Annotated in this window: 103 protein-coding genes, 1 tRNA gene and 1 pseudogene; 53 read left to right on the top strand and 52 right to left on the bottom strand. The window is 72.4% G+C overall.

Features of this window, described 5'->3' with window-relative positions; genetic code table 11:
* Positions 1 to 58 precede the first annotated feature (58 nt).
* Together AB0L45_RS24925 and AB0L45_RS24920 are read right to left on the bottom strand one after the other, a co-directional pair.
* Positions 59 to 220 (bottom strand): hypothetical protein, encoded by a 162-nt coding sequence (locus tag AB0L45_RS24925; RefSeq protein WP_365843470.1) that lies wholly within the window; start codon positions 218 to 220, stop codon positions 59 to 61.
* A gap of 669 nt (positions 221 to 889) precedes the next feature.
* Positions 890 to 1927: a ScbA/BarX family gamma-butyrolactone biosynthesis protein gene (locus AB0L45_RS24920; RefSeq protein WP_365843468.1), complete on the bottom strand. Its 1038-nt coding sequence runs from the start codon at positions 1925 to 1927 to the stop codon at positions 890 to 892.
* Positions 1928 to 2140: 213 nt separating this feature from the next.
* Here AB0L45_RS24920 and AB0L45_RS24915 point away from each other — a divergent pair, with 213 nt between their 5' ends.
* Together AB0L45_RS24915 and AB0L45_RS24910 are read left to right on the top strand one after the other, a co-directional pair.
* Positions 2141 to 2752 (top strand): ScbR family autoregulator-binding transcription factor, encoded by a 612-nt coding sequence (locus AB0L45_RS24915; RefSeq protein ID WP_365843619.1) that lies wholly within the window; start codon positions 2141 to 2143, stop codon positions 2750 to 2752.
* A gap of 350 nt (positions 2753 to 3102) precedes the next feature.
* Positions 3103 to 4182: an NAD-dependent epimerase/dehydratase family protein gene (locus AB0L45_RS24910; RefSeq protein ID WP_365843466.1), complete on the top strand. Its 1080-nt coding sequence runs from the start codon at positions 3103 to 3105 to the stop codon at positions 4180 to 4182.
* A gap of 157 nt (positions 4183 to 4339) precedes the next feature.
* Here the strand turns inward: AB0L45_RS24910 and AB0L45_RS24905 are convergent, their stop codons facing one another.
* On the bottom strand, positions 4340 to 5929 hold the full coding sequence (locus tag AB0L45_RS24905) for a transposase (RefSeq protein WP_365843464.1): 1590 nt from the start codon (positions 5927 to 5929) through the stop codon (positions 4340 to 4342).
* A 617-nt stretch (positions 5930 to 6546) separates the two neighbouring features.
* On the opposite strand from AB0L45_RS24905, the gene AB0L45_RS24900 reads away from it, so the two are divergent.
* The 3 genes from AB0L45_RS24900 to AB0L45_RS24890 all read left to right on the top strand — a co-directional run bounded on the left by AB0L45_RS24900 (position 6547) and on the right by AB0L45_RS24890 (position 10004).
* A complete protein-coding gene (locus tag AB0L45_RS24900) occupies positions 6547 to 7416 on the top strand; it encodes a helix-turn-helix domain-containing protein (RefSeq protein ID WP_365843462.1) in 870 nt (289 codons plus the stop codon).
* A 74-nt stretch (positions 7417 to 7490) separates the two neighbouring features.
* Complete coding sequence (locus AB0L45_RS24895; protein WP_365843460.1) at positions 7491 to 8465, top strand: aminoglycoside phosphotransferase family protein; 975 nt, start codon at positions 7491 to 7493, stop codon at positions 8463 to 8465.
* A 255-nt stretch (positions 8466 to 8720) separates the two neighbouring features.
* On the top strand, positions 8721 to 10004 hold the full coding sequence (locus AB0L45_RS24890) for a transposase (protein WP_365843617.1): 1284 nt from the start codon (positions 8721 to 8723) through the stop codon (positions 10002 to 10004).
* A 3-nt stretch (positions 10005 to 10007) separates the two neighbouring features.
* On the opposite strand, the gene AB0L45_RS24885 is transcribed toward AB0L45_RS24890, so the two are convergent.
* The 3 genes from AB0L45_RS24885 to AB0L45_RS24875 form a co-directional block, all read right to left on the bottom strand.
* Entirely contained in the window at positions 10008 to 10349 is a 342-nt protein-coding gene (locus tag AB0L45_RS24885; protein WP_365843458.1) for a hypothetical protein, read from the bottom strand.
* Positions 10350 to 10704: 355 nt separating this feature from the next.
* On the bottom strand, positions 10705 to 11070 hold the full coding sequence (locus tag AB0L45_RS24880) for a hypothetical protein (protein WP_365843456.1): 366 nt from the start codon (positions 11068 to 11070) through the stop codon (positions 10705 to 10707).
* On the bottom strand, positions 11067 to 11240 hold the full coding sequence (locus tag AB0L45_RS24875; RefSeq protein ID WP_167515157.1) for a hypothetical protein: 174 nt from the start codon (positions 11238 to 11240) through the stop codon (positions 11067 to 11069). The genes AB0L45_RS24880 and AB0L45_RS24875 overlap by 4 nt, the downstream gene beginning before the upstream one ends.
* 91 nt (positions 11241 to 11331) lie before the next feature.
* On the opposite strand from AB0L45_RS24875, the gene AB0L45_RS24870 reads away from it, so the two are divergent.
* Entirely contained in the window at positions 11332 to 11982 is a 651-nt protein-coding gene (locus AB0L45_RS24870) for a TetR family transcriptional regulator (protein ID WP_365843454.1), read from the top strand.
* A 116-nt stretch (positions 11983 to 12098) separates the two neighbouring features.
* Here AB0L45_RS24870 and AB0L45_RS24865 read toward each other — a convergent pair whose 3' ends face one another.
* Positions 12099 to 12761: a rhomboid-like protein gene (locus tag AB0L45_RS24865; protein WP_365843452.1), complete on the bottom strand. Its 663-nt coding sequence runs from the start codon at positions 12759 to 12761 to the stop codon at positions 12099 to 12101.
* Between the two features lie 311 nt (positions 12762 to 13072).
* On the opposite strand from AB0L45_RS24865, the gene AB0L45_RS24860 reads away from it, so the two are divergent.
* Positions 13073 to 13765 (top strand): TetR/AcrR family transcriptional regulator, encoded by a 693-nt coding sequence (locus AB0L45_RS24860; protein WP_365843450.1) that lies wholly within the window; start codon positions 13073 to 13075, stop codon positions 13763 to 13765.
* Between the two features lie 453 nt (positions 13766 to 14218).
* On the top strand, positions 14219 to 15754 hold the full coding sequence (locus tag AB0L45_RS24855; protein WP_365843448.1) for an MFS transporter: 1536 nt from the start codon (positions 14219 to 14221) through the stop codon (positions 15752 to 15754).
* A gap of 327 nt (positions 15755 to 16081) precedes the next feature.
* Here the strand turns inward: AB0L45_RS24855 and AB0L45_RS24850 are convergent, their stop codons facing one another.
* Together AB0L45_RS24850 and AB0L45_RS24845 are read right to left on the bottom strand one after the other, a co-directional pair.
* Positions 16082 to 16579, bottom strand: coding sequence for a MarR family transcriptional regulator (locus tag AB0L45_RS24850; RefSeq protein WP_365843446.1), 498 nt, complete (start codon positions 16577 to 16579; stop codon positions 16082 to 16084).
* Positions 16580 to 16732: 153 nt separating this feature from the next.
* Entirely contained in the window at positions 16733 to 17788 is a 1056-nt protein-coding gene (locus tag AB0L45_RS24845) for a questin oxidase family protein (protein WP_365843444.1), read from the bottom strand.
* Between the two features lie 167 nt (positions 17789 to 17955).
* On the opposite strand from AB0L45_RS24845, the gene AB0L45_RS24840 reads away from it, so the two are divergent.
* Positions 17956 to 18552, top strand: coding sequence for a pyridoxamine 5'-phosphate oxidase family protein (locus tag AB0L45_RS24840; protein WP_365843442.1), 597 nt, complete (start codon positions 17956 to 17958; stop codon positions 18550 to 18552).
* A 214-nt stretch (positions 18553 to 18766) separates the two neighbouring features.
* On the opposite strand, the gene AB0L45_RS24835 is transcribed toward AB0L45_RS24840, so the two are convergent.
* From AB0L45_RS24835 to AB0L45_RS24825, 3 genes are all read right to left on the bottom strand, one after another.
* Positions 18767 to 19186, bottom strand: a complete 420-nt coding sequence (locus tag AB0L45_RS24835; RefSeq protein WP_365843440.1) for a PPOX class F420-dependent oxidoreductase — start codon at positions 19184 to 19186, stop codon at positions 18767 to 18769.
* A gap of 34 nt (positions 19187 to 19220) precedes the next feature.
* Complete coding sequence (locus AB0L45_RS24830; protein WP_365843438.1) at positions 19221 to 19664, bottom strand: hypothetical protein; 444 nt, start codon at positions 19662 to 19664, stop codon at positions 19221 to 19223.
* A gap of 379 nt (positions 19665 to 20043) precedes the next feature.
* Positions 20044 to 20565, bottom strand: a complete 522-nt coding sequence (locus AB0L45_RS24825) for an N-acetyltransferase family protein (protein ID WP_365843436.1) — start codon at positions 20563 to 20565, stop codon at positions 20044 to 20046.
* A 175-nt stretch (positions 20566 to 20740) separates the two neighbouring features.
* Here AB0L45_RS24825 and AB0L45_RS24820 point away from each other — a divergent pair, with 175 nt between their 5' ends.
* From AB0L45_RS24820 to AB0L45_RS24805, 4 genes are all read left to right on the top strand, one after another.
* Positions 20741 to 21742: a sigma-70 family RNA polymerase sigma factor gene (locus AB0L45_RS24820; protein WP_365843434.1), complete on the top strand. Its 1002-nt coding sequence runs from the start codon at positions 20741 to 20743 to the stop codon at positions 21740 to 21742.
* 508 nt (positions 21743 to 22250) lie between these two features.
* Positions 22251 to 23021: a DeoR/GlpR family DNA-binding transcription regulator gene (locus AB0L45_RS24815; RefSeq protein WP_365843432.1), complete on the top strand. Its 771-nt coding sequence runs from the start codon at positions 22251 to 22253 to the stop codon at positions 23019 to 23021.
* Complete coding sequence (gene pfkB, locus AB0L45_RS24810; RefSeq protein ID WP_365843430.1) at positions 23018 to 23965, top strand: 1-phosphofructokinase; 948 nt, start codon at positions 23018 to 23020, stop codon at positions 23963 to 23965. Before AB0L45_RS24815 ends, pfkB begins: the two co-directional genes overlap by 4 nt.
* A gap of 123 nt (positions 23966 to 24088) precedes the next feature.
* On the top strand, positions 24089 to 26134 hold the full coding sequence (locus AB0L45_RS24805) for a fructose-specific PTS transporter subunit EIIC (RefSeq protein WP_365843428.1): 2046 nt from the start codon (positions 24089 to 24091) through the stop codon (positions 26132 to 26134).
* Positions 26135 to 26286: 152 nt separating this feature from the next.
* Here the strand turns inward: AB0L45_RS24805 and AB0L45_RS24800 are convergent, their stop codons facing one another.
* Together AB0L45_RS24800 and AB0L45_RS24795 are read right to left on the bottom strand one after the other, a co-directional pair.
* A complete protein-coding gene (locus tag AB0L45_RS24800; RefSeq protein ID WP_365843615.1) occupies positions 26287 to 27543 on the bottom strand; it encodes an Ig-like domain-containing protein in 1257 nt (418 codons plus the stop codon).
* A gap of 99 nt (positions 27544 to 27642) precedes the next feature.
* Positions 27643 to 28842, bottom strand: coding sequence for a CaiB/BaiF CoA-transferase family protein (locus tag AB0L45_RS24795; RefSeq protein WP_365843613.1), 1200 nt, complete (start codon positions 28840 to 28842; stop codon positions 27643 to 27645).
* A gap of 303 nt (positions 28843 to 29145) precedes the next feature.
* On the opposite strand from AB0L45_RS24795, the gene AB0L45_RS24790 reads away from it, so the two are divergent.
* The gene (locus AB0L45_RS24790) at positions 29146 to 29493 is read left to right on the top strand and encodes a hypothetical protein (RefSeq protein ID WP_365843426.1); all 348 of its coding nucleotides are present in this window, start codon (positions 29146 to 29148) and stop codon (positions 29491 to 29493) included.
* A gap of 42 nt (positions 29494 to 29535) precedes the next feature.
* On the opposite strand, the gene AB0L45_RS24785 is transcribed toward AB0L45_RS24790, so the two are convergent.
* The 8 genes from AB0L45_RS24785 to AB0L45_RS24750 form a co-directional block, all read right to left on the bottom strand.
* Complete coding sequence (locus AB0L45_RS24785; RefSeq protein ID WP_365843424.1) at positions 29536 to 30147, bottom strand: Yip1 family protein; 612 nt, start codon at positions 30145 to 30147, stop codon at positions 29536 to 29538.
* 320 nt (positions 30148 to 30467) lie between these two features.
* Positions 30468 to 31655 carry a P1 family peptidase gene (locus tag AB0L45_RS24780; protein WP_365843422.1) on the bottom strand — a complete coding sequence of 396 codons (1188 nt, stop codon included), beginning with the start codon at positions 31653 to 31655 and terminating at the stop codon, positions 30468 to 30470.
* Between the two features lie 144 nt (positions 31656 to 31799).
* On the bottom strand, positions 31800 to 32570 hold the full coding sequence (locus AB0L45_RS24775) for a L,D-transpeptidase family protein (RefSeq protein WP_365843420.1): 771 nt from the start codon (positions 32568 to 32570) through the stop codon (positions 31800 to 31802).
* 257 nt (positions 32571 to 32827) lie between these two features.
* Positions 32828 to 33982: a low temperature requirement protein A gene (locus AB0L45_RS24770; RefSeq protein ID WP_365843418.1), complete on the bottom strand. Its 1155-nt coding sequence runs from the start codon at positions 33980 to 33982 to the stop codon at positions 32828 to 32830.
* A 177-nt stretch (positions 33983 to 34159) separates the two neighbouring features.
* The gene (locus AB0L45_RS24765; protein ID WP_365843416.1) at positions 34160 to 35050 is read right to left on the bottom strand and encodes a hypothetical protein; all 891 of its coding nucleotides are present in this window, start codon (positions 35048 to 35050) and stop codon (positions 34160 to 34162) included.
* A gap of 77 nt (positions 35051 to 35127) precedes the next feature.
* Positions 35128 to 36747, bottom strand: coding sequence for a peptidoglycan-binding protein (locus AB0L45_RS24760; RefSeq protein WP_365843414.1), 1620 nt, complete (start codon positions 36745 to 36747; stop codon positions 35128 to 35130).
* 115 nt (positions 36748 to 36862) lie between these two features.
* On the bottom strand, positions 36863 to 37267 hold the full coding sequence (locus AB0L45_RS24755; RefSeq protein WP_365843412.1) for a hypothetical protein: 405 nt from the start codon (positions 37265 to 37267) through the stop codon (positions 36863 to 36865).
* 88 nt (positions 37268 to 37355) lie between these two features.
* Positions 37356 to 37709, bottom strand: coding sequence for a type VII secretion target (locus tag AB0L45_RS24750; protein WP_365843410.1), 354 nt, complete (start codon positions 37707 to 37709; stop codon positions 37356 to 37358).
* 534 nt (positions 37710 to 38243) lie between these two features.
* On the opposite strand from AB0L45_RS24750, the gene AB0L45_RS24745 reads away from it, so the two are divergent.
* Positions 38244 to 39602, top strand: a complete 1359-nt coding sequence (locus tag AB0L45_RS24745; protein WP_365843408.1) for a M20/M25/M40 family metallo-hydrolase — start codon at positions 38244 to 38246, stop codon at positions 39600 to 39602.
* A gap of 148 nt (positions 39603 to 39750) precedes the next feature.
* Here AB0L45_RS24745 and AB0L45_RS24740 read toward each other — a convergent pair whose 3' ends face one another.
* Positions 39751 to 40326 carry a TetR family transcriptional regulator gene (locus tag AB0L45_RS24740; protein WP_365843406.1) on the bottom strand — a complete coding sequence of 192 codons (576 nt, stop codon included), beginning with the start codon at positions 40324 to 40326 and terminating at the stop codon, positions 39751 to 39753.
* Positions 40327 to 40396: 70 nt separating this feature from the next.
* Here AB0L45_RS24740 and AB0L45_RS24735 point away from each other — a divergent pair, with 70 nt between their 5' ends.
* On the top strand, positions 40397 to 40990 hold the full coding sequence (locus tag AB0L45_RS24735) for a dihydrofolate reductase family protein (RefSeq protein WP_365843404.1): 594 nt from the start codon (positions 40397 to 40399) through the stop codon (positions 40988 to 40990).
* A gap of 158 nt (positions 40991 to 41148) precedes the next feature.
* Positions 41149 to 42435: a MerR family transcriptional regulator gene (locus AB0L45_RS24730; protein WP_365843611.1), complete on the top strand. Its 1287-nt coding sequence runs from the start codon at positions 41149 to 41151 to the stop codon at positions 42433 to 42435.
* A 20-nt stretch (positions 42436 to 42455) separates the two neighbouring features.
* On the opposite strand, the gene AB0L45_RS24725 is transcribed toward AB0L45_RS24730, so the two are convergent.
* Genes AB0L45_RS24725 through AB0L45_RS24715 form a run of 3 tightly spaced genes read right to left on the bottom strand, consistent with a single transcriptional unit; the run spans position 42456 to position 45573 of the window.
* Positions 42456 to 43661 (bottom strand): FAD/NAD(P)-binding oxidoreductase, encoded by a 1206-nt coding sequence (locus AB0L45_RS24725; RefSeq protein WP_365843402.1) that lies wholly within the window; start codon positions 43659 to 43661, stop codon positions 42456 to 42458.
* Between the two features lie 54 nt (positions 43662 to 43715).
* Positions 43716 to 44735: a sulfite exporter TauE/SafE family protein gene (locus tag AB0L45_RS24720; RefSeq protein ID WP_365843400.1), complete on the bottom strand. Its 1020-nt coding sequence runs from the start codon at positions 44733 to 44735 to the stop codon at positions 43716 to 43718.
* 52 nt (positions 44736 to 44787) lie between these two features.
* Positions 44788 to 45573, bottom strand: coding sequence for a GntR family transcriptional regulator (locus AB0L45_RS24715; protein WP_365843398.1), 786 nt, complete (start codon positions 45571 to 45573; stop codon positions 44788 to 44790).
* Between the two features lie 198 nt (positions 45574 to 45771).
* On the opposite strand from AB0L45_RS24715, the gene AB0L45_RS24710 reads away from it, so the two are divergent.
* Positions 45772 to 47259, top strand: a complete 1488-nt coding sequence (locus AB0L45_RS24710; protein ID WP_365843396.1) for an MBL fold metallo-hydrolase — start codon at positions 45772 to 45774, stop codon at positions 47257 to 47259.
* Here AB0L45_RS24710 and AB0L45_RS24705 read toward each other — a convergent pair.
* Positions 47219 to 48667 (bottom strand): MFS transporter, encoded by a 1449-nt coding sequence (locus tag AB0L45_RS24705; RefSeq protein WP_365843394.1) that lies wholly within the window; start codon positions 48665 to 48667, stop codon positions 47219 to 47221. The genes AB0L45_RS24710 and AB0L45_RS24705 overlap by 41 nt on opposite strands.
* 469 nt (positions 48668 to 49136) lie before the next feature.
* Here AB0L45_RS24705 and AB0L45_RS24700 point away from each other — a divergent pair, with 469 nt between their 5' ends.
* Complete coding sequence (locus AB0L45_RS24700) at positions 49137 to 49652, top strand: AMP-binding protein (RefSeq protein WP_365843392.1); 516 nt, start codon at positions 49137 to 49139, stop codon at positions 49650 to 49652.
* A 28-nt stretch (positions 49653 to 49680) separates the two neighbouring features.
* Here the strand turns inward: AB0L45_RS24700 and AB0L45_RS24695 are convergent, their stop codons facing one another.
* Together AB0L45_RS24695 and AB0L45_RS24690 are read right to left on the bottom strand one after the other, a co-directional pair.
* A complete protein-coding gene (locus AB0L45_RS24695; RefSeq protein ID WP_365843390.1) occupies positions 49681 to 50067 on the bottom strand; it encodes a recombinase family protein in 387 nt (128 codons plus the stop codon).
* A gap of 187 nt (positions 50068 to 50254) precedes the next feature.
* Positions 50255 to 51448: a helix-turn-helix transcriptional regulator gene (locus AB0L45_RS24690; RefSeq protein WP_365843388.1), complete on the bottom strand. Its 1194-nt coding sequence runs from the start codon at positions 51446 to 51448 to the stop codon at positions 50255 to 50257.
* A 172-nt stretch (positions 51449 to 51620) separates the two neighbouring features.
* On the opposite strand from AB0L45_RS24690, the gene AB0L45_RS24685 reads away from it, so the two are divergent.
* A complete protein-coding gene (locus tag AB0L45_RS24685; protein ID WP_365843386.1) occupies positions 51621 to 51887 on the top strand; it encodes a hypothetical protein in 267 nt (88 codons plus the stop codon).
* A 46-nt stretch (positions 51888 to 51933) separates the two neighbouring features.
* Here AB0L45_RS24685 and mscL read toward each other — a convergent pair whose 3' ends face one another.
* From mscL to AB0L45_RS24660, 5 genes are all read right to left on the bottom strand, one after another.
* Positions 51934 to 52452 (bottom strand): large conductance mechanosensitive channel protein MscL, encoded by a 519-nt coding sequence (mscL, locus tag AB0L45_RS24680; RefSeq protein ID WP_365843384.1) that lies wholly within the window; start codon positions 52450 to 52452, stop codon positions 51934 to 51936.
* Between the two features lie 784 nt (positions 52453 to 53236).
* Entirely contained in the window at positions 53237 to 54070 is an 834-nt protein-coding gene (locus AB0L45_RS24675; RefSeq protein ID WP_365843382.1) for an S-methyl-5'-thioadenosine phosphorylase, read from the bottom strand.
* Between the two features lie 170 nt (positions 54071 to 54240).
* Positions 54241 to 54591 (bottom strand): FmdB family zinc ribbon protein, encoded by a 351-nt coding sequence (locus tag AB0L45_RS24670; RefSeq protein ID WP_365843380.1) that lies wholly within the window; start codon positions 54589 to 54591, stop codon positions 54241 to 54243.
* A gap of 69 nt (positions 54592 to 54660) precedes the next feature.
* Complete coding sequence (locus tag AB0L45_RS24665) at positions 54661 to 55884, bottom strand: MFS transporter (protein ID WP_365843609.1); 1224 nt, start codon at positions 55882 to 55884, stop codon at positions 54661 to 54663.
* Positions 55885 to 56291: 407 nt separating this feature from the next.
* Positions 56292 to 57869, bottom strand: a complete 1578-nt coding sequence (locus tag AB0L45_RS24660) for a potassium/proton antiporter (RefSeq protein ID WP_365843378.1) — start codon at positions 57867 to 57869, stop codon at positions 56292 to 56294.
* 270 nt (positions 57870 to 58139) lie between these two features.
* On the opposite strand from AB0L45_RS24660, the gene AB0L45_RS24655 reads away from it, so the two are divergent.
* The gene (locus AB0L45_RS24655) at positions 58140 to 61013 is read left to right on the top strand and encodes a penicillin acylase family protein (protein WP_365843376.1); all 2874 of its coding nucleotides are present in this window, start codon (positions 58140 to 58142) and stop codon (positions 61011 to 61013) included.
* A gap of 69 nt (positions 61014 to 61082) precedes the next feature.
* On the opposite strand, the gene AB0L45_RS24650 is transcribed toward AB0L45_RS24655, so the two are convergent.
* Positions 61083 to 61676, bottom strand: coding sequence for a 5-formyltetrahydrofolate cyclo-ligase (locus tag AB0L45_RS24650; RefSeq protein ID WP_365843374.1), 594 nt, complete (start codon positions 61674 to 61676; stop codon positions 61083 to 61085).
* 80 nt (positions 61677 to 61756) lie between these two features.
* Here AB0L45_RS24650 and galU point away from each other — a divergent pair, with 80 nt between their 5' ends.
* From galU to AB0L45_RS24605, 9 genes are all read left to right on the top strand, one after another.
* Positions 61757 to 62659, top strand: coding sequence for a UTP--glucose-1-phosphate uridylyltransferase GalU (gene galU, locus AB0L45_RS24645; protein WP_365843372.1), 903 nt, complete (start codon positions 61757 to 61759; stop codon positions 62657 to 62659).
* 4 nt (positions 62660 to 62663) lie between these two features.
* On the top strand, positions 62664 to 63980 hold the full coding sequence (glp, locus tag AB0L45_RS24640) for a gephyrin-like molybdotransferase Glp (protein ID WP_365843370.1): 1317 nt from the start codon (positions 62664 to 62666) through the stop codon (positions 63978 to 63980).
* A 281-nt stretch (positions 63981 to 64261) separates the two neighbouring features.
* Positions 64262 to 64744: a cyclic pyranopterin monophosphate synthase MoaC gene (gene moaC / locus AB0L45_RS24635; RefSeq protein WP_365843368.1), complete on the top strand. Its 483-nt coding sequence runs from the start codon at positions 64262 to 64264 to the stop codon at positions 64742 to 64744.
* 254 nt (positions 64745 to 64998) lie between these two features.
* The gene (locus AB0L45_RS24630) at positions 64999 to 65565 is read left to right on the top strand and encodes a MogA/MoaB family molybdenum cofactor biosynthesis protein (protein ID WP_365843608.1); all 567 of its coding nucleotides are present in this window, start codon (positions 64999 to 65001) and stop codon (positions 65563 to 65565) included.
* On the top strand, positions 65562 to 66185 hold the full coding sequence (locus AB0L45_RS24625; protein ID WP_365843606.1) for a GNAT family protein: 624 nt from the start codon (positions 65562 to 65564) through the stop codon (positions 66183 to 66185). The genes AB0L45_RS24630 and AB0L45_RS24625 overlap by 4 nt, the downstream gene beginning before the upstream one ends.
* A 151-nt stretch (positions 66186 to 66336) precedes the next feature.
* Complete coding sequence (gene glpR / locus AB0L45_RS24620) at positions 66337 to 67479, top strand: gephyrin-like molybdotransferase receptor GlpR (protein ID WP_365843366.1); 1143 nt, start codon at positions 66337 to 66339, stop codon at positions 67477 to 67479.
* A gap of 76 nt (positions 67480 to 67555) precedes the next feature.
* Positions 67556 to 67628, top strand: a tRNA-Ala gene (locus AB0L45_RS24615).
* Between the two features lie 298 nt (positions 67629 to 67926).
* On the top strand, positions 67927 to 68346 hold the full coding sequence (locus AB0L45_RS24610) for a DUF3995 domain-containing protein (protein ID WP_365843364.1): 420 nt from the start codon (positions 67927 to 67929) through the stop codon (positions 68344 to 68346).
* A 180-nt stretch (positions 68347 to 68526) separates the two neighbouring features.
* Positions 68527 to 69318, top strand: coding sequence for a hypothetical protein (locus AB0L45_RS24605; RefSeq protein WP_365843362.1), 792 nt, complete (start codon positions 68527 to 68529; stop codon positions 69316 to 69318).
* 43 nt (positions 69319 to 69361) lie between these two features.
* Here AB0L45_RS24605 and AB0L45_RS24600 read toward each other — a convergent pair whose 3' ends face one another.
* Positions 69362 to 69895: a M23 family metallopeptidase gene (locus tag AB0L45_RS24600; protein ID WP_365843360.1), complete on the bottom strand. Its 534-nt coding sequence runs from the start codon at positions 69893 to 69895 to the stop codon at positions 69362 to 69364.
* A gap of 198 nt (positions 69896 to 70093) precedes the next feature.
* Positions 70094 to 71152 (bottom strand): LacI family DNA-binding transcriptional regulator, encoded by a 1059-nt coding sequence (locus AB0L45_RS24595; RefSeq protein ID WP_365843604.1) that lies wholly within the window; start codon positions 71150 to 71152, stop codon positions 70094 to 70096.
* 620 nt (positions 71153 to 71772) lie between these two features.
* On the opposite strand from AB0L45_RS24595, the gene AB0L45_RS24590 reads away from it, so the two are divergent.
* The 6 genes from AB0L45_RS24590 (at position 71773) to AB0L45_RS24565 (ending at position 81992) form a co-directional block, all read left to right on the top strand.
* Positions 71773 to 73227 (top strand): sugar ABC transporter substrate-binding protein, encoded by a 1455-nt coding sequence (locus AB0L45_RS24590; RefSeq protein WP_365843358.1) that lies wholly within the window; start codon positions 71773 to 71775, stop codon positions 73225 to 73227.
* 198 nt (positions 73228 to 73425) lie between these two features.
* Positions 73426 to 74247 carry a sugar ABC transporter permease gene (locus tag AB0L45_RS24585; RefSeq protein ID WP_365843602.1) on the top strand — a complete coding sequence of 274 codons (822 nt, stop codon included), beginning with the start codon at positions 73426 to 73428 and terminating at the stop codon, positions 74245 to 74247.
* Complete coding sequence (locus AB0L45_RS24580) at positions 74244 to 75146, top strand: carbohydrate ABC transporter permease (protein ID WP_365843356.1); 903 nt, start codon at positions 74244 to 74246, stop codon at positions 75144 to 75146. Before AB0L45_RS24585 ends, AB0L45_RS24580 begins: the two co-directional genes overlap by 4 nt.
* A gap of 111 nt (positions 75147 to 75257) precedes the next feature.
* Entirely contained in the window at positions 75258 to 76601 is a 1344-nt protein-coding gene (locus AB0L45_RS24575; protein ID WP_365843354.1) for a glycosyl hydrolase, read from the top strand.
* 60 nt (positions 76602 to 76661) lie between these two features.
* Complete coding sequence (locus tag AB0L45_RS24570) at positions 76662 to 78836, top strand: endo-beta-N-acetylglucosaminidase (RefSeq protein WP_365843352.1); 2175 nt, start codon at positions 76662 to 76664, stop codon at positions 78834 to 78836.
* 90 nt (positions 78837 to 78926) lie between these two features.
* Positions 78927 to 81992: a glycoside hydrolase family 38 C-terminal domain-containing protein gene (locus tag AB0L45_RS24565; RefSeq protein WP_365843350.1), complete on the top strand. Its 3066-nt coding sequence runs from the start codon at positions 78927 to 78929 to the stop codon at positions 81990 to 81992.
* A gap of 49 nt (positions 81993 to 82041) precedes the next feature.
* Here the strand turns inward: AB0L45_RS24565 and AB0L45_RS24560 are convergent, their stop codons facing one another.
* Together AB0L45_RS24560 and AB0L45_RS24555 are read right to left on the bottom strand one after the other, a co-directional pair.
* Positions 82042 to 83289 (bottom strand): glycosyltransferase, encoded by a 1248-nt coding sequence (locus tag AB0L45_RS24560; protein WP_365843348.1) that lies wholly within the window; start codon positions 83287 to 83289, stop codon positions 82042 to 82044.
* On the bottom strand, positions 83286 to 84101 hold the full coding sequence (locus AB0L45_RS24555; protein WP_365843346.1) for a MerR family transcriptional regulator: 816 nt from the start codon (positions 84099 to 84101) through the stop codon (positions 83286 to 83288). Before AB0L45_RS24555 ends, AB0L45_RS24560 begins: the two co-directional genes overlap by 4 nt.
* Positions 84102 to 84438: 337 nt before the next feature.
* Between AB0L45_RS24555 and AB0L45_RS24550 the strand changes: the two genes are divergently transcribed.
* From AB0L45_RS24550 to AB0L45_RS24540, 3 genes are all read left to right on the top strand, one after another.
* A complete protein-coding gene (locus AB0L45_RS24550) occupies positions 84439 to 84918 on the top strand; it encodes a hypothetical protein (protein ID WP_365843344.1) in 480 nt (159 codons plus the stop codon).
* Positions 84919 to 84924: 6 nt separating this feature from the next.
* Positions 84925 to 86220 (top strand): HAMP domain-containing sensor histidine kinase, encoded by a 1296-nt coding sequence (locus AB0L45_RS24545; RefSeq protein WP_365843342.1) that lies wholly within the window; start codon positions 84925 to 84927, stop codon positions 86218 to 86220.
* 105 nt (positions 86221 to 86325) lie between these two features.
* A complete protein-coding gene (locus tag AB0L45_RS24540) occupies positions 86326 to 86829 on the top strand; it encodes a DUF1269 domain-containing protein (RefSeq protein ID WP_365843340.1) in 504 nt (167 codons plus the stop codon).
* Between the two features lie 55 nt (positions 86830 to 86884).
* On the opposite strand, the gene AB0L45_RS24535 is transcribed toward AB0L45_RS24540, so the two are convergent.
* The 4 genes from AB0L45_RS24535 to AB0L45_RS24520 all read right to left on the bottom strand — a co-directional run bounded on the left by AB0L45_RS24535 (position 86885) and on the right by AB0L45_RS24520 (position 90078).
* The gene (locus tag AB0L45_RS24535; protein ID WP_365843338.1) at positions 86885 to 87307 is read right to left on the bottom strand and encodes a GntR family transcriptional regulator; all 423 of its coding nucleotides are present in this window, start codon (positions 87305 to 87307) and stop codon (positions 86885 to 86887) included.
* A 106-nt stretch (positions 87308 to 87413) separates the two neighbouring features.
* Positions 87414 to 88418, bottom strand: a complete 1005-nt coding sequence (locus AB0L45_RS24530; protein WP_365843336.1) for an ABC transporter permease — start codon at positions 88416 to 88418, stop codon at positions 87414 to 87416.
* Positions 88415 to 89428: an ABC transporter ATP-binding protein gene (locus AB0L45_RS24525; RefSeq protein WP_365843334.1), complete on the bottom strand. Its 1014-nt coding sequence runs from the start codon at positions 89426 to 89428 to the stop codon at positions 88415 to 88417. Before AB0L45_RS24525 ends, AB0L45_RS24530 begins: the two co-directional genes overlap by 4 nt.
* 125 nt (positions 89429 to 89553) lie before the next feature.
* The gene (locus AB0L45_RS24520) at positions 89554 to 90078 is read right to left on the bottom strand and encodes a GNAT family N-acetyltransferase (RefSeq protein WP_365843332.1); all 525 of its coding nucleotides are present in this window, start codon (positions 90076 to 90078) and stop codon (positions 89554 to 89556) included.
* 217 nt (positions 90079 to 90295) lie between these two features.
* Here AB0L45_RS24520 and AB0L45_RS24515 point away from each other — a divergent pair, with 217 nt between their 5' ends.
* The 3 genes from AB0L45_RS24515 (at position 90296) to AB0L45_RS24505 (ending at position 92868) form a co-directional block, all read left to right on the top strand.
* Positions 90296 to 90622, top strand: coding sequence for a hypothetical protein (locus AB0L45_RS24515; protein WP_365843330.1), 327 nt, complete (start codon positions 90296 to 90298; stop codon positions 90620 to 90622).
* A gap of 138 nt (positions 90623 to 90760) precedes the next feature.
* Positions 90761 to 91567 (top strand): exodeoxyribonuclease III, encoded by an 807-nt coding sequence (locus AB0L45_RS24510; protein WP_365843328.1) that lies wholly within the window; start codon positions 90761 to 90763, stop codon positions 91565 to 91567.
* A 245-nt stretch (positions 91568 to 91812) separates the two neighbouring features.
* Entirely contained in the window at positions 91813 to 92868 is a 1056-nt protein-coding gene (locus AB0L45_RS24505; RefSeq protein WP_365843326.1) for a barstar family protein, read from the top strand.
* A gap of 1 nt (position 92869) precedes the next feature.
* On the opposite strand, the gene AB0L45_RS24500 is transcribed toward AB0L45_RS24505, so the two are convergent.
* Positions 92870 to 93721 (bottom strand): methyltransferase domain-containing protein, encoded by an 852-nt coding sequence (locus tag AB0L45_RS24500; RefSeq protein WP_365843324.1) that lies wholly within the window; start codon positions 93719 to 93721, stop codon positions 92870 to 92872.
* Positions 93722 to 93859: 138 nt separating this feature from the next.
* Here AB0L45_RS24500 and AB0L45_RS24495 point away from each other — a divergent pair, with 138 nt between their 5' ends.
* The gene (locus AB0L45_RS24495) at positions 93860 to 94444 is read left to right on the top strand and encodes a TetR/AcrR family transcriptional regulator (protein WP_365843322.1); all 585 of its coding nucleotides are present in this window, start codon (positions 93860 to 93862) and stop codon (positions 94442 to 94444) included.
* A gap of 12 nt (positions 94445 to 94456) precedes the next feature.
* On the opposite strand, the gene AB0L45_RS24490 is transcribed toward AB0L45_RS24495, so the two are convergent.
* From AB0L45_RS24490 to AB0L45_RS24470, 5 genes are all read right to left on the bottom strand, one after another.
* Positions 94457 to 94669, bottom strand: coding sequence for a DUF397 domain-containing protein (locus AB0L45_RS24490; RefSeq protein WP_365843321.1), 213 nt, complete (start codon positions 94667 to 94669; stop codon positions 94457 to 94459).
* Between the two features lie 65 nt (positions 94670 to 94734).
* Positions 94735 to 95928: a helix-turn-helix transcriptional regulator gene (locus tag AB0L45_RS24485; RefSeq protein ID WP_365843319.1), complete on the bottom strand. Its 1194-nt coding sequence runs from the start codon at positions 95926 to 95928 to the stop codon at positions 94735 to 94737.
* The gene (locus tag AB0L45_RS24480; protein ID WP_365843317.1) at positions 95925 to 96161 is read right to left on the bottom strand and encodes a DUF397 domain-containing protein; all 237 of its coding nucleotides are present in this window, start codon (positions 96159 to 96161) and stop codon (positions 95925 to 95927) included. Before AB0L45_RS24480 ends, AB0L45_RS24485 begins: the two co-directional genes overlap by 4 nt.
* 37 nt (positions 96162 to 96198) lie before the next feature.
* Positions 96199 to 96408: a DUF397 domain-containing protein gene (locus tag AB0L45_RS24475; protein ID WP_365843315.1), complete on the bottom strand. Its 210-nt coding sequence runs from the start codon at positions 96406 to 96408 to the stop codon at positions 96199 to 96201.
* The gene (locus tag AB0L45_RS24470; RefSeq protein ID WP_365843313.1) at positions 96405 to 97232 is read right to left on the bottom strand and encodes a helix-turn-helix transcriptional regulator; all 828 of its coding nucleotides are present in this window, start codon (positions 97230 to 97232) and stop codon (positions 96405 to 96407) included. Before AB0L45_RS24470 ends, AB0L45_RS24475 begins: the two co-directional genes overlap by 4 nt.
* 643 nt (positions 97233 to 97875) lie before the next feature.
* Between AB0L45_RS24470 and AB0L45_RS24465 the strand changes: the two genes are divergently transcribed.
* The 3 genes from AB0L45_RS24465 to AB0L45_RS24455 all read left to right on the top strand — a co-directional run bounded on the left by AB0L45_RS24465 (position 97876) and on the right by AB0L45_RS24455 (position 99586).
* Positions 97876 to 97998, top strand: a complete 123-nt coding sequence (locus tag AB0L45_RS24465) for a hypothetical protein (RefSeq protein ID WP_365843311.1) — start codon at positions 97876 to 97878, stop codon at positions 97996 to 97998.
* 2 nt (positions 97999 to 98000) lie between these two features.
* Entirely contained in the window at positions 98001 to 99239 is a 1239-nt protein-coding gene (locus tag AB0L45_RS24460) for a methyltransferase domain-containing protein (RefSeq protein WP_365843309.1), read from the top strand.
* Positions 99240 to 99301: 62 nt separating this feature from the next.
* Complete coding sequence (locus AB0L45_RS24455; RefSeq protein WP_365843307.1) at positions 99302 to 99586, top strand: hypothetical protein; 285 nt, start codon at positions 99302 to 99304, stop codon at positions 99584 to 99586.
* Positions 99587 to 99676: 90 nt separating this feature from the next.
* On the opposite strand, the gene AB0L45_RS24450 is transcribed toward AB0L45_RS24455, so the two are convergent.
* Complete coding sequence (locus AB0L45_RS24450) at positions 99677 to 100423, bottom strand: MerR family transcriptional regulator (protein WP_365843600.1); 747 nt, start codon at positions 100421 to 100423, stop codon at positions 99677 to 99679.
* A 257-nt stretch (positions 100424 to 100680) separates the two neighbouring features.
* Here AB0L45_RS24450 and AB0L45_RS24445 point away from each other — a divergent pair, with 257 nt between their 5' ends.
* The 4 genes from AB0L45_RS24445 to AB0L45_RS24430 all read left to right on the top strand — a co-directional run bounded on the left by AB0L45_RS24445 (position 100681) and on the right by AB0L45_RS24430 (position 104415).
* Positions 100681 to 102207 (top strand): NAD(P)/FAD-dependent oxidoreductase, encoded by a 1527-nt coding sequence (locus AB0L45_RS24445; RefSeq protein WP_365843305.1) that lies wholly within the window; start codon positions 100681 to 100683, stop codon positions 102205 to 102207.
* Complete coding sequence (locus tag AB0L45_RS24440) at positions 102207 to 103214, top strand: alpha/beta hydrolase (RefSeq protein WP_365843303.1); 1008 nt, start codon at positions 102207 to 102209, stop codon at positions 103212 to 103214. The genes AB0L45_RS24445 and AB0L45_RS24440 overlap by 1 nt, the downstream gene beginning before the upstream one ends.
* On the top strand, positions 103211 to 104092 hold the full coding sequence (locus tag AB0L45_RS24435) for an SDR family oxidoreductase (protein WP_365843301.1): 882 nt from the start codon (positions 103211 to 103213) through the stop codon (positions 104090 to 104092). The genes AB0L45_RS24440 and AB0L45_RS24435 overlap by 4 nt, the downstream gene beginning before the upstream one ends.
* Positions 104093 to 104220: 128 nt before the next feature.
* A complete protein-coding gene (locus tag AB0L45_RS24430; protein ID WP_365843299.1) occupies positions 104221 to 104415 on the top strand; it encodes a hypothetical protein in 195 nt (64 codons plus the stop codon).
* Between the two features lie 98 nt (positions 104416 to 104513).
* Here the strand turns inward: AB0L45_RS24430 and AB0L45_RS24425 are convergent, their stop codons facing one another.
* Positions 104514 to 105128 carry a hypothetical protein gene (locus AB0L45_RS24425; RefSeq protein WP_365843297.1) on the bottom strand — a complete coding sequence of 205 codons (615 nt, stop codon included), beginning with the start codon at positions 105126 to 105128 and terminating at the stop codon, positions 104514 to 104516.
* Positions 105129 to 105189: 61 nt separating this feature from the next.
* Positions 105190 to 108528 carry a S41 family peptidase gene (locus AB0L45_RS24420; protein ID WP_365843598.1) on the bottom strand — a complete coding sequence of 1113 codons (3339 nt, stop codon included), beginning with the start codon at positions 108526 to 108528 and terminating at the stop codon, positions 105190 to 105192.
* Positions 108529 to 108750: 222 nt separating this feature from the next.
* On the opposite strand from AB0L45_RS24420, the gene AB0L45_RS24415 reads away from it, so the two are divergent.
* From AB0L45_RS24415 to AB0L45_RS24405, 3 genes and pseudogenes are all read left to right on the top strand, one after another.
* Entirely contained in the window at positions 108751 to 109323 is a 573-nt protein-coding gene (locus tag AB0L45_RS24415; RefSeq protein ID WP_365843295.1) for a TetR/AcrR family transcriptional regulator, read from the top strand.
* A 148-nt stretch (positions 109324 to 109471) separates the two neighbouring features.
* Positions 109472 to 111679, top strand: a complete 2208-nt coding sequence (locus AB0L45_RS24410) for an MMPL family transporter (protein WP_365843293.1) — start codon at positions 109472 to 109474, stop codon at positions 111677 to 111679.
* Positions 111680 to 111756: 77 nt separating this feature from the next.
* A pseudogene (locus AB0L45_RS24405) lies at positions 111757 to 111849 on the top strand (iron chelate uptake ABC transporter family permease subunit); the annotation flags it as partial.

Genomic DNA, 111849 nt, shown 5'->3' with positions numbered 1-111849 from the left:
GCGGCCGGGGCTGTGCGGGCCGCCGGCCGACTTCCCGCCCGGAAGGCTCAGCGCCCGGTCAGGAAATGCATCCCGTCTTGGGCGCGGCCGTGGTCGCGCTGATGCAGCCGGACTTCGTCGCGCTGATGCAGCCGTCCTTGCCCGCGCCGCGCGGGGAGTTCACGGCCACCCACTCACGCCAGACGCCGTCCTGGGCCATCTTCTTGATCAGCTGTTCCATGTCCGTCGAGCCTCCGCAGGCAGGGGATGGTGGAAAACGGCGATGATCAGCCACGCACAGTGCGCGGGTGCCGCTCCATAGAACGTAAAAGATAGACCAAGTGATCGTCAAAGGTCCGCAATCCCGGGATGGCTCAAATGTCGACACCGGCGGGCAGTTTGGCTTGATCCCTCCCGTCATGGCCACAGCTCGGGCGCGCTACGTGGCTGGTAGTGACCGGTCGCGGCCGAGAGGTGTGTGGTGTGCGTCTGGTCTGGACCGCAGCACTGGTATGCCGTGTACATGCCAAGAAAATGGATGGCCGGAAGGGGGTGTGGTGGCTTGTTTACGGCGACATAACCATGAGGTGAACGATCAGTGAACGTCCGGCCGCCCGCACGCCCGCACGCCCGCACGCCCGGCCGCCCGCACGCCCGGCCGAGCTTCCGAAGTCGTGGCGGGATGGAGGTGATGTGTGAGGGCGGGGCTGAAGGCGGGGGAGTGGGGTCAGGGTCGGCGACGGCGCCGATGCCGGCGTCGGTCGATTCTGGTTGTCGAGTACCGGTGGCGGGTTACCGCCCTCGGGTCCGTTGCACAGCACCGAATTCCCACAGCCGACTTCCCAGCGCCGGTTTCACAGTGCCGAATTCCCGGAGCCGAGTTCACAGATTCGACTTCACAGAGCCGAGTTCACGGCGCCGACTCCAGCTTCAGCGGTCGGGCTCTGACCGTTGCGGTGAACAATTCGAGGCCGTTCTGATGTCCGGTGACGCAGGCGTGGATCATTCCAGAAGTTTCGGCGCCGAAGTCCTCTACGGTTCCCGGATGCGTACGGGAGTCCCCCTTCGGCTCTGCCTTTTCCCGGCCGACCAGCGTGGCTTCTATCCAGCACGGCGCGTCCAGTTCCGCGTATCGCGCGAAGACCGTGCTCAGGCCGACGGGTATGACCGGCAGCGGATGGAGTACCGCGTGTACGGCTTGGTGGGCGGCCTCCAGCAACAGCATGCCGGGGGCGTGGTCGACCGGGTGGTCGAAGAGGACCGGATGGGTGGTGTCCGTGCGGAGTTGCCAGCGATTGCTGGTGTCCGTGGGGGAGAGCAATACGCTCTCGTACTGGGCGCGGGCCACCCTCGGCGGCGCGACCGGCGGCGGTAGCGGTACCGCGCGGGCCATCGCCTCACGGGCGTCGCCGTACGGGCCGCGCAGGCGGCGGTAGACCGCCGGCGCGTGGCTGGTGAAACGGGCGACCGCGGAGGCGAGGTGGACGCCGCCGCGTGTCGCTTCGACATCCATGGTCAGAGCGCTGAGCGTGCCCTTGCGGCGTTTGATGTCGGAACAGACGATGCGTAGTTCGATTTCGGTAGGGGCAGTCTCGGTACGCAGTACGCCCGGGTCGAGCGCATAACTGAAGTGATCCCAGATCAGCTGGTGCCCGAACGGCACCTGGTAAGCGAGGTGCGAGAGCAGCGGAATGGTCTGGCGGATGGTCTCGACGAGCAGAAGGGGGTCGTGCAGCCGGTTCCTGGAGGAGTAGAACGTGTGGGTCCGCGGCCATTCCGCGGTCACTACGTGGATGTCCGGGGCCGTCTCCTTCCAACTGGTGAGCAGGACTTCGGAGAGCGCCGTCTTGTGTACATACTCCTTGGGCACGGTGGTGGTCAGCGTGCGCGGGCACCGTCCGGCGGCAGCGGGTGCGGAGTACTTCGGAAGCTGGCCGGTGGTGCTCATGCGGGTGTCCCCCTGAGGAGTGTGCAGGTCCGGACCGTTGCGGTCCGTTGTGGTCCGCCGGGGCTCCAGGGGTGGGCCGGCGTGGTCCTGCGCGGGGTGGCGGGTGGCCAACGGGGGCCGCGGCAAGGACGGTTCAGCTGTCACCGCGTGTGAGCCTCGGCGCTCATAAAATAAATAGTATTCGTTTTGTTGTCGAGGGAGCTGGTGCTGTCCATGCAGGAACGTGCGGTCAGGACACGTGAGGTCATCCTCCGGGCGGCCGCCGAGGTGTTCGACGAGTTCGGGTTCAGCGGCGCCAGTATCAACAAGATCATGAAGCGCGCCGGTGTCACCCAGGGCGGGATGTACTTCCACTTCCCGTCCAAGGAAGCCCTGGCCCAGGCCGTGATGATCGAGCAGAGCGGCGGCCTGGAGATGCCGCCCGGAGAGGACGGCCTGCAGCGCCTGATCGACATCACCCTGTACCTGGCGGAAGAACTGCAGTCCAACCCCACCCTGCGTGCCGGCGTGCGGCTCGCGGTCGAACAGGGCGAGTTCGGCGTCCAGGACGACTCCGCGTACCGCCTCTGGGCCGAGCAGTTCGGCTGCCAGCTGCGAGCTGCGCGCGAGAAGGGTGAACTGCTCCCCGAGGTGGGCGTGGACGAACTGGCCTGGGTCCTGGTCAGCGCCTACACCGGCACCCAGCTCTTCTCCCAGATCTCCACCGGCCGCGCTGACCTGCACCAACGCGTCGTCTCCCTCTGGCGCTACCTGCTCCCGGGCGTCGCCGCGCACCCCGTCAGACAACAGCTCACCTTCGCGGCGCGGCGACGGGCGGCGGCCTGATCCGGAGTGCGGACAAGTACGGTGGCGGGAGCGGACGACCCGGCGAAGAGTACGGCGAAGCGCGTGGTGAACGCGTGGTGAAGCACGTGGCGAGAGGCGTGATGGACGAGGTGGCGGGCGGCGGAGCGGTGACGGTTCCGTGGCGGGTGGTGGTGACCGGGGCGACCGGGTTCATCGGCTCCACGGTGCTACGGGAACTGCTGTGCGCCGGTGCGGAAGCGGGGGTGTGCGGCGGTCGCCCGCAATCGGTTCCGCCGACGGAAGCGGGGGCGTCCGGCGGTCGGCCGCAACCGGTCCCGTCCTCGGACATGACATCACATGGGGAGCCATATCCGAATCCGGATTCGGTTTTGTACGCGAATGGGGCACGGCCCGCACGCCCACTTCATCTCCGTGCCGTCTCACGCAAGCCGCCTGAGTCCTCCGATGCCTCCGAGTTCTCCAAGCCCTCTGAGGCCTCCGAGTTCCCCAAGCTCTCTGGGTCCTCCGAGCCCTCCAAGCCCTCCGAGCCCTCTGGCTCCGCCACCCCCGTCGAATGGTTCGCCGCCGACCTCGCCGACCCCGCCTCGCTGCGCGGTGTCTGCGAAGGTGCCGACGTCCTGCTGCACCTCGCCTCCGACATCGGCCGGGACGAGGAGCGCTGCGAGCTGGTCAACGTCCGGGGTACCGCGGCCCTCGTCGACGAAGCCGTACGGGCCGGAGTCGGCCGTATCGTCCACCTCTCCACCGCTGCCGTGTACGGGGCCGGGCCGCACGCCGGCCTGGACGTGGACGAGGTCCGGCCCGAACCGGTCTCACCGGCCAGCCGCACCCGCCTCGCCGCCGAACGCCCGGTGTTGGAGGCAGGCGGCACGGTGCTGCGGCCGGGGCTGGTGCTCGGCGCGGGTGACCGGTGGGTGGTGCCGGCGCTGGCCGAACTGCTCGGCCGGGTACCGGCACGCTGGGACGGCGGGCGCGGTCTGCTCTCCATGGTGGTGGTCGACGATCTTGCCCGTCTGTTCGCGCGGCTGGCTCTGGCTGCGTACGGCATTCCCGGCGGCGTCCACCACGCCAGCCACCCCACCCCCGTACGCAACGGGGACCTCATGGACACCCTGATCGCCCACGGCGTTCTCCCGCGACCGGACGCCATGCCGGAGCACGCCAGTGCGGAACCCGGCCTCCACGCCCTCCACACCCTCCACACCCTCCACGGCATCCCCGGCCGCCCCGGATTCCCTGACCTCCCTGACCTCTCCTGGGAAGCGTGCCTGAGCCGGCTCAGCTCCACCCCCGGCCGGGTGAGCGAACGGCAGTTCGCCCTCCTCGCCCGGGACCACTGGTACCGCAGCGACGAGGTGTGGACGGCGGCCGGCTGCGACCCGGGCCCCGGCCCACTGGCCCGGCTCGCGGAGGCGGCCGACTGGTACCGGTCCCACCTCCAGGCCTGATTCCCCCGGCGACGTCAGAGCACCGATCCGGTCCCGGGGCCCCGAGCCCCCGGACCCCCGAGCCCCGGGGCCCCGAGCCCCTGGATCCCCGGAGTCCCTGCGACGCGACCTACCACGCGACCTGCGACGCGACCTACGACACGACCTACGACAGGACCTAAGAAACGAACCGCACCCTCGACAGCGTCTGCTCATCCGGCACCGCCGTCAGCGCGCGATAGGCATGCGCTGCGGAAGTCAGCGTCATGTGGTGATGCCAGCCCGGGAAGGAACGGCCCTCGAAGTCGTGGAGGCCGAAGTCCGACGCGAGGGTGCGCAGCGTGGCCGTGGGGAGCTGGTGCAGCCGGGCCAGGCCGATGAGCTGCCCCATGCGGCGGTGCGCCATGTTGGTGAGCCAGATCCGGGCCGGCCGGGCGCTCGCCGGGCCGGGTTCCGCGAAGGCGCGGTACGTGTGGTGCGAGTTGGGCAGGCGTACGGGCGTGGGCGCGGATTGCAGCAGGCGCGGGCGCGCGCCCGGGTCGCCGGGCATGCCGGGGGTGGCCGGGGTGGCCAGTGCGGTGGCGGGCGGTACGGCGATGACGAAGTCGCGTCCCTGCCGGGCCAGCGCCTCGATGAGCCGTACGGAGTCGGAGTACTCGCTGAGGTCCGCGACGACCGGCGCCGGCGGGCAGGTCGAACGGGCGGCCTGCGCTTCCACGAGGTCGAGGGCGTGCACCCACATCGGGCGGGGGTGGTTCGTCTCCGAGGCGGGGATGCGGTTGCGGCGCAGCAGTTCGGGGTCGTCGGCCCACTGAGGGGGCAGGAACAGCCGCCAGTCGACGGACACGGCAGCACTGCCGCCGCAGTCGACGGCGGCAGCCGATGCGGCTGATGCGGCTGAGGCGCTGGATGCACCCGAGGTGCCCGACGAACCTGAGGTGCCTGAGACCCTCGACGTGCTCGAAACCCCAGAAACCCCAGAAACCCCCGATACCCCAGAAGCCCCTGATACCCCCGCGACCCCCGAAACCCCCGACGCGGTCGACGCCGACACCGCGACCGCCGTGGCCGCCTCCCCCACCGGCAGGAACATCCCCATGGCCAGCTGGCAGCTGACGGTCCGCCCGGCGGCGGAGTCGAAGCGGCGGTGGACGCCTACGGAGTGGCCGCCGCGCTTGGGCAGTACCGCCGGGGCGAGGATCCACGCGCGGGGCGCGGCGGGCTGTTCGGCCCGGCGTACGAGTTCGCGGCGTACCGGGTTCCAGTCCCAAGGGCTGGCGTTGAGGAACTGGTGGAGGGACTGCGAGGCGGTGGGTGAGTCGGAGACGGCGGCGGCCAGCCGGCGTACGGACTTCTTGCCTTCGGTGGTCAGCAGCGCCAGCAGGTAGGCGTGGGCCCAGCGGCGCTGGTCGGTACGCGGCAGATGGCCGAAAAGGTCGTCCGCGAAGGCGTCGAACGTCTCGGACAGGACGGGCGCCTCGGACGCGGCGGCGGATCCGGATCCCGAGCCGGATCCGGAGCCGGATCCGGAGCCGGATCCGGAGCTGGATCCAGAGCCTCCGGATGTGGCGGTACGGCGCTCGGGCGCGGCGGGGGTCTCGGCCCGGCCTGCTCTGCGGGCGGTTCCGGTTCGCCCGGCGGGGCCGGTGGTGCCGGCGGCCGGAGTCCTGCCGCCGGTTCCGTTGCGGGCGGCGGAGCGGCCGTTGCGGGCGGCCCGGCCGGAGGCGGTGGGCAGCGTGTCGGACGTGATCCCCGTGACATTGCGCACACCGGACTTGTCGGATACGCCATGTACTGCGAGAGGGTGGCTGGAAGAGAGGGAAGCGGTCATCGGTCGTGCGGGGGTGCGGGTAGCCGGATGCGCAGTTTCTGTCGTCATGTGTTCGTTCCCTCCCGTGGTCATCCCGTGAATCGGGCGCCGACCAGCAAAGAATAAAGAACGATCGTTTTTTTTGCGAGCCCACCAGGTCCCGGGCTTTTTTCGTCGTACCAGGAGCCGTCCGGACGCGGGTGAACGATGCCCGAACTACCGGTGTGCGGCGGGGAACCGATGGATGCGGCAGCGCGCGGGAGACGGGTACGGAGGGGGTCGTGAGCGGTCTCAGCCCGGCCCCGCGAGCCGGTACGGACCCGGCGCGCACGGGCCCCGGCGGGGTGCGGGACCGGTACGCGCTCGGATTCCGCTTCGACGGCGCGGTGGGAACGCTCCGAGAGCCACCGCATGACCTCTCAAGAGTCCCCGCGACAGCTCCCGGTTCCCATACTGATCAAGTCTCCGCCAACTGCCGTCGCGACCGTGCGAGCCGTCAAGGCCGGGCCTAGCATGGGCGGTTGGATGTCACCGGTACGGCGCTGGCAACCGAGGGCGATCACCGAGGCGGGACAATGGCGCGACAGGACCGAGCTGAGCGGACGCGCCGCGCCCTGCTGCGGGCCGCCGCCGACGAAATTGCCGAGAAGGGGTACGCGGGCGCCTCGATGGCCCGCGTGAGCGCCGCCGCGGACGTCACGATCGGCGGCCTGACGTTCCACTTCCCGTCCAAGGCGGCGCTCGCCGAAGCGGTCAGAGAAGCCGGCTGCGCGCTGACCCGCAGCGCGCTGGCCTCCCTCATGTCGGCGAGCAGGGGCCCCAAGGCGGCCACGCGCGGCGAGTTACGGCGGGTCGTCACCTTCACCCGTACGCTCGCGCGACTGCTCGAAGAGGAACCCGCCGTACGGGCCGCCGCCCGCCTCGCCTGGGACTTCCCGGACGACGGCGACACCTGGTACGCGATGTGGCTGCCGTCGCTCAGCGAACTCGTCGAACGGGCGCGCCCGGACTTCACCGGCTGGACGACCGTGGAGGCGGTCACCGCCACCGCGGTCTCCGTGGTGACCGGCGCGGAGTTCGCGGCCCGCATCGGTGTACCGCGCGGCGCCACGGCCGGGCTGTCCCCGTGGGAGCACGTGGACCACGTCTGGGGCCTGGTCCTCGGCGCCCGGCCGCCGCTCCTGGTGGGCGGCGACGACGCCCTGGAGAGCCGGGGCGCGGAGAGCCGGGGCGCGGGGAGCCGGGGTGGCGAGAACCGGGGTGGCGAGGGCCGGGGTGGCGAGGGTCCGGTGGGTGCCGGCCGTACCGAGGTGGACCGCACCGGTGCGGACCGTATCGCCGACCGCCGGGCGGCCGACCATCACGCGCCCGAACACCGCCCCTCGGAACGCCGGGTGGGGGAGTGCCGGGCGGGCGACGGCCGGATGCGCGCCGCGTCGCGGTGACAGTGACGGTGACGGTCAGAGGCACAGCGACAATCCCGTCGCGGCCCACCCCGCACCATGGCACCATCGCTGCCATGCCAGGACTGCCCGAGTTCATGACGCCCGACCAGCTCGCCGCCCGTACGTCCCGCGCGCTGGACGCGGCCGTCGCCGCCGGGCGTGACCTGGGGCTGACGGTCACCGACGCGAGGGTGCTGCACGACGTGTTCTCCGTCGTCGTGCATCTCGCTCCCGCCCCTGTGGTGGTCCGGGTGCCGACCGTCCTGCCGCCGTACGCCGACGCCGGCACCCAGGCGGCGCGGCAGCGGCTGGAGCTGGACGTGGTGGCCTGGCTGGCGCTGCGGGGCGTCCCGGTGATTCCGCCGAGTCCGCTCGTGCCGCGGGAGCCTGTGCAGCGTGACGGTTTCTCGATGACGTTCTGGCAGTTCGTCGAGCATGCCGAGGGCAGCGAGCCGGACTACGTGCACAACGCGCGCCTGACCGCCGACCTGCACGCCGCGCTGCGCGCGTACCCGGGCGAGCTGCCGTTCCTGTCGGCCGCCGAACCGCGGTTCGCCACCGAGGCGCTGGCCGCCCTCGAAGGGCGTACCGATCTCATCGACCCGGCGGATCTCGACCGCGCGCGGCGGGAGTGGGCGGTCCTGGAGCCCCTGGTCGGCTCGCGCGAGGCGTTCGAGGCGGAGTTCCCCGGTGTCGACTTCCAGCCGATCCACGGGGACGCTCCCGCCGTCAACATCGTCGCCGCCAAGGGTGGCGAGCTGTACTCCGACTTCGAACTGACCACGCTCGGCCCGGTCGAGTGGGACGTGGCAGCCCTCGGCCCCGAGTGCGAGGCCGCGTACGACGAGGCCGCGCGGCGGCGCGGGCTGCGGCCGCTCGACGCGCGCGTGCTCCGCCTCGTCAACGCCGTGGGCATGATCCGGGCGGTGGCGTGCCTCGCGCTCGCTCCGCAGCTGCCCATGCTCGTCGAGGCGCTGAAGCCCGCCGTCGAGCACTGGCGGACGCTGCCGTTCGCCGGGGGCTCGGGGACTGAGGGGCGGAGGAGCTGAGGGCCTGAGGGGCGGAGCAGCTGAGGGCCTGAGGGGCGAAGGAACTGAAGGACTGAGGGATGGAGGGCCTGGGGGCCGGGGAACTAACGTCCGTCTCCCGCCCCCCGCCTCGCCCCGCCGCACCCACCCACCCCCGGAACTTCGTGAAGTCGTCCGCGATCCGTCCCCCGACGCGAGAAACATAGCGAACATTCTTTATTGTCCTGCTGTCATCCGCACGCCCGTCCCGTCTCCCCGGGGGCCAGTCCCTTGTCCGTGCCCGCAGCCGCCACCGCAGTTCCGCCGCTCCTCCCCGGGCGGCCGTCCAGCACCCAGGAGGCGTGGATCGAGGACCTGTGCAGCCATCTGTTCGCGTCCTTCACCAGGGCGGACCACCACCTCAAGGGCGAGCAGTACCTGCGCGGACTGCTCACCGCCCCCGGCCGCAAGTCCATCCGCAACATCGCCCGGACACTGGACGACACCGGTGCGGCCCAGCGCCTCCACCACTTCATCTGCAACGCCCCGTGGAACTGGCACACCGTCCGCGAAGCCCTCGCCGATTACCTCGTCAGCCTCGCCCGCCCGCGCTCGTGGGTCGTGCGCCCGATGCTCATCCCCAAGTCCGGTACGAACTCGGTCGGCGTCCACCGCCGTTTCGTCCCCGCCACCGGCCAGCTGGTCAACGGCCAGCTCGCGTACGGCCTCTGGTACGCGGGCCAGGCCCTCAACGTCCCCGTCGACTGGCGCCTCCACCTCCCCCCGCCGGCCGCCGGCATCCCCGCCCCCGACGACGGCGCGGCCCAGATCCTCGAACTGGCGCGCCGGGCCGCTCACCCGGGAACCGGCGCCGCCGCCCCGGTCATCTGGGACAGCCAGATGCACCACGCCGATGACGTGATGAGCGCCCTGACCTCACTCGGCCTGCCCGTCCTGGCCCGGACGCCCGGCTCCCTTGCGGTCCACCTGGTGGACCGTGTCGGGCGGCTGACGCGGCGCGGCGCCACCTCGGCGCAGCGCCTCCTGGCCGCGCCGGAACGTTTCGGTCTGCCGGTCCACGACGTGGCCCCGGGGGTACGGGCCGTACTGGCTCGCGTCGTACCGGCCCGTGCCGTACCGTCCCGGGTGTTAACGGCCCGGCCTCGTGGGACAGGTGAGAGCGGTGAGGTGGGCGAGGTGGGTGAGCTGCTGCTCTACGCCCAGCGGTACGACGACCCCGAGGGGCACGAGAGGAGCCGCGGGCCGGGTGCCCGCGCGGACTTCTGGCTGACGACGCCGGCCCGCCGGTCCCCGGCCGACCTCCACCAGCTCACGCGGACCGCCGCCCATGTGGCGCGCGACAGCGTCCGTACCGGCGGCCGTACGGGGCTGCGGGACTTCGAGGGGCGGTCGTACGACGGCTGGCACCGCCACATGACGCTGGCCTCGGTCGCGTACGCCGTCCAGTCGCTGACCGCGCTCGACGCCCTACGGGCGGAACGCGGCCCGCACCAGCGGCTGCACGCGCTCCCGCAGCCACGCGCGTACGCCTACGCACACGCGGACCCGAGGGTGGCGTAGCCGCTACTCGGCCATGTCCACGTGCAGGTTCTCCGCCGGCTGGTCGGCCTTGTCCTCCTTGGGCAGGCCGAGGTCGCCGCACTGATTGGCGGGGGCGCTCAGCATCAGCGTGAGCACGCCGCCGACCAGGCCACCGGGCGAGCCGGCCCCGTTCTGCAGAGCGCGCGCTGATCCGCCGTTGGCGCAGTGGTTGTCGTGGGCGCTGTTGCCCGCGCCGATGACCGTCGTCGCCGCGGCCGTCCCGGCGGATACGCCCACCAGGACGACAGCGACAGCGCCGGCGACGGCGGTGGTGGCAGCGGTGGCGGCCAAGGCGGCTGTGCGGGGCTTGCTGATGACCGGCATCTCCGGTGTCCTTCCGTCCGGGGCCGGCACTTTCGCCCGACCGGTCCGCTTGAGCGGCTGGGTGCCGCGCGGCTGTGCCGCAACGCGTCCGCGCGTCTGAAGCCGCGTGTGCGTACCCGCGTATCCATATGCGCGTCTTCGCGTCTTCGCGTCTCCGTCACCGCGTCTCCGCGTCTCTGCCGGGACAACGAAACCGGAAGCATGCCGTCACCTTGGCCGGACACAGGCCCGGACACAGGCACAGGGACAGGCACGGCACAGGGACAGGCACGGCACAGGGACAGGCACGGCACAGGGACCGGCACGGCACAGGGACCGGCACGGCACAGGGACCGGCCGCTGCACCCGGCTCGGCTCAGCCGCCGACGGTCCAGCTCAGGGTGCCGTCCGCGGTGGCCACGATCGCCAGGATGATCAGATCGACGGCACCGAGGGACATGCCCAGGACGGCGCGGAAGCGCCGGGTGGTGTTGCGTGCCAGGGCCAGCGCTCCGAGTACGAGGGCGCAGGGGCCGAGGACGACGTTGGCGACCAGGGTGCCTACGAGGCCGAGGACGAATGCGGCCACGGCCATGCCGTCGGCCTGCCCGCGCGGTGCGCCGCGCTTCTTCGGCCCGGCCGGCGACTTCGCGTCCGGTTCCGTGGCGGGGCCGGTGCGCCGGGTGCCGGTGTCGGTCTCGTGGGTGGTCTCGTGGTCGTGGTCGGTGATGAGGGTGGTCATCGGGACGCTCCCTCGGTCTTGTCGGAGTGGTGGCGGCGCTCGCGGATGAAGAAGACGAGCAGCCAGCAGCTGATGGCCACTGCCGCGATGATCGTGACGGGGACCGGGAGGTGTGCCGCGGTACCCACCAGAATCCCCAGCAGGAGGAGGGCTGCGACAAGGAACAGCATGATCTGCCTTTCCATTCTGGAGGACAGTTGTTCACTCAGGTTCCCAGCCTAGGGGTGGAGAAACTCAGAGAACGGTTGTTTACTGAATGATATGAGTCACAGCGAGACCGTTGGGGCCCGGCAGGCCCAGAAGCAGCGCACCCGGCAGGCCCTGCTCGACGCGGCGCTGGAGCTGCTGGCGGAACAGAGCCTGAGCAGCATGGGGTTGCGCGAGGTGACGCGCGCGGTCGGCGTCGCCCCCACCGCCTTCTACCGGCACTTCCGTGACCTCGGCGAACTCGGAGTCGCCCTGGTCCAGGAGTCGTTGAGCAGCCTGCACGCGACCATCCGCGCGGTCCTCGCCGAACCGGCCGGCGCGGAGGAGCGGATCGACCACACGGTCGCGGTCGTCGAGCGGTACGTACGGGAACACCCCGCGCACGTGCGGTTCATCGCGCGCGAACGGCACGGCGGTGTACGGGCCGTGCGGCAGGCCATAGCGGGCGAACTGGACCGGTTCGCGGCGGAGGTCGCGGCGGCGCTCACGGCGCAGCCGGTGTCGGGCGGCTGGAGCGACGAGGACGTACGGATGCTGGCGGAGCTGTACGTGGACCGGCTCGTGATGACGGCCTCGGCGTTCCTGGACGTACGGGACGGTGGCGGCCAGGACACGGAGCGGTGGCGGGCGGTGGCACGTACGGCGCGACGGCAGTTGCGTCTCATCGACGTGGGCCGTCAGCACTGGCGTGATGCCGGTTCCTGATCGAGGTGTGTTCTCTGCTGACCAACTGGGGTCTAGTTCGGTCATTTGGACCGGTTGTCAGTGGGTGGGTCTAGCGTTTGCCGTGGGTCAGCTACGCGAGTAGAGGGGTAGGTCAGTCAGCTATGCGAGGAGAGGGAGGTGGGCGCGTGGGCCGCGTTCCTCTGCGGTGTGAGGGGGTGACACGCCAGTCCTAGCAGCACGGCCGCGAAATGGCCGATGTCGGTGAACGTGAGGTCGTCGAAGAGGGGGAGCGCGAAGAAGACGAGGACGCCGGCGGCGTACACGGGGCGCGCCGGGCGCCAGGGGATGCGGTACGTCAGGACGGCCGCGACGCCGGCCAGCGCGTAGCTGACGCCGACGTCCAGGGTGTTCACGGCGGAGTACGGGGCCGCGTCCGTGTGGATGGCGAGAGCGAGGACGCCTTCGCTCAGATACGTGGCGCCGATGTGGGCGATGCCCATGACCGCGAGCCAGCGGTGGGTGCCGAGCCAGCGTTCGGCCGGGACGTGGAAGACGTTGAAGAGGAGGAAGTAGAGGGGCCAGCCGCCGCCGTCGAGCCACAGGGCGCTGGTCAGGAGCACCCGGCCGGGCGAGAGCAGCAGGTTGTGGATGTTGGTGGAGCGGCGTTGCAGGACGCTCTCCAGGGTTTCGGGGGAGAGCTGGTGAACGATCACCGAGGTCACGAAGAGAATCGCGAGCCAGATGAACGTGCCGGGAGCCCGGCACACGTACGACCGGAGCGCGCGGAACGGCGCAGCCGGGTGGAGCGAAACCCTCATGACGCATGTATACGGCACGGAGCGCGGTCCGGCGTGCCCGGTACGACCCGTACGGCGCGTGTGGCGCAGCACACAGCGTCGGCCGAAATAACCGGGGACGGCGTCCCCGTTTAACCAGACGTCCGACTGAAACGGGGAATCGCTCCCCGCTTGATGCGGTCCGGCTTCCGGAGCCGACTGGCTCCGGCTTCCGGACACAACTGTTCGACATCCGGATGCGACTTTTCCGGCTTCCGGACATGACTGGCCCGGCTTCCGGAGGCGACTGCTCCGGCTTCCGGACCCGACGAACACGAGAGGAACGTGCCGACATGACCGCCACCCGTACCCGCACCCGCGCCGACGGCGCATGTGTGGCCCCGCAGCCCAGGCTGCGCGCGGACGCGCTGCGCAACCGGGAGCGGATCATCGGGGCGGCGCGTGAGGCGATGGTCGAATTCGGGGCGGAGATCCCGCTCGACGAAATCGCTCGACGCGCCGGTGTCGGCAATGCGACGCTCTACCGTCACTTCCCGGATCGCCTGGAGCTGATCCACCACGTCACGCTCTCCGTCATGGACCGCACCGCGGACAAGGCGGAGCGCGCGCTCGACGAGGAGCCCGACGCCTTCCAGGCGCTGCGGCGCTTCGTCTTCGCCGCGGTCGAGGAGCGGATCGGAGCCCTGTGCTCGCTGCTCTCGGACGGTGTCGACAGGGACCATGCCGACCTGCTCGCAGCGCGTGAGCGCCTGGAAGGGGCCGTCGAGGCCCTGATGGACGCCGCGCGCGACAGCGGCCAGCTGCGCACCGACATCGCCGTCGGTGACCTGATGGTCGCGCTGACTCAGCTCACGCGCCCACTGCCTGGACTGGGGCACCCGTCATCCAAGTTCGGGGGAGGGTGCGCCGACTTCGACCGGTTCGTGTACCGGCACCTGCTGCTGTTCCTGGACGGCCTGCGGGCGCCCGCACGTTCCGAACTGCCGGGTTGCGCGGCCACGCTGGAGGACCTCCGGCACAGCTAGCGGACCACGCGGACCACGCGGACCACGCGAGCCACACGAACCACACGGGGGAACGGGGGGATACGGGGAAACGGGGGATCAAGGCCCGGCCGGACGGACGTCGACTGCCGGATGCCGAGTGTCGGACGCCGAGTGTCGGACGCCGACTGCCGGACGCCGAGTGTCGGACGCCGACTGACGGACGCCGACTGCCGGATGCCGGCTGCCGCTTACCGGCGGACTCGCCCCCACCACGCAACAACTCGGAATGACCGGAATCGCGCGGGCGACGCGCGGCCCGGTCCTGCTCCAGGCTGCCCGGAACGCCCTGTGCGGCCGTATCCGAAGCCGATCAACGTCTGATCAACACATGTTCAACACCAACTAAACACCCCAACCGCACCGACTTTTTCACTTACGCACACCGCGCCCACATTCCGCATTTCGCTCACGCACCACTAGGTGGACCCACCCATGTCTGTTTCGGCCACACACGTCGATCCCCGGCGCTGGAAAGCGCTCATCTTCATCGCCCTGGCGCAGCTCATGGTCGTGCTCGACGCGACGATCGTGAACATCGCCCTGCCCTCCGCCCAGGCCGACCTCGGCATCTCCGACGCGAACCGGCAGTGGGTGATCACGGCGTACGCCCTCGCGTTCGGCGGTCTGCTGCTGTTCGGCGGGCGGGTCGCCGACCTGTGGGGCCGTAAGCGGACCTTCGTCATCGGCCTGGTCGGCTTCGCGCTGGCCTCAGCCCTCGGTGGCGCCGCGTCCAACGAGGGCGTACTGCTCGGCGCCCGCGCCCTCCAGGGCGTCTTCGGCGCGCTGCTGGCGCCGTCGGCGCTGTCGCTGCTCGCCGTGACGTTCACCGAGGCGCGCGAGCGGGCCAAGGCGTTCGGCATCTTCGGTGCCATCGCCGGTGGTGGCGGTGCCGTGGGCCTGATCCTCGGCGGTGTGCTCACCGAGTACATGAACTGGCGCTGGACCTTCTTCGTCAACATCCCGTTCGCGGTGATCGCGGCGGCCGGCGCGCTGCTGGTGATCCGGGAGCCCGAGGGCAGCCGTAACCCGTCCCGCCTGGACGTGCCCGGCGTCATCCTGGCCACCCTGGGCCTGGTCTCCCTGGTGTACGGCTTCACGCGCGCCGAGTCCGACGGCTGGGGCGCGGGCATGACCATCGGCCTGTTCGTGGCCGCCGCCGTCCTGCTCGCCGCGTTCGTGCTCGTCGAGTCGAAGGTCAAGAACCCGCTGCTGCCGCTGCGGGTGCTCACCGACCGCAACCGGGCCGGTGTCTACGCGTCGCTGGGCCTGGCCGTGATCGGCATGTTCGGTCTGTTCCTCTTCCTGACCTACTACATGCAGATCGTGAAGGGTTACACGCCGGTCACCACCGGTCTGGCCTTCCTGCCGATGATCGTCGGCATGATCACCGGCTCGACGCAGATCGGTGCCCGGCTGATGACCCGCGTCCGGCCGCGCCTGCTGATGGCGCCGGGCTTCCTGCTCGCCGCAGTCGGCATGTTCCTGCTGACCGGGATCGACCTGGACACGTCCTACCCGGCCCTGATCCTGCCCGCCTTCCTGCTGCTCGGGCTCGGCATGGGCACGGCCTTCATGCCCGCCATGTCGCTGGCCACGCACGGCGTCCAGCCGCGTGACGCGGGTGTCGCCTCGGCGATGGTCAACACCTCGCAGCAGGTGGGCGGCGCGATCGGCACCGCCCTGCTGAACACCATCGCGGCCAGCGCCACCACCGCGTACGCCGCCTCGCACGCGAAGGGCGCGCCCTCGGTGGACCTGCTCAAGCTGGAGTCGATGGTGCACGGCTACACCGCGGCCATCTGGTGGGCGGTCGGCATCCTGGCCCTCGCGGCGGTCCTCGCGTACACGCTGATCACCACCGGCCACCAGGGCGGCAACGGCCCGGTCGCCCGCTCGGACGACGGCACGGACGCGGCCGAGGGCGCCGACGCGCAGGCGGACGTGCCGATTCCGGTCATGGCGCACTGACGTGCCGGTCTCGGTCATGGCGCACTGACGTGCCGATCTGGGGGCATGGCGCACTGACGTGGTGACACCGGGCGCGGGTGCGGTCCGCTGAGCGTGCGCGTACGGAACCCGGGCGTGCGGAAGGTGTGCGCGTGCGGAAGTCTGGGCGTACGGAAACCGGGGCGTACGGAAGCGTGCGCGTACGGGCCGGTGGCCGGAGCACGGTCACCGGCCCGTAGGGATGTTCACGGACGTCACCGGCCCGTAGGAATGATCGCGGACGCCACCGTCCCGTAGGAATGACCACGGACAGCACCGCACCTCACGGCGCCGGCCCGTCCTCGCTCCTCAGCGGAGCCAGGGCAGGTCGGCGCCTTGTGGTTGCAGGCCGTCCGCGACCGTCCGGCAGATGGCCGCGAGCTGGCCGACCTGCTCGGGGCTGAGCCGGTCGAATATCGCCGCCCGTACGGCCGCGACATGGCCGGGCGCCGCCTTCTCCAGGACGCGCAGGCCCTCGTCGGTGAGGACGGCGTTCTGGCCGCGCTTGTCGGAGGGGCAGTCCTCGCGGCGGACCCAGCCGCTCTTCTCCAGGCGGGCCACGGCGTGCGAGAGCCGGGAGCGGGTGATCTTGGCGTTCTGGGCCAGTTCGGTCATCCGCAACCGGCGCCGGGGGGCCTGGGAGAGCTGGACGAGCAGCCCGTAATAGACGTGCGGCATGCCTGCGTCACGCTGGAGCTGGCGGTCGAGGTGGTCCTCCAGGAGCGTGGTGGCGTGCAGGTACGACTGCCAGGCGTACTGCTCTTCGTCGTTGAGCCAGCGAGGCTCACCTGCGGGTTCGGTGCTCATACCACCTACTGTCTCACCGCCCCGCCATTTCTTGAAGTTTTAACTAAGGGTGACGGGGCGGAAAGGCGCAGGTGAGCCGTTGCGCGACGGGCCCCGGTTTTTTCAGGAACGCTCCGGAACGGATGCAACCCGAGGTAATCCGGTGCGATCCGTTCAGGAATCGGCGGGAATCAGTCGCTGAGCGCGCACGGCAGCGGCCAGCGCCCGGTCGTCACCGTCCGCAGCCGAGGCCGCCACGTCCACCGCCGTGTCGGTCATCTTGATGACGTGCTCGTCACCGTGCCGGGCGGCACGCTCGAAAACCTCCTCGGCATGGAGCGGTCCGGCCCCCATCAGCGGCGGTGACGCCTCGCCGGCCGCGTAGACCGAAGTGATCGCGGCACTCGCCGCCCAGGCCGCGCCGAGCGATGCCGCCCACAGCTCACGGGGGAGCGCGGGCAGGGTGCGCAGGACGGCGTTCGGGGCGGTGGCGGTGTGCACCATCAGGACGCCGTGACCGTGCCCGTGGTCGAGATAGCGGTGCACGGTGGCCCGGACGAGCGCGGTGAGCTGCGCGCGGGCGGCGTCCGGATCGTCGTACGGCACCCGCAGCGACGCGGCGGCAGCCGGCCAGCCCGGCGTGCCGGGGAGCTGGGCCAGGCCGTCGAGCGGCAGGACCTGCTGGTCGGGGATGCGCGGGAGGGCGGCCAGCGCTTCGGCGGGAGTGGCGGTGCCGGTGGGGTGCACGGCGACGGGCAGCGTGGTGTGCCGGGCGGCCCAGTAACCGAGCGCGTGCGCCAGCTCCGCGACGCGCGGCGCCTCCTCGCCGTCGTCGAGGAGCGTACGTACGACGTGACCGACCCGGATGACGGGGTGCGTCGCGGCACCGGCGATGCCGGGCAGCAGGCGCGGCCACCACTCGGCGAGCACGTCCCGCCACGGGCGGTCGGCGACCAGGCGGGAGAAGTACGCGGTCCAGTCGGTGACCCGGTGCGGGTCGCCCAGCGCCGTGCGCCAGTCGGCGTCGGTGATCGTGCCCTGCGGACTCGGCACGTCCTCCAGCTTCGTCTCGTAACGGTCGAGCCAGCGGTGCACCGCACCCGCCTGCCCGTGCCGGACCAGGGCTTCCACCGCCATCGGCCCATGGTTGGCGAGGAACCCCTGGAACTCGGGGCCCGAGGCGTGCAGGCGCTCCAGGGCTTCGTCGAGAATGCCGCTTCGTAAGTCCATGCCGCGAGGCTAGGACGGGCTTCGGCCGGCCGTAACGGACGCCGGTCCTACGCCTCCGTACGGCGATGGTCGTAAGGCCGCGCCGGGCCGGGAGCCGGCTGTCCTCTTCCGCGTCCTAGCTGCCGCCTTCCGCGTCATACCCGACAGGAGGTGTCCGGTATCGGCGCATGACGAACGACGATGCGAGCGCGGCCCCGGGCATCCGGGCCGGAGGAACGAGTTGGGCCGGGTTCGTCTCGGCGCAGCCCGAGCTGGCGCGGCGGGTGGCAGCGCGCTTCGCGGCGTACCGGCACCACATCCTCGGGACGCTGCGCGCCGACGGCTCCCCGCGCCTCACCGGCATCGAGGCGGACTTCCGGTTCGGTGAGCTGTGGCTGGGCATGATGATCCACTCACGTAAGGCGCTGGACCTGCGGCGCGACCCGCGCTTCGCCCTGCATGCCAATCCGGGCCCGGGCGTGGACCTGTCGGGCGGCGATGTGGCGGGGGGCGATGGGGTGGGGGCTGACGTGGCGGGTGGCGACGTACGGGTCGCCGGGCGGGCCGTGGAGGTGACCGACCCGGCGGTGCTCGCGCGCTACGTGGCGGAGGCGGCGCCGCCGGAGCCGTTCCACCTGTTCCGGACGGAGCTGACCGAGGTGGTCCGTACGTATGTCGAGGACCCGCACATCGTGCTGGAGACCTGGCGGCCCGGCAGCCCCCTGCGCACCGTCCGGCGGGGGAACGGCGCCGAGCCGCCCGAGGTCACGGTCGCGTCCGGGTAGGACGGCGCGGGGTCACGCGTAGGCGCTTGACCGAGGAGCACTTCTGCCAGTTGCCGCCCTTGTAGGCGCACATCTGGAACGTGAACTCCTTGCCGGAGCCGCCCATGAAGCTGTCCGGGACATGGCCGGTACGTGTCCGGAGCAGCCGTCATGGAGTCCGTGCCGGTGTGCGTGGTGGACCACGTGCAGGTGCTTGTGCAGGTGTGCGTGCTGGTCAGGCGGAGACCTGGCGGGAGCGGGCGGCGCCGCCGTCCGCCTCCAGGTGCCAGCTGTTGACGCGCACCGGGTGGACGCGGATGACCTCGTTGCTGAAGAACTCGGGGGCCATCGGCGGCGCGTCCAGCGTCAGCACCTCGGCCCGGCCGCGGATCTCCACGCCACGGCCCCAGCCGGGGGCGACCGGGTCGTCGGCCGGGGTCATGTCGTCGATGAGCAGGGAGACCTGCGGGCGGGCCGCCGCGTTGCGGTACTTCTGGCTCGCGCTCAGCCGGGGGCCGCCGATGTCGAGGGTGTCGTCGTCGTTGAGGACGAAGCCGACGGGGCGGGTCTGCGGACCGCCGTCGGGGCCGATCGTCGAGAGGCGGGCCAGCTGCTGGGTCGCGAGACAGGCGCGTTCGGTGGAGGTGAGAGCCATGGCGGCGACGCTAGGACCTGGAGTGCGGTTGAGGTCAAGCGCGGTGGGCTCCCTGTGCACGGTGTGCCCCCTGTGCACGGTGTGCTCCATGGGATCGGCGGGGGCGGTGTTCGCCGTGGGGCTCGCGGCTGCGGTGGGTACGGAAGACGTACAGGGAGACGGCGAACATCACCGCGCCCATCACCAGCCCCATCCGCACCGACTCCAGGATGGAAGGTCCGGTGGTGTGGGAGATGCTGTACAGGTAGCCCATCGCGACGCCGAAGAGCACTCCGTACGCCAGGGCGCGCACCTCGGTGATCAGCGTCGACTGGATACTCACCAGCGCCAGGCCGAGCGCTCCGCTGACGACGGCCGCGATCAGCCCCAGCAGCCAGGCGTGGCCCAGTGAGGAGCCGCTGGTGCGGTCGACGAAGACGGTCCACAGGCCGTAGAGCGCCGCCGCGGCGACGGGCAGGGCCAGGGCGGCGGCGGACATGCCGTGCCGCTTACGGTCCGGTGCGTGTGAGTCCGGTGCGTGTGAGTCCGGTGCGTGTGAGTCCGGTGTGTTCGGGACCGGCGCGTGCCCGGCCGACGCGTTCGGGGTCGATGGGCCCGTGCGGGACGCGGGCTGCGACCGTGACGTGGGCCCGGACCGCGGGTCCATGGGTGCGCCGTGCCGGTGGACGGGTGTCTCCATGACGGGCTCCTCTCGCTGGCCCCCGTCTTCCAGGCGACACCCGGGCCCCGTCACCGTCAACTGGAGGGGCTGATTCCGGCCCGTCGGGGCGGCGCCGCGCACTCAGCCCGCGCACTCAGCCCGCGCCTTCGGTGCTCGTGCTCGGCCCCGCCCTCGGCCCGCGCGCTCGGCCCCGCCCTCAGTCCAGCTGCTTCTCGTACCAGGCGACGTCCCAGTAGCGGCCGAACTTGCGGCCCACCTCGCCGTACGTACCGACGTGCCGGAAACCGAAGCGGGTGTGCAGCCGGACCGACGCCTCGTTGGGCAGGGCGATGCCCGCGTACGCGCGGTGCACGTCCTCGTCCGCCAGCGCCTCGAAGAGCGTCTTGTACAGCAGCGTGCCGACGCCGCGGCCGACGGCCTCGCGCGCGCAGTAGACACTCACCTCCACCGAGGTGGCATAGGCCGGCTTGATCCGGAAAGGACTACTGGTCACATAGCCCAAGAGGCTCCGGTTTGTCCGATCCCGGGCAACCAGAAGGCGGTGCGGGCCGTCTTCAGGGTGGGAGAGCAACCACGAGCGGCGCTGCTCGAGGGTGAAGGGCTCCGTGTCGAAGGTGATGGACGTCTCACGGACGTAGTGGTTGTAGAGGTCGGCGAGACTGCCGAGATCGGCCTCGGTGGCCGCCCTGACCTGCACTTCCCCGTACCCCGACGACATCCGGCCTCCTCGGTGAGGGATGCAGGGTACTGCATGATCACGAAAATAGGTGTGCGGCAGGGGAATTCTGTCCGGATTCCAGCCGTTGTTTCCTTCGGAAGGGGTACTCGGGCCACACACCCGGTGTCCCACCGCCACCATCCCGCGACCGACTCATCGCAAAGGGAGCACACGCATGGCAACCCGTGCCGTCGCCCGACGTCAGGCCACCAGCAGCGGTGCTGACGGGGCCAACAGTGTTCGCGCCGTAGGCGGGGAGATCGCCGACCGCGACCTGGTCGGCATGTACCTCGACGAGATCGCGCGAACGCCCCTGCTCGACGCCGCCAGGGAGGTCGAGCTGTCCCAGACCATCGAGGCGGGCGTCTACGCCCGGCAGATCCTCGACGGGGTCGTCGAGGACGGCAACGCCGCCGGCGGCACCCGCGAGGAGCTCGAAGCGCTGGCCGAAGAGGCCGAGAAGGCCAAGGACATCTTCATCCGCTCCAACCTGCGCCTGGTCGTGGCGGTCGCCCGCCGCTATCCGCGTGCCGGCCTGCCCCTGCTCGACCTGATCCAGGAGGGCAACGCGGGTCTGGTCCGCGCGGTCGAGAAGTTCGATTACGCGAAGGGCTTCAAGTTCTCCACGTACGCGACGTGGTGGATCCGCCAGGCCATCACCCGCTCCATCGCCGACCAGTCCCGCACGATCCGGCTCCCCGTCCACCTCGTGGAGGAGCTGGGCCGCATCCGCCGCGTCCAGCGCGAGTTCAACCGGGAGAACGGCCGCGACCCGGAGCCCGCCGAGGTCGCGCAGGAGCTGGGTTCCACGCCCGAGCGCGTCACGGACGTCCTGGACTGGGCCCGTGACCCGGTCAGCCTGAACATGTCGGTCGACGACGAGGGCGACACCCAGTTCGGCGACCTGCTGGAGGACACCTCCGCGGCCTCGCCCGAGCAGTCCGTCCTGACGCTGCTGCGCAGCGAGGAGCTGGAGGACCTGATCGACCGGCTCGACCACCGTACGGCCTCGATCATCAAGGCCCGGTACGGCATCGAGGACGGCCGTGAGCGGACCCTCACCGAGGTCGGCAAGCAGCACGGCCTGACGCGTGAGCGGATCCGGCAGATAGAGAAGCACGCCCTGCTGGAGCTGAAGCGGATGGCGCGCGACACGGGGTTCGACGCGGCGGCGTAGGGGCGCTCGCGCCCCGGGCCCGGCCGCGGCGGCCGGGCCCGCGTTGCCCGCCCGCCTCCCACCTGGTCGGTGGTGGCCTGACCGGGTGAGGCGGCATGGCTGGTGGCTCCATGCTCCGGCTTCGTGGTCCTGGCTCCAGGCTCGCAGCTTCATGGTCCCAACTTCATGGTCCTGGCTCCCTGGCCCGAGCCGACCCCTTCCCCCTGAACGAGCCCCGGTGCCGAACCCCCCCCTCGGCGCCGGGGCTCTTTTTCGCTGTTCGGCGCACTCGTCCTTCTGTCCGGCGCACTCGTCCTTTCGCTGTCCGGCGCGTTCATCTTTGCGCTGTCCGGCGCACTCGTCCTTTCGCTGCCCGGCGCGCCCGTCTTTCCGCTGTCCGGCACGCTCCTCCGCCCGCGCATGCCCGTTTCTGCCCGCCGCGTGCCCAGATGTGTTTACTTCCTGGCCGTGTGGTCGTACCTTTGGCCTGAAACCACACGGTCGGGCACGAGGCAGGCGCGAAACCACCATGTACGCAGCGGAGCGGCAGCAGGAGATCCTGCGACTGGCGCGGGAGAGCGGGCGGGTCGACGTCCTCTCGCTCGCCGAGGAGTTCCAGGTCACCGCCGAGACCGTACGCCGGGACCTGAAGGCCCTGGACCGGGCCGGCCTGGTCCGCCGGGTGCACGGCGGCGCCATCCCCGCCGGACGGCTGGACTTCGAGCCGGACCTCGCCGAACGGGACACCGTCGCCGCCGACGAGAAGCAGCGCATCGCGCGGGCCGCGCTCGCCGAGCTGCCCGGCGGCTCCGCGGCCGGCAGTGTGATCCTCGACGCGGGCACCACGGCCGCGCGGATCGCCGCCGAGCTGCCGCTGGAGGCCGAGCTGACCGTCGTCACGCACGCGCTCCCGGTCGCCGCGCGGCTGGCCGACCACCCCGGCCTCACCCTGCACCTCGTAGGCGGCCGCATCCGGCACCGTACGCGGGCCGCGGTCGACGACTGGGCGCTGCGCGCCTACCGCGAGATCAACGCGGACGTGGTCTTCCTGGCGACCAACGGTTTCTCCCTGGAAGGCGGCCTGACCACCCCCGACCTCGCCGAGGCGGCCGTGAAGCGGGCGGCGGTCGCCGCCGCGCGGCGGGTCGTGCTCGTCGCGGACAGCAGCAAGTTCGGGCAGGTGCACTTCGCCCGCTTCGGCGGACTGGACGACGTGGACCTGCTCGTCACCGACACCGGGCTCAGCCCCGACGACGCCCTCGCCATCGAGCGCGCGGGCACGGAAGTAGTGCGCGCATGATCCTCACCGTCACCCCCAACCCCAGCCTGGACCGTACGTACGAGATCCCGGCGCTGGAGCGCGGCGCCGTGCTGCGGGCCACCGCGGACCGGATCGACCCGGGCGGCAAGGGCGTCAACGTCTCCCGGGCCGTCGCGGCGGCCGGGCACCGCACGCTCGCCGTACTGCCGCTCGGCGGCCCGGCGGGCGCGGCGCTGGGTGGTCTGCTGGCGGCGGAGGGCATCGAGGTCGCGGGCGTACCGGTCGCCGGGCAGACCCGGTCGAACATCTCCGCCGTCGAACCGGACGGCACCCTCACGAAGATCAACGCGGCCGGGCCGGAGTTGTCGGAGGACGAGTCTCAGGCCCTGCTCGGCACCGTACGCACCCGGTCGGCCGGAGCGGACTGGATCGCCTGCTGCGGCAGCCTGCCGCGCGGCCTGGCGCCCTCCTGGTACGCGGAACTGGTCGCCCAGGTGCACCGGGCCGGCGCGCGGATCGCCCTGGACACGTCCGGGCCGTCGCTGACCGCCGCGCTGGAGGCGCGCCCCGACGTGGTCAAGCCCAACGCGGAGGAGCTGGCCCAGGCGGTGGGCCGCCCGCTGCGCACGGTCGGCGACGCGGTCGAGGCCGCCCGCGAACTGCGCGCGCTGGGCGCGGGCGCGGTGCTCGCCTCCCTCGGCGCGGACGGGCAGCTGCTCGCCGACGCGGACGGGGAGCACTTCGCCTCCGCGCCGGTCACCACCGTACGCAGCAACGTCGGCGCGGGCGACGCGTCGCTGGCCGGGTTCCTGGCGGCGGGCGGCACGGGCGTACGGGCACTGGCCGCCGCCGTGGCGTACGGGGCGGCGGCCGTACAGCTGCCGGGCAGTGCGATGCCGACGCCGAAGGACCTGGAGCCTTCGGCGGTGGTGGTGGGCGACACCGTGCCGATGGGGTTGGAGCTGCGGGAACCGGCGGGATGAGCGTCCCGGGCCGGCTCACGTGTTGTCGCTCCGCTCGTCCTCGGACCCTCCCGGCCGGACGCTGGGCGGGGCCCCCGGACGAGCTGAGTTTGCTGGGACTTGATGCGAGCGAAGGAGCCCGCGATGAGTGAGCTGATCACCGCGGAACTGGTCGATCTCGACCTGACCGCCGAGAGCAAGGAAGCGGCCGCGCGGTCGCTGGCCGAGCGGATGGCCGGGCTGGGCCGGGTCACCGATCTGGAGGGCTTCCTCGCGGACGTGGCCGCGCGCGAGGCCCAGATGCCGACCGGCCTGGACGGCGGCATCGGCATCCCGCACTGCCGCAGCGCCCACGTCACCGAACCGACGCTCGCCTTCGGGCGCAGCGCCGCCGGCATCGACTTCGGCGCCGCCGACGGCCCGGCCGACCTGATCTTCCTGATCGCGGCACCGGCCGGCGGCGACGCGGACCACCTCTCCATCCTGTCGACGCTGGCCCGCCACCTGATGGACGAGGAGTTCACGGGGGCGCTGCGGGCTGCGGACGCACCGGCGGCGGCAGCGGCGCTCATCCGGGGCGACGAGCCGGACGCCGTACCGGAGGAGGCGACGGCCGCACCGGAGACGGCATCTGAGGCCGCCCCCGTACCGGCCGCAGCGGCCGAGGCCGGTCCCGGCCCGGAGGAAACGTCCCCTCCCGCCACCCCCTTCCGTATCGTCGCCGTCACCTCCTGCCCCACCGGCATCGCCCACACCTACATGGCCGCCGAAGCACTGGCCAAGGCGGGCAAGGAGGCCGGTGTCGAGCTGGTCGTGGAGACGCAGGGCTCGGCCGGGTTCAAGCGGCTGGACCCGGAGACCGTGGCCGCGGCGGACGGCGTGATCTTCGCGCACGACGTGGAGGTGCGCGACAAGGACCGGTTCGCCGGGAAGCCGACCGTCGACGTCGGCGTGAAGGCGGGCGTCAACCGGCCCGCCGAACTGATCGCCGAGGTACGGGAGAAGGCCGCCCGGGGCGAGACCGCCGCCCCCGCCGCGGCCGCCCCCGCGCCCATGGACCGCAACGGCGAGGCGGGCGACGGCTTCGGCACCCGGCTGCGCAAGTGGCTGATGACCGGCGTCAGCTACATGGTCCCGTTCGTCGCCGCGGGCGGCCTGCTGATCGCGCTGGCCTTCGCGATCGGCGGGTACGGCATCAACAAGGCGCCGTCCGTCGCCGAGCACTTCGTGTGGACCGAGTCCGCGAGCTGGGCGGCGCTGCTCTTCCAGGTCGGCAACGTCGCGTTCGGCTTCCTCGTCCCCGTCCTGGCGGGCTTCATCGCGTACGGCATGGCCGACCGGCCGGGCCTGGTGCCGGGCTTCGTCGGCGGCGCGATCGCGCTGACCGTCAACGCGGGCTTCCTCGGCGGCCTGATCGCCGGGCTGATCGCGGGCGCGGTGGTGATGGCGGTGCAGCGGGTCGAGGTGCCGCCCGCGCTGCGCGGGATCATGCCGGTCGTCGTCATCCCGCTGATCTCGTCAGCGGTGGTCGGCTTCCTGATGTTCCTGGTGGTCGGCAAGCCCATCGCCGCGCTCCAGAAGGCGCTGACCGACTGGCTGAGCGGACTGTCCGGCGCCAATGCCGTCATCCTGGGCGTCATCCTCGGCCTGATGATGACGTTCGACCTCGGCGGCCCGCTCAACAAGGTGGCGTACGCCTTCGCCGTGGGCGGCCTCGCCAACCCCAACGACGGCAGCCTGAAGGTGATGGCCGCGGCGATGGCGGCGGGCATGGTGCCGCCGCTGGCGATGGCGCTGGCCACCACCGTACGCGGCCGCCTCTTCACCCGTACCGAACGGGAGAACGGCAAGGCGGCCTGGGTGCTGGGCGCCTCCTTCATCACCGAGGGCGCGATCCCGTTCGCGGCGGCCGACCCGCTGCGCGTCATCCCGTCCGCGATGGCGGGCGGCGCGGTGACCGGCGCCCTGTCGATGGCCTTCGGCTGCACCCTCCGCGCCCCGCACGGCGGCGTCTTCGTCGCGCCGCTGATCGGCCGGCCGCTCCTCTACCTGGTGGCCGTGGCGGCAGGCACGGCGGTCACCACCGCCCTGGTCGTCCTCCTGAAGGGCCTGCGCAGGACGGACACCCCGAAGCCCGCCGCCGGCCCGGCCACCCCGGCTCCTGCCGAGAGCACACCGGTGGCGGCCTGACCGTACGGAGCGCGACACGACGGTGGCCGGTCCCTTCCCCGGGACCGGCCACCGTCATGACGTACGAGACGTACGAGACGTACGAGACGTACGAGACGTACGAGACGTACGAGACGTACGAGACGTACGAGACGTACGAGAGGTACGCGGGATCAGACCGCGCTGCCCGCCTGCCACTCGCTCCACGACATGTTCCAGCCGTTGAGGCCGTTGTCCGGCTTCACGGTCTTGTCGGGGGAGTTCTTGACGACCACGACGTCACCGATGAGGGAGTTGTCGAAGAACCAGCTGCCGTTGGTGTTGCCGCCGCCGCCCTTGTTGTCCTGGAGGCCGACGCAGCCGTGGCTGGTGCCGGCGCGGCCGAAGATCGACGGGCTGCCCCAGTAGTTGCCGTGGATGAACGTGCCGGAGGAGGACAGGCGCATCGCGTGCGGGACGTCCTTGATGTCGTACTCGCCGCCGAAGCCGACGGTGGAGCCGTCCATCCGGGTCTGCTCGAACTTCTCCGAGATGACCATCTGGCCGTTGTAGGTCGGGTTCTTCGGGCTGCCGCCCGAGATCGGCACCGACTTGAGGGTCTTGCCGTCGCGGACCACCGTCATGGTCTGGGTGTCCATGTCGACGGTGGAGACCTGGGAGCGGCCGATGGTGAAGTTCACCGTCTTGGACTGGACGCCGGTGATGCCCGGGCCGCCCTTGACCCCGTCCAGGTCGATCTTCAGCGTGACCTTGGACCCGGCCTTCCAGTACTGCTCCGGACGGAAGTCCAGGCGCTGGGCGCCGAACCAGTGGCCGACGACCTTCTGGCCGCTGCTGGACGTCACCGTGATGTGGGACTGGACGTCCTTCTTGTTGGTGATCGCCTTGTCGAAGGTGAAGGACACCGGCATGCCGACGCCGACGGTCTTGCCGCCGTCGGGCGTGTAGGAGCCGATGAAGCTGTTCTTCGAGGAGACGGTGGTGAAGGTGGCGTTCTCGGTGGCGGCCCGGCCCTTGCTGTCCTTGGCGTTGGCGACCAGCTTGTACTTGGTGCCCCGCTCCAGCTGGACCGACGGCTTCCAGGAGGCGCCGTCGGCGGATATCGAGCCCTTGACCGCGGCGCCGTTGTCCACCTGGGTGAGCTTGACGTCGGTCAGCTTGCCGCCGCTGACCTGCACGCCGGTGTCGTTGATGCTGGCGTTGGTGGCGCCGTCCTTCGACGTGACCGAGATCTTCGCCTCGGAGGCGTCCTTGGCGGCCGCGGCGTCCGCGCCGGCCTGCCCCTTGCCGTCCTTGCCGCCCGCCGAGGCGTCACCGCCGCAGGCGGACAGGGCCAGGGCACCGGCAGCGAGGAGGGAGGCCGCCGCGAGACCGCGACGCAGCCGGCGCTTGGCGCGGAACGGTGCGGGCGGCGCGGTGTTGTCCGGCATTGTCACGGGCTGCTCCATGCAGGGGTGTTGTCAGTCAGTGCTGGTAAACAGCAACTACGGGCGGGTTTGGTTGCACTCCCGACTTCGTTGTGACGAGCGTCACATGAGAGGGGGGAGGGGTGGCAGGGGCGCGTCGGCCGGGCCGGCCAGCCAGGTGCGTACGGATGTGCCGTGCTCGTCCAGGGCGGGCGGGGCGCACGGGGCGGTGACCGGTGTGGCGGACAGCCGCAGCGGGCTGCGCACCTGCGGGGTGCGGTCCGCGCCGACCGGTACGACCGGGTCCAGGCCGAGCCGCTCGGCCAGCGCGAGCGCTTCGCCGACGGTGTTGACCGGGCCGCACGGCACGGACGCGGCGGTCAGCCGCTCGGTCCAGTCCGCGGGTGTCCGGTCCGCCAGCCGCTCCTCCAGTTCCTTGACCAGTTCGGTGCGGTGGCGCACCCGGTCCTGGTTGCGTGCGAAGCGCTCGTCGTCGGCGAGGCCCGGCGCGCCGAGCGCCCGCGCCAGTGCCCGGAACTGCCGGTCGTTGCCGACCGCGACGGCCAGCGGCTCACCGTCCCGGCAGGCCAGCGTCTCGTACGGGGCGATGCTCGGGTGCCGGTTGCCCAGCGGGCCCGGGTCGCGGCCGGTGGCCAGCTGTCCGGACGCCTGGTTGACCAGCGAGCCGAGCAGGGAGGACAGCAGGTTGACCTCGACGTGCTGACCCTGCCCCGTACGGTCACGGTGGCGCAGCGCGGCCAGGACGGCGGTGGTGGCGTCCTTGGCGGTCAGGACGTCGACGAGCGCGACGCCCGCCTTCAGGGGCGGCCCGCCCGGTTCGCCGGTGATGCTCATCAGGCCGCCGACGGCCTGCACGACGAAGTCGTAACCCGGCAGGGAGGCGCCCGCCCCGGAGCCGAAGCCGGTGATCGAACAGTGCACCAGGCCGGGGTGGGCGGCGAGGGTGGCGGCCGGATCCAGCCCGTGGCGGGCGAGGGCGCCCGGCCGGAAGTTCTCGATCAGTACGTCGGCCCGGCGGGCCAGTTCCCGGGCCGCCGCCGCGTCGTCGGGGTCGGCGAGGTCCAGGGCGAGGCCGCGTTTGGAGCGGTTGGCGGCGTCGAAGTACGCGGCCGTGCCGTCGGCGGTGAAGGGCGGCCCCCAGGAGCGGGTGTCGTCACCCGAGCCGGGCCGCTCCACCTTGATCACGTCGGCGCCCAGGTCGGCCAGCGTGGCGGCGGCCAGCGGGCCGGCCAGGACCCGGCTGAAGTCGGCGACCAGGACGCCTTCGAGGGCCTTGGGGGTTTCGGGGGTGGCGCGGCGCATGGGGGGTCGGGGCACGTGCGTACTCCTCACGGAGGGCGGAGGCGGTGCGCCACATGCTCGTGGACGATCTTGGGTGGGGGGAAGGGGGCGTCCGTGTACGGCCGGTGTGGGCGAAACGTGGGGAGGCCGGGCGGGTGGTGCGGAGGTGCGGGTGCGGTGTGGGAGTTACGTCACGTGTGGGACGTAAGTCCGTTCAATCCCCTGACGGAAGTCCCTGACATGGTGTCTACTACAGGAGTCCGCCCCGCCGGGGCCCGCACGGGCCCGGAACCGCACCGTCGCGCACCCGACCTGGAGGACCGCATGTTCCCCTCCGTTCCGCTCCTCCAGCAGATCGGCCTGGCCATCCTGCTCACCGTCACCGTCGGGTGGGCCGTCAGCCAGGCCCGGATCGTGCGCCGGCACCGCTACGGAGCACCGTCCGGGAGCGGCGACTTCAGGGGCACGCCAGCGAAGCGGGACTTCGGGGCGCCGTCCGGGAACGGCGGATTCGGGGTCACGCCCGGGAGCGGTACGAGGCCGCTGCTGCGCGCCGTGCCGCGGCAGACCGGCCCGGCCGGCCCGCCGTCCGAGCGGGTGGAGCTGAGCGCGGCCGAGCGGGAGGCTTTTGCCGGACTTGTGCGGCAGTTGGACGGTAACGAGCGGCACTGAGGGGGCCGGCCGGCGCTGCCTTGAGACGCCGGCTGCTCGGCCTCAGCGCACCGGCCCCAGCTTCAGCAGCGCCAGTGAGGCCAGCATCTGTACGGCGACCGCCACCGCCGCCTTGACGGTGGACAGGTGGTGCTGGCCCCGGATGAGCAGGATCGCCAGCAGGTAGCCGAAGCCCCAGGTCGTCCAGGCCACGGCCTGTACGAGCGTCGAGCCGTGCGGCAGCCACGTGGCCAGCACCAGCCGCGGCAGATCGGTGACCCAGAACAGCACGACGAACAGGCTGACCGTCGGCTCGAACCGGCCGTTCCCGCCGATGGTGCGCGCTATGGCGTGGGTGACCACGCCCAGCGCGAGGCTGGCGACCAGGACGCCCGCCTCCGCGATGGCCGCCAGCTCCAGCGCCTGGTGCTGGTCCATCGCCCACTGCTTGCGGAAGGCGTCCACCGACACGATGCCGAGGGCGCCGCTGATCAGGCACAGCAGGACGGCCGCGCTCCAGGCGCTGCGGTCGCGCGCCTCGTCCATCACCTCGACGGGCCGGTACCAGAGCCCGAGGAACAGACGGTGCCACCACAGCCGTCGGCGCCGCTGCGGCGGCCCCGGTTTCCTGGGCGATGGCTGGACGAGCGTGGGAGGAGGCGGCGGCGCGGACATATGGCCCGTTCTACCACCACGGGCAGGGGGACGGCTGCGACGGGTGGTGGTCCGGGGAGGGCGGGAGTGGGTCGGGGCCGGGGCGGGCAGAGGCGTCAGTACGGCAGGCGGGTGTCTTGGTGCGGGGGGGGGGAGGCCGCGGTACGAGGGATGGAGGCCGCGCTACGGGGGGTGGAGGCCGCGGGACGGGAGCTGGGGGCCGCGGGACGAGGGCTGGAGGCCGCCGCGGTACGGGAGCTGGGGGCCGCGGGACAAGGGCTGGAGACCGCGGTACGAGGGATGGAGGCCGCGGTACGAGGGCCGAAGGGCGGAAGGACGTCCTACGAGGGATAGAGATCGCGGTACGCCGGGAAGTGGCCGCCCGGAGTGTCCACCGTCTCCGCCGCCAGCACGGCCTTGACCACGGCGCGGGTCAGCGCGTCGGCCCCGGCGGCCAGGATCTCGTTGAGGGCGCCGGCCTCGGCGTGCATCCCGAACGCCGGGTCGGCGACGGCCGCTTCCGGCGCCGGTGGGCGGTCGCCGGTGGCGAGCGCGAAGACCGTGTCGCCGTCGGTGAGCAGGTGCGCCGGGCGTACGGCGCGGGCCAGCCCGTCGTGTGCGGCACCCGCCAGCTTCTGCGCCTGGGCGCGGGTCAGGGCGGCGTCGGTCGCGACGACGGCGAGGGTGGTGTTCAGGGGCGGGTGCGCGGTGGAGGCCGAACGTCGCTCGGAAGCGGTACGCGCCTCGGCGAGGCGGCGCTGTGCTTCGGCGTGCGCCTCGGGGGACGGGAGGCCGGTCCCGGCGGCGGCCCCGGGCGCCGCGTGCCGCGCCAACTCCGCGCACACGTCCCCGTACTGCCCGTACAGCACTCCGGTCCGTGGATCGACCACCGACCCCGCCGCGTTGACGGCCGCCAGCGCGGCGACCGTGACGCCCGACGGCAGGACCAGGCTCGCGGTGCCGATGGCGCCCTTGACGCCGCCGGCCACCGCGCCCGTACCGGCCCCGGTGTTGCCCTGCCGGACGGGCGCGTTCAGGTCCGTGGCGGCGGCGTCCTCGATGGCGGCGCGGCCCAGGGCCGCGTCCGGGCGGGCGTGCCAGTCGCCGCCGCGCCCCAGGTCGAACAGGGCCGCTGCCGGTACGACGGGGACGACCTGCGCCGGGTCCGGGCCGACGCGGTAGCCGCGGCCCTGCTCCGCCAGCCAGGCCACCGCCCCGGAGGCGGCGTCCAGGCCGAAGGCGCTGCCGCCGGTCAGGACGACGGCCTCGATGCGCTGGACCAGGTTGCGCGGGTCCAGGGCGTCCGTCTCGCGGGTGCCGGGGCCGCCGCCGCGTACGTCCACGGCGGCGATGACGCCGCCTTCGGGCGCCAGGACGACGGTGGTCCCCGTCAGGCGCCCGTCGCCGACGCGCTGCGCGTGGCCGACCCGCAGTCCGGTGACGTCGGTCAACGCGTCCAGGGGGCCGGGGCGTTGCGGTGCCCCCTCAGGCGTGAAGGTGGTGGCGGGGCGCTGGGTGTCGTCGGCCATGGCACATGCGTACCACGGGTGAGGCGGGTGCGGTGAGCAATGTCCCGGCCGCGTTCACGACGGGGGCGGGGCAGCGGCAGGCCGGCAGCGGACCGGTGGCGGGTCCGGCGGCAGACCGGCGCCAGGCCGTCGGCGGTCCGGTGATCAGCGGCCCGCCGGCCCCATCACGACGACCGGGTGCTGGGCCGGGTCCAGTGTGCGCAGCAGCTCCCGCATCACCTCGGGCTTGAGGCTGATGCAACCCTGCGTGGGGCCGTTGTGGTCGACGTGCAGCCACACGCCGCCGCCCTTCGCGGCTCCCTGCGGGCGGCGCTGGTCCAGGGGCGAGGAGCCCTTGACCCGGTTGTAGTCGATGGCGATGACGTAATCGAAGGCGCCGCCCAGCGGCTCGCCCTCGACGCCGGTGCCGTGCGCGACGAAGCTGTCGTTGCGGTCGTAGGGCAGCTTGGTGCCCTCGGGCGGCGCCAGCTTGCCGCCCGCGTCGCTGAGCGTGAACACGCCCTGCGGCGACCGCAGATCACCGTAGTGGTGGTCCTTGGTCCAGCCCCGTGACGCGTTGTGCGCCGCCCAGCGGGTGCCGGGCCGCCAGTCGTCCGAGCCCTCGGCGCGGGTGTAGAGCACGACGGAGGAGTCGTGCGCGTCCGGGCCCTGTCCGGTGACGACCAGGACCTGCCGGGACTCGGCCGGGATCTGCTTGCGGTCCGCGTCGCTCAGGCCCGGGATCGCGCGCGGCGCGGGCGCGGCGGCACCGCCGTTGACGTGCAGCGCGGGGGCGTCCGGTGCGGAAGGGGCGGGCCGGGCCTGGTCGGTGCGGTGCCCGTCGTGGTCGTCGCCGGAGGCGGGCCAGGCCCACAGCGCGGTGCCCACGAGCGTGGTCAGGGCGAGACCGCTGACGGCCTTGCCGCGACGGGTCATCCTTATTCGCGTACCGCTGGGCTGGGCGTGGCGGGCAGCCATGTCGTGGCGTCTCCTCGCCCGTCGGCTCCGGGCCGGTGGGCTGTCGCAGGTATAAAACGGGCAATCCGCACCCTACACCGTCCGGCGAAAAGCCCGGCACCGGTTCTGGTGCTCTTCATGCGTCGCAAGGGGCCAATGGCCGAAAGGCTATGGACCTTTGGCCGGAACCGTGGGTTCCGGCCTCCCGTCACGATACGTCCCGGACTGGCGGCCGGTCAGCTTCCCAGCGCCTGGCCCTGGCGTGCCGTCAGCGTCGCGCCGACCGCGACCGTCACCGACGCCACCAGCCCGGCCAGCAGCACCGCGGCGTTCCCCGCGAATGTGCAGGCCAGGACCAGTACGGAGGACACCGGCAACACCAGTTGCTGGACCAGGCCGCGCTTTTGATGGCGGGAGTGGATCAGCCACACGGTGAACATGAACAGCGCCCCGGGCACGGTCACGCACGCCGACGCCGCGAACTGCGAGACGTGCGACTTGCCGACCGACTCCTCCACCGACACCTCGATACCCGCGCCGATCGCCGCCGCCGAGCCGAAGACCAGGTAGTGCCCGTAACCCCAGAGGAACGCCTGGCGGTTGGAGGCGAGGTGCAGATGGATCGGGACCGCGAAGTAGATCCAGTACGCGGCGAAGATCAGCAGCAGGCCGCCCGCCGCGATGGGCAGCAGGTCGCCCAGCTCCTCCTGCGCGTCCACCGCGGACTGCACCGCGACCGTCGCGGCAGCCACCGTCTCACCGAGCATGATGATGACGAACAGGCCGTACCGCTCCGCGATGTGGTGCGGGTGCCACGCCGTCTGGTGGTCACGCTCGGCCAGCGTCGGTACGGCCAGCTCCGCGACCGCGAGCGCCAGGAAGACCCACGGCCGTACGCCCTCCGGGGACAGCAGCACGGCCAGCCAGCCGACCTGGCACAGCGTCACTCCGCCGGCGTAGCGCAGCGCGGTCGTCCGCTCGGGCCCCGTACTGCCGTGCGCGGCCCGCAGCCACTGCGCCACCAGCGCGAGCCGCATCACCAGGTAGCCGAACCAGACCACCGTGAAGTCACCGTCGAACGCGCGCGGCACCCCCGCCGCCAGGACCAGCACGCCCGCGATCTGTACGAGCGTCACCACCCGGTACAGCGCGTCGTCGGTGTCGTACGCGGACGAGAACCACGTGAAGTTGAGCCACGCCAGCCAGATGGCGAAGAAGAGCATCAGATAGCCGGGGATGCCGTGCCCCGGATGCCCCCCAGCGAGGGCGTGCACGAGCTGCCGCCCGGCCTGGGCGACGGCCACGACGAAACACAGGTCGAAGAAGAGTTCCAGTGGGGTGGCGGCGCGGTGCTGCTCGGAACGGCCACGGGCCGTCATACGGGCCATCATGGGCTCAGTACAGTCCGCGCGGCCGGGCACCGCCACGGGACGCGCGGGAACGCCGCCGGTCGGGGGAGCGCCGGGGGGTGACGGAGGATCGGCGGGGCGATGGGGGATCGGCGGGGGCCGGTGGGAACCGGTGAAGATCGGCGAGGGCCGGGCTCCGTGAACCGGTCACAGGAGCGTTCAGCGCACGGTGATCCGCACCGACCTGGTCTCGGAGTGCGCCCGGCTCTCCGCCGTCTCCGGGGTGCTGCCGTCCGCGCAGCGGTAGCAGCCGAACAGCTTGACCTCGGTGGTGCCCACCTGGTCGGCCGAGAAGGTGTACCAGTCCTTGCGGTCGCCCGCCGCGTTGCCCTCGACGTGCGGTGTGTCGCTCAGCAGCGGTACGGGCCCGGAGCTGCTGCGGCTGACCACCCGCCAGGTGATACCCGGTACGTTCGAGTAGGCGTTCGGCAGCGAGAAGCGCTCCCCGCGCCGGACGGTCACCTCGCCGCCGGGACCGCCCGCGAATCCGGCGTCGAGCGTGCGCCCCCGGTCGAGGCCGCCACCCGTCGCGCTCGGCGCCGCGCTCGGCGCCGCGCCAGGACCCGTAACCACGGTGACCTGGTACGTCATGGTGCGGTCGCTGCCCGCTTCGGTCAGCACGACGCGGGCGGTGCCGGGCTTCACGGCGTGGAAGGTGGCCCGTACGCCGCCCTTCTCGTCCGGAGCGGCGGACCCGGTGCGATGCCGTACCGCTATGCCCTCGATCTTGGGCGCATTCACCTGCCAGCGGCTACCGCCGCCGCTGCCCTTGCCCGCCTCCGGGCCCGCCCCGGCACCCGGCCGCAGCACGATGTCGAAGTCCGTACCGGCCCGCACCCGCAGGCTCATCGCCTGGGACGGGTACGCCCAGGCCGCGCCCGGCACCCCGCCCGGCGAGGTGGGCGACGGCGACGCGGTCGGCGCCTTGACGCAGCAGTCCGACGGGCCACCGCACGCTCCCGTCGTCAGGGCGACGAGAGCGGCGGCAGCCGTGGCCAGGGCGGCGGCGCGCAGCCGGGGGCGGGGGAGGTGGTCCACCATCTGCGTCATGTGCGCCGTCTGCCTCGCCTGCATCATCTGCGCCGTCTGCCTCGTCTGCCTCGTCTGCATCGTCTGCGTCATGCGGATCACTTCGGTACGTGCACGGCGTACGCGTCCGGCAGGTCGTTGTCGGACGCCTTCTGCATCCGGCCGTTGACGAAGTCGTCCTCGCTGATCCAGGTCGTGGTGCCCCACGGGTTGTAGACCTGGAGCATGTCGCCCTCCTGGCCGACGATCATCATCGCGTGGCCGCTGCGGTCGCCGTCCTTGTAGCCCTCCACGCCGATCGGTACGGGCTTGCCCTCGGCCACCGCCTTCTCGATGTCCGGCAGCGCGTCCCGCCGGGCGTCGGCGCTGCCGGTCTTGCGCAGCTCGTACTCGCCGCCCGTGTGCGGGCTGATCTCCTTGTTGACGACCTCGGTCTTCCCGTCGTTGTCCATGCCGCTGGGCTTGCCGGTGCCGAACCAGCCCTCGTGGCCGCCGTCGCCCTCCTCGTGCACCCGGTGCTGTTCGTCCACCAGGCGCTCGCGGAACGCCTTGGGGTCGTTCTCCTGGCCCGACTCACCACCGGTCAGTCCGAGGGCGTAGACCGGGTCGACCATGGCCCGCGCGGTGACGGTCGAGGAGGCCACGCAGGTGCCCTCCTGGCCGTCGCCGCCCTGGGCCCATGCCTGCCCGTTGAAGGCCGCGGTGTCCTTGTTGACGTTCGAGCCGTCGGCGTTGCGGCCCTCGTCGTTCTTGCTGTCGCCCTGGGTGACGACCGGCGTGAGGTGGGCGGCGAGCCACTGCTCGTCGTCGCCGTGCGGGTGGATCTTGTCGCGGAAGCCGCGTACGGAGTCGAGGTCGTTGCCGGCGGCGAGCGCCTTCATCAGGTAGGCGCGCTCCTCGGGCGACTTGGACTCGGCGAGCATCCGCTCGAACTCGGCGCGGTCCGCGGCGTTCATCTTGTTCAGGTACGCGCTGGAGCGCTGGAGATCGTTGGCGGTGAGGATCTCGTTGTGCTCGCGCGCCGGGTCGTTCTCGTCGACGGTGGAGGTGTCGGCGAGCATCAGCTTGTCCGACGCGGTCAGGCCGCGCGCCGTGATCTTGCCCGAACGGGCCTCGGCCGCGTACTTGTTCAGCTCGCGCGCCGCCTCCCGCGCCGCGTCGTCGGCCGTGACCGCCGCGCTGTGCAGCTCGGCGACGCCGGTCTGCGCCATGCTCTTCGCCCGGTTCTTGGCGTCCTCCTCGTCGTCGTCCTCCCACATGTCGTCGAAGAACCCGTCCTCGCCGCCGAGCAGGCTCAGCGCCTCCTCCAGGCTGGGACGGCCCCGGCGGTCGGTCGCCTGGGCGGACCGCAGGGCGTCCGCCAGCCGGATCAGCTCGCCGCCGGCCTTGCTGAAGGCTTCGGCCATCTGCTGTGCCGCCCGGTCGGCGGCGGCCACCACGTCCGCCGCCTTGACGGCCGTCGTACCGGTCCAGGCGTCCGGCAGGGTCTCCTGGGCCACCTTCTGGATACGGGGCTGCACCTCGTGGGCGCACGCGTCGGCGGCGGAGCGGTAGCTCTTGCCGGTGCTCTCGATCGTGCCGGGGTCGCCCATCGGGGCCTGCACGGCGAGCGCCTTCTTGATTTCGGATATCAGGTCGTTCTTGCTGTCGGCACCGTCGATGCCCTTGACCCGGTCGGCGAGTTCGGCCCGCCGTGCCGTCGTGGATTCGCCCGCCATGTGGGCCGCCTTTCCCCCGTGGTGTTGCTGGATTGGTGGTGCTGGTAGTGGTGGTGTTGCTGTGCTGGTGGTGCCGCAGGTGTGTTGCCGGTGCGGCTCACGGTGCAGAGGAGGCTTACGGTGCCGGTGCGGCCCCCGCGGTCAGCCGGAGCTCCATCAGCGCGGCGACCGCCTCGAACCAGCGGGCCAGCGTCTCGTCGTCGTCCACGCCCCCGGCGGTCCTGGTGGCCCCGGCCGCGGCGGCGAGCCAGGCGCCGGCCGTACGGGACGGCGCCTCGCCCGGCAGCGGCACGTCGAGCGCGGCGGCGTAGGCGGCGCCGCCCGCGCGCACCACCCCGGCGAGGTAGGCCACGGAACGGGGCAGCACGCCGAGCCGGCCGAGTGCCAGGGCGGCGGCGATCGCTCCGTCACCGAAGAGGGCGCGGCGGGCGTGGCCCTCGGCCGGCAGGCCGAAGCGCAGCATGGACGGGACGTCGAGCCGCAGCAGTTCGTCGTCGGTCTTGGGGTGGAAAACGGTCATGGCTGGCTTGCCTGTCTGGTGGCGGTGGTGTGGTGGCGGTGGTGGTGGAGATAAATACGGACATACGCCGATGGGTTCGGAACGCTGCTCAGCCGAAGGGCGTGGCGGCCGCACCTGAGGGGGCCGGTGTGGTGGCGGACGCGTGGCGGAGGCCCGAGATGGCGGAGTGGTCCGCGGCGCCGTAGTTGTTCGTCGTGGTGCGGAGTTTCTTCGCGATCTCGCCGAGGGCGTCGTGCAGGACGGTGGCCTCGCGCTGCCAGGCGCCGGCGAAGTTGTCGAAGGCGGGCGCCACGTCCTCGCCGCCGAACGTCTCCGGCCTGCTGCACGATTCCTGCGGAATGGATTTCTGTACGGAGGCGACCTGCCCGGCGGCGGAATCCAGTTCCGACGCGCTGCTCTCCGTACCGGATTTCCTGATCGCGAAACCTGACCCGTTGGCCATGCGTAGGTACCGTCCCCGTGTGTCCGTAGTGCGCTTCCCGCGCCGAGCGGCCTGGTGTGCCGCGCGGGATTCCCGGACGCGTACGAATGCGTGCCGCTGCCGATTCTCCGCGGATTCCGCTGCGTACCAGGTCACTTCGGTGCCGGAGGAGCATAACCGATGTCTGGCGGATTCTCGCCGTAGTGCCGGCCGGGCGAAACGCAATACGGTGGTTGTTCGACCCGATAGGCCGGTCATTAGGTCGTTCCGGGCGCTTAGGTCCCGGGAATTCCCGCAATGGGGTTTCCGTGCATTCCGGGGCGGGGTGCGGAAGATGGCGGGGTGGGGTGCGGAAAGGTGGCGGGGGTGGGAACTCCGGGCCGGTAACGCGCGTTGTCCGTACAGGATTTGTACGGGAAGGAGGGGGACGCGCAGCGGTCCGATCGCCGGTTCGTCCGCCGGTGGGCGGAGAGGTGGTGCGGGGCGGCGTTTTCCGGCCCGGCGCGGCCGGTCTCGCCCTCGCCCACACGTCCGTTACATGATCAAATGCTACGTATGAGCGATAGCGCGCGTGACTCCGTACTGGCCCCGCTCGACGCCCGCATGGCGGACCTCGAATCCCTCTACGAAGACCTCCACCGGCACCCCGAACTCGGTTTCCAGGAGACCCGCACGGCCGCCGAGGCCGCCCGCCGCCTGACCTCGTACGGCTATGAGGTCACCACCGGCATCGGCCGCACGGGCGTGACCGGCGTCCTGCGCAACGGCCCCGGTCCGGTCGTCCTGCTGCGGGCCGACATGGACGCCCTGCCGGTCACCGAACGCAGTGCCCTGCCGTACGCCTCCGCCGTGCCCGGCGTCATGCACGCCTGCGGCCACGACGTGCACGTCACCTGCCTGGCGGGCGCCGCCGACCTGCTCGCGGCGGGCCGGGAGCACTGGTCCGGCACCCTGGTCGTGCTCTTCCAGCCCGCCGAGGAGGTCGGCGACGGGGCCCGGGCGATGATCGAGGACGGACTGTTCGGAACGGCGGAGGCCGGTGCCGGTGCCAGCACGGACGACGGCACCAGTACGGACGACGGTGCCGGCACGGACGACGGCACCAGTACGGACGGCGCTGCCGCCGGGCCCGGACGCCAGGGCCTGGTGCCCACCCCCGACGTGGTGCTCGCCCAGCACGTCGCCCCGCTCGGCGCGGGCCTGATCTCGTACGCGCCCGGCGCCTGTATGGCCGCCTCGGACAGCCTGAAGATCACCTTTCATGGCACCGGCGGCCACGGCTCCCGCCCCGAGACCGCCGTCGACCCGATCGTGATGGCCGCCGCCTTCGTCCAGCGGCTGCAGACCGTGGTCGCCCGTGAGGTCGCGCCCAAGGACCGGGCCGTCGTCACCGTCGGGTCCTTCCAGGCGGGGGACGCGCCCAATGTCATCCCCGACCAGGCGGTGGTGCAGCTCAGCGTCCGTACGTTCGACGAGGACGTGCGCGGCCGGGTGCTGGCGGCCATCGACCGTATCGCCAAGGCCGAGGCCACCGCGTCCGGCGCGCCGCGCGAGCCGGAGACCGAGGTGCTGAACACCTTCCCGGTCACCCGCAACGACGACCGGACGCTGGAGCAGGTCAACGCCGCCTTCACCGACCACTTCGGCGCCCAGCGGCTGTTCGGTTACGAACCGGCCGCCGGCAGCGAGGACGCCGGGCTGATCGCCACGGCCGCCGGCGCGCCGCTCTACTACTGGTGGCTCGGCGGCTGGGATCCCGACGAGTTCCGCGCCGCGATGTCCTCCGGACGCCTCGCCCAGGACATCCCGTCCAACCACTCACCGCACTTCACCCCGGTCAAGCAGCCCACCCTGACCATGGGCGTCCAGGCCCTCACCGTCGCGGCCCTGAGTCACCTGGAGCCGCGCCGGTGATCTCCCGTACGCCCAGCCGTACGTAGGCCGCACACCCCTCGGTAGGTCAGGCCCCTTGGTGGGTCAGGCCCCTTGGTGGGTCAGGCCCCTTGGTGGGTCAGGCCCTTTGATGGGCCAGGCCCCTCGATGGGTCAGACCCCTTGATGGGTCAGGGGGCCACGATGCGGTCCACCGCCGCGTTGACCAGCTCGTCCCGTTCGGCTTCGGAGAACACGCCGGGCAGGGTGAGCTGCTCGACGATGAGCCAGTTGAACGCCAGGTAGAGCAGCCGGACGGCGGTCGCGTCGCCGGGCAGGCCGGATTCCTCGTGGTAGGCCACATTGGCGTCGACATCGGCGCGTACGCGCTCGGTCAGCACCGCGCGCAGTTCGGGGCGGCGGGTGGCTTCGAGGCGCAGTTCGAGCAGGGCCAGGTAGCCGGTACGGAACGAGCTGACCCGGCCGACCAGCTCGCGCATCAGCATCGTGTACGTCTCCAGGTCCGGGGCGCTCGACCGCTGCCGTGCGATGGTCGCCTCGTCGGGCTGAAGGCGTTCGTAGACCCGGGCGCCCGCCTGGGTGAGGAGATCGTCGCGGTTGGCGAAGTAGTTGGAGGCCGTACCGGCGGGGACGGCGGCCTCGGTGTCCACCGCGCGGAAGGTCAGGCCCCGCGCGCCCTCCCTGGCCAGGACCTCGATCGCGGCGTCGACGAGAGCGGCCCTCCGCTCGTCGTTCCTGCGGACCATTGACACCACTCCATTCGTAGTACTACGTTCTCACCACTTCACTTAGAGCACTATGAATGGAGTCGTTCGTATGCGCAAGCTGGTCTACTACGTGGCCGTCTCCTTGGACGGCCGCATCGCGGGCCCCGGCGGAGAGTTCGACTTCTACCCTGCGGGCGACGAGGGGCAGGCCGCCGCCTACGGGGCGTGGTGCAACGCCCGCTACCCGGAGACCGTCCCCACCGCGATGCGCGCCGCCCACGGCCTCGCCGACACGCCCAACCGGCGCTTCGACACCGTACTGATGGGACTCGGCAGCTACCGCCCCGCGCTGGACGCGGGCATCACCAGCCCGTACGCGCACCTGCGCCAGTACGTGGTGTCGAGCACGCTCGCGCCCGACACCGACCCCGCCGTGACCGTCGTCCGCGCGGACCCGATCGCACTGGTCCGCGACCTGAAGGGGGAGGAGAACCAGGACCGGGACATCTGGCTGTGCGGCGGCGGCCGGCTCGCGGGCGCGCTGCTGCCCGAGATCGACGAGCTGATCGTCAAGAGCTATCCGGTGATCGCGGGGGCCGGGATCCCCGTGGTCGACGGGGAGTTCGACCCGACCGTCTTCGACGTGACCGACCGTGCCGCGTTCGACAACGGCGTGACGGTCACGCACTTCGCCCGGCGGTGAGGCGGCGCGCCGCCGGACCCGTCCGTGACCGGGGCCTTGACCTTGCCCTTGGGGGAAGCCGCAGCCTCGGGTCCGCGGGGGACTTCCCCGTACGAGGAGGGCGAACCGGTACGAGGAGGGTGAACCGGTACGAGGAGGGTGAACGGGTGGGCGGAGACATGGGGCGGCCGGGCGCCGGGCAGCTGCTCGGCATCGGAGCGTTCGCCAGGGCGGCGCGGCTCTCACCGAAGGCGCTCCGGCTCTACGACGAACTGGGGCTGCTGCCGCCCGCACAGGTCGACCCCGCCAACGGCTACCGGCGCTACAGGCCCGCCCAGTTGGAGCGCGCTCGGCTGGTCGCCTGGCTGCGCCGGCTCGGTATGCCCCTGGCCCGTATCCGCGAGGTGTGCGAACTGGCCGCGGGCCCGGCCGCCGAGGCCGTCTCGGCGTACTGGGCGCAGACCGAGGCCGACACCGCCGCCCGCCGCGAACTGGCGGCCTTCCTCGTCGACCACCTCAAGAGGAAGGACATGGAGATGACGAGGAAGGACACGGACGGGCCGAACACGTCCGCCTTCATGGGAGGGCCGAGGGCCACGCTCCCGCTCAGCATCCGGTACGCGGCGCTCTCCGACACCGGGCTGGTCCGGGAGAGCAACCAGGACACGGCCTACGCGGGCGAGCGGCTGCTGGCCGTGGCCGACGGTTTCGGCGGGGCCGGGGCGTCCGCCGGAGCCGCGGCCGTCGAGGCGCTGCGCGGCCTGGAGAGCCTGGACGGCGCGGCGCTGCGCCCCGGCGACCTGCTCAACGCCCTGGCGGACGCGGCCGGACAGGCGAACCGCTCCGTACGGGAGGTGGTGACGGCAGCGGCCCCGGGCTCTGCCCCGAACCTGGCCTCTGCCCCGGGCTCTGCCCCGGCCCCGGCCCCGAGCTCGGCTCCGGGCCCGGCCTCTGCCCTGGGCTCGGCTCCGGGCCCGGCCTCTGCCCCGAGCTCGACTCCGGGCCCGGCCCCGGACCACGCGGGCACCACGCTGACCGCCCTGCTCTGGACCGGTTCCCACCTCGCCCTCGTACACGTGGGGGACTCCAGGGCGTACCTGCTGCGCGGTGGCGAACTGTTCCAGATCACGCACGACCACACCCACGTCCAGTCGCTCGTCGAGGAGGGCCGGCTGACACCCGAGGAAGCCGAGTCGCACCCGCAACGTGCCCTGCTCATCCGGGCGCTGGACGGGAGCGACGGCCTCGAACCGGAGGTCGGGCTGCGGGAGGCCCGCCCCGGCGACCGCTACCTGCTGTGCTCCGACGGCCTGTCGGCGGTGGTGCCCTCCGACGCCGTACGGGAGGCCCTCGGCGCGGCCGGCGGCCCCGGCCACGCGGTACGGGACCTGGTGGCCCTGGCGCATGACGCGGGAGCGCCGGACAACGTGAGCTGCGTGGTGGCGGACGTGTCCGCCACCACCTAGCGCGGCTCCGGCGCGACCGCTCAGGCCAAGCCCTTGAGCATCCCCTTGAAGTACAGCTGCGGCAGTCCGTACCGCTTCAGGAACCACATGTCCGTGCGTTCCTTCGTCGTGTCGATGAACGGGATGGAGGGCGCCGGTTCCAGGTCGTAATCGAACTCGGCGAGCAGCATCTTGTGGCGGGCGGTGACCAGGGGACAGGAGGTGTAACCGTCGTAGCGGGCGGCGGCGGGCCGGCCGCGCAGTCCGGCCCGCAGGTTGGCGACCACGACCGGTGCCTGCTTGCGGATGGCGGCGCCGGTCTTGGAGGTCGGCAGGTTCGCCACGTCACCGAGCGCGAACACCTCGGGGAAGTCCGGGTGTTGCAGCGTCTCCCGGTCGGCCTTGGCGTAACCGAACGGGGAGGCCGGGTCGGCGAGCGGGCTGTCGGCCACCCACCGCGGGGCCCGCTGCGGCGGCACCGCGTGCAGCAGGTCGTAGCGGATGGTCTCCTTCCCGCCCGTCGCGTTGTCGACGATCTCCGCCTCCCGCGCGGCGCCGTCCACCTGCGTCAGCTCCGACTGGAGCCGCACCTCGATGCCGTACCGCCGTGCCGTCTCCTCCAGCGCCCGGTTGAAGACCGGCACCTTGAACATGGCGGGTTCGGGCAGCACGAGGATCGTACGCATCCGGCCCAGTACGCCGCGCTTGCGCCAGTGGTCGGCGGCCAGGTACGCGATCTTCTGCGGGGCGCCGCCGCACTTCACCGGCCCGGACGGCATCGTGAACAGCGCCGTACCGCGCTGGGTGCGCCGGATGAAGTCCCAGGTGAGCGGCGCCAGATCGGGACGGTAGTTGCTGGAGACGCCACCGTGGCCGAGGGCCTGCGCCAGGCCCGGTATGCCGTCCCAGTCCAGGCTCAGCCCAGGGGCGAGCACCAGCCGGTCGTACGAGACCGTCCGTCCCGAGGCGGTGCCCACCGTACGGGCGGCGGGGTCGACCGAGACGGCGGACTCGCGCAGCCACCGCACACCGGGCGGCATGACCTCCGCCTCCGTACGCAGCGAGGCCCGCAGCGGTGCCTGGCCGCCGCCGACCAGCGTCCACAGCGGCTGGTACCAGTGCGTCTCGGAGGGCTCCAGCACCGCGATGTCGCGCAGTCCGGCGCGGCGCAGCCGGGCGGCGACGGTGATGCCGGCGGTGCCGCCGCCGATGATGACGACCTGGTGGTGCGTCGAGGCGGGGGTCATGTGGGTTCTCCTCCTGAAGTCGAGGGCGGGGATCGGGGGATGGGCCCCGGGGGGCTATAAGCGGGGGATGCTGGTTGCCGCCATCGACAGGGCGAGCACGGTGACCAGCGACGCGAACGCCGTGGACAGGGCCTGGGGCCGGGCCCGTGCGGCCAGCCGGTTGCCGAGCCAGCTGCCCAGCGCGGCGCAGGCGGCGAAGGCGGCCAGCAGCGGCCAGTCCAGGCCGCCCGCCCCGGCCCGGGTGGTGAAGGCCGTGACGGAGTTGACGATGATGACGAGGAGGGACGTACCGACGGCGACCGGCATCTCCAGACCGAGGACCAGCGTCAGCGCCGGTACGACGACGAAGCCGCCACCGACACCGAAGAAGCCGGTCAGCAGCCCGACGGCGGTGGCGGTCAGGGCGATGCGGAGGGCTGGGAGCGGGCGGGGGGTGGGCCAGGTCTTGGCGCGGCCGGCTGGGCGTGCCTTGTCCCGGTCGGTTGGGTGCGGCTCGTCCCGTTCGGTTGGGTGCGCCTTCTGCCGTTCGGTTGGGCGCGCCCTGTCCCGTTTGGCTGGGCGCACCTCCTCCCGCTCGGCTGGGTGCGCCTTGTCCCGTTCGGCTGGGTGCGCGCCCTCCCGCTCGGTTGGGTGCGCGCTCTCCTGCTGTTCGGCTGGGCGGGCCCCCTCCCGTTCGGCTGGGCACGCCCCCTCCCGTTCGGCTGGGCGCGCCCCCTCCCGCTCGCGCCAGGTCCGTACGAGCATCGCGGCCGCCACCGCCAGCATCAGCCCGGCGAACGCCGTCATCAGGACCGTCGGGTCCAGCGCCGCGCTCCAGCGCGAGCCCAGGAACGTACCGGCGGTGCCCAGCCCGCCGAAGGCCGCGCCCGCCGCCCAGCGGACCCGGCCGGCGCGGGCGTGGCAGGCCAGGCCGGAGGCCGCGCCGATGCCGACCACGACGAGTGCGCCCGCCGTCGCCTCGTGCGGCGACTGGTGCAGCAGGTAGACCAGCGCGGGTACGGCGAGGATCGACCCGCCGCCGCCGAGCGCGCCCAGCAGCAGCCCGATGACCAGTCCGCAGGGCAGTGCCGTCACGGCTAGCAACGGCATGGTGCCGGACGGCGCGTCTGCGGCCCGCGCCCCGTTCTCATGACGGACACGAGGCGCGGGGCGCGAGTTCGACCGCGTGGCTGTCGCTCGACCACTCGGCGACGAAGGCGAAGCGGTCACCGCGTACGACGGTCTCGCGCCACTCCACCGGCCGCTCCCCGGAACGCCCCAGCCGCTCGATGGCGAAGGCCGGTTCGCGGTCGGCCAGTCCCAGCAGCCACGCCTGCCGGATGTCGGGCAGGAAGGGGTGGATGCGTTCCCGGCCGCCGGTGACTTTGATCCCGCAGCGCTGCTGCAACTCGCCGTACAGCGAGGTGTGCCGGAAGTCGGCGTCGAGCAGCGGCTCGGCCACCTCGGCGGGCAGGTACGTGGTGTCGTGGGCCAGCGGCTCGCCGTCCGCCAGGCGCAGCCGCTCCAGTACGACCAGCGGCGCGTCCGGTACGAGACCGAGCTGGTCGGCGATCGGGCCGTCCGCCGTCCGCTCCAGCCGCAGCACCTCGCTGCGCTGCTCCACCCCTTGGCCCTCCAGCTCGCGGAAGAGGCTGTAGAGCGAGCCGAGTGGCTGCTGTATGCGCCGGGTGTTCAGCCGGCTGGCGCGGCCGCGTTCGGCGATCACCAGGCCGTCCGCGCGCAGCTTGCGCAGCGCCTCGCGGACGGTGTGCCGGCTGACCTCGTACTCCCCGGTGAGGCGGTGTTCGGCCGGGAACTCGTCGGTGAACTCGTCCGCCTCCATCCGGCGCCGCAGGTCTTCGGAGAGCTGGGCCCACAGGGGCAGCGGCGAGCGCCGGTCCAGGGGACGCGGGCCCGGGGGGAGTTCGGTCATGAAGGCGCCTCCGAGCGGGTACGGGTGGTGCGGGCGGGCCGCCGTCTCCGGCGTGTTCCTCCGCGGCGCCCGCCGCCGGTCGTGTCCGAACTTGTCGCCGCCGACGCCGCATGCCTAATGTACGTACATCCGTGCATCCGCACAACACACTCCCCGTGGGTCCGTGGTCGCGGGCCCGCAGGACCACGGAGGTCGACCGTGCACTTCGCGCAGTACTACCTCGACTGCCTCTCCCAGGCGTCGTACCTGATCGGCGACGAGACCACCGGACGCGCCGTCCTCGTCGACCCACGCCGCGACATCGACGATTACCTGCGCGACGCGGAAGCGGCCGGACTGCGTATCGAACTGATCATCGAGACGCACTTCCACGCCGACTTCCTCTCCGGCCACCTCGAACTGGCCCGCGCCACCGGCGCCACCATCGCCTTCGGCGAGGCCGCCGAGACGGGCTATCCGATACGGCGGCTGCGGGACGGCGAACGGATATACCTGGGCGCGGAGCAGGGGGCCCGCCCCCATGCCCCGGAACCCCCCGGCGTGACCCTCACCGTCCTCGCCACCCCCGGCCACACCCCGGAGTCCATCTGCCTCGTCGTCCACGAACAGCCGGACGCCGAGGAGCCGTACGGCGTCCTGACCGGCGACACCCTGTTCGTCGGCGACGTGGGACGCCCCGACCTGCTCGCCGCCGCCGGACTGACACCGCAGGACATGGCGGGCCGCCTCTACCACTCCCTGCACGGCAAACTGCTCACCCTCCCGGACGCCACCCGGGTCTTCCCCGGGCACGGCGCCGGCTCGGCCTGCGGCCGCAACCTCTCCACGGAGACCACCTCCACCATCGGCGACCAGCGCCGCCTCAACTACGCGCTGCAGCCCATGCCGGAAGCCGACTTCGTACGCCTGGTCACGGCCGGCCAGCCCGCCACCCCCGGCTACTTCGCCCACGACGCCGCCCTCAACCGCGACGGCCACCCGCTCCTGGACTCCGCGCCGCCCGCCGCCCTCACCCTCGATGCGGCGCTGGCCGCCTGCCGGGACGCCGGTGCCGTCCTGCTGGACAGCCGCCCCCTCGCCGCGTACACCGAGGCGCACTTCACCGGGTCGCTGCACATCAGCCTGGACACCCGGTTCGCCGAGTACGCGGGCAGCGTGGTGGCGCCCGGCACGCCCATCGTCCTGGTCAGCGACCCGGGCACGGAGTGCGAGGCGCGCCTCCGCCTGGCCCGCATCGGTTACGACCACGTCCTCGGGCACGTACCGGACCCGGCCGCCGAACTCGCCCGCCGCCCCGAGCTGGTGTCACGCACGCGCCGGTTGGCGCCTGGGGAGGTGCCGGTGGGGGAGGTTCCGGTCGGGGACGTTCCGGCCGGAGGTGTTCCGGTCGGGGACGTTCCGGCCGGGGGCGGTCCCGGTGGTGACGTTCCGGCCGGGGGCGTCCAGCTGGTCGATGTCCGTAACCCTGCCGAGTACGAGACGGGCGCCCTGCCCGGCGCCCGCAACCTGCCCCTCGCGAGCCTCGCCACCGGCTGCGCGTCCTTGGATCCGGACCGCCCGGTCGTGCTCTACTGCCGTAGCGGCGCCCGCTCCGTGATCGCCGCCGCGCTGCTGGAGGCCCGCGGCTTCCGGGACGTACGGGACGTCATCGGCGGGTACGAGGCGGTCGCGGCCCTGTCCGGCTGAGGCGTGTCCGTGTGTGGCCCGAGCGCATGTCCCGCAGCCGCAGCCGTAGTGGCAGCCATAAACGCGGCCGTAGTGGCAGTCGTAACCGCAGCCGCAGCCGCAGCCGCAGCCGCAGCAGCAGGGCCGGGCAGGCAACCGCGCACCCGACCGCGGCCGGCCACAGCGCCCCCTCGGGGTCCGTCCCGGCCGGGGCGAGGCCCAGCCCGGCCGTCACTGTGATCACGCACTTGGTCAGCCCGGACGCCTCCCCCGCGCGTTCCGGGCGCACCACAGCCTGCGTGGCCGTCAGGGCCAGGGCACCCGCCACGCCGAGCGAGGCCGCGGCGACGGTGGCCGCCGCCAGTAGTACGGCCTGCCCCGTGCCCGTCACTGTCGCCGCCACCGGCTTCGACACCGCCACTGTCTTCGCCACCGCTATTGTCTTCGCCCCCGCCACCGGCTTCGCCGCCGCCCCCAGCACTGCCAACGCGGCAGCGGCGAGGCCGAGGCAGGCGGCCATCGTGGGCTCGGCGGCGCCGGCCGGTATGCGTCCGGCCACCGGCCCGGCCGCCGCCATCGCTGCCGCCGGTACGAGGAAGGCGGTCCCCGCGCCCAGTACGGACATGCCCTGGCCTTCCTGGAGCGCGAGCGGAACCACGTAGAGCAGCGCCACGGTCGCCGCGTTGGCCACCGCACCGGCCGAAGTGAGCGCGACGTAGGGCGCGTTACGGAAGAGAGCCGGCTCGAACAGCGGCGCGCGCGACCGGCGCTCGCCCCGTACGAACAACACGCCGAGCACCACTGCGCCCGCCGCCCACCCGCACGCCTGCCACCACGCCCCGGCGCTCTCGATGGCGAGCGCGCAACAGGCAGGCACCCCGGTCCCCAGGACCAGCGAGCCCCAGCCGTTCCGGAGGCGGGCGCCCACCCCTCCCGCCCGGCATACGGCACCCTCCCGCGCCTCGCAGGCGCGCCCGGCACACAGCACCGCCGCCCCACACAACGGCACGTTCACCCAGAACACGGCCCGCCACGACAGCGCCTGAGCCAGCGCCCCGCCCACGAACGGCCCGCACGCCGTGGCGATACCGGCCAGCCCCAGGGCGTACCCCGTCACGACGCGTGCCCGCCCCGGCGGGAAAGCACGTGTCAGCAGCGCCAGCCCCACCGGCATGACCAGCGCCCCACCCGCCCCTTGCACCACCCGCAGTATCACCAGCACCGGCAATGAGGATGCCAGCGCGCACCCCGCCGACGCCCCTCCGAACAGTGCGAGCCCGATGCCCAGCAGCCGCCGCCTCCCGTACAGATCACCCAGCCGCCCGGCAGCCGGCATCAAGGACCCGGCCGCCAGCAGATAACCACTGATCACCCATGGTCCGGCAGCCGCGGACGCGTGCAGGTCCCGGCGGATCACCGGCAACGCCATGTTCAGCGCAAAGGCATCCAGCTGCACACAAAACCCACCGACCGCCACCGCCACCACAGCCCACAACCGCCCCGGCACCACCGCCTGCAGTCGCCCCCGCGTGGCAGCCCGCAACCGCCCCCGCACCACCGCCCGGCCATCGCCCGCCCCACGCTGCCCGCCGCCGATCCACCCGAACATCTGACACACCACTCCACCTCTCGCGCCACGCGGGTCGGCGCGGCGCGGTACGCACGGATGAGGAAGGGAAAAGGTGGGTGGATTGCGTGTGCCGGAGACCGGGCAGAGACGTGAGGGTGCCGCACGGGCACCTTCGGCTTCGTACGAGCACGCCGCTCGGAAGGCACGAGAAGCGACGCCTCCAGGGACGCCGCCAACGCGGCAGCTACGGGGCGCGGGCCACGCCGTACAGCAGACGTTCAGCGATTGTTGATCGCTGATCTTCAGGCTGGTCCGCATGTTGCGCCGTGTGATCTCCGAGCATGAGGAAACGACCCGGGAAGCGCAAGAGCTCCCGGCGCCCCCGCCCCCGATAGCCCTCACCTGGCACGGCGAGCCGGGACGTCACGAGGAGCTGACGCACACCATGCTCATGGGCCAGGCCAAGCGGGCCGCCGCTGCGCTGGCCCGGCTCGGGGTACGGGCCGGCGACCCGGTGGCGGTGCACCTGCCGCTGGTCCCGGAGTCGGTCATCGCCACCCTCGCCTGCGGCCGGCTCGACGCCGTCCGTACGACGCTGCCGGTCTACCTGACCGTGCCCGAACTCGCCGAAGCGGCCCGGGACTCCGGCGCCAAGGTGATCATCACGGCGGACGCCGCGTTCTGGGACGGCGCGGTACGCCCGGTCAAGCCCGTACTGGACCGGGCCCTGCGCCGCGACTGCTCGCAGGTGCGGTCCGTCCTCGTGGTGAACCGCACCAGCCGCCCGGTGTCCTGGACAGCGGGCCGCGACCACTGGTGGCACGAGGCCCTCGGCACCCGCTGACGCCCGGTCACGGCCGCGTCTGCGGCCCTCACCGGGCGGCCGGCACCCGTACGTACCCGGCCCGCTCGTCGCTCTCGCCGAACGTCGTGGCCGAGTACCCACCCGCCCGCGCGACGCGCCGCTGCAACGCGAGCCGCCCTTCGACGTCGTGCGCGAACCGGTTCCAGTGGTGCACCAGACAGAACGCGCGCCGCCCCACCACCATGCGCCGCAACACCCCGATCAGCGCCCCCAACTCAGGCCGCTCACCCCCCAACGCCTCATCCCCGAAGTCCGCCCAGACTCCGGCCACCTCCCACCCCTGCTGCTCGGCATAGGTGCGACACCCACCGACCCGCATCTCCAACATGGCATGCGAGCGCGTGGCGTTACGGTCGTAGATGAAGGCGAGTGGGGGTGTGGTGTCACCGGTCATGCCTGGCTCCTGGTGTCTCGCGGAGCAGCGCCCCCTTCGCCCCGGACCGGACCGGGAACGCGTGGGCGCCGCGTCATGAGGAGCACGCTAGGCAGTGACGCAGGCCCGCCCCAGGGATGCCGTGTCCCACTTCGCGTCAGCGGTAGGACGGCAGGCCCCACGTCCCGGAGGGGTGGGGCGGGGTGTCCTACTCCTCCACCCCCAGCCTGCCGGCGAGTTCCCGTGCCGGTGTGTTGTGGCGTCTGGTGTTGGTGCGGAGCTCTGCGACCAGGCGGCGGGAGGTCGAGTGGTAGCGCATCCACTCGGGAGCGTCCCGTTCGGCGTGGAGGAGGGCGCGTATCGCTGACGTGTCGTCTTCGAGGTCGTGGTGGGCCAGGGCCCGGTCGACGTGGAAGCGGGCCCGCCAGGTGGGCGGGAGGCAGGCGAGGGCGGGTACTGCGCGGGCCTCGCGGACGGCGCGGTCGCTCTGTTCCATCTCCACCAGGAAGTTGACCTTGGCGATGCCGGCGTTGGCCGGGCCGAAGGGGATGGCGTAGACGATCAGGTCCTCCCCGATCCGCTCGGCCGCCGCCGAAGCCATCCGCAGCAGGTCGGTGACGGCCGCGTACCGCTTCTGACGGACGGCGGCGGTGGCGGCGCGCAGCAGCAGGATGCCCCAGAGGGCTATGTCGCGGGGCGGCGAACGGAACCCCGGCTCGATCGCGTCCGCCCGGGCCGTCGCCACGCGCTCGGCGTCGGCAAGGCGGCCCTGCTTGGTGAGCACCCAGCTCAGGGTGGACGCCGACAGCGTTTCGAGACGGGGGTCGTCGCAGAGCCGGACGGCCGCGACGGAACGCTCCATGGCGGTGAACGCCGCGTCCTCCTTGCCCAGGGCGGCCAGCGTGGTGGCGGCGACCTGGTAGGCGACGGCCAGTACGGAGTGGGCGGCGGCGGCCTCCGCGCCCGTGAAGGCATGGGCGGCCATCCGCGCGTCACGGATCAGACTGGGCAGCAGGACACCGATCTCGCCCATCCGCCCCTCGCGCCTGATGCCGTCCGTCGAGCGGAGCGCCGCGCGCAACTGGCCGATGCTGGGCGGGTCCTCGTACTCCTCGTCACCGAGCAGGTCCGAGACCGGTGACACGGCACGGCGCAGAGCCAGCACCGACGGGGCGTCCTCCTGGGCGGGCCGCTGGACCTCGAAGGTGCCGGGCTGGCCGACGAGGTAGGACGGCTCGGTGTCCAGGGCGGCCGCCAGCGCGTTGAGGGTGGACAGCCGCGCCGTTCTGCGGCGGCCTTGCTCCAGCTTGCGGACGACGTCCACCGAAAGGCCCGCGGCCTCGGCGAGCTGCTCCTGCGTCAGACCGCGGCGCAGCCGGAGCCGAGCCAGCCGGTCACCCATTCCTGCTTCGTACGCGGCACTCATGAAGACCCCCGCCGGAAGGTGTTCCCGTAACGGTACGCCCGGGCACCCCGCGGGCCGCAAACGTATGGGAACGCCGCTCCTCCCGCGGCCCCCGCCCGCCGACCGGCGGCACCGGAGAGCTTTCCTCCACCGGCCGTACCCTGGAGAGGTGAGTACCACCCCTGAATCCCGGCCCGAGGCTGACGCGGAGTCGCAGCAGGAGCCGCGGCGGGCGGAGGGCGCGGAGCGGCCTCGGCAGCCCAAGGCTCCCGCATCCGCATCTGCTGCCGCCGCCGCTGCACTGATCTTTGACGATCCGCTGGACCGGCAGTCGTCGGACGACACCGACCGTGGCTGGGGCGAGCGCCCGTCCGGTGGCGGCAGTGCTGCCGATCTTGCGCGCTTTCTCGACGAGAAGCCGCCCCACCACCTCTGACCGAGGCGCCGGGGCGGCTTCGCCGTACCGGAGGGGCCGAGGGCCCTTACTGCGTCTTCTGCGGGACCACCGAGCCCGCGCCGCCACCGGCGGACGAGCCCGCCGGCGAGCCGGGCAGCGAGCCGTTGCGCTGGGCCACGAGCGCGTCGCGGATCTCCTGCAGCAGTTCGACCTCGGTCGGGGCCGCCGGGGCGTTGTCCACCGGCTTCTTGGCTTCCTGGCGGGCCTTCCACTTGTTCATCGGCAGGATCATGAGGAAGTACACGACCGCGGCGGTGATCAGGAACGTCAGGACGGCGCTGAGCACCGATCCCCACAGGATGTAGATCCCGTCGGTGTAGTCGCCCGACTTCGCGTCCGTGTGGCAGGTGGTGAGGCAGGCCTTGTAGTGGTCCAGGTTCTGCGAGCCCAGGGCGCCGACGATCGGGTTGATCACGCCCTTGACCACCGCGTTCACGATGTTCGTGAACGCGGCTCCGACCACGACGGCCACCGCGAGCTCGATCACGTTGCCGCGCATCAGGAATTCCTTGAATCCCGCGAGTACGCCCGTCTTCCCGCTCACTTGAAAGCCTCTTTCCACACTCACTACGAACCGTGCAACGAACAGCACCGCAACCTACGGCAGGGCAGGGCGAGGCTGTCCAATCCCATGACCTGAACCGGTGAGCGGACAGAGCGTCCGTACGGATCGGCGCCGCGTCCCGGCCGGCCGGGGAAGAACCTTCCCCACAGCACGGCTGACGCACCCCGCCACGTCGGCCAGTGTCGCGCGCATATCGGGCAAAGGCCACTCGATCACCGCCCGGCGCGGTCGGCACGATGGGCGAGGTCATGACTGCTCCCACCCGGGGCGGTCTCCAGAAGCCGGTGCCGCGCAGGCGCCCGCGGGGCCCGAAGCGCGGCCCTCGCCGCTCTGATGTGCCGTCGCGGTCAGGGCCGCGGCCGTCATCGCCAGCCCCGCCGTCACGGTCCGCCGCCGGTGCCGGACCGCTCGGCGCAGCCGGTGCCGCCCGCCCCGCGCCCGTACGGGGGTGAAGTGCGCAACGTCACATGGGGGAGGGAGGGGGAGGGGCGGGGTGACGTCCTCCAGCGACGGGGGAGAGGCGGGAGGTGGGGCGGGGCGAGGAGGGACAGGGAGGTAGGAGGAGAGCTGGGGCACGGTGACCACCGCCTGCGGTGCCGGAATCGGTGCGGACGAGCTCCACCGTGCCGGACTTCGCCGAAGCCTGCTCGGGCCTGTGGACAACGGGCGTCGGCGTTCGGCGGCCGAGGGCGGTTACCCGCAGGTTGTGGAAAAACCGGTCACTCTCTCACCCCGCACCGGCCCCCCGCGCCCCTTCGACCTCTCACGGCAACTGGATCCCCAGATCCCACCCCGCGTGCGCGTCCGCGCACAAGCAGGCCCGGTCCGTCGACGCCGGCAGCGCTCCCACCGCGTCGAACAGCACCTCGCGCAACCGCCCCACGTTCCGCCCGAAGACCTCCAGCACCTCCTCGTGCGAGACGCCCTCGCCCGTCTCCGTACCGGCGTCCAGGTCCGTGACCAGCGTCAGCGACGTGTAGCAGAGGCTCAGCTCGCGGGCGAGCACCGCTTCCGGGTGGCCGGTCATGCCGACCACCGACCAGCCCTGCGCCGCGTGCCACCGGGACTCGGCGCGGGTCGAGAAGCGCGGCCCCTCGACGACCACGAGCGTGCCGCCGTCCACCGGCTCCCACCCGCGGCCCCGGGCCGCCGTCACCGCCGCCGCCCGGCCGGCCGGGCAGTACGGGTCGGCGAACGACACGTGCACCACGTTCGGCACGCTGCCGTCCGCCAGCGGTATCCCGTCGAAGTACGTCTGTGCCCTGGCCTTCGTACGGTCCACGAGCTGGTCCGGTACGAGCAGCGTCCCCGGGCCGTACTCCGGGCGCAGGCCGCCCACCGCGCACGGCCCGAGGACCTGTCGCACACCGACCGACCGCAGCGCCCACAGGTTGGCGCGGTAGTTGATGCGGTGCGGCGGCAGGTGGTGCCCGCGGCCGTGCCGGGGGAGGAAGGCGACGGTGCGTCCGGCCACCTCGCCGAGGAAGAGGGAGTCGCTGGGAGCGCCGTAGGGAGTGTCGACCGTGACCTCTGTCACGTCGTCCAGGAAGGAGTAGAAGCCGGATCCGCCGATGACACCGATCTCCGCGTCAGCCATGCGGTCACATTAGACGCGGGCGGGGATGTCCGGGGAGGGTGCCTCAAGCGCGCACGTCAGGGGGCGTCCCGGAACGCCCGTAGCCCCGCCGTCCAGGACGGCGGGGCTACCGCGAAGAGGTGCCGGTCGCGCGGGCGGCCGGGGTGCTGCTGGGCGAGCCGTGGCGCCGCTCAGGCGGCCGAGGTCTTCGGTGCCGAGCCGGCGCTCGTACCCGAGGAGCTCGACGAACCGGCGGACGACTTCGACTCGCTGCCGGAGGAGGACGAGGAGGACCCGGAGTCCGAGGACGACGAGGAACTCGACGACGAGGACGAGCTCGACGCGGGGGTGCTGCTGGACGACGAGCCGCGGCTGTCGTTCCGGTAGAACCCGGAGCCCTTGAACACGATGCCGACCGCGGAGAACACCTTCTTGAGGCGTCCCTGGCAGGCGGGGCACTCGGTGAGCGCGTCGTCGGTGAACTTCTGCACCGCCTCAAGGCCCTCGCCGCACGCGGTGCACTGATACTGGTAGGTCGGCACTGTGACTTCCTCCTGGCACTCTCACTCGATGAGTGCTAACGACGCTCCATAGTGCAGTATTCCGGCCCGTCAGTCCACTGTTGCCGGTGTGCGGTGACCGACCCCACGTCCGACGACCCGTGTTTCGGAGCGCGGCACCAGGTGTCCCCGGAACACCGCCAGCACCACCAGCGCCAGGCCCGTACCGCACAGCGGCACCAGGAATCCGGAGTGCGGACCGAAGTGGTCCGCCAGCAGACCGGCGATCGTCGACGCCGCCGCCTGGCCGAGGCCGACCGCGCCGGTCAGCCACGTGAACGCCTCCGTACGGGCGGCGGCCGGCACCAGCGAGTCGACCAGCGTGTAGCCGGTGATCAGTGCCGGGGCGATGCACAGGCCGACCAGCAGGCCCGCCCCGCCCATCAGCGGTGCCACGCCGACCGCCCACAGCGGGGTGGTCATCAGCGTCAGCAGCCCGTACCCGACCAGCAGGCGGCGCCGGGGACCGACCTTCCAGGCGATCGCGCCGCACACGATGCCGGCCAGCATGTTGCCCGCCGCGAAGACCCCGTACAGCAGGCCGTTGATGCCGGGCTGCCCGATGTCCTCGGCGAAGGCCGTCAGGGAGACCTGCATGCCGCCGAAGACCGTGCCGATGCCGAAGAGGCCCGCGATCAGGACCCGCAGACCCGGCACCGACAGCGCCGAGACGCGCTTGGCGGAGCTGTCCGCCGACCGGTGCACCGGCGGCTGGCTGCGCCGCTGCGCCGCGAACAGCAGGCCGCCGCCCAGCGTCAGGGCGCCTTCGGCGACCAGGCCGGCCGCCGGGTGGATGCCGGTGCACAGCGCGGTCGCCAGCACCGAGCCGACGACGAAGGTGAACTCGTCGGTCACCGACTCGAAGGCGGTGGAGGTCGGCATCAGGGGCGTACCGGTCAGCTTGGCGGCCCACCGGGAGCGCACCATGGGGCCGATCTGCGGCGTCGAGGCGCCGGTCGGTACGGCGATGACCAGCAGCGCCCACAGCGGCGCGTGCGACAGCGCCAGCGTGATCATCGCGGCGACCGCCGCCGCGTGCACCAGTACGCCGGGTACGAGTACCGCGCGCTGCCCGAAGCGGTCCGCCAGCTTGCCGCTCTGCGGCGCGAACAGCGCCATCGAGACGCCGGTGACCGCCGAGACGACACCGGCGGTGCCGTACGAGCCGGTGGTGTGCTGGACGAGCAGCAGGATGCTGAACGTCAGCATCGCGAAGGGCTGGCGGGCCAGGAAGCCCGGCAGCAGGAACGCCCAGGCGCCGGGGGTACGCAGCAGCTGCCCGTAACCGGGGCGGGCTTCCTTGGCGGAAACCTGCTCCTGGGAGGTGTTCTGGGGGGCGGCCTCGCCCTGCGCGCCCTTGCCCGCGTTGTCCTTGACCGCGGATGCCACGGCCGAGCCTTTCTACCGCCTGGTAGCGCGCTGCCCGCGAGGTTGTCACGGGGTGTGCGCGCCGAGAGCTGTCCTCTCGCGCAGGACCGAGTGATACCGCGTGGTCCGCACCGGGGAGGTGGCTGCGTGTGGCAGGGGACCGCGGCCGCCGAGCGGTCGCGCCAGCTCTGCGTCAGGCAGAGTTGGTTCCTTTGATTGCGCATTCATAGTACAGGCCGATGCGCGGGAAACCCGGGGGTCAGCCGGGGTTTCCCGCGTATCTCACACCGCCGCGCTCACCGGGGACGCCCCGCTCACCGCGCCGGCGTGTGCGGCGGCCGCCCTCCGGTCCCGGTCCTGCCGTCCGGGTGCTTGCCGGCCTTCCCGGACGTGCTCACGGGGCGCTCGCCGGACCGGTCGCCCGGCCGGACGCCCACCTTCTTGACGGGCCGCCGCCCGCCCGGTGCGCCCGGCGCCAGCCAGCCGGCCAGCTTGCCGTGCTGGGAGACGGCCTGGAGCCGGTTCTCGACCGCGTCGCGTACCGGGTCCGTGGCCACGACCAGCAGATCGTCCCCGCGCCGCAGTACGGTCGTCGGCGACGGGACGAAGCTGGTGCCGTCCCGTACGACGAGGGTCACCGCGGCGCCCGGGGGCAGCCGCAGTTCGCTGATCTCCACACCGTGCATCCGCGACTTGACGCTGATCGTGGTGGACAGCAGATGGCCGCGCAGCCGCTCCAGCGGCGCCGACTCGATGCCGAGGTCGGCGGCCTCCTCGTCGTCCCCCAGGCGCAGCTTCCTGGCCAGCCAGGGCAGCGTCGGGCCCTGGATCAGGGTGTAGACGACGACCAGGATGAAGACGATGTTGAAGACCCGGTCGCTGCCGGGCACGCCGCCCACCATGGGGATGGTGGCCAGCACGATCGGTACGGCGCCGCGCAGCCCGGCCCACGACAGCAGCGCCTTCTCCCGCCAGGGCACCTTGAAGGGCAGCAGCCCGAGGAAGACCGACATCGGCCGGGCGACGATCGTCAGGATCAGGCCGATGATCAGCGCCGGCACCGCGTCGTCGAAGAGCGTGTGCGGGGTGACCAGCAGTCCGAGCAGGACGAACATGCCGATCTGGCCGATCCAGCCGAGTCCCTCGGCGAAGCCGCGGGTGGCGGCCGAGTGCGGCAGTTTCGCGTTGCCGAGGATCAGCGCGGCCAGGTAGACCGCGAGGAAGCCGGAGCCGTGCGCCAGCGCGCCCGCCGCGTAGGCGGAGACCGCGATGGCCATCACGGCGATCGGGTACAGACCGGAAGCGGGCAGCGCCACGTGCCGCATCCCGTACGCGCCCAGCCAGCCGATGGCCAGGCCTATGGCCGCGCCGATCGCCAGCTCCAGGGCGATCTCGCCGATCAGGACGTACCAGTGCTCCACCGGTCCCGCGGTGGAGAACGCGACGACGAGGATGACCACGGGGGCGTCGTTGAAGCCGGACTCGGCTTCCAGGACGCCGGTCAGCCGGGCGGGCAGCGGGACATTGCGCAGTACGGAGAAGACCGCCGCGGCGTCCGTCGAGGAGACCACCGCGCCGATGAGGAGCGCCTGCCGCCAGTCCAGGCCGACCAGGTAGTGCGCGCCGGCCGCGGTGACCCCCACGCTCACCGCGACACCGAACGTGGAGAGCACCGCGGCCCTGGGCAGCGCGGGTCTGATCTCTTTCCACTTCGTGCCGAGGCCGCCCTCGGCCAGGATGACGACCAGCGCGGTGTAGCCCAGTATCTGGGTCAGCTCGGCGTTGTCGAAGACGACACCGCCGAACCCGTCCTGCCCTATGGCGATGCCTATCCCCAGGTAGATGAGCAGGCTGGGCAGTCCGCTGCGGGAGGAGAGGCGCACCGCCACCACCGCGACGAGCAGGACGAGGGCGCAGATCAGCAGAAGTTCGTTGAGGCGGTCGACAGTCAGGACTGGTCCTTCCTCGTGGCGGGCCGTCAGGCACGGGAACGGGCACAGGGCTGGGCGGGCTGGCTTTCCTTACTGTATCTAGTTACTGAGGCTAACAATTTACCATTGCTTGAAACTTCGAGGTGCCGGCGGCTACACCGCGTAGGGCTCGGCGGACCCGTGCGCCTATGGTTGCTCCAGCACTCCCACCCTGCCCCTCGAAGGACAGAGATGCCCGCCAACAAGTCCGCCCCCGCCCCTGACAAGGCTGCGAAGAAGCCGAAGAAGAAGGGGCGGCGCGGCCGCCTCGTCGCGATCACGGTCGTGCTTCTGCTCGTGGCGGGCATCGGCTACGGCGCGTACTGGGGCGTCAGCACCGTCCGCGCCTCGTACCCGCAGACCACCGGTTCCCTGAAGTTGGCCGGTCTGAGCGCCCCTGTCGACGTCTCCCGCGACGGCAACGGCATTCCGCAGATCTACGCCGACACCGACGAGGACCTCTTCCGCGCCCAGGGCTTCGTACAGGCCCAGGACCGCTTCTGGGAGATGGACGTACGCCGCCACATGACGGCCGGCCGCCTCTCGGAGATGTTCGGCCAGAGCCAGGTCGACACCGACGCCTTCCTGCGCACGCTCGGCTGGCACCACGTCGCGCAGCAGGAGTACGACACCAAGCTGTCCCCGCAGACGAAGAAGTACCTCCAGGCGTACTCCGACGGCGTCAACGCGTACCTGAAGGACCACGAGGGCTCGGCGCTCTCCCTGGAGTACGCGGCGCTCGGCTTCCAGAACGACTACAAGCCGCAGAAGTGGACCCCGGTCGACTCGGTGGCCTGGCTCAAGGCCATGGCCTGGGACCTGCGCGGCAACATGCAGGACGAGATCGACCGCGCCCTGCTGTCCAGCCGCTTCAGCCCGACGCAGATCGACCAGCTCTACCCGAAGTACCCGGCCAAGCGGAACAAGCCGATCGTCGAGGGCGGCGCGGTCGACCCGGCCACCAAGGACTTCGACGCGAAGGCCACGCCGAGCGGCGGCGCGCAGAACAGCTCGGGCCAGGGCGCGGGTACGGGGCCGGGCGCCGGTACGGGGAACGGCGCCGGTACGCGTACGGGCTCGGGGACCGGCACCGGCGCGGGGACCGGAAACGGCACCGGCACCGGCGGTGGCACCGGCATCAACTCCGCCGCCTCCGCCACCCAGGGCGTCAAGACCCAGCTCTCCTCGGTCTCCAAGTCCCTGGAGAAGATCCCGGCCCTGCTCGGCCCCAACGGCAACGGCATCGGCTCCAACTCCTGGGTCGTCTCCGGCGCCCACACCACCACCGGCAAGCCGCTGCTCGCCAACGACCCGCACCTGGCCCCCCAGATGCCGTCGCTCTGGTACCAGATGGGCCTGCACTGCCGCACCACCAGCGCCAAGTGCAACTACGACGTCTCCGGTTACACCTTCTCCGGAATGCCGGGCGTGATCATCGGTCACAACCAGGACATCTCCTGGGGCATGACCAACCTCGGCGCCGACGTCACCGACCTGTACCTGGAGAAGATCAACGCCAACGGCTACCTGTCGGGCGACAAGCTCCAGCCGTACAAGACCCGCAAGGAGACCATCAAGGTCGCCGGCGGCGCGGACCGCGAGATCACCGTCCGCTCGACCGACAACGGCCCGCTGATCTCCGACCGCGACGACGAGCTGACCAAGGTCGGCAAGCACGCCCCGGTCGGCAACGCGGCCCCGGACCGCGGCGACGGGTACGGCATCTCGCTGCGCTGGACCGCCCTGGACCCGGGCAAGTCGATGGACGCGGTCTTCGAGTTGAACCGGGCCAGGAACTGGACGGACTTCCGCAAGGCCGCCGCGCACTTCGAGGTGCCCTCGCAGAACCTGATCTACGCCGACACCAAGGGCAACATCGGCTACCAGGCGCCCGGCCGGATCCCGGTCCGCGGCAAGGGCCACGACGGCACCCTGCCCGCCCCCGGGTGGGATCCCAAGGCCCGCTGGGACGGGTACGTGCCCCAGAAGGCGCTGCCCAACGAGTACAACCCGGCCCGCGGCTACATCGTCACCGCCAACCAGGCCGTCATCGACCCGGACAAGTACCCCTACCTGCTGACCAAGGACTGGGGCTACGGCGCTCGCAGCCAGCGGATCAACGACCTCATCCAGTCGAAGATCAAGGACGGCGGCAAGATCTCGACGGATGACATGCAGACCATGCAGATGGACAACAGCAGCGAGATCGCCAAGCTGCTGACGCCCTACCTGCTGAAGATCGACGTGGACAACGCCTACGTCCGCGAGGCGCAGAAGCTGCTGGAGGGCTGGGACTACACCCAGGAGCCCGACTCGGCCGCCGCCGCGTACTTCAACGCGGTCTGGCGCAACACCCTCAAGCTGGCCTTCGGCAACAAGATGCCCAAGGAGCTGCGGGTCGACGGCCAGTGCCTCAACGTCCGCCCGGCCGACGACACCGGCCCGGCCGACGACCAGGACAAGCTGGTGCGCGAGTGCGGCGAGCGCGCCCCCGACCAGGCGCAGCCCGACGGCGGCGACCGCTGGTACGAGGTCGTCCGGTCCATCCTGGAGGACCCGAAGAACGACTGGTGGAAGACCGAGTCCCGGCCCGGCCGCGTCCTGGACGCCAACCGCGACCAGCTCCTCGCGCACGCCATGCGCGACGCGCGCTACGAGCTGACCAGCAAGCTGGGCAAGAACGTCGACAACTGGAGCTGGGGCCGCCTGCACCAGATGTTCCTGAAGAACCAGACCCTGGGCACCAGCGGCCCGGGCTTCCTCCAGGGCCTGTTCAACCGCGGCCCCTGGAACCTGGGCGGCGGCGAGGCGGCCGTCGACGCCACCGGCTGGAACGCGGCCGGCGGCTACGGGGTCACCTGGGTGCCGTCGATGCGGATGGTGGTCAACCTGGCCGACTTGGACAAGTCGCGCTGGATCAACCTGACGGGCGCCTCCGGGCACGCGTACAGCGCGCACTACTACGACCAGACGGACAAGTGGGCCAAGGGCGAACTGCTCCCGTGGGCCTTCTCCCAGAAGGCCGTCAAGGCCGCGGCCGAGGACACGCTGACGCTGTCGCCGTGACGGGCCGCTGACCACGTACGCCGGGCGGGCCCGAAGACTCTCAAGGTCTTCGGGCCCGCCCGGTCCCGTCTACGGGGCGAACCGCCGCACGCCCCCCGGCGTCACCGCCACGTCCACCGGCCGGTCGTGCTCCTCGGCCGGCACCTCCGCCAGCACCTCCGCGTCGTACAGCAGCACCACCTTCGCCGGCCGCGCGCCCGCCTTCGCCAGCCGCTCCAGGACCCGGTCGTACGACCCGCCGCCGCGCCCGAGCCGCATCCCGCGCCGGTCCACCGCGAGCCCCGGCAGCAGCACCGCGTCCGCCCCGGTGACGGCCTGCGGGCCCAGCCGGGGCCCGGCGGGCTCCCGCAGGCCCCGTCCGGCGGGTACCAGGTTCTCGGCGCCGTCGTACGCGGCCCAGTCCAGGTCGTCGTCCGGCAGCAGTACGGGCAGCAGCACCCGCACCCCGGCCGCGTGCAGCTGGTCCAGCAGCGCGAGCGTGGACGGCTCGCGCCCCACCGACACGTACGCGGCGACCGTGCCCGCCCCCGCCACCTCCGGCAAGGCCAGCGCACGGCGCGCCAGCACCGCCCCCGCCGCCTGGATTTCACCGGCCGGCAACTGGGCCCTCACGTCCAGGAGGGTGCGCCGCAACGCACGCTTCCTACCGTCGTAACCGCTCATGATGCGCCGTCGCTCCCGCTTCTGTGGCCCGTTCTCAGGACCCCATCTTCCGGCGCAAAGTGCCGGTTATCGTGATCCGCATGACTCCATCGCGTACGCGGATCACCAAGGCTGTCATTCCGGCAGCCGGTCTCGGGACACGCTTCCTCCCGGCGACCAAGGCCACGCCCAAGGAGATGCTGCCGGTCGTCGACAAACCCGCCATCCAGTACGTCGTGGAGGAGGCCGCCACCGCCGGACTCAGCGATGTCCTGATGGTCACCGGGCGCAACAAACGTCCCCTCGAAGACCATTTCGACCGCAATTACGAGCTCGAAGAAGCCCTCGACCGCAAGGGTGACGAATCGCGCCTCGCCCGCGTCCAGGAGTCCAGCGACCTGGCCACCATGCACTACGTCCGCCAGGGCGACCCCAAGGGCCTCGGCCACGCCGTCCTGTGCGCCGCCCCGCACGTCGGCGACCAGCCCTTCGCGGTCATGCTCGGCGACGACCTGATCGACCCCCGCGACCCGCTGCTCCGGCGCATGATCGAGGTGCAGGAGCAGCACGGCGGCTCGGTCATCGCCCTCATGGAGGTCGACCCGGCGCAGATCCACCTGTACGGATGCGCCGCTGCGGTACCGGACGGCGACGACGACGTCGTACTCGTCTCCGACCTGGTCGAAAAGCCCGATCCGGCCGACGCGCCCAGCAACCTCGCCATCATCGGCCGCTACGTCCTGGACCCGGCCGTCTTCGAGGTGCTGCGCACCACCGAGCCCGGACGCGGCGGCGAGATCCAGCTCACCGACGCCCTCCAGGCGCTCGCCGCCGACCCGTCCCTCGGAGGACCCGTGCACGGCGTGGTCTTCAAGGGGCGCCGCTATGACACCGGCGACCGTGGCGACTACCTCCGCGCCATTGTCAGACTGGCGTGCGAACGTGAGGACCTGGGCCCGGAGTTCCGGACCTGGCTGCGCAGCTTCGTCAGCGAGGAGATGTGACACCGTGAGCGCCACCACCGACCGGATCACCCACCAGGAACGCGTCTGGTCGGTGGCCGACCACCTCGAAGACGTACTGTCCAAGATCCACCCGCTGGAGCCGATCGACCTCCACCTCCTCGACGCGCAGGGGTGCGTCCTGGTGGAGGACGTCACCGTGCCCGCCGCCCTGCCGCCGTTCGACAACAGCTCCATGGACGGGTACGCGGTCCGCGTCGCCGACGTGGCGGGCGCCACCGAGGAGTTCCCCGCCGCCCTGACGGTGGTCGGTGACGTCGCGGCGGGCAGCGCCGAACTGCCCGCCGTCGGCCCCGGCGAGGCCGCCCGCATCATGACCGGCGCGCCGCTGCCGCCCGGCGCGGAGGCCGTCGTACCGGTGGAGTGGACCGACGGCGGTACGGGCCGCGGACCCGCCGAGGCGATGCGCGCGCACAGCGCCGCGCCCGAGGCCGCGGGCGGCGAGGTCCGGATCCACCGCCCGGTCGAGGAGCGGCAGCACGTACGCGCCCGGGGCAGCGACGTCCCGGCCGGCGAACTGGCCCTGAAGGCCGGCACCGTCCTCGGCCCCGCCCAGACCGGCCTGCTGGCCGCCATCGGGCGCGCCACGGTCCGGGTCCGGCCGCGCCCCCGGGTCGTGGTCCTGTCCACCGGCAGCGAACTGGTCCAGCCCGGTGAGGAGTTGGCCCCCGGCCAGATCCACGACTCCAACAGCTTCCAGCTCACCGCCGCCGCCCGCGCGGCCGGCGCCATCGCCTACCGGGTCGGCGCGGTCGCCGACGACGCCGAGACGCTGCGCGCCACCCTGGAGGACCAGCTCATCCGGGCCGACATCCTGGTGACCAGCGGCGGCGTCAGCGTCGGCGCGTACGACGTGGTCAAGGAGACGCTCGCCGACCTCTCCGCCGAGGAGGGCACCGTCGAGTTCCGCAAGCTGGCCATGCAGCCCGGCAAGCCGCAGGGCTTCGGCCTCATCGGCCCGGACCGCACCCCGCTGCTGGCCCTGCCCGGCAACCCGGTCAGCTCGTACGTCTCCTTCGAACTGTTCGTACGCCCCGCCATCCGTACGCTCATGGGCTTGCCCGACGTGCACCGCCACACCTCCCGGGCCACCTGCGGCGCGCCCGTCACCTCCTCGCCCGAGGGCAAGCGGCAGTTCCTGCGCGGCTGGTACGACGCCGACACCACCACCGTCACGCCCGTCGGCGGCGCCGGCTCCCACCTGATCAAGGCCTTGGCCCAGGCCAACGCCCTGATCGTGATCCCGGAGGAGACGACGGAGGTCGCGGAGGGGGCGGAGGTGGAGGTGGTGTTGCTGGGGTGAGGGCGAGGGGATGCCCGGGTGTCGGTGGTGTTTGCGGTGTTCTGCGGTGACCGCGGTGTCCGCGGTGTCCGTGGGGGGGGGCTGTGGGGGCCGTCCGTATCGGGCGGGGCGGGTGGTGGCCGTATGGTGCCGGGGGGCCGTCCGTACGGAGGTGTCCGTACGGTGCCGGGGGGCCGTCCGTACCGAACGTGCGTGCCGTCCTCGCCGGGTAGCCGGGTGGCGGCCGACGCCTGCGGGTACGGTGTCGTCGCACAGGCGGCACGGTCCGGACCGGGAGAACGATGAGCAGCGGCCAGCAAGACCTCACCCACCTCGACGCGTCGGGCGCGGCCCGCATGGTCGACGTGTCCCAGAAGGACGTCACCGCGCGCACCGCCCGCGCCAGCGGCCGTGTCCTGGTCGCGCCGCGCGTCGTCGAGCTGCTGCGCGGCGAGGGCGTCCCGAAGGGCGACGCGCTCGCCACCGCCCGGATCGCGGGCATCATGGGCGCCAAGCGCACCCCCGACCTGATCCCGCTGTGCCACCCGCTCGCGGTCTCCGGGGTCGAGGTGGACCTGCGGGTGACCGACGACGCCGTCGAGATCCTGGCCACCGTCCGCACCACCGACCGCACCGGCGTCGAGATGGAGGCACTGACGGCCGTCTCGGTCGCCGCCCTGACGGTCGTGGACATGGTCAAGGCGGTCGACAAGGGCGCGGTCGTCACCGACGTACGGGTCGAGGAGAAAACCGGCGGCAAGTCGGGCCACTGGAGCCGGTCATGACCGCGGACAAGGGCTCTGACCGGGACGTACGCGGCGCGCCGGCCGACCCGGGGCCGGACGCCGTACCGGACACCGAGCGCGGTACGACCCCCAACCCGGGCCCGGACACGGCCACCGGCCGCCCCGCGACCGAGACGCCCAACCCCGGCCCGGGCACGGCCACCGGTACGCCGGGCGCGGCTGCCACCACGCCCGCCAACCCGGGCCCGGGAGCAACCCGGCACCAGCACCAGCACCCGCACCCTTCCCCTTCCCTGTCCCCCTCCCCGTCCCCTTCGTCCTCCTCCGCCCCACCCCGGGCCCTCGTCGTCACCGCCTCCAACCGCGCGGCGGCCGGCGTGTACGCGGACAGGGGCGGGCCGCTGCTCGCCGAGGGCCTGACCGCCCTGGGGTTCGCGGTCGACGGGCCGCAGGTGGTCCCGGACGGCGACCCCGTCGAGGCCGCCCTGCGCGCCGCCGTCACCGCCGGGTACGACGTCGTCCTGACCACCGGCGGTACGGGCATCTCGCCCACCGACCGCACCCCCGAGGCCACCCGCCGCGTCATCGCCTACGAGGTCCCCGGCATCCCCGAGGCGATCCGTGCCGCGGGCCGCGCGAAGGTGCCCACCGCCGCGCTCTCCCGCGGCCTGGCCGGGGTCGCGGACCGTACGCTGATCGTCAACCTGCCCGGGTCGACCGGCGGCGTACGCGACGGCCTGGCCGTCCTCGCCGACCTCCTCCCGCACGCGGTGGACCAGCTGCGGGGCGGCGACCACGCGCCGGCGCACACAGGTGCCACCCAGGGCACGGACTCCCCCTCCACCGGGAGCGCACACTGAACGCCTCCTGGCCCGTCGTACTGGCGGACGGCGATACCGCCCTCCGCCCCATAAAGGTGCGCGACCAACGGGCCTGGCGCGAGGTCAACCGCCGTAACCGCGACTGGCTGCGCCCCTGGGAAGCGACCATCCCGCCGCCCCCGCCGGGCATCCCCGTGCCGCACCGGCCCACGTACCGCCAGATGGTCCGCCACCTGCGCGCCGAGGCGCACGCGGGCCGGATGCTGCCGTTCGTCGTCGAGCACCGCGGCCGGCTGGCCGGGCAGCTGACGGTGGCGGGGATCACCTGGGGCTCGATGTGCTCGGGGCACGTCGGTTACTGGGTCGACGAGGCGGTGGCCGGCCGCGGCGTCATACCGACGGCGGTGGCGCTCGCCGTCGACCACTGCTTCCGCTCGGTGGGCCTGCACCGCATCGAGGTCTGCATCCGGCCGGAGAACCTGCCCAGCCGCCGGGTCGTGGAGAAACTCGGCTTTCGGGAGGAGGGGCTGCGGCCGCGCTATCTGCACATCGACGGGGCCTGGCGCGACCACCTGGTATTCGCGCTGACCGCGGAGGAGGTGCCGGAGGGGCTGCTGAACCGCTGGCACCGGGAGAAGCCCAGCACACCCCACAAATAAAATAAGTGTTCGAATAGTTTCACCAATTGGCCACAAACGCATGCGGCTGATCTCAACAATCACAAAAAAAGTTCGAGATATCAGCCAGATCGTGCGACACACCGGCTCAATTGGCGGATGGCCCCCTGCAAACCCCTCTACCGTGTGAGACGTGAGCAGCAGCGGCCTCATCTACGCAGTCATCGTCGGGGCCTGGGCCGCCTACTTGGTGCCGATGTGGCTCCGCAGGCAGGACGAGCTCAATGAGGCCCGGCCGACGGAGCGCTTCAGTACCGCCATCCGGCTCCTGTCCGGACGGGCGGCCATGGAGCGCCGTTACGCCAAGGGGCTGGAAGGGCAGGACGGCCGGCCCACCGACGATGCGGGCGAAGCGCGTGAGCCGGACGCCGCGGCCGAGGAGGCCGACGTCCGGGACTTCGACGCGCCCGCGGACGACGTGCCGCCCGCCGCTGCCCGCCAGCAGGCGGCCGCGGCCGGCAGCACGCCGTCCGGTGGTCGGCCCGCGCCCGCGGGTGCCGCCGCGTCCGGGCCGGCGGCCCGGCCCGGCAAGAAGCCCGGTTCCGTACGGATCCCCACCGCCGACCGCATGAAGCGCGCCAAGGTGCTGGCCAGGCGCCGGCGCACCACCACGGTCCTCTTCCTCGCCTTCACGGTCGGCACGGTCATCGCGGCCGTCGGCGGCCTCGCCTTCCTCTGGGCGCCGGCCATCCCCGCCATACTCCTCAGCGCGTACATCGTCTACCTCCGCGCCCAGGAACGGCGGCGCTTCACCTTCACCATGGACCAGCGCCAGGCGGAGGCGGCGGCGCAACGGCTACGGGAGGGCAGGCCACGCCCTCCCCAGGCGTCCCAGCAGCCCGCCGCCGACGAAGCCCCCGCTGAGGACGCCGCCGCCCCGCCCCCCGCCCCGGCGCACCCCGCCGCGCCCGCCGCCCGCCCCGAGCCGGCGTCGACGGCCGGCCGCCGCGCCCTGGTGGAGGAGACCGACCACGCGGAGTGGGTGGACCAGCAGCGCGAACGCGAACGCACCGAGCCCGGCGGCTGGGATCCCGTCCCGGTCCCGCTCCCGACGTACGTCACGGCCCCGGTCGCCCCGCGCGCCACCAGCCACGTCGACCTCGACGCCGACGACGCCTGGAGCTCCGCCCGCTCCGGCCCGGCCACCGAGACCCGCCACCCGGCCCCGCCCACCGACCCCCAGCGCCGCCCCACCCCCGGCCGCCGCACCCGAGGCCGCACCCCCCTCTTCGACCAGTACGCCGACGACGACCGCCCCCGCGCCGCGAACGAGTGACCCGGCCACAGCTGACCAGCACGGGAAGCGATTTTTGAGCACCCGGACAAGGATGCTAGAGTTTCACTCGTCGCAAGGGCCTGTGGCGCAGCTGGTAGCGCACCTCGTTCGCAACGAGGGGGTCAGGGGTTCGAATCCCCTCAGGTCCACCGACGGACTGTTCTCGACGTGGTTCGGGAGTGGTTCATGAGATCCCGTCCGATCTGTTGATCGGGCGGGATCTTTGCGTTGGGGGTGTGGTCTCCGCGGGCGGTGACTTGTGTGGTGCGAGGTGGTGGCTCGTTGTTCCGTGGCGCTGACCGGGCGCTGAGCTGGGCGCCTATGGGTGTCTGGGGGTGGCCGGTGCAGTGGTCTAGCCCCAACTGCTGGGCTGTCTGCCGCAGTTGACATACTGCTTTCGTTCCTGTGCAGGCGGCGATGGGGGAGGCGCTGAATATGGTTCGGACTGTGGTTCCTGTGGGGTTGGCGGTGGTGCTTGCGGGGATCGGGGTGCTGCACTTCGTCTGGGCCTTCTCGACGTGGCCGATGAAGGACGCGGTGACGTTCACCAAGACGATCGGCGGCAGTGACGACGGTGTGATGCCGTCGGCGTCGAGCACGATGCTGGTGGGTGCGGCCCTGATCGGTGGTGCGGTGCTCACCCTCATGGTCAATGGGTCCGTCCCGGCGATCGGCCCGGACTGGCTGCGGCTGGTGGGGATGTACGGCTTGGCCGTGGTGCTGTTGGTCCGTGGGGTGGGCGGGTACTTCATGAACTCCGGAGCCGCCGTGGAGTTCCAGCGGTTGAACAGCTTCCTGTACTCGCCGTTGTGTGTGGCGCTCGGGGTCCTGGGCGGCATCGTCGCGGTGGCCGCGAGCAGGCGCTGACGTCCTGCGGGAGATGCCTGGTGGGGGATGCCGTGAGGGGGTGACCGGTGCGGAGCGAGGTTGTCCACAGGGTCCGGTGAATCCCGTTGCGAATCCCTAAAGTTGGTCTTCGCGGGGCCGGTGGGGCTTCGTCATGGGTACGTGATCGGGTATCCGATGGCGGTGGTGACGGGAGGGTGCATGGCCAAGGAACGGGCGTTCGGGCCGCATCAGCTGGCCGAGTGGCTGGGGATCGAGCCGCGGCACGTACGGCGTGCCGAGACCAGGGGGCTGATTCCGCCTCCGGACGTGGGGGACGAGCGGTGGTCGGAGGGGGTGGCCAAGACGCTGCCGGACCGGGTGGAGGAGATCCTGGCGGCGGTGGGGGACGAGAACTACGCGGCGGTGCAGGAGGCCGGGAAGGCCGGGCGTCGTAAGCCGGTCAAGGGGGAGTCGTTCGGGCCGCACCAGCTGGCGAGCGAGCTGGAGCTCCAGCGGTGGCAGGTCGGCCGGGCCGAGCAGCGGGGGATGATCCCGCCCCCGGACGTGGACGGCAAGCGCTGGTCGCGGGAGGTCGTGGAAGGCCTGCGGGGGCGGGTGGCGGAGATCCGGGAAGAGCTCGGCGACCATCCCGGGCTGGGGTCGATCGACGCGGCGAAGCACTTGGCCGAGCGTACGGAGCTGGAGGTCGAGCGGGAGGACGTACGCGTTCTGGCGGGTCAGGGGCACCTGCGGCCGGTGGGGGAGTTCCGGGGGTATCCGATGTTCAGCCTGGAAAGCCTCGACGGGCTGGACAGGGAGCTGATCGCGGGGGTGGTCGGGGACCGGCAGCGGTGGCTGGAGCGGAGCGTGACGGCCAAGGAGGCGGCGGGGTTGCTGGGGTGGCCGGCCGGGAAGTTCGAGGTGGCGGCGGAGCGGAACGGCCTGGTGCCGGGACGGCTCGGCCGGTACGACCGGGCGGAGGTCGAGGGGCTGCCGGAGCGGGAGGGGTAGCGGGGGAGGGGTAGCGGGGCAGGAGGAGGGGGCCGGGGGAGGGTCAGTGGGGGAGGGAGCGGTGATTGATGCGGATGCCGCGGCGGGCCAGGTAGGTGAGGGGGTTGATGTCGGAGCCGTACTGGCGGGTTCTGCGGACCTCGAAGTGGAGGTGGGGGCCGGTGGTGCGGCCGGTGGCGCCGCTGTAGCCGATGCGGGTGCCGGCCTGTACGCGCTGGCCGACGCGGGCCGTGATGCGGGACAGGTGGCCGAAGAGGGTGTAGTAACCGTCGGTCATGTGGATGGTGACGGCCAGGCCGTAGTCGCCCGAGCGCTTGGCCAGGACGACGGTGCCGGAGCCGACCGAGGAGACCGGCGTGCCGGTGCGGACGGCGAAGTCCACGCCGGTGTGGTGGCCGGCGGCCCAGTTTCCCTTGACGCCGTAGGGCGAGCTGATGCGGGCATTGACGGCGACCGGACGGGTCCACGGGCCCGCCGCCACGGCCGGGACCGCCTCGGTCGCGGTCAGGCCGAGGACGGTGCCGAGGGCCGCGGGGACCACGCCGTGCAGCAGGAGTCGTCTGCGGAGCCAGTTCATAGTTGCGAGGACACGCCCTGGGACGGGGGAACGCATCCGGAAACGCGCGGTGGGCGCCCGAACGGCGCAGAGGTTCCCCGTACCGGGTGGTAGCCGGGTTCAACGGGGGTGAGCTGGGGCGGAGGGGGAAGTGGGGCGGGCCGAGGAGGGGAAGGGAGGGAGGGGAGGGGAGGGGAGGGGGAGAGAGGACGCGGGCTTTCAGGGAGCGTGGGTGGTGCTTTCGCGTTGTTCGAGGTGGGGGAGCTCGGCCTGGAGGCGGCGGGTGGGGGCGCCGTCGAGCAGGGCGAGGAGTTCCTGGGCGGCCAGGCGGCCGAAGCCTGCGGTGTCGCGTACGAGTGAGGTCAGGCGCGGGTGGGTCACGCGGCACAGGGGTGAGTCGTCCCAGGCGACGATGGACAGGTCACCGGGTACGGGGACGCCACGGCCGGCGGCGACGGCGGCGCCGGCCACGGCCATCACGTCGTTGTCGTAGACGATCGCGGTGGGCGGGCGGGGTGCGGCCAGCAGGCGGCGGGTGGCCTCGGCGCCCTGTTCGTCGGAGTAGTCCGTGCAGACGGAGCGGACGTCGGCGGCGTCCAGGCCGAGCCGGGCGGCCTCGGCGCGCAGCGCGGCGACCCGGCGTGCGGTGTGGGCGAGGCCGGGCAGGCCGGCGATGTGCACGATACGGCGGTGGCCGAGTCCGTGGAGGTGGTCGATGATCGACCGCATCGCGGCGGCGTCGTCGGCCCAGATGGTGGAGAGGGGGGCGGTGGGGGGTGCCGGTGGTGACGGGGGAGGGGCCGGGGCGGGGGTCGGTCCTGGGCCGGGGTCCGTGTCGCCGATGACGACGGTCGGCAGGGCGAGGGAGGCCAGGAGGGCCGGGCGGGGATCCTCGGTACGGGGGTCGACCACCAGGACACCGTCCACGCGGCGCTCGGCCCACCAGCGGCGGTAGGTCGCGCACTCGGCGTCCAGGTCCTCGACGACCTGGAAGAGGAGCGCGGTGCGGTGGGCGGAGAGCGTCTCCTGGATGCCGGAGACGAGTTGGAGGAAGAAGGACTCGACGCCGAGGGTGTGGGCGGGGCGGGCGAGGACGAGTCCGACGCAGCCGGAGCGTTCACCGGACAGGGCGCGAGCGGCGCTGTTGGGCTGCCAGCCCAGCTCCTCGGCGACCTCGCGGATCCGGGCGCGGGTGGCGGGGGAGACGCCGTCGCGGTCGTTGAGGGCGAAGGAGACGGCCGAGGGGGAGACGCCGGCGCGTTCGGCGATGTCCTTCATGGTGGGGCGGCGGCGTGGGGGCGTGGCGGGGTGGTGGGGGCCGTCGGTGGCGGCGTTCGAGGGCGGGGGGCCGGTGGTCAATGCGTACGTCAGCTCCTCCGGTCGGCTGGTCAGCCTGGTCAGCCCGGTCGGTGCGGCCGGTGAGGTCAGGGCGGTCGCTCCGCCCGACGTGCTGCGCTAAAGCGCATTAGTCGGCCGGGCTAAAGCGCATTAGGTGCTTCAGGATCACGGGGCGGAGGTCGGAAGTCAATCGCTGGGTCAGGGGCAAGCGGGGGCGTGAACTCGCGGGCGCTGTTATGGAATTGAGACGGCGGGCGGGGGAGGTCGCGGCTTTAGCGCATTAGTGCAGGAGGGGAGGGGTGGTGCGGAGGGGGCGCGGAGGGGACCGGATGGGAGTGGGGAGGGGCGCGACGGGGGTGGTGGGCGGAAAGTCGGGGCGGGTGCATTGACGGAAGGGGAAGCGGACGACAACGTTGGCACCGCCATCCGGCGGCGCGGCCGGTCATGTGCCGGTCCGTGCATGGTTCTTTGCTGTTTCCTCGCGGTTTCCCTACGCGGAAGCGCTCTCCTACGCGGACGTGCTTCCCGAGCAGAAGCGTTCCCCCGACGCAGGAGTGACCATGACGCGCAGGCACTTGGATCCCGTACGTAACGATCAGCACGGCCAGCACCGCCAGCACGGCCAGCACGGCGAGCACCGCCAGCACGGCCCCACCCGGAATCACGTCCGCCCCACCCGCTCCCGGCTCGTGCTCGCCACCGCTCTCGCCGCCGCCCTGATGTCGGCCACGGCCGCCTGCGGCGTCGGCGGTGCCGAAGGGTCGTCGGCCGCCGAGGGGCAGCCGAAGCGGACCGGCAAGGTCTCCGGTGAGATCACTTTCCGTACGCTCCAGTTGAAGCCGACCTTCACCGGCTACGTGCAGGGCGTCATCGACGCGTTCGAGAAGAAGTACCCGGACGTGAAGGTGGTCTGGGAGGACGTACCCGGCGACGGTTACAACGAGAAGCTCGTCGCCGACGCGCAGGCCGGCGGGCTGCCGGACGTGATCAACCTGAACACCGACTCCTTCCAGCTGCTGGGCGACCGGGGCATGCTCGCGGACGTCGCCCGGCTCGACCCGAAGGTCGCGAAGGAGTACGTACCGGGTGCCTGGGAGCAGTACAAGCTGCCGGGCCAGGGGGACGGTGTCTACGCGTATCCCTGGTACGTGACGCCCGAGATCCTCACGTACAACAAGGAGCTGTTCGCCAAGGCCGGGCTCGACGTGCACAAGCCGCCCACCACTGTCGAGCAGTTCTTCGACCAGGCGGAGCGGATCGCGAAGGCGTCGGGCGGCCGGTACAGCGCGTTCATGGCGGATCCGAAGGGGCGGCTGCCCGGTGACTGGCAGAAGATGGGCGTGCCGATCCTGAACAAGGAGAAGAGCGCGTTCGCCTTCGACACGCCCAAGGCCGTCGAGTGGGTGCAGCGGATGAAGAAGCTGTACGCGATGGGGGCGATGCCGAAGGAGTCGCTGACCAAGGCCGACGACCTCGCGCAGCTCTACGGGGCGGGGAAGCTGGTGTTCGGGCCCGGGTCACCGGGCGTCCTCAAGGACATCAAGCGCAACTCCCCGTCCGCGTACGCGAAGACGCAGGTGGCCCCGGCCGTCACGGGGACGCTCCGGCACATCGGGATCTACACGCAGTCGCTGGGCGTGCGCAAGGACACCAAGCATCCGGACGCGGCGGCCGAGTTCGCGAAGTGGGTGACCAACGGGCCGAACCAGGTGGCGTTCTCGAAGCAGGTGACGATCTACCCGTCGAACGCGAAGGGCCTGGCCGCCCCGTACTTCGCCGACCGGGGCGACGGCAAGGACCCCGAGACGGTGGCGCGGAACATCGGCGCCGAGGAGCTGAAGGCGGCCCAGCTGGACGCCAACACGCCGGTGGAGTGGACCACTCAGGTCGGTGACGCGGTGGTGCGGGAGATGCAGAAGGGGATCAAGGGGGAAGAGGATCCCGCGACGGCGGTCAAGAACGCGCAGGAAGCGGCTGACAAGATCCTCGCTCAGCAGCAGAAGCAGAAGCGGTAGTGACCGGGGATGGCACCCGGTACGCGTATGACACACGCAACCGCTCCCACGGCCCCGGCGGCCCCCGTCTCCGTCACCGCCTCCGCCTCCCCCGCCTCCCGCGCCGCCCGCCGCCGTGACCAGGCCCGCGACGCCGACACCGGTCTGGTGCACCGCCGCTGGTGGACGCCGTACTTCTTCCTGTTGCCGGGTCTGGTCATGGTGGTGCTGTTCAGCCTCTGGCCGTTCGTCAACACCGTCATCCTGTCCCTCACCGACGCGCAGATCCTGCGCGGCGGCCGGTTCGTCGGCCTGGAGAACTACGGGCGGGCGCTCGACGACCCCGACTTCTGGACGGCGACGGTCAACAGCGTCGTCTACCTGGCCGTGGTCGTGCCCTGTCTGGTGCTGCTGCCGCTGGCGCTGGCCGTCCTCGTACAGCGGAGGGTGCCCGGCATCGGGTTCTTCCGCTCGGCCTTCTACACGCCTGTCATCGCGTCGGCGGTCGTCGTCGGACTGATCTGGCAGTGGGTGCTGCGCAGTGACGGACTGGTCAACACCGTGTTCGAAAAGCTGCACCTGATCTCCGGACCGATCCCGTTTCTGACCGACTCCACGATGCTGCTGGTGTCCGCCATGATCGTGACGATCTGGAAGGGCCTGGGCTACTACATGGTCTTCTACTTGGCGGCGCTGGGGAACGTACCGGCGTCGCTGTATGAGGCCGCGGCGCTGGACGGCGCCGGTGCCGTACGCCGCTTCTTCAGCATCACCATCCCGAGTGTCAAGCCGATGATGCTGCTGGTCGGGACGTTGTCGGCGATCTCCGCGCTGCGGGTGTTCACCGAGATCTACATCCTCGGCGGGGAGAGCGGCGGGCCCGGTGGCGGGGCGCGGACGCTGCCGTTCCTGATCCGGCAGGTCGGGCTGGGCTTCGCGGGCGAGACCGGTTACGCGGCGGCCGTATCGATCCTGCTGTTCCTGCTGACGCTGGTCTTCAGCCTGCTGGGACACCGGTTGTCGAAGGGGGACGAGAGGTGAGCGCGCCGACCTCGCCAGGTGTACGGCGAGCCGGAGGCCGCGGCCGCAGCCGTGGCTCCAGCCGTGGCTCCAGCCGTGGCCACAAGGCGGTCGCCGGGCTGACCGGCCGCTACCTGACGCTGTGCCTGGTGCTCGTGGTGATGCTGGGGCCCATCGTCTGGCAGTTCCTGACCTCGTTGAAAGGGCGGGGCGAGGACGTCTACGGGGGCGTACTGCCCAGCCAGCCGACCCTGGACAACTACGTGCGGGTCGCCGAGTCCTTCCCCCTGGTGCAGTACGTCGGCAACACGCTGATCGTCGCGGCGCTGGCCGTCACCTCGAACTGCGTGTTCGCCGCGATGGGCGGTTACGCGCTGTCGCGGGCCGGGTGGCGCGGGCGGCGGACCGTCTTCATGGTGCTGGTCGCGACGCTGATGTTCCCCTTCGAGTCCGTGATGATCTCGATGTTCCTCACGGTCCGGTCGATGGGGCTGGTGGACACGCTCATCGGCGTCTGGCTGCCCGGCGCGGTCTCCGTGCTCAACCTGATGATCATGCGCGCCGCCTTCCTCGCCGTACCGAAGGAGGTGGAGGAGGCCGCCGTTCTGGACGGGGCCAACGAGTGGCAGCGCTTCACGAGGGTGTTCGTGCCGGCCGCGAAGGGCGCTTTGGCGGTGGTCTGTCTGACCAGCTTCATGGGCGCCTGGGACGACTTCCTGTGGCCGCTGATCGTGCTGACCAACAGCGATCACTACACGTTGCAGCTCGGACTGAAGTCGCTGGCCGGGGCCACCACGGTCAACGACCAGCGGCTCATCGCGGCGGGCGCGATGGCCGCGCTGATCCCGATGATGGCGCTGTTCTTCGCCCTCCAGCGGTTCTTCTTCCGGGGCGTGGGCGAAGGGGCGCTGAAGACGTGAGGGGGCGCTGGAGACGTGACGGGCGTTGAAGACATGACGCAGCTCTGAAGACGTGACGGGGCGCTGGAGACGTGACGGGGCGCTGAAGACATGAAGGGAAGCGATGTGACGATGCCTGCCGGAGGACCGCCGCCCGACCCGTCCGACCCGTCCAACCCGCCCGACCTGCCCGGCCCGCCCAGCCCACCCGACCCGCCCGACCCACCCGCCCCGGCCCCGCGTCTCGGCGCCAATTACACCCCCAGCAGCGGCTGGTTCCACCACTGGCTGGACTTCGACCTCGACGCCGTACGCCGTGATCTGGACGCGGTCGCGGCGCTCGGCCTGGACCACGTCCGGGTGTTCGCCCTCTGGCCGGTCTTCCAGCCGAATCGTTCCCTCATCCGCCCGCGCGCCGTCGAACAGCTCGGGCAGCTGGTGGACGCCGCCGCCCGGTGCGGTCTGGACGTCGCCGTCGACGCCCTCCAGGGCCACCTGTCCAGCTTCGACTTCGTGCCGTCCTGGCTGCGGACCTGGCACCGGCGGAACATGTTCACCGACCCGGAGGCGGTGGACGGTGCGGCCCGCTACCTGGAGACGCTCGCCTCCGCCCTCGCCGGGCGTCCCAACTTCCTGGGTATGACGCTGGGAAACGAGGTGAACCAGTTCTCCGGGCCGCCGCACCCGGACCCCGACCCGTGCACGTACGAGGAGGCCGGGCAGTGGCTGGAACGGCTGCTGGCGGTGTGCGAGCGGGCCGCGCCGGGGCGGCTGCACACCCACGCGGAGTACGACGCGGTGTGGTTCCAGGACGGCCACCCCTTCACGCCCGCGCAGGCCGCGCGCCTCGGCCGGGCCACCACCATCCACTCCTGGGTCTTCAACGGCACCGCCCAGCGGCACGGCCACGACGGGACGGCGACGGTGCGGCTGGCCGAGTACCTGATCCAGGTGGCCGCGGCGTGGGCGGACGACCCGGCGCGCCCGGTCTGGCTCCAGGAGGTCGGCGCGCCCGCCCCGCTCGTACCGCCCGAGCACGCCGCCGCGTTCGCCACCGCCACCATCGGCAACGCCCTCACCTGCGAGGGGCTTTCCGGCATCACCTGGTGGTGCTCGCACGACGTCTCGCGGGAGCTGGCGGACTTCCCCGAGCTGGAGTACGGGCTCGGGCTGCTCACCTCGGACGGCGAGGTCAAGCCGGCGGGGCGCGCGGTGGCCGAGGCGGCGGCCCGGCTGCGGGCCGCGCCGCCCCGTCCGGTACGCCGCACGACCGCGCTCGCGCTGGACGCGGGGGCGGAGGACACGGCGCCGCACCGGTCCGTGTGCGCGCCGGGCGGCCCCTTCTTCGAGGCGTGGGTGCGGCTGGCGGACCAGGGCGTACGGGCGGCAGCCGTGCTGGCGGGCCGGTCGCGGGACGCGGCGTACCTGGAGAGCCGCGGGATCACGGAGGTGGTGTGGCCCTCGGACGTGCGGTGAGGAGCGGAGCGGTACGGGCGCGGACAGGACCGGAGAGCGGGACGAGCGGTGGAGGACGCCATGGACGTACGACGTGATGCGGGGCGAGGCGGGGGCACGGAGCACGGGGTGTCGCGGCGTGGGCTGGTCGCCGGGGCCGCGGCGGCCGGGGCGGGGCTGGCGCTGCCGCTGACGGCGGGGCGCGCCGGGGCGGCCGTACGGGCGGCTGCCCCCGGAACGGCGGGACGGGCGCAGGCCCCGGGCCCGGCGGCGGCCGGTGCGCTCCAGCCGCACGCGTCCTACTGGTTCCCCGACAGCTTCCCCGAGGGCCGCGAGCCCGACCCGGGCGCGGTGTGGCGCAGCCTGAAGAGCTGGCGCCCGCAGGACGACGCGGACCTGCCGTACAACATCGCGACCGTGCCGCTCGCCGAGCGCTTCACGCCGGTGCCCGCCAACCGCACCGCCCGCGCCGGTCAGGCCCGGATCTCCGCGCTCGTCTCCTTCGCGGGAACGGCCGGCAATCCCTCCCAGGGCAGCGCCACGGCGGACTTCTACGCCCTCACCCACTGGGCCTACCTGGACGAACTGGTCTTCTGGGGCGGCTCCTCGGGCGAGGGCGTCATCCTGGCCCCCAACGCCCCGGTCATCGACGCCGCGCACCGCAACGGCGTGCCCGTGCTGGGCAACGTCTTCCTCCCGCCCACCGCGTACGGCGGCGAGCTGACGTGGACGCGGGAGCTGGTCCAGAAGGACGCGTCCGGCCGTTTCCCGCTGGCGGACAAGATGGTCCAGGTGGCCCGTACGTACGGCTTCGACGGCTGGTTCCTGAACGGCGAGACCGACGGCGGTGACCCCGCGCTGGCCCGGCAGTTCGCCGATTTCGTGCAGGCCCTGCGCAAGGGCGCTCCCGAACTGCGCATCACCTGGTACGACGCGTTCAACGCGGACGGCCGGGTCGGCTGGCAGGGCGCGCTCAACGACAAGAACGCGATGTTCTTCCAGCGCGGGACCGAGAAGCTGTCCGACACGGTGTTCGTGGACTTCCGGTGGAGCGCGGCCCGGCTGGCGTCGTCGGCCGCGTACGCCCGGCGGCTGGGGCGTTCGCCCTACGAGCTGTGGGCGGGCGTCGACGTGCAGGCCGGCGGCTGGAACTCCCGCGTGAACTGGGACGCCTTCGTGCCGGAGGGCCGCGATCACGTCGTCTCGTACGGGCTCTACCGGCCGGAGTGGACGCGGCGGTCCGGCGAGGCGCCCGGGGCGTTCCACGCGCGCGACGACCAGTTCTGGGGCGGCCGCAACACCGATCCTTCGGCGCCCGAGGGGCCGGGCTCCTGGCGGCCCGCGGCCCGTACGGTCGCCGACCGCTCCACCGTCATGTCCGTCCCGTTCGCCACCACCTTCAACACCGGTCACGGAACGGCCTGGTACGAGGACGGGGTGCGCACCGGCGAGACCGAGTGGAACCACCTCGGGCTCCAGGACCGGCTCCCGGGCCGGCGCTGGGCGCTGTGGGCGGACGGCGGCGCCTTCCAGCGGCCCGCGGTCGGCTTCGACTTCGGCGCGGCCTGGCGCGGCGGCAGCAGTCTGCTGGTCGAGGGCGCGGCCGGCGTGCTCGCCCGGCCCGTGACCCTGGAGCTGTACCGGACCCGGCTGCCGCTGCGCTCCGGCACCGTCCTGGAGATCACCCACCACGCCGACGACGGTACGGCGGTGGTCACGGTGGAGGCGGCCGTGGCGTACGCGGAACCGGCGAAGGCGGGCGGACGGCCGGCGTTCCGGCGCTTCCCGGCCCGGACCGTACGGGCCGCGGACGGCTGGGTCACCTCCACCGTACGCATCGGCGGCGGACCCGGCCGGACCGCGTACGCGCTGGGCGTCCGGCTCAGCGCCCCCGGCGGCGGCCCCGTCCGCTGGCGGCTCGGCGCCCTCGCCGTGCACGAGGGCGACCCGGCCGCGCACACGCCCGCGCCGCCGAGCGCCCTGAAGGTCGCCGCCTCGCGCGGCACGGGCGACGGCGTGGCGGAACTCCGGCTGACCTGGCGTCCGTCGGCCAAGGGCGGGCCCGTACGGCACTACGAGCTCCACCAGGCGCTGCCCGGCGGCAAGCGGCGCTTCCTGGGCGGCACCTGCGGCACCGCGTTCCATCTGCCCGCCCTGCGCCGTACGTCCGGTGAGCCGGGGACGCGGCTGGAAGTGCGGGCGGTCGGCGAGCCGTACACGTCGTCGCCGGCCGCCGCGGCCGTATTCACCTGGTAAGCCACGCGCCCGAGGGGCAGAAAACCCGCAGGACGCGTACCACCGCACGCCCGCCCGCACCCACCCGCCTACACCCACCGGAGCGCCCCCATGCACGACGACCGCAGCATCGTGGAACACCGTCTACGCCGTGTCCTGACCGACCGCATCGTGCCCGCCGTCCGCAGCCGGTCCGTGCCGCTGACGGTCGAGCGCTGGGAGGCACCGGGCGAGCCGGTGCCGCCGGCCGAGGGCCTGGCCGCCGCGTACGAGCCGACGAAGACCGGGGAGGGGTGGGGGCCCGCCTGGGGCACCACCTGGTTCCGGGTCACCGGGCAGGTCCCGGAGGAGTGGGCCGGGCGCACCGTCGAAGCCGTACTGGACCTCGGCTTCGACGCGAACATGCCCGGCTTCCAGTGCGAGGGCCTGGTCTACCGGGCGGACGGCGAGGCGGTGAAGGGCCTCAACCCGCGCAACGACTGGGTGCGCATCGCCGAGGCCGCCACCGGCGACGAGGCGGTCGAGCTGTACGTGGAGGCCGCCTCCAACCCGGTGCTGGCGGACCACCGGCCCACCTACGAGGGCGACCGGCTCACCGCGAGCCACACGCCGCTGTACCGGCTGCGGCGGATGGACCTCGTCGTCTTCGAGACCGAGGTCTGGGAACTGGTCCAGGACCTGGAGGTGCTGGGCAGCCTGATGAGGGAGCTGGACGTGGCGGACGCGCGCCGCCACGGCATCCTGCGCGCCGTCGAACGCGCCCTGGACGCGGTGGACCTGAAGGACATCCCCGGTACGGCCGCGCGGGCCCGCGCCCAGCTCGCGGACGTCCTCGCCTCCCCGGCGCACGCCTCGGCGCACCGGATCAGCGCGGTCGGCCACGCGCACATCGACTCCGCCTGGCTGTGGCCGCTGCGCGAGACGGTCCGCAAGGTGGCCCGTACGTCCTCCAACATGGTCAACCTGATGGACGGGCACCCCGAGTTCGTCTTCGCCATGTCGCAGGCGCAGCAGCTGGCCTGGATCAAGGAGCACCGCCCCGAGGTGTTCGCCAAGGTCAAGGCGAAGATCGCGGCGGGGCAGTTCGTGCCGGTCGGCGGCATGTGGGTGGAGTCGGACACCAACATGGTCGGCGGCGAGGCGATGGCCCGGCAGTTCCTGTACGGGAAGAAGTTCTTCCTCGACGAGTTCGGCATCGAGACCAAGGAGGTGTGGCTGCCGGACTCCTTCGGCTACACCGCGGCCATGCCGCAGCTGGTGAAGCTGTCCGGCTCGACGTGGTTCCTGACGCAGAAGATCTCCTGGAGCCAGGTCAACAGGTTCCCGCACCACACGTTCTGGTGGGAGGGCATCGACGGCACCCGCGTCTTCACCCACTTCCCGCCGGTCGACACCTACAACTCCGACCTCGGCGGGAAGGAGATGGCGCACGCCGCGCGCAACTACCGGGAGAAGGGGCGGGGTTCGCGGTCGCTGGCGCCCTTCGGGTGGGGGGACGGCGGTGGCGGCGCCACCCGCGAGATGCTGGCCCGCGCCGCCCGGCTGCGCGACCTGGAGGGCTCGCCGCGGGTGGAGATCGAGCGGCCCGCCGCGTTCTTCGAGAAGGCGCACGCCGAGTACCCGGACGCGCCGGTGTGGGCGGGCGAGCTGTACCTGGAGCTGCACCGCGGCACGTACACCTCGCAGGCCAAGACCAAGCAGGGCAACCGGCACAGCGAGTCGCTGCTGCGCGAGGCGGAGCTGTGGGCCGCCACGGCCGCCGTACGGGCACCGGGCTACGCCTATCCGTACGAGGACCTGGAGCGGATCTGGAAGACGGTGCTGCTGCACCAGTTCCACGACATCCTGCCCGGCTCATCGATCGCCTGGGTGCACCGGGAGGCCCGCGAGACGTACGCGCGGGTCCGCGAGGAGCTGACCGCGATCGTGCTCGCCGCGCAGACCGCGCTGGCCGGGCCGGGCGACCGGGAGATCGTGTTCAACGCGGCTCCGCACGCGCGCGGCGGCGTCCCGGCGGGCGGCGCGCAGCTCGCGCCAGGACAGGGCGGCACTCCCGTCGCCGTGGATCCGGTGACCGTCGAGCCGCTGACCGTGGACGGCCGGGCCACCGGCGGCCATCGGCTCGCCAACGGCCGGCTGCGGATCGATGTCGACGCCCGCGGCCTGGTCGTGTCGGCATATGACATCGAGGCCGGACGGGAGTCCGTCGCACCGGGCGCCGCGGCCAACCTGCTCCAGATCCACCCGGACTTCCCCAACATGTGGGACGCCTGGGACGTGGACGAGTTCTACCGGCACAACGTCACCGACCTGGTGGCCGTCGACGAGCTGACGGTCGACGCGGCCGGCCCGGACCAGGTACGGATCAAGGTCGCCCGGTCCTTCGGGCACGGCTCCACCGTGGTACAGACCCTGACACTGCGGGCCGGTGCCAAGGTCCTGGACATCGACACCGAGGTGGACTGGCGGGAGGCCGAGACGTTCCTCAAGGCGGCCTTCCCGCTGGACGTGAAGGCCGACCGCTCCGCGTCCGAGACCCAGTTCGGGCACGTCTTCCGCGCCACCCACACCAACACGTCCTGGGAGGCCGCCAAGTTCGAGATCTGCGCGCACCGCTGGATCCAGGTCGAGGAGCCCAGCTGGGGCGCGGCCCTGGTCAACGACTCCACGTACGGGCACGACGTCACCCGCGACATCCGCCCCGACGGCGGCCAGACCACGACCGTACGGCTGTCCCTGCTGCGCGCGCCCCGCTACCCGGACCCGGAGACCGACCAGGGCCACCACCGGCTGCGGTACGCGCTCGCGCCCGGCGCGACGGTCGGCGACGCGGTACGGGAAGGCCACTGGATCAACCTGCCCGAGCGCACCGTGCGGGGCGGCGGGCCGGTCGAGCCGCTGGTCGCGGTGGACGACGACGCGGTGGTCGTGGAGGCCGTGAAGCTGGCCGAGGACCGCGGCGGGGACGTCGTGGTCCGGCTGTACGAGTCACGCGGCGGGCGGGCGTCGGCGACGCTGACGGCCGGGTTCCCGGTGGCGGGGGCGGTCGAGACGGACCTGCTGGAACGGGCGATGGAGGGTTCGGCGGTCGGCGAGGTGCGGGACGGGCGGGTGGCGCTGTCGCTGCGGCCGTTCCAGGTCGTGACCGTACGGCTGTCGCGAGGGGCCGAGGGCTGACGAGGACGGGGGAGGGGCGGGCCGCCGGAGCCTTCGGCCCGCCCCCGCCTCACACCGGACTCTCCACCGCCTTGAGCACGGCACCCGCGCCGTCCTCCGCCGCCATGCGCCGCGCCACCGCACCGGCGGCGTCGCGATACGAAGGCTCCCGTACGGCGCGCCCGATGGCCTCGGCCAGGTGATCAGCCGCGTTCTCTGCCGCCAGCGCGCGGAACGGCACCGCGTCCGTACCGGCGCCCACCGCGGCCAGCCGGACGGCCCAGAAGGGCTGGTCGGCGGTGACCGGAACCGGCACCGCCGGCACCCCGGCCCGCAGCGCGGCGGCCGTCGTGCCCGCGCCCGCGTGGTGCACCACGGCGGCCGTGCGCGGGAAGAGCAGGGCGTGCGGGACCTCGCCGACGGTCAGGATGTCGGCGCCGTCCGCAGGGGCGGCCAGCCCCGCCCACCCGGACTGGAGCACGCCCCGGACCCCGGCGCGGCGCAGCGCGGCCGCGACGGTCGCCGCCAGCCGTTCGGACGCTCCGTCCTCCCCGCCGCCCGCCGCCATGCTGCCGAAGCCGACGAAGACGGGCGGCGGGCCCGCCGCGAGGAAGTCCTCCAGCGCGGGCGGCAGGGTGGCGTCCGGCGCGGTGTACGGCCACCAGTTGCCGACCAGCTCCAGGCCGGGGCGCCAGTCGGCCGGCCGGGGGACGAGCGCCGCGCTGACGCCGTGCAGGACCGGGCGGCTGTCCGCGTTCCGGCGTCGGCGTACCGCGCGCGCCGAGGCGGGCGGCAGGCCGAGTTGCGCGCGCAGGTCCCGTACCCCGTCCGCGTACAGGCGGTCCACGATCCGGAGGGAGAGGCGGCCCGCGGCGCGGTTGCCCCAGCGGCCGAGCGAGCGGGTGCCGGTGACGACGGGCGGGAAGGCGCCGGTGGGGGCGTTCGGCTGGAGGGGGAGGTCCAGCGAGGGGATACCCAGGGCTTCGGCGACGTGCCGGCCGAGCGGGGCCGTGGTCGCGGACAGGAGCAGCAGATCGGTGCCGGGGGTGGCCGCACCGGCGATGCCCGGCCCGAGCTCCCGGACGAAGGCCGCGGCCCGGCGCATCAGCTCCCGCTTTCCGCCGGGGGCTGCGCCCTGTTCCTTCCTGGGATCGGCGGGCAGCGCCCGGAACTCCAGTCCGGCGGCGCGTACGAGCCGCGCGTACGAGGCGTCGGCGGCCAGGGCGACGCTGTGCCCGGCCTCCCGGAGGCGGGCGCCGAGACCGGTGTACGGGGCGACGTCACCGTACGAACCGGCCGCCGTGACGAGGATTTTCATGACTGCTCCGGAGTGGCTGGGGGTGCGGCTTCTGACGGACCGGCGGCCTGGCGTACCGCGTTGGCGAACACCGCCGTCCGCAGGTAAGCGGCGAGGCCCGGCCGCTGCTGGGACGGCGGTACGACCAGGGCGAAGGCCCGCGGGTCGGCCGCGAAGTCGTCGGCGATCCGGCCGTGCATGTCGGTGGGGCACGGCGTGAACCAGCGGGTGAGGTGGGCGCGGTGCTCCTCGGCCAGGTCCATGGCCCGCTCGCCGTCGGCGGCCTCCCCGGCGTCGAAGGCGGCGAGCAGCCGGTGCCGCCACGCGCCGGCTTCGGCCATGATCCGCGCCCAGTCCTCCTTGGTGTGCGCGGCGGCCCGCGCCATGGACTGCTGGTGGCCCGCGCTGTGCTGCCACTTCAGGTGCGCCTCGGTGGCGTAACTGAGATCGAAGGTGACCTCGCCGAAGACCTCGAAGCGCTCCTCGGGCGTCAGCCGCACGCCCGTACGCTGTACCTCCATCGCCCGCTCGGCGACCTCGACCAGCCGTTGCAGCTCGCTGATCTGCTCGGTGAGCAGGCGGTGCCGGGCGCGCAGCTGGTCCAGCGCGTCGGCCTGCGGGTCCTGGAGGATGGCGGCGATCTCGTCGAGGCCGAAGCCGAGCTGCCGGTAGAAGAGGATCTGCTGGAGACGGGCCAGGTCGGCGTCGTCGTACAGGCGGTAACCGGCGGGGCTGCGGGCGCTGGGGGAGAGCAGGCCGGTCTTGTCATAGTGGTGCAGGGTGCGGACGGTGATGCCCGCGAAGCCGGAGACCTGCCCGACCGAGTACGCCATGGAACCGCCTTTCGTGCCACGGCCCGCCGGGCCGCCGTACGGCCCGTGCCGTACGGGGAAAGGCTGCGGCCTGACGTGAGGGGAGGGTCAAGCGGGGGCTGGGACGGGGCCCGTGATCGGCACCGGTCCGGGCCTCGACCAGGGCCGCCACCAGCAAACCGGCCACCCCGGGCCACCGATGGAACGTCGTTACACGGCCGTGGGGCCGCCGTGAAACAGGCTGCTTAGCGTGGGGGCAATCTGGGCGGACACGGCTACCTTTGTCGTAAAAGCCCACCCGTGGCGCCCCGGCGGCACCCCGGTGCCGCCCGAAGCCACCCAGCCGACCGAGGGACACGTGCGCTCACTCCCCGCGACCGCCTGCGTCGCCGCGATGTCCGCGGCCGCGCTGCTGCTGTCCGGCTGCTCCGACCCGCGCGGCCTGCGGGTGGCGGGCCCCGCCGTGTCCCCCTCGCCGCCGGCCGCGGCCGAGGTCACCGACCCCGTGTACGTCTCCGACGCGGCGCGCCGCCCGTTGCAGCGCCCCGCCTCCTTCGTCCTCGCCGACTCGGTGAGCCTGACCGGTCTGCGCTGGACGTCCTGGGGCGAGGCGACCGCCGAGGCCACCGGAGGGCTCAGCGGCGCCTGGTGCCGGCCCGGGTGCGAGCGGCAGCCGTACGCGGTCAAGGTCACGCTCAGCGGCCTGTTCAAGCAGGAGGGGCAGCACCGGCAGGACCGTCCCGCGTTCTACTCGCGCGCCACGCTGGTCTCCGACCGCCTGTCGCCGCAGAAGGCCGCCGAGCTGGGCAGCATCAGCCTGCACACCCCGGAGTTCTAGGACGTCATGGGGTTGCGCGCCAAGATCGGCATAGCGATCGCCGCCACGGCCGCCGTGGTCGCGGTCCTCATCGGCGTGCTCGTGCACAACCGGACCGTGGACGCGCAGTTCGACCTGGCGGCCGAGTCGATCGACGGCCGGCTGCAGAGCCTGGTGCAGGACCGGGTGGCCGGCATCGACACCGGCCGGGCGATCGTCGACCCGCCCGACCTCCCGGGCCCGCTGAAGGACGCCGTCGCCCACGGCAAGCGCGGCGTCTACCTCGAACCCGACGGCCCCAAGCCGCACCTGTGGGCCGCGACCGAGCTGAACGGCGAGGTCATCGCGCTCAAGCGCCCGTACGTACGGGAGCGCGAGACGCTGCGCAGCCTGGACCGCGTCCTGTTGCTGGCGGGCATCTCGGGCACCGCGCTGGGCTGCGTCGTCGGCCTGCTGGTCGCCCGCCGGCTGGGCCGCCGGCTGACCGCCTCGGCCGGTACCGCCCAGCGGATCGCCGAGGGCGACCTGACCGCGCGGCTGCCGCGCGGCGGCAAGGACGAGATAGCGCAGCTGACCACCGCGGTGAACACCATGGCCGACGCGCTGGCCGCCCGCCTCCAGGCCGAGCGCGAGGTCACCGCGAACATCGCCCACGAGCTGCGCACCCCCGTCGCCGGACTGGTCGCGGCCGCCGGCCTGCTGCCGCCCTCGCGCCCCACCGAGCTGGTCCAGGACCGGGCGCAGCGGGTACGGGGGCTGATGGAGGACGTGCTGGAGGTGGCGCGGCTGGACGCGCGTACCGAGGAGGCCGACACGGAGCTGCGGCCGCTGGGCGAGCTGGCGCGGCGGACGGTGGCGGCGCTGGGCGAGCCGGGCGTGACGGTACGGGTGGTCTCGGACGGGCTGGTGGAGACCGATCCGCGGCGGGTCGAGCGGATCCTCGTCAACCTGGTCGGCAACGCGCTGCGGCACGGCGCGGCCCCGGTGACCGTGGAGGTCGAGCGCGGCGTGCTGCACGTCCACGACAGCGGGCCGGGCTTCCCGGAGGCCCTGCTGGTGCACGGGCCGCAGCGGTTCCGTACGGGCGGCGGCTCGGACGGCCAGGGGCTCGGTCTCGGCCTGACCATCGCGTCCGGGCAGGCGCGGGTCCTGGGCGGGCGGCTGACCTTCGCCAACCCGGAGGGCGGCGGGGCGCGGGCGACGCTGGATCTGAGCGGGGCGGTGCGGTCGTCCGCCGAGGGCACTGCCTCCGAGAGGGGCAGCTCCGAGGACGCTGCCTCCGAGGGCACTGCCTCCGACCGGCCGTCTTCCGAGGGCCCCTGACGTGCGTACGGCCCCGGTCGCGCCAAGAGTGGTGTGAGACGCCCGCACCCGGAGCAGGCGTTCCGGTACCCCACCGTTCGACAGCCGATCACTGGAGCCACCGCGATGGACGAGAACGTGCTCTTCCTGGACCTCACCGACGCCGGTCCGGGCGCGGCGCGGCGCGCCCTGGACGCGCTGCGCCACGAGGACGCCGAACACCGGATCGCGCTGCGCGAGGCCACCGTGATCGCCCGCGACACCGACGGCAACGTCACCTTCCCCGAGAGCGAGGACCACACGGGTACCGCGCGCGGCTTCGCCGTCGGCGGGCTGCTCGGCGGGCTCGTCGGGCTGCTGGGCGGGCCGCTGGGCGCCCTGGCGGGGTTCGGTGCCGGCGGCCTGCTGGGCGGCGTGCACGACGCGCGCCGGGCCAGCGCGGACAACGCGGCCGTGGACATGCTGGCGGCGGAGGTGCCGCCGGGCCGCACGGTCCTGGTCGCGGAGGTCTCGGAGCCGGCCAGGGGCCCGGCCGACGCGGCGCTGGCGGGCCTCGGCCCGGAGATCGTCCGCTACCCGGCGGCCGAGGTCCGCCAGCAGGTGGAAGAGCTGATCGCGGAGAGCCGCTGAGGGGGCATGGGCCGGCGGAAGCCGCGCGCCCTCAGCGGCCGGGGCGCCCCCGCCCTCACCGGCCGGAGGCGCCCGCGTCCTCAGCCGCCGGGTAGCGCTCCGCCACCACCGCGTTCAGCAGCGCCTGCACGTCCTCCCTGGTCAGGCCCTGCGTACGGGCCTTCTCCATCCACGTACGGAGTTCCTCGCGCAGCAGCGCGTCGGAGTCTGCGGCGGACTCGGGCCGGGCCAGTGACCGGCTCACGAACGTGCCCAGGCCGGGCCGCGGCTCCACCAGGCCCTCGCGCTCCAGCTCCCGGTACGCCTTCAGGGTCGTGTTCGGGTTGACCTTCGTCGTGGCCGCGACCTGCGCGGCCGTGGGCAGCCGGTCGCCCTCGACGAGGATGCCCAGCCGCAGGGCCTGCTGGACCTGCTGGACGATCTGGAGGTAGGTGGCGACGCCGCTGCGCCGGTCGATACGGAACTCCACCGCGTTCACCCCCTCCCCGTCTCTCGTGGCCGCCGTGGCCGTGGTGACTTGTGCCCCGGCGTCCGTTTCGGCTCGATGATCGGCCCACTCGCACGGAGTGTCAAAGCGCTGCCGCTCAGAGTGGCCGCCGCCGGGCCCAGCAGACGATGAACACGGTCACCGCCACGGCGAGCGCCAGCAGGATGCCGGTGCCCGCCCACTGCATACCCGCCATCTGGTCGTAGCCGTAATAGTCGGTCGCCCGGCTGACGATGCCCAGCTTCGCGCGGCACGTCTCGCCGGGGTCATCGGTGCAGGTCCCGATGCCGAAGACCCGGCCGTCCGCGGTGGCCAGCCAGTCGTCCATCCGTACGGCGCCGCCGGGCAGCAGCGGGTCGCCCTGGTCGTACGGGTACAGCTTGCGGCGCAGCGGAGCCAGCAGCGGCCACACCCGCTCCGCCCAGACCACGCCCGTACCGAAGCCGAAGACGAAGAGCAGCGCCATGGAAGCGACGACACGGCGCAGGAGCATTCCGACGGCGATGCCGACGACCGTCAGGAACAGGGAGCGCGCGACCGGGAACGGGCCGGTGACCTCCAGCAGGCCGTCGTGGTACCAGTCGCCGAACTCGGCCAGCTCGTGGGCCGGTTCCCACAGCCAGGTGAACGCGGCCGACATCAGCGAGGTGCACACGCACACCAGCAGCAGCGGCACGCCCAGCTTCACCGCGATCCAGCGGCCGCGGGAGACGGACTGGGTGGTGGCCAGCCGGATGGTGCCCTGTTCCTGCTCGGAGGCGATCAGCGGGACGCCGACGAACACGCCGAGCACGACGGGCACGGACTTCAGGAACCCCACGTCCCCGCTGAAGGTGGAGTGGAAGGCGTCCTGGAACCGCATCAGCAGGTCGCCGTCCGCACGTGACGAGCGGCCCATGGTGTGCGGGTGCGCTTCGAGGAAGTCCAGGACGCCCATGCGCTGGTACGCGAAGACCGCGCAGGCCAGGGCGGTGATCGCGAGGCCGAGGAGGAAGGTGCCGCGGTGCCGGCGCCAGACCAGCCAGGTCATGCCGTGCAGGACGCCGCGGCGGGTGGCGGCGTCGTTCCCGGCGCTGTCGGCGGTACGGGTGAGGACGCTCATGCCACGGCCCCCCGGTCGCCGCCGGTACCGGATCCCGTGCCCGATTCCGTACCGGATCCCCTACCCGATTCCGTACCGGACGCCGGTGCCATCCGCGCTTCCTCGGTGATCAGCGGCGGTGCTCCCGGGGAGCGCAGGTAGGCCAGCAAGACTTCCTCCATGTCCGGTTCGGTCGTCTCCCAGGAGTCGGGGAGCGGGCCGCCGGGGCGGATCAGGGCGGTGAACTGCCGCCCGGTGACCCGGGACTCGACGACGGTGTGGCGTTCGGTCAGCTCGGCGGGGACACCGCCGCTGCCCGGCGCGGCCCCCGACGGCTGTGCCAGCCCCGTCACCAGCACATGCCCCGGCACCAGCTCATCCGTCCGCCCGGCCATCCGCAGCCGCCCCTCGGCGAGCACCAGCAGGTAGTCGCACATGTCCGCCATCTCGGAGACCAGGTGCGAGGACATCACCACGGTCGTGCCGTGCTCGGCGGCCTCGGCCAGCAGCAGGCCCGACAGCTCGTGCCGGGCGAGCGGGTCCAGGTCCGCCATCGGCTCGTCCAGCAGGAGCAGCTTCGGCCGCTTGCCGAAGGCGAGCGCGAGCGCGACGCGGGTGCGCTGGCCGCCGGAGAGGGTGGCGATGCGGGCGTCGAAGGGGATCCGGCCGGCGCGGACGATGCGTTCGGCGACCGCGGCGTCCCAGCGCGGGTTCAGTTCCCGCCCCAGGCGCAGGGTCTCGGCGACCGTGAAGCGCGCGTACAGCGGCTTGTCCTGGGCGAGGAAGGCGATGTGCTCCAGTACGGCCGGGTCGCTGACCGGCACGCCGAACAGCCGCAGGGTGCCGGCCGTGGGCCGTACGAGCCGGGTGGCGGTCCCCAGGAAGGTGCTCTTGCCCGCGCCGTTGGGGCCCACCAGCGCGCACACATGGCCCGCCGGGAGCCGGAACGAGCAGTCCCGCAGGGCCCAGCCGCGGCGGTACTTCTTCCCCAGGCCGACCGCCTCGATCGCCCATGGGCTCGGGTCGCTCACCCGAATCCCCCTTTCCACTAGTTCATTAGTGGAATGAGTATGGGGAGCGGCCCGGAGCGCTGTCAACGCGGCCGGCGGACCGGCCCCTCCCGCGCCCCGCCCCGCCCGCCCTGTGTTCCGCCGCCCTACGGGCTGTGCGTCCGGCTACACGTACCGACCGGCGTCCCGGCGTCCCCCACCAGCGGCTTCGCCATGCACCGGCTGTCCTCGTACGTCCGGTACAGGCCGAACTTCGTCACCATCCGGTAGCCGCACGACGCGTACAGCGCCAGCGCCTCGGGCTGCTTGATGCCCGTCTCCAGCACCATCCGGGTGCGGCCCGCGGCGCGCGCGTCCGCCTCCAGGGCCGCCAGGATGCGCCGGGCCAGTCCGCGCCCGCGCGCACCCTCCACCACGAACATCCGCTTGATCTCGGCGTCCCCGTCCGCGTACCCCTCGGGGTTGGCGTCCTGCGTCCGCCAGCCGCCGGTGGCCAGCGGGCGCCCGTCCTCGTAGGCGAGCAGGTACAGGCCGTGCGGCGGCCGGAACATCCCCGGGTCGAGCGGGGTGATGTCGCCTTCGTCGTCGTACCGCTGCGCGTACTCACGCTGCACCAGCCGGTCGAGTGCGACGGCGTCGGGATGGTCGTAGGGGACGGGACGGATCTCCATCCGCCGAATCGTACGGATGTCCGCCCGGCGGGGCGAGAAGTCCAGGTGACGGACCGGTGGCCCCTCTACCGGACCCCGCTTCCGGCCTCTCCTCGCATACGGCGGTTCGGCGGAGCCAAAGCACCCGATGGGGGTGTGTCGGTGCGGAACCGGTCGATCCGGGCGCGGGGCGGGGAACGGCTGCTGCGCCACTGACGCTGAACCGAAGGAGAAAGCCATGCGTCTGCGTCCCGTGCTGGCCACCGCCGCCGCCGTACTCTCGCTGTCCGCAACCGGTGTGACCGGAGCTGCCGTGGCGGCCCCGGCGGACCCCGCGCCGCCGGTCAGCTTCGGCGGTCAGTCCTACGACGACAGCAGCAACGGCGACGGCCGCGGCGAACAGGACTACCCGGGCACCATCGGGTGGGGCCACAAGCCGTACCAGCTGCTCGGCGACCGCGACGGCAGGTACGTGATCACCGCGGTCAACAAGACCGACAGCGACCGGCTGCCGACCTGCTACCGCGACCTGTACGCGACCCCGTCCTCCTCGATCTGCCACTGACCGGGGCGGCTCACCGTGGTGCCCGGCGTTCACCGCGCCGGGCACCGGCCCGCTGACCGGCGCGGATAGCGCCGAATCGTTCCTGCTCTCCCTCATCGCGTAGGCTGCGCTGCCGCCAGCGCGATGAGGGAGCAAGTAGTGCTAACTGTGACAACCGTCAACGTCAACGGCCTGCGCGCCGCGGCCAAGAAGGGCTTCCTGCCGTGGCTGGCGGAGACGGACGCCGACGTGATCTGCCTCCAGGAGGTACGCGCCGAGCCGGACCAGCTGCCGGCCGAGGCCCGTGAGCCCGAGGGCTGGTACACGGTGCACGCCCCGGCGGCCGCCAAGGGCCGGGCCGGCGTCTCCCTCTTCTCGCGCCGCGAGCCCGAGCGCGTACAGGTGGGCTTCGGGTCCGCCGAGTTCGACACCAGCGGCCGGTACGCCGAGATCGACCTGCCCGGTGTGACGGTGGCCAGCCTCTACCTCCCCTCCGGCGACGTCGGCACCGAGCGCCAGGACGAGAAGGAACGCTTCATGGCCGAGTTCCTCCCGTACCTCGCCGCCCTGCGCGAGCGCGCCGCCGCCTCCGGCCGCGAGGTCCTGGTCTGCGGCGACTGGAACATCGCCCACCAGGAGGCCGACCTGAAGAACTGGAAGGCCAACCGGAAGAAGGCCGGCTTCCTCCCCGAGGAACGCGCCTGGCTCAGCCGCGTCCTCGACGAGCACGACGGCGGCTACGCGGACGTCGTCCGCGCCCTCCACCCGGACACCGAGGGCCCGTACTCCTGGTGGTCCTACCGGGGCCGCGCCTTCGACAACGACGCCGGCTGGCGCATCGACTACCACGTCGCCACCCCCGGTCTCGCCACCCGCGCGATCAAGGGCTTCGTCGAGCGCGCCGCCTCCCACGACGCCCGCTGGTCGGACCACGCGCCGGTCACGGTTGTCTACGATCACGGCTGACGCCCGCGCCGTACGGGGCCGGGCGCGCCCGTGACCACAGGAGTGGACCACCGCTGAACCCCCAGCCGACCCACCACTGGCCGCCCGGCCTCACCCGCACCGACACCCCGGCCTACGCGCTGGTCAACACGGACGACGACGCGGTCTGGGCAGTCTGCGCCGACGTCACCGGCCTGTACGCCGACCCGCCCCGCCGCGCGTACGAGCTCCTCGGCTGCGCCCCGGACGGCCCGCTCCTCGACGCGGTGCGGGTCGTCACCGGCACCGGCGCCGGTAGAGGCACGGGCACCGCCACCGCCACCCACACCGACGCCGCCCGGCTCGGCGACATCTGGCTCCGGCCGGAGGCCGACGGCCGATGCCCCGAGGGCTCCGAGGGCTCCGAGCGGCTGGACGCGTGGCGCCTGGTCGACGTACGCGTCACCGGCAGCCGCCCCGACCCCGCCGACGCCGCACGCTGGGACATCACCATCGACGGCGTCGAGGACTTCTACGGTGACCCCGAGGACCCGTACCTCGGAGCGGGTCTCTCCCTGCACGACGAACGCACCTGGCTCGGCCACTGCCGGGACCTGTCGATCGTCCTCCCGCCCGACGAGGACCCCTCGGGCCCGCCCTGCCAACTCCTCGGCTGCGCCCCCAGCGCCGCCCTGGACGCCGCCCTCGCCACCGGCACCCGCCGCTCCCTCTTCCTCGACGAGGCCGAACTCCGCATCCTCGACCACACCGGCGCGGAGCTGACCGACCGCCTGATACCCGCCCCCCATGTCTCCGGCTGGCGCCCGTCCGCCCTCGGTGACGGCCTGCTCGACATCGACCTCACCCAGGCCCCCTTCCCGCAGATCCCCACCTGGGCCCGCCCCCTCCGGACCCGCTGGCTCACCGCACCACCCACCGAGCCGAACCTCTGGGCCGCCTACCCGGCCCGCGAGCGCGAGCAGTGGTTCGACATCGTCCGGGAACGAGGCTGCCGCCGCTCCCGCCACACCCCGGACCGCCCGCCCGGCCATGTCTACGACCTCGACGGCCGCCACATCACCGACGACACCGCCCTGTACTGCGCCCTCGGCGAAGCGATCAACGGTCCCGGCGGCTACTTCGGCGGCTGTCTCAACGCCCTCTCCGACTGCCTGTCCGGCCGCTTCGGCGCCACCACCCCCTTCACCCTCCGCTGGCACCACTCCCACGTGGCCCGCCGACACCTGAGCCACCTCCTGACGCCTGACGGCAGCCGCTACAGCGCCTTCGAGGAGGTGGTGGCCGTGCTGGAGGAGAGGGGGGTGGACGTCGTCCTCATGTGACTCATGTGACCGGCACGGACGCCGTGACCAGCCACGATGTGCTGCGGAGCCGGACTGTGCCGTCCGCCGTCTCGTACGCGCGCAGGTGAGCCGTGAGCGTGTCGCGGGCACGGGCCTGGTCGGCGGCGCCGGCCTGCTCCATGAGGTGGCGGCCGGGGCCGGTGGACAGCAGGAAGTCGGCGGCGTCCTCGGCGCCCTGGCCCCACGTCCCGTACGCCTGCGCCCGGTCCACGGCTATGCCGGTGAACCCGGCCGTGGTGAGGATGGCGCGTACGCGGTCGGGTACGGCCAGGGAGAACATGCCGGGCAGGCCCGGCTGCCCGAAGTCGCCGGCCGGCACGATGCCGCGCAGCGACTCCATCGCCGCGACCCAGTCGTTGAGCCGGGCATCGGCCGGGCAGACGAACGCCAGGCGGCCGCCGGGGCGCAGGGCCCGGCCGATGTTCCCGAAGGCCGCCTCGGGGTCGGCGTAGAACATCACCCCGTAGCGGCTGATCGCCACATCGAACGAGGCCGCCCCGAAGTCATGGGTCTGCGCATCGCCTTGCACGAAAGCCACGTTGGCGACGCCCTCCCGCTCCGCGCGGGCCTGCGCCTCGGTGAGCATCGGGCCGGACAGATCGAGGCCCAGCGCGTGTCCCCGGGGCGCCCTGAGTGCGGCGAGGCGGGTGGTCTGGCCGGAGCCGCAGCCGAGGTCGAGGACCCGGTCGGTGGCGGTGATCCGGGCGGCGTCGAGCAGCGGCTCGTCGAAGCCGCCGTTCACGGCGTTCCAGCGGTCCTGGTTGCGGGCCCAGTGGACGCCTTCGGGGCCGTTCCATGCCTGCGCCTGCTCGGTGTTGACGATGTCCGGCACGAGTGCCTCCTCGGGAGGGCGACGGAGAATGGGCGTACGCCCAAACAGTATGGGCACATGCCCAAACTGGCAATCGGCGTTACGATTTCCCCTGTCACGCCCCTGGTGGGCGGTGCGGACGGAACGGAAGGCGGACCCATGTCACCGCGCGGAGTGGCAACCCCGGACGTGGCCGAGCGGCTGTTCGCGGCCGCCGAACGCATCGTGGTCAGGGACGGCCCTGGCGCACTCACCAGCCGGGCCGTCACGACCGAGGCCGGCTGCTCCAAGGGGCTGCTGCACGCGCACTTCGCGGGCCTCGACGCGTTCGTGGCCGAACTGTGCCTCGACCGGTTCGCGCGGACGGCCGAGAAGGCGCGAGCGCTGTCGGAACGGGTCGGGCAGCACACGGTGAGACACAACCTCGAAGCCGTCGCCCTCGCCCTGCTCGACTCCGGCGGCCCCGCCATCTCGGGACTCGCCATGACCCGCCCCGCCGCCACGGCACGCATCCGCGAGGCGCTCGCGGGCGGAGCCCCCGGCTTCGACGCGATCCAGGACGCCATCACCGGCTACCTGAAGGCGGAACAGTCCCACGACCGGCTCCCGCCGACCCTCGACCCCCACAGCGTGGCCCTCGCCATCGTCGGCGCCGCCCACCACGTGCTGATGACCACGTGGCCGGGCGCGCCCGACCCGCGTCCTTCGATCACCCGCCTGGTGAAGGCGTTGGTGGAGGAATAAGGGCGGCGCGCCTCAGCCGGCGAAGCTGCCGGACTTGACGCCCGCGATGAATTCCGCGAAGGCGGAGGGGGTGAAGGTGAGGACGGGGCCGCGCGGGTTCTTGCTGTCGCGGACGGGGATGGTGCCGGGTGTTTCGGTGGTCGAGGGGGACCATTCCAGGCAGTTGCCGCCGTCTGGACTGCTGTGGCTGGACTTGGTCCAGGAGTACGTCAGGCAGGGCGTCACGGTGCCTCCACGAGCTGTCTGGCCGTACGGGCCGCGGCGAGCGCGCTCACCTGCGTGTTCGGTCCCTAGAGGCTGATGCCTGAGAGCTTGGACAGGCGCAGCAGCTCGGGCTTGCTACGCCGGTGCAGGGACGACAGTACGCGGAACACCTCCCGCGCCGTGGGGTGAATGCGCGCCATCTGAGGGGCCGCGTCCCATGCGGCGCTCAGGCTCTCCAGCGCTCCGTCGCGGTCGCCCACGTCGAGCTGGGCGCGGGCAAGGTTCATCCTGGTCGGGCCGACGCGGGTGGCGGGCAGACCCGTCAGGGCCGTGTCGAGGTCTTCCGCCACCTCCAGGGCCTCACGAGGACGGCCCAGGTCGAGACGGGTGGCGAGTACGTGGGTGGTGGTGTTCCGCGGCCCGAAAATCATGTTGTGCCGGTGCCAGTCCCGGTCGTCGAACCACTCGGCAGCTTCCCACGCGGACGCGATGTGCCGCTCGGCCTCCCGCCGGCCCTCCTGCTTGTCGTGCAGGCGCCCGGCCAGGGTCATGCCGCGCAGGTTCAGCACGCCCACCGCGAAGGCGCGCTCCTGCCCGGACAGGCCGGACTGGGCCTGCGCGATGGCACGGTCGACGATCGTCAGCCCGCCCTCGAAGTCACCGCCGTTGAGGTACGCGCCGGCCCGGTCGCGGGCGGCGATCGCCACTCCCAGCGGGTCGGGCTTCTGCTCGACGGCCCAGCGCTGCCGGGTCACGGCCAGCTCGGCCATGTCCATCCAGCGGTGCCGGGCGGCCAGCCAGTACACGGTGCTGTAGACCTCGGACAGCGCCATCCACGCGTCCACCGTGTTGACGTCGTGTGCGTAAGTGGTGGCACTCCTGAGCAACTGGGGAAGCAGCGCCAGCAGTCGGTCGACTTCTGCGGCGTCGCGGTGCTGCCGGGCGGTTTCCAGGGCTGCGAGTATGCCGTTCTCGTGAACTTCGTGGCGTCCGGGTAGATCGTAGTCCCGGATCGCGGAGTGGAGAGCGGCCACCCGCTGCTCGTCACCCTGGGAGACCGAAGCCCGGCCCAGCACATCGGCCATGCTGAGCCCCATCGGTTTCCCCAGGGCCGCCGCTACGGCCGGTGCCAGAGCCCTGTCCCCCGCTTCGATCCTGGACAGGAGGGAGGCAGAAATGCCCGCCTGTCTGGCCAGTTGCGTCCGGGACAGCCCGCGCGTGTTACGGAGCGCCGCGAGGTTCGCGCCCGGTGCGAGGAGCGTGTGCGGCGCGTCCGTCACTGCCGGGGGCCGGAGTACGCGTCGGCCTTGACGCCCGCGATGAATTCCGCGAAGGCGGAGGGGGTGAAGGTGAGGACGGGGCCGCGTGGGTTCTTGCTGTCGCGGACGGGGATGGTGCCGGGTGTTTCGGTGGTCGAGGGGGACCATTCCAGGCAGTTGCCGCCGTCTGGACTGCTGTGGCTCGACTTGGCCCACGAAGGACTTTGGGGCGGGGTCGTGATGTGCCGGGTCACGATGCCTCCATGGGCTGCTCGTTGGTACGAACCGTGTTCAGGTGGAGAATGCGTCGGCCTTGACGCCTGCAATGAATTGAGCGAACGAGCGGGCGGGGAAGGTGAGGACGGGGCCGCGCGGGTTCTTGCTGTCGCGGACCGGGACGGCGCCTGTCGCTTCGGCGGTTGCGGGCGACCACTCCACGCAGTTGCCGCCCTCCGCGCTGGTGTAGCTCGACTTCACCCACCGAGTCGGCTCGATGTTCACGTAAGTTTCTCCATCTGCTCAGCGATCAGGCGTGCGCTCTCCCGTGCGGACAATGCGTCGCCGGTCAGTTCATCGTAGGTCCGCAGAGCCGTTCGAACATGGTCCGCGTCATCCACGATGCCGGCGGTACGGAAGTTCTCCACGCAGACGGAGACGGAGTGACTGGGTGAGGTGATGAGCGTCACCGGCCAGTCGCTGAACAGGTGGGCTGGAGCGTCCAAGGGGAGGATCTGAACGCGGACGGTGGGCCGCGCTCCGGCTTCGAGCAGGGCTTTCAGTTGGCGTCGCATGGCCTCGGGCGGGCAGATGCGACGACGCAGGACGGACTCGCACAGCACCAGTCGAACATCCGGGGGCGTATCTCCGTCCAGTACGGCCTTTCTTGCCAACCGATCGTTCACGAACGCTGAGACTTCTCGCGTGCCGGCTCGTGGGAATCCGCCCTTGAACACGGAACGCGCGTAATCGGCTGTCTGGAACAACCCTGGCACGAGTGTCGGCGACCACTCCCGGATGACCACGGCGGCGCGCTCCAGGGTCATGCGTCGCCGGTAGAGCGTAGGGAAGGAGGAGGCAACTGCCTCCTCGTGCAGCCGCTTGAACTTCCCGTCCGTTCCGAAGACCTCGTCCAACAGCGGCGGAAGGTCCGGCGGGATCGCCCCCTGGCACGTCTCCACGCGCGAGATCGTGCTCTTGGACGTACGGAGCAGTCTGGCCAGGTGGGCCTGCGTCAGCGGTGCCGGGTCGTGGAGTTCGCGTGCGCTGCGGCATTCCTCGGCGAACTCTCGGCGTGGGTCTTCGGGGGTGTCGGTCTCTTCGTCCACGATTCTCCCGACTCAAGGTCTGGTCATGGCTCAGGGGGAGGGCGTTTCCGGTGGTCAGCGGCGCGTGCATATGCCGCAGGGCCCAGCCGTCAGGTTGGGCGCCCGAATCCCCCCAGACTACTGAGCGTTGCGTCACGCTGTAACCAGTTGGCCGCACTGAGTAAGTGTGCGATTCAGGAACAGATGAGGGACTGCCCATGGGAGTCAGGGAAAGGCGTGGCGCGGCCGTGGAAGGCCCGTACGCGGTCCGGGAATGGGAGCCGGTACCGGTGTCCGGCTGTGACGTGTGCGCGTCCGCGTACGGGGACCGGGAGGCTGCTCGGGGCGATGGGCGGCCGCTCACCGTGCTGAGCTGCAACGGTGTCATGGCCGGTCACCCTCACGGGCGAGAGGGCCGGACGTGACGGCCCCGCGCGGGACTCAGGGGGCCGCCGGAGAGTGCCCCGGGTGTGCGGAGTTGGCGCGTGCGCTCGTCGTCGCGCTGAAGGCCGGGGACCGGTCCAAGGCGACCGACTGCCAAGTCCTGATCCGCCGGCACCCCCAGCACGGCGAATCGCCCACCAGCGCGGTATCCCGCTCGCAATAGGGCGCGTCCGTGAACCCGCGGTCGCGTCACGCACAACAGCCAGGAGGCATCCGTACGATGACCACAACTCCCCGCAGCCTCGGAGGCGACAAACTCCCCGGCGAGCCGTACCCCGGACCGCACCAGCCGCCCACGCCCGACGGCGGCCCCGGTGTTCCCAACCCGCCCAAGGGCGCGTAGCCATGGCGTACGCAGGTGAGGGGCGCCCCGGGCGGAGTGAACTGGCGCTCGCCCTCCGGGCCGCTGGAGCGATGTCCGACGGCTGGGCGGACGCCTTCGAGGCCGTGCCCCGGTCGGAATTTCTGCCGGAGCTCATGTGGCCGTGGGACATGGCGGCCGGGCGCAGTGTGGCCGTGTCCCGGTCGGAGGAGCCGGAGCGGTGGCTGGGGTATGCCGAGTCCGACTGTCCGGTGGTGACGCAGTGGGATGACGGGGCGCACGTCGGGACGGAGCCGGGGGAGGTGGCCACCAGTTCCGCCTCCATGCCGTCGGTGGTGTTCCGGATGCTCCGGGATCTGGACGTACGGGCCGGCGACCGGGTGCTGGAGGTCGGTACGGCCACGGGGTGGAATGCCGCGCTCCTGGCGCATCGGGCCGGGGGCGGACGGGTGGTCTCGGTGGAGGTGGACGAGGGGGTGGCCGAGCGGGCTCGTGGGGTGCTGGAGGCGTTCGGGAGCCGGGTGCGCGTGGTGCACGGTGACGGGTTCCGGGGGTGGGCGGAAGGGGCTCCGTACGACCGGGTCGTCGGGACCTGCGGGCTGCGGCGCTTTCCGTGGGCGTGGGTCGAGCAGTGCCGGCCGGGCGGGATCATCGTCGCGCCCTGGGGGACGCACTTCGGCAACGGTGACGGCGTGGTGCGCCTGGTGGTGGCGGCCGACGGGCGCAGCGCTTCGGGGCGGTTCACCGGGCCGGTGGAGTTCATGAAACTGCGGGCGCAGCGGTTGCCGGGGGTGGTGCACCGTGAGTACGTACGGGGGAGTGTGGCCGAGGGGTGGGAGAGCTCCACGGAGGTCACGGAGGCGGAGTTTCTGGGGGGCGGGAGGTTCGGGGTGCAGCGGTTTGCCGTGGGGTTGCGGGTGCGGGACTGTTTGCAGGTGGAGGCCGAGAAGCGGGACGGGGCCCGGCCGGTGTGGTTCTACGGGCTGCGTGACCGGTCCTGGGCGTGTGTGCAGTTCCGGGACGGGGAGGCGGCCCGGGTGTGGCAGTACGGGGCGCGGCGGCTCTGGGACGAGGTGGAGGCCGCGTACCGGTGGTGGGCCGGGAATGGCCGGCCCGGTTATGACCGGTTCGGGATGACGGTCACGCCGGATGGTGAGCGGGTGTGGCTGGATGAGGATCAGCCCGGTGGGTGGGGCGGGTTTTTGGGGACAAGGGGGGAATTCGGTGGCGCCGGGGGCGGCCGGGTGCTTCCTATACAGTGATCGACTGCAATCAGTAGTAACGGGCGGGCCGTTATGGGTCCGCCCTGCGAACGGGGAGTTCCATGCGTCGTTTCACCACCCTTGCCGTGTCCGCCGCCATCGCCGGCGGCGTCCTGTTCTCGGCCGTTCCGGCGCAGGCCGCCGTGTCGGCCAAGGGCCAGGTCACCTGCCACATCGACCAGATGGACGCGCAGGCCAAGGAGCACAAGTACAAGGCGGCCAAGCTGGACCGCGCCGGCAAGCACGCGGCGGCCAAGAAGGAGCGCGCGAAGGCGCGGTCGATCGAGAAGCGCATCCGGCAGTGCATCGACTCCGAGAAGAACAACCCCGGTCCGTTCGGCAAGTAAGGCCGGACACCGGATCACTTCGGGGGCGGCTCGCCGTCGGCCCCCTAAGTGACGGAGCCCCCGCCGGGCGATCGCTCGCCCGGCGGGGGCTCACTCGTGTCCGCCGCCGGGCTCCCCGCCCCGCTCCCGGTGCCACGTCTCCAGTTCCGCGCGGACCCGGCGGTCCATCGCCATGGAGAGTTCCGCGTCGACGATGCCCTTGGAGATGGGGCGGAGTTTTTCGATGGTCCGGGTGATGCGGGCGGCCTCGGTGGGGTCGAGGGGTTCGCCGGCCGCGGCGCGGTCGAGGACGTCGGCCAGCACGTGGGTGCGGATGACCGAGACGAACAGGCCGGCGAGGGCGTCGGCGTGCGTACGGACCTCGCGGCCCGCCTGGAGGACGGCGGAGAGCGGGACGCCGTTGGCGACGAGTTCGGTGGAGGCGTCGAGCAGGCGGCGGCTGATGTGGACGAACTCGTCGCCGTCGACCGCCAGGTAGCCGATGTCGAGGGACGCGGCGAGGTTCTCCGGGGTGACGTCGTCCTTGAAGTGGTCGGCGAGTTCTTCGGGGGTCAGGCGTACCGGGGTCTCCTCGGACCAGGGGGCCACGAGGGAGTCCTCCAGGCCGAGGAGTTCGCCGACGTCGCGGCCGTTGTCGAAGGCGGAGAGCAGTTCGGCGATGCCGCCGAGGGTGTGGCCGCGGTCGAGCAGGCCGGCGATGGTGCGCAGGCGGGCGAGGTGGTGCTCGCTGTACCAGGCGATACGGCCTTCGCGGCGCGGTGGCGGGATGAGTTTGCGCTCGCGGTAGAAGCGGAGGGTGCGGACGGTGATGCCGGCTGCCTCGGCGAGGTCGGCCATGCGGTATTCGCGGGGACCGGGGGCGGGGGTGCCGGGGTCGGCGGGAGGTCCGGGATCGCCGTGCGTCTTCTCTGCCACGGGTTCACCCTATGTCGCCGCACCGGGGCCCGGCCGAGGTGCAACCAGCGGTAACTTCCCGCCGCGTACCCCCTACCGCTCGGTACGTACGTGTCCTACCCTCAATCGTGCCAGTGATTGCTGGCGCGATTGAGTGAGGGTCCGAAGGTTCGACGGTCGAGAACTCGGGAGGCGGCGGCATGGCCGAGCGCGAACACGAGCACGTACGGGTGGCGGTGATCGGATCGGGGTTCGGTGGTCTGGGGGCGGCCGTACGGCTGCGACGCCAGGGCATCACCGACTTCGTGGTCCTGGAGCGGGCCGGCTCGGTGGGCGGCACCTGGCGCGACAACAGTTACCCGGGGTGCGCGTGCGACGTGCCCTCGCACCTGTACTCGTTCTCCTTCGCGCCCAACCCCGAGTGGCCGCGCAACTTCTCCGGGCAGCCGCACATCCGCGCGTACCTGGAGCGGGTCACCGACACCTTCGGCCTGCGGCCGCACCTCCGCTTCGACTCGGAGGTGCGCAGCCTGCGGTGGAACGCGGAGGAACTGCACTGGGAGGTGGAGACGGCGAGCGGGGCGCTGACGGCGGACGTGGTCGTGTCGGCGACCGGGCCGCTGTCGGACCCGAAGGTGCCGGACGTGCCGGGGCTGGACTCGTTCCCGGGCAAGGTCTTCCACTCGGCGCGCTGGGACCATGACTACGACCTGCGCGGCAAGCGCGTAGCGATGATCGGTACGGGCGCCTCGGCCATCCAGATCGTGCCGGCCGTCCAGCCCACGGTCGACCGCCTCACCCTCTTCCAGCGCACCCCGGCCTGGGTGCTGCCCCGCGCCGACCGCAGGATCAGCGGCCTGGAGCGCTGGCTGCACGCCAAGGTCCCGGCGACCCGGGCGGCGCGCCGCGGACTGCTCTGGGGCATCAGGGAATTGCAGGTCAGCGCCTTCACCAAGCGCCCGAACGAACTGGGCCTGATCGAGGGCCTGGCCAAGGGCCACATGAAGCGGGCCGTGAAGGACCCGGCGCTGCGGGCCAAGCTCACCCCGGACTACCGCATCGGGTGCAAGCGGATCCTGCTGTCGAACACGTACTACCCGGCGCTCACGCAGCCGAATGTGGACGTGGTGGCGAGCGGACTGAAGGAGGTCCGGGGGAACGTGCTGGTCGCCTCGGACGGTACGGAGGCGGAGGCGGACGCCATCGTCTTCGGTACGGGCTTCCACGTGACGGACATGCCGATCGCACACCGCGTCACCGGCGCCAACGGCACCACGCTGGCCGAGGAGTGGAAGGACGGGATGGAGGCGCTGCGCGGCACCACCGCGGCCGGCTTCCCCAACTTCCTCACCATCATCGGGCCCAACACGGGCCTCGGGAACAGCTCGATGATCCTGATGATCGAGTCCCAGCTGAACTACCTGGTCGACTTCATGCGGCAGCTGGACGTCCTGGGCGGGAAGATCGCACTGAACGCCCGGCCGTCCGCCGTGCACGCCTGGACCCGCGGCATCCAGAAGCGGATGGAACGCACCGTGTGGACCACCGGCGGCTGCGACAGCTGGTACCTGGACGCCAACGGCCGCAACACGACCGCCTGGCCCGGCACGACCGCCGAGTTCCGCCGGCTGACGCGGGAGGTGGACCTCGCCGAGTACGAGGTGCTGCGTGCCCCCGCGTCCCGTACGGGCGCACGGTCCGCAGCGTTCGCGAAGGCGGTGGCGTGATGGCACGCGGACCGATGACCCACGGACGCTACGCGCCGCCCGCACCGCGCCGGGAACTGACCGCGACCTCGGCCGACGGCTCCCGGCTGCACGTGGAGATCCACGGGCCGGACGCCCCCGGCCTGCCCGCCGTCGTCCTCTCGCACGGCTGGACCTGCTCGACGGCCTTCTGGGCCCCGGTCGTACGGGACCTGGCCGCCGACCACAAGGTGGTGCTCTACGACCAGCGGGGACACGGCCGCACCCCCGCGGTCGGCCCGCGCGGCTACAGCACCACCGCCCTCGCCGACGACCTGACGGCCGTCCTCGAAACCGCGCTGGAGCCGGGCGAGCGCGCCGTACTGGCCGGGCACTCCATGGGCGGCATGACCATGATGGCGTCCGCCGAACGCCCGGAGTTCCGCGCGCGGGCCGCCGCCGTCCTGCTGTGCAGCACCGGCAGCGCGAACCTGACGGCGGAGTCCCTGGTGATCCCGCTGCGCTCACCGGGCGGACGGCGGATCGCGCACCAGGTCGTCCTCGGGTCGCGGGCGCCGCTCGGCCCGGTCACCGCGCTCGCCAAGCGGCTCCTGAAGTACGCCACGATGGGGCCGGCCGCCACCCCCGAGCAGGTGGAGGCGTGCGCCCGCATCGTGCACGCCTGCCAGGTGGGGGTGCGGTCGAAGTGGGGCCGGGTCCTCGCGGGGCTGGAACTGACCGGCGGCGCGGCGCGCATGGAGGTGCCGACCGCCGTCATCGCGGGCACCGCCGACCGGCTCACCCCGGTCGTGCTCTCGCGGCGGCTGGCCTCCGTACTGCCCCAGTTCCTCGGGCTGACCGAACTGCCCGGAGCCGGGCACATGACGCCCATCGAGGACCCGGACGCGGTCATCGGGCGCATCCGGGAGCTGGTACGCGATCACCTGGGCGGCAGCGGCGCGGCTGCCGGGGCCGCCGAGACCGCGCCAGAGACCGCCGAGACCGCGCCGGAGACCACCGCCACCGCCACCAAGGAGAAGACCGCATGAGCGCACGCAGGAGCCTGGACGGACAGGTCGCCGTCGTCACCGGCGCGGCCCGCGGGGTCGGGGAACTCCTCGCCCGCAAGCTGTCCGCGCGCGGCGCCACGCTCGCCCTGGTCGGCCTGGAGCCGGAGGAACTGGCGCGCGTCGCGGCCTCGTTGCACGGCGAGGCGGCGCACTGGCACGCCGACGTCACCGACCACGAGGCGATGGCCGAGGTGGCGCGCGAGGTCAAGGCGCGCTTCGGCAAGGTGGACATCGTCGTCGCCAACGCCGGGGTGGCCACCGGCGGCCCGTTCGTGGAGTCCGACCCGGTGTCCTGGCGGCGGGTCATCGAGGTCAACCTCATCGGGGGCGCCGTGACGGGCCGCGCCTTCCTGCCGGTCCTGATGGAGTCGCGCGGCTACTTCCTCCAGATAGCCTCGCTCGCCGCGATCACCCCGGCGCCGATGATGACCGCGTACTGCGCCTCCAAGTCCGGCGTCGAGGCGTTCGCGCACAGCCTGCGGGCCGAGGTCGGCTACAAGGGCGTACGGGTCGGCGTGGGCTACCTGAGCTGGACCGACACGGATATGGTGCGCGGGGCCGACCAGGACGACGTGATGCGTGAGCTGCGGCAGCGGCTGCCCTGGCCGTCGAACAAGACGTACCCGCTGAGCCCGGCCGTGGACCGGATCGTGGCGGGCATCGAGCGCCGCTCCGCGCATGTGTACGCGCAGTGGTGGCTGCGCGGGATGCAGTCGGTCCGCGGGTACCTGCCGTCCGTCATCGGGTCGGTGGGGCAGCGCGAGATGCGCCGCTTCGGGGCGCGGCTGGAAGGGCTGCGGGTGGGGCTGGTCGGCGCGGGCGGGGAGGCGGACGAGAAGGTGCGCACGAACCGCTGAACGGGCGCCGGGGAAGGGCCCCGGGCAGCTCTCCGGGTACCCCGAATGATCGAAATGCGTGGTATGTCGCTGCGTGCGAGGCTGGTCGGGGCCCACCCCCCCCGACCACCCCACCAGGAGTGACCAGCATGGGCATCAAGGACCAGTTCGAGGACAAGGCGCGACGGCTCCAGGACAAGGCGCAGGCGCGCGGGCAGCAGGGCAGGGACGAGGCGAGCGGGCGCGCGCAGCAGGCCCGCGAACAGGCCCGGGACCGGGAGGAACAGAGCCGTCAGCAGGTCGCGGACGCCGAGCAGGACGCCCGGGACACCTTCAAGGGCTGACGCGCAGGCTTTCCGGCCGCGCGCGTATCGCACACTGCGCGCGCACGAGGGGTGCATCCGGCTTCCGGATGCACCCCTCGACCCGTGGCACCACAGGCTTACTTGACGACCTTCAGCGACGCCGGCCACCCGTACTGCCGCGCCTCCGCGAACAGCTGCTTGATGTCCGCCGGAGCCAGCTTCACGCAGCCCAGCGAGCGGTAATCGGCCTCGCCGTCCCAGCGGTACGGGTTGTCGCGGCCCGGCAGGGCCGCGGCCTGGGTGCCGTCCGGCCGCATCTCGCTGTGCAGGAACAGGGCGGTGCGCTGGGTCCGGCCGTCGCGGCACACCTTGTCCGCGATCCGGATCGCGTAGCCGTTGATGCCGTCGCGCCCGCCCTTCTTGCGCGTGGTGTGCGCGAGCACCTGGTACGTGCCGTCCGGCAGCCAGCCCTTGTTCTTCGCGCACTCGTCGAGGCCCGCCGTACCGCCCTGGCCGGACCCGGCGCGGTACGCGGCCAGCACCTTGCCCGTACCGGACTGCACGAGGCGCAGGCGCGACGCGGCCGGGTCGTGCTGGTTCTTGGTGAAGAGCAGGTACGTCCCGCCGGCGCGCGCGGGGGAGGGGGCGGGTGGTTCGGCGGCGTGGGCGTGGGCGGGCGTGGTGGCCGTGGCGAGCCCGGCCGTCAACGCTGCGGTGACGGCCAGTGACGCTCTGCGTATGTGGGTTCCCATGCGGGTGCTCCTGTCGGTGTGCGGTCTCGCTCCTGTCTCCGGCCGGTCCCCGGGGCGGCCGTCAGCCGCTGCGCGGCGGCAGTTCGGGGCGCCGCCGGTCCGGTACGTCGGACAGATCCGGCGGCGTCGCGGCGGGGTGGCGTTCCAGCAGGTCCAGCGCGGTACGGACGGCGACACCGAGCTGCGGGTGGCGGCCCTCCGCCCAGTCCAGCGGGGAGCGCGGCGCCTCGATGTCCGGCTCCACGCCGTGGTTCTCCACGCCCCAGCCGTACGCGTCGAACCAGGCGGCGTTCATCGGCACCGTGATGTACGTACCGTCGCCCAGCCGGTGCCGCCCGGTCATCCCGACCACGCCGCCCCAGGTGCGCAGCCCCACGACCGGGCCGATGCCCTGCAGTTTGAACGCGGCGGTGATCATGTCGCCGTCGGAGGAGGTCATCTCGTCGGCCACGGCGACGACCGGGCCGCGCGGCGCGTTGCTCGCGTAGCTGACCGGCTGGGCGTCGCGGGTCAGGTCCCAGCCGACGATGGTGCGGGTCAGCTTCTCCACGACCAGCTCGGAGATGTTGCCGCCGGCGTTGCCCCGTACGTCCACGATCAGCGCGGGCCGCGAGACCTCCATGCGCAGGTCGCGGTTGAACTGCGCCCAGCCGGAACCGCCCATGTCGGGGATGTGCAGATAGCCGCACCTGCCGTCGCTCAGCTCCCGTACGACCTCGCGGCGCTTGGCCACCCAGTCCTGGTAGCGCAGCGGCCGCTCGTCGATCAGCGGGACCACCGCGACCCGGCGGGACGGCCCGCCGCCCTCCGGCGCGAAGGTCAGCTCGACGGTGGTGCCGCCGGCCGCGGCCAGCAGCGGGTACGGGCCGGCCACCGGGTCGACCCGGCGGCCGTCCACGTGGGTGAGCGCCGCGCCCTCGCGGATGCCCGTACCGGCCAACGGGGAGCGGGCCCGGGAGTCGGAGGAGTCGCCGGGCAGGATACGGCTCACCACCCAGTAACCGTCGCGGAAGACGAAGTTGGCGCCGAGCAGGCCGATCGCGCGCTGGTAGTGCGGCGGGCCCTCGTTGCGCTTGCCGGCCGTCACGTACGCGTGCGAGGTGCCCAGCTCGCCCAGCACCTCGCGCAGCAGGTCGGCGAACTCGTCGGGGGAGGCGACCCGTTCGACCAGCGGCCGGTACTGCTCCAGCACCCCGTCCCAGTCGACATTGCTCAGCCCCGGATCCCAGAAGTAGGCGCGGATGATCCGGCCCGCCTCGTCGTACGCCTGGCGCCACTCGGCGGGCGGGTCCACGTCGTGCAGGATGCGCCGCGGGTCCAGGTGGACGGTCGAGTCGGCGTCCGGCGGCTCGGTCGCGGGCACCGCCCGCAGGTCGCCCTCGTCGTTGACGACCAGCCGGGTGCCGTCGCCGCTGAGCGCGTACGAGTCGATGGCGCCGGTCAGTTCGGTGCGCTTGGCCTTGACCAGGTCGAAGTGTTCCAGCGTGGGCTGGCCCGAGGTGTTGTCGGGGTTGGCGAAGGTCTCGCCGAGCGCGCCGGAGATCGGCCAGCGCAGCCAGACCAGCCCGCCGCCCGCGACCGGGCGCAGTGCCGAGTACTTCGACGCCGAGACCGGGAACGGCGTCACCCGGCTGGCCAGGCCCTCCACCTCCACCAGCGCGGTGCCCTCGGCCGTCACCGGGGCCTCCGCCGGGTCCAGGCCGCCCGCCGCGGGCCGGCCGTCGGCGGAGAGCTGGAAGGGGGAGGGCGTCGCGGAGGACAGCGGTACGAGGTAGGGGCGGCAGCCGAGCGGGAAGGACAGGTCGCCGGTGTGCACGTCGTAGACCGGGTCGAAACCGCGCCAGGACAGGAACGCGAGGTAGCGGCCGTCGCGGGTGAAGACCGGCTGCTCGTCCTCGAAGCGGCCGTTGGTGACGTCCACGACGGTGCTGGCGGCGGGCTGCTCGCCGTCCCCGGCGCCGTCACCGCCGGTCAGCCGGGCCATCTTGATGCTGCGCAGCGCCCGGCCGATGCCGGGGTGCGACCAGGTCAGCCAGCCGGAGTCGGGGGAGAAGGCCAGATCGCGTACGGGGCCGTTCGCCGACCTGATCAGCTCGGTGACCCGGCCCTCGCCGTCCCCGTCGGCCGAGACGTCGACGAGCAGCAGCCGCCCGTCGTGCGCGGCCACCGCCAGCCGTTCGCCGTCCGGCGCCGAGACCAGTTCGTGGACGCGGCCGAGCCGCCCGGCCGCCAGGCGGCGCGGCTCGCGCGGGATGCCGGCCTTGGGCAGGTCGGCGATCTCGATGGCGTCGTCGCCCTCGGCGGAGGTGATGTAGGCGATCCGGCCGGTGGAGCCGAGCATCTCGGGCAGCCGGACGCGGACGCCCGGCTCGTCGTGGATGGTGCGGGCCGGGCCGTCGCGGTGGGTGAGCCAGTACAGGCTGCCGCGGACGCCGACGGCGCTGGCCCGCCCGGTGGTGTCCACGGCCAGGGAGGTGATGTGCGAGCCGGCCGGGACCTGGTACGTACGGCGTCCGGCGCGCGGGCCGCCGAGCCGTACCTGGAGGCGGCGCGGCGTGCCGCTGGGGCTGAGGTCGTCCACCAGCCACAGGTCGCCGCCGCACTGGTAGACGATGCGCTGCCCGTCGGTGGCGGCGTGCCGGGCGTAGAAGTCCGCGTGGTCGGTGTGCCGCCGCAGGTCCGTGCTGTCCGGCTTGCACGAATAGACGTTGGCGATCCCCTCGTGGTCGGAGAGGAACGCGATCCGGTCGCCGACGAACATCACCGCGTCCAGATGGCCGTGCAGGTCCGGCACGAGCCGGGTGCCGTGCAGCCACATCCGGCCCATCGCGCCGCCGCGGTACCGCTTCCAGGAGGCGGGTTCGTGCGGCGGCTTGCCGGTCAGCAGCAGCGTCTTGCGGTCCACCGTGTCGTCGTGGCCGCCCCCGCCGTCCCGCGTGCCGCCGTCGCCGACGTGCCCGTACGGATGACCGTCGCCCGCCAGCCGGTGCCCGTCCGCGTCGAAGTCGGCGACCGCGATGTCGGAGACCGGCCCCCAGGGCAGCCGGCCGCCGGGGCTGCCGTCGGTGGGGACGCTGTAGGCCCAGGAGTAGTACGAGAAGGGCTGGCCGTGCGAGGAGACGGCCAGGATGTGCCCGTCCGGCGTCCAGCCGCAGACCCGGGCGTCGGTGCTCCCCCAATAGGTGAGGCGGCGGGCCGGGCCGCCCTCCACCGGGGCCAGGTGGATCTCCGGGTCGAGGCTGCGCCAGGTGGTGAAGGCGATGTGTCTGCCGTCCGGGGAGAACCGCGGGTGGCTGATCCGGGTGCGGTCCACCGTCAGCCGCCAGGCCCGCGGCGCATCGCCGCCCTCGGTCGTCAGCGGTGCCACCCAGAGGTCGTCCTCGGCGGCGAAACACAGCATCTCGCCGTGGAGATGCGGGAACCGGAGATACGCGCCGTCACTCACGCCCCCATGCTTTCGGCGCGGGCGGAGCGTGGCAACTCGGCCATGGCGCGTGTTCCCGTGACACACGCCACCATCGAAACGTTTCCGTTTCGCTGGGGCCGGAGGTACGGTCGAGCCGTACCGAGCTGTACGAAACCGTTTCGTTCACCTGGAGAACCCCCGAGGAGGTGCGCCGCGATGGGCCGCAGCCGGCTGACCCCCGAACGCGAGGCGGAGCTGTACGCGGCCGTGCTCGACCTGCTCCGCGAGGTCGGTTACGACGCCCTGACCATGGACGCCGTCGCCGCCCGCACCCGCGCCAGCAAGGCCACCCTCTACCGCCAGTGGCAGGGCAAGCCGGAACTGGTCGCCAAGGCGCTGGACCACCACAAGCCCGTCCGGATCGCGGACATCGACACCGGCAGCCTCCGCGGCGACCTGCACGCGATGGTCGCCCGCGACGACGACTGCCGCATGGAGCAGGACTCCGCGCTGATCCGCGGCCTGGCACGGGCCGCGCACGACAACCCCGACCTGCACCGGGCGCTGCGCGACCTGCTCATCGGCCCCGAGATCAACGGGCTGGACGCGATGCTCGCCCGCGCCGTCGAACGCGGCGAGATCCCCGCCGACCGCCCCGCGCTCGGCTACGTCCCGCACATGATGATCGGCGCCTTCGTCGCCCAGCAGCTCATCGAGGACCGGCCCCCGAACCGCGCCTTCCTCACCGATTACGTCGACGCCGTGGTCCTCCCCGCCCTCGGCGTCTGACCGGTCCCGGCCGCCCCCCCGGCCGGACCCGCCGTCCCCCACTCCCCATCACTCCCCCCAACGGCAGCACCCGACGCGCCGCTCTCGTCGTCGGGCCGGCTCCGTACGCCCCTGCACGTCCCACTTCCCGACGGGAGCGCCCCTTCTCGTGGCTACATTCCTCTACACACTCGGACGGTTCGCCTTCCGGCGACGCCGCTTCGTCGCCCTCATATGGGTGGTGCTGCTGGCCGTCGCCGGAGTCGGCGCCGCCACGGCCTCCTCGCCCGCCGCCGACTCCTTCTCCGTACCGGGCACGGAGTCGCAGCAGACCTTCGACCTGCTGGGCGAGCGCTTCCCCGGCACCAAGGCGGACGGCGCCACCGCGCGCGTGGTCTTCAAGGCACCCGACGGGCAGCAGGTGACCGCGCCCGCGCAGAAGCAAGCCGTCGAGAAGGTCGTCGGGGAGCTGAAGTCCTCCTCGCCGCAGGTCGCCTCGGTCTCCGACCCGTACCTGGCCAAGGGCGTGGCCCGGGACGGCGAGACCGCCTACGCGCAGGTCACCTACAAGGTCTCCGGCTTCGAGCTGAAGGACGACGCGCGCGACGCGCTCAAGGAGGCGGCCCAGCACGGCCGGGACGCCGGGCTGACCGTCGAGATCGGCGGCAACGCGCTCCAGGCGATGCCGGAGACCGGCGCCACCGAGGTCATCGGCATCGTCATCTCCGCCGTCGTCCTCGTCATCACCTTCGGCGCCCTGATAGCCGCCGGCCTGCCGCTGCTGACCGCGCTGATCGGCGTGGGCATCGGCGTCTCGTCCATCACCGCGCTCGGCAGCGTCCTGGACCTGTCCAGTACGACGTCCACGCTCGCCATGATGATCGGCCTCGCCGTCGGCATCGACTACGCGCTGTTCATCGTCTCCCGCTACCGCTCCGAACTGGCCGAAGGCCGCGACCGCGAGGAGGCCGCCGGGCGCGCGACCGGCACCGCCGGGTCCGCCGTGGTCTTCGCCGGACTCACCGTCGTCATCGCCCTCGTGGGCCTGTCGGTGGTCAACATCCCGATGCTCACCAAGATGGGCATCGCGGCGGCCGGCACGGTCGTCATCGCCGTCCTCGTCGCCCTGACCCTCATCCCCGCGCTGCTGGGCTTCGCGGGCAAGCGGGTACTGAGCCGCAAGGCCCGCAAGGGCACCGCCGCCCCGAGCGAGGCCGAGGGCGGCAAGCCCAACATGGGCACCCGCTGGGCGCGCTTCGTACTGCGGCGGCCGGTCACCGTGCTGCTGGCCGGCGTCGTCGGCCTGGGCGTCATCGCCGTACCCGCCGCCTCGCTGGAGATGGGCCTGCCGGACGACGGCGCACAGCCCACCAGCACCACCCAGCGCAAGGCGTACGACCTGCTCTCCGACGGCTTCGGGCCGGGCTTCAACGGGCCGCTGATGCTGGTCGTGGACGGCCAGGGCAGCAAGGACCCGAAGGCCGCGGCATCCCAGGTCGCCACCACCGTCGCCAAGCTGGACGGCGTCGCCGCCGTCACCCCGCCGACCTTCAACCAGGCCGGCGACACCGCGATGCTCAGCGTCGTACCGAAGTCCAAGCCGAGCAGCACCGAGACCGAGGACCTGGTCCACGAGATCCGCGGCACGGCGGGCGACGCGGCGCGGGACGCCGACGCGCGGGCACTGGTCACCGGCACCACCGCGATGAACATCGACGTCTCCGAAAAGCTCAACGACGCGCTGCTGCCCTACCTGGCGCTGGTGGTCGGCCTGGCCTTCCTGCTGCTCATGGTGGTCTTCCGGTCCGTCCTGGTACCCCTGAAGGCCGCCCTCGGCTTCCTGCTCTCGGTCGTCGCGGCGCTCGGCGCGGTGGTCGCGGTCTTCCAGTGGGGCTGGCTGGCGGACCTGTTCGGCGTCGAGCAGACCGGCCCGGTCATGAGCATGATGCCGATCTTCATGGTGGGCGTGGTCTTCGGCCTCGCCATGGACTACGAGGTCTTCCTCGTCACGCGGATGCGTGAGGCGTTCGTCCACGGGGAGCGCCCCGGACAGGCGGTCGTCACCGGCTTCCGGCACGGCGCGCGGGTGGTCACCGCCGCCGCGGTCATCATGATCTCGGTCTTCGCGGGCTTCATCGGCTCCTCCGAATCCATGATCAAGATGATCGGCTTCGGCCTCGCCGTCGCCGTCTTCTTCGACGCGTTCGTGGTCCGCATGGCCCTCGTCCCCGCCGTCCTCGCCCTTCTCGGCCGCGCCGCGTGGTGGCTGCCCACGTGGCTCCAGCGGGTCCTGCCCGACGTGGACGTCGAAGGCGAACAGCTCCAGAAGCACCTCGCACCCGAACCGGCCGGGAAGCCGGAACTCACCAAGGTGTGACGTCCGAGGTGTGACCAGCCCCGGGGCGGCCGCGTGAGCGGCGCGTCCGCCCCGGCCCGCGCCGCCCCGTGGGGCCGGGCACCCGTAACCCCATCGCCGACCCGGGTGTCCTCGGAATCAGCCAGGGGGCCTCGGTGGGTGTGGTGCTCGCGCTGTCCTTCCTGGGGGTG

Source organism: Streptomyces sp. NPDC052496, assembly GCF_040679095.1.
GTDB lineage: Bacteria > Actinomycetota > Actinomycetes > Streptomycetales > Streptomycetaceae > Streptomyces.
The sequence above is the reverse complement of the archived record's forward strand: the minus strand, read 5'-3'. Positions and strand labels throughout refer to the sequence as shown.

What these genes read in the sequence shown, in the direction of transcription:
- AB0L45_RS24925 (WP_365843470.1), bottom strand. Translation starts at nt 220, where the DNA reads ATGGAACAGCTGATCAAGAAGATGGCCCAGGACGGCGTCTGGCGTGAG.
- AB0L45_RS24920 (WP_365843468.1), bottom strand. Translation starts at nt 1,927, where the DNA reads ATGAGCACCACCGGCCAGCTTCCGAAGTACTCCGCACCCGCTGCCGCC.
- AB0L45_RS24915 (WP_365843619.1), top strand. Translation starts at nt 2,141, where the DNA reads ATGCAGGAACGTGCGGTCAGGACACGTGAGGTCATCCTCCGGGCGGCC.
- AB0L45_RS24900 (WP_365843462.1), top strand. Translation starts at nt 6,547, where the DNA reads ATGGCGCGACAGGACCGAGCTGAGCGGACGCGCCGCGCCCTGCTGCGG.
- AB0L45_RS24895 (WP_365843460.1), top strand. Translation starts at nt 7,491, where the DNA reads ATGCCAGGACTGCCCGAGTTCATGACGCCCGACCAGCTCGCCGCCCGT.
- AB0L45_RS24885 (WP_365843458.1), bottom strand. Translation starts at nt 10,349, where the DNA reads ATGCCGGTCATCAGCAAGCCCCGCACAGCCGCCTTGGCCGCCACCGCT.
- AB0L45_RS24880 (WP_365843456.1), bottom strand. Translation starts at nt 11,070, where the DNA reads ATGACCACCCTCATCACCGACCACGACCACGAGACCACCCACGAGACC.
- AB0L45_RS24875 (WP_167515157.1), bottom strand. Translation starts at nt 11,240, where the DNA reads ATGCTGTTCCTTGTCGCAGCCCTCCTCCTGCTGGGGATTCTGGTGGGT.
- AB0L45_RS24870 (WP_365843454.1), top strand. Translation starts at nt 11,332, where the DNA reads ATGAGTCACAGCGAGACCGTTGGGGCCCGGCAGGCCCAGAAGCAGCGC.
- AB0L45_RS24865 (WP_365843452.1), bottom strand. Translation starts at nt 12,761, where the DNA reads ATGAGGGTTTCGCTCCACCCGGCTGCGCCGTTCCGCGCGCTCCGGTCG.
- AB0L45_RS24860 (WP_365843450.1), top strand. Translation starts at nt 13,073, where the DNA reads ATGACCGCCACCCGTACCCGCACCCGCGCCGACGGCGCATGTGTGGCC.
- AB0L45_RS24855 (WP_365843448.1), top strand. Translation starts at nt 14,219, where the DNA reads ATGTCTGTTTCGGCCACACACGTCGATCCCCGGCGCTGGAAAGCGCTC.
- AB0L45_RS24850 (WP_365843446.1), bottom strand. Translation starts at nt 16,579, where the DNA reads ATGAGCACCGAACCCGCAGGTGAGCCTCGCTGGCTCAACGACGAAGAG.
- AB0L45_RS24845 (WP_365843444.1), bottom strand. Translation starts at nt 17,788, where the DNA reads ATGGACTTACGAAGCGGCATTCTCGACGAAGCCCTGGAGCGCCTGCAC.
- AB0L45_RS24840 (WP_365843442.1), top strand. Translation starts at nt 17,956, where the DNA reads ATGACGAACGACGATGCGAGCGCGGCCCCGGGCATCCGGGCCGGAGGA.
- AB0L45_RS24835 (WP_365843440.1), bottom strand. Translation starts at nt 19,186, where the DNA reads ATGGCTCTCACCTCCACCGAACGCGCCTGTCTCGCGACCCAGCAGCTG.
- AB0L45_RS24830 (WP_365843438.1), bottom strand. Translation starts at nt 19,664, where the DNA reads ATGTCCGCCGCCGCCCTGGCCCTGCCCGTCGCCGCGGCGGCGCTCTAC.
- AB0L45_RS24825 (WP_365843436.1), bottom strand. Translation starts at nt 20,565, where the DNA reads ATGTCGTCGGGGTACGGGGAAGTGCAGGTCAGGGCGGCCACCGAGGCC.
- AB0L45_RS24820 (WP_365843434.1), top strand. Translation starts at nt 20,741, where the DNA reads ATGGCAACCCGTGCCGTCGCCCGACGTCAGGCCACCAGCAGCGGTGCT.
- AB0L45_RS24815 (WP_365843432.1), top strand. Translation starts at nt 22,251, where the DNA reads ATGTACGCAGCGGAGCGGCAGCAGGAGATCCTGCGACTGGCGCGGGAG.
- pfkB (WP_365843430.1), top strand. Translation starts at nt 23,018, where the DNA reads ATGATCCTCACCGTCACCCCCAACCCCAGCCTGGACCGTACGTACGAG.
- AB0L45_RS24805 (WP_365843428.1), top strand. Translation starts at nt 24,089, where the DNA reads ATGAGTGAGCTGATCACCGCGGAACTGGTCGATCTCGACCTGACCGCC.
- AB0L45_RS24800 (WP_365843615.1), bottom strand. Translation starts at nt 27,543, where the DNA reads ATGCCGGACAACACCGCGCCGCCCGCACCGTTCCGCGCCAAGCGCCGG.
- AB0L45_RS24795 (WP_365843613.1), bottom strand. Translation starts at nt 28,842, where the DNA reads ATGCGCCGCGCCACCCCCGAAACCCCCAAGGCCCTCGAAGGCGTCCTG.
- AB0L45_RS24790 (WP_365843426.1), top strand. Translation starts at nt 29,146, where the DNA reads ATGTTCCCCTCCGTTCCGCTCCTCCAGCAGATCGGCCTGGCCATCCTG.
- AB0L45_RS24785 (WP_365843424.1), bottom strand. Translation starts at nt 30,147, where the DNA reads ATGTCCGCGCCGCCGCCTCCTCCCACGCTCGTCCAGCCATCGCCCAGG.
- AB0L45_RS24780 (WP_365843422.1), bottom strand. Translation starts at nt 31,655, where the DNA reads ATGGCCGACGACACCCAGCGCCCCGCCACCACCTTCACGCCTGAGGGG.
- AB0L45_RS24775 (WP_365843420.1), bottom strand. Translation starts at nt 32,570, where the DNA reads ATGACCCGTCGCGGCAAGGCCGTCAGCGGTCTCGCCCTGACCACGCTC.
- AB0L45_RS24770 (WP_365843418.1), bottom strand. Translation starts at nt 33,982, where the DNA reads ATGATGGCCCGTATGACGGCCCGTGGCCGTTCCGAGCAGCACCGCGCC.
- AB0L45_RS24765 (WP_365843416.1), bottom strand. Translation starts at nt 35,050, where the DNA reads ATGACGCAGATGGTGGACCACCTCCCCCGCCCCCGGCTGCGCGCCGCC.
- AB0L45_RS24760 (WP_365843414.1), bottom strand. Translation starts at nt 36,747, where the DNA reads ATGGCGGGCGAATCCACGACGGCACGGCGGGCCGAACTCGCCGACCGG.
- AB0L45_RS24755 (WP_365843412.1), bottom strand. Translation starts at nt 37,267, where the DNA reads ATGACCGTTTTCCACCCCAAGACCGACGACGAACTGCTGCGGCTCGAC.
- AB0L45_RS24750 (WP_365843410.1), bottom strand. Translation starts at nt 37,709, where the DNA reads ATGGCCAACGGGTCAGGTTTCGCGATCAGGAAATCCGGTACGGAGAGC.
- AB0L45_RS24745 (WP_365843408.1), top strand. Translation starts at nt 38,244, where the DNA reads ATGAGCGATAGCGCGCGTGACTCCGTACTGGCCCCGCTCGACGCCCGC.
- AB0L45_RS24740 (WP_365843406.1), bottom strand. Translation starts at nt 40,326, where the DNA reads ATGGTCCGCAGGAACGACGAGCGGAGGGCCGCTCTCGTCGACGCCGCG.
- AB0L45_RS24735 (WP_365843404.1), top strand. Translation starts at nt 40,397, where the DNA reads ATGCGCAAGCTGGTCTACTACGTGGCCGTCTCCTTGGACGGCCGCATC.
- AB0L45_RS24730 (WP_365843611.1), top strand. Translation starts at nt 41,149, where the DNA reads ATGGGGCGGCCGGGCGCCGGGCAGCTGCTCGGCATCGGAGCGTTCGCC.
- AB0L45_RS24725 (WP_365843402.1), bottom strand. Translation starts at nt 43,661, where the DNA reads ATGACCCCCGCCTCGACGCACCACCAGGTCGTCATCATCGGCGGCGGC.
- AB0L45_RS24715 (WP_365843398.1), bottom strand. Translation starts at nt 45,573, where the DNA reads ATGACCGAACTCCCCCCGGGCCCGCGTCCCCTGGACCGGCGCTCGCCG.
- AB0L45_RS24705 (WP_365843394.1), bottom strand. Translation starts at nt 48,667, where the DNA reads ATGGCGTTGCCGGTGATCCGCCGGGACCTGCACGCGTCCGCGGCTGCC.
- AB0L45_RS24695 (WP_365843390.1), bottom strand. Translation starts at nt 50,067, where the DNA reads ATGACCGGTGACACCACACCCCCACTCGCCTTCATCTACGACCGTAAC.
- AB0L45_RS24690 (WP_365843388.1), bottom strand. Translation starts at nt 51,448, where the DNA reads ATGGGTGACCGGCTGGCTCGGCTCCGGCTGCGCCGCGGTCTGACGCAG.
- AB0L45_RS24675 (WP_365843382.1), bottom strand. Translation starts at nt 54,070, where the DNA reads ATGGCTGACGCGGAGATCGGTGTCATCGGCGGATCCGGCTTCTACTCC.
- AB0L45_RS24655 (WP_365843376.1), top strand. Translation starts at nt 58,140, where the DNA reads ATGCCCGCCAACAAGTCCGCCCCCGCCCCTGACAAGGCTGCGAAGAAG.
- AB0L45_RS24650 (WP_365843374.1), bottom strand. Translation starts at nt 61,676, where the DNA reads ATGAGCGGTTACGACGGTAGGAAGCGTGCGTTGCGGCGCACCCTCCTG.
- galU (WP_365843372.1), top strand. Translation starts at nt 61,757, where the DNA reads ATGACTCCATCGCGTACGCGGATCACCAAGGCTGTCATTCCGGCAGCC.
- moaC (WP_365843368.1), top strand. Translation starts at nt 64,262, where the DNA reads ATGAGCAGCGGCCAGCAAGACCTCACCCACCTCGACGCGTCGGGCGCG.
- AB0L45_RS24605 (WP_365843362.1), top strand. Translation starts at nt 68,527, where the DNA reads ATGGCCAAGGAACGGGCGTTCGGGCCGCATCAGCTGGCCGAGTGGCTG.
- AB0L45_RS24600 (WP_365843360.1), bottom strand. Translation starts at nt 69,895, where the DNA reads ATGAACTGGCTCCGCAGACGACTCCTGCTGCACGGCGTGGTCCCCGCG.
- AB0L45_RS24595 (WP_365843604.1), bottom strand. Translation starts at nt 71,152, where the DNA reads ATGAAGGACATCGCCGAACGCGCCGGCGTCTCCCCCTCGGCCGTCTCC.
- AB0L45_RS24590 (WP_365843358.1), top strand. Translation starts at nt 71,773, where the DNA reads ATGACGCGCAGGCACTTGGATCCCGTACGTAACGATCAGCACGGCCAG.
- AB0L45_RS24585 (WP_365843602.1), top strand. Translation starts at nt 73,426, where the DNA reads ATGGTGGTGCTGTTCAGCCTCTGGCCGTTCGTCAACACCGTCATCCTG.
- AB0L45_RS24575 (WP_365843354.1), top strand. Translation starts at nt 75,258, where the DNA reads ATGCCTGCCGGAGGACCGCCGCCCGACCCGTCCGACCCGTCCAACCCG.
- AB0L45_RS24570 (WP_365843352.1), top strand. Translation starts at nt 76,662, where the DNA reads ATGGACGTACGACGTGATGCGGGGCGAGGCGGGGGCACGGAGCACGGG.
- AB0L45_RS24565 (WP_365843350.1), top strand. Translation starts at nt 78,927, where the DNA reads ATGCACGACGACCGCAGCATCGTGGAACACCGTCTACGCCGTGTCCTG.
- AB0L45_RS24560 (WP_365843348.1), bottom strand. Translation starts at nt 83,289, where the DNA reads ATGAAAATCCTCGTCACGGCGGCCGGTTCGTACGGTGACGTCGCCCCG.
- AB0L45_RS24555 (WP_365843346.1), bottom strand. Translation starts at nt 84,101, where the DNA reads ATGGCGTACTCGGTCGGGCAGGTCTCCGGCTTCGCGGGCATCACCGTC.
- AB0L45_RS24545 (WP_365843342.1), top strand. Translation starts at nt 84,925, where the DNA reads ATGGGGTTGCGCGCCAAGATCGGCATAGCGATCGCCGCCACGGCCGCC.
- AB0L45_RS24540 (WP_365843340.1), top strand. Translation starts at nt 86,326, where the DNA reads ATGGACGAGAACGTGCTCTTCCTGGACCTCACCGACGCCGGTCCGGGC.
- AB0L45_RS24530 (WP_365843336.1), bottom strand. Translation starts at nt 88,418, where the DNA reads ATGAGCGTCCTCACCCGTACCGCCGACAGCGCCGGGAACGACGCCGCC.
- AB0L45_RS24520 (WP_365843332.1), bottom strand. Translation starts at nt 90,078, where the DNA reads ATGGAGATCCGTCCCGTCCCCTACGACCATCCCGACGCCGTCGCACTC.
- AB0L45_RS24515 (WP_365843330.1), top strand. Translation starts at nt 90,296, where the DNA reads ATGCGTCTGCGTCCCGTGCTGGCCACCGCCGCCGCCGTACTCTCGCTG.
- AB0L45_RS24495 (WP_365843322.1), top strand. Translation starts at nt 93,860, where the DNA reads ATGTCACCGCGCGGAGTGGCAACCCCGGACGTGGCCGAGCGGCTGTTC.
- AB0L45_RS24465 (WP_365843311.1), top strand. Translation starts at nt 97,876, where the DNA reads ATGACCACAACTCCCCGCAGCCTCGGAGGCGACAAACTCCCCGGCGAG.
- AB0L45_RS24460 (WP_365843309.1), top strand. Translation starts at nt 98,001, where the DNA reads ATGGCGTACGCAGGTGAGGGGCGCCCCGGGCGGAGTGAACTGGCGCTC.
- AB0L45_RS24455 (WP_365843307.1), top strand. Translation starts at nt 99,302, where the DNA reads ATGCGTCGTTTCACCACCCTTGCCGTGTCCGCCGCCATCGCCGGCGGC.
- AB0L45_RS24450 (WP_365843600.1), bottom strand. Translation starts at nt 100,423, where the DNA reads ATGGCCGACCTCGCCGAGGCAGCCGGCATCACCGTCCGCACCCTCCGC.
- AB0L45_RS24445 (WP_365843305.1), top strand. Translation starts at nt 100,681, where the DNA reads ATGGCCGAGCGCGAACACGAGCACGTACGGGTGGCGGTGATCGGATCG.
- AB0L45_RS24440 (WP_365843303.1), top strand. Translation starts at nt 102,207, where the DNA reads ATGGCACGCGGACCGATGACCCACGGACGCTACGCGCCGCCCGCACCG.
- AB0L45_RS24435 (WP_365843301.1), top strand. Translation starts at nt 103,211, where the DNA reads ATGAGCGCACGCAGGAGCCTGGACGGACAGGTCGCCGTCGTCACCGGC.
- AB0L45_RS24430 (WP_365843299.1), top strand. Translation starts at nt 104,221, where the DNA reads ATGGGCATCAAGGACCAGTTCGAGGACAAGGCGCGACGGCTCCAGGAC.
- AB0L45_RS24425 (WP_365843297.1), bottom strand. Translation starts at nt 105,128, where the DNA reads ATGGGAACCCACATACGCAGAGCGTCACTGGCCGTCACCGCAGCGTTG.
- AB0L45_RS24420 (WP_365843598.1), bottom strand. Translation starts at nt 108,528, where the DNA reads ATGCTGTGTTTCGCCGCCGAGGACGACCTCTGGGTGGCACCGCTGACG.
- AB0L45_RS24415 (WP_365843295.1), top strand. Translation starts at nt 108,751, where the DNA reads ATGGGCCGCAGCCGGCTGACCCCCGAACGCGAGGCGGAGCTGTACGCG.